Below are 114,278 nucleotides of genomic sequence, written 5' to 3'. Positions count from 1 at the left end.
TCAGGACATCAGCGAGGCCGCACGCGGCGACCGTGCGGGCCACCGATGTTTGGTGACTGACCAGGCACAACTCGATCCCGCGTTGGCGGCACCAGCGCGCCGCGTCAGCCAGCGCCAGGTAGGACGAGCACGACATGAAGTCCACGCTGTTCACGTCGACAATGAAAAGCTGCGGCGCAGTCGCGAACGCCGAGGCTTCGGCGAGCAGTTGACGCCAGGTCTCGTCGTTGTTGGCGTCGATCTCGCCGCCGACGTAGACGATCACCGCCGCGTCGAAGCCCTGCACGGCCGCACGCAGCGTGCTGTGTTCAGCTCCGAGTTCGGCAACCAGGCGGGGCGTCAACCGCACCGGCGCGGCAAACACTTCAGTGACGGCCAGGCTCATGCTGCGCTCCTCCATTCCGTGCAGACCAGGGTGGGCATCTGCCCGGGTTCACGCCGCATGTCAGCTGGCTTGGCTCAGCACGTAGCTATTCGGCGGACAGCCGTGAAAACGCAGACAGACTGTCGTGCCAGCCTGCCCGCCGTCGATAAAGCACTCGTCAGCCAACGAGCGCATCAACATGATGCCGCGACCGCGTACCGCGTTGATGGCCGCGGGATTGGGTTCGATCCACCGGCCGTAGTCGCTGATGCAGACCTTGAGTTCGGTGGTCACCGGGCTGTAGGTGATCTGCAGCGTCATGCTGCCGACCTGCTCGACGACCTGGTACGCGTGATCGGCGCAGTTGGACAGGGCTTCGTCCGCGGCGAGCACGATGTCGGCCGAGCGGTCCTCGTCGAGTTCCAGGTTGCGGCTCAGCCAGTCGTTCAGGTCGCGCCGGAACATCGCCACGGTGTGCGGGTCAGCGGTCCCGGTGTGCGAAAGCCAGAGCTGGTCGGCTTCACTGAAACCGACCTGATCGCTGGACGTCGTACCGCTCACGGCCTGTGGGCTACCCCATAGGTGGGGCGGATACACCTGATGTGATCAGTCCCCCAGTGCTTTAGGGCGTGACCCGACGGTTTCGATCACCGACCGGGCACCGAAGGGCCGGTCAGCTCAGCTTTTGACGCCGGCGCGGTGCGCTCACCTAGTCAGGACCGAGGTGTAGTAGATGGTGTCGGCCATCGTCACCGAGTCGTGGGCCTGCGGAACCAGGTCCAGCCCGTGCTCGGCCAGCAACTCACTCATCTGGGTGCCGCTGGACTGCCAACCCAGGCGTTGCAGGTATTCGGCGACATCCTTGCGCTCGCCTTCGAAGCCGAGGTTCTCCCAGTCCAACTCGAAGCCGTGCGCACGCCACTTGGCGGTGGACCGGCGCATCATCTCGCGCGCCTGCTCGACGTCGCGCTCGGGCCGGTCCGGGATGGCTTCGACCGCCAACCGGCTGCCCGACGCACTGAGCGCGGTGATGTTGTCCATCAGGCGGTCCTGCGCTTCCGGCGGAAGGTATCCGAGCAGTCCTTCGGCGATCCAGGCCGTCGGCCGGTTCGTGTCCAGGCCTGCCTCGCGCAACGCGGTGGGCCAGTCCTGTCGCAGGTCGATGGCGACGGTGCGCAAGTCGACTTTGGGAGCAGCGCCCAGGCCTGCCAGGGTGGTGGTCTTGAACGCGATCACCTCTGGCTGGTCGATCTCGAACACGGTCATGTCCGCCGGCCAGTCCAGCCGATAGGCGCGGGCATCCAACCCGGAGGCCAGGATGACCGCCTGCCGGACACCGGCCTGCACCGCGTCCTGGAAGAACCCGTCGAAGAATCGGGTGCGGGCGGCCATGGCGTCCGGCATGTGCTCGAGCTTCCAGCTCGATTCGTCGTCGTCGACGTCAGCGGCGGCCAGGTCGCCGGACACCCAGCGCGTGAAGAAGTCGACGCCCACGGCGCGGACCAGCGGTTCCGCGAACTGGTCGTCGATCACCGGGTTGTCGGCATTGGTCGCGATCGCGCGGGCCGCGGCCACCATGGTGGCGGTGGCGCCCACGCTGGTGGCCAGGTCCCAGGTGTCGTTGTCGGTACGTGGCACGAAGCATTCCCCTCATCCAACCGGTGATACTTAGCCAGTATAACACTTAGCTAGGTTAATAACCGGCCGGCGCGGAGGTGCAGCGTCAGCGTCGCCCCGGGCCGCCGGGACCTCCTGGACCCCCGGGCCCGCCGGGTCCACCGGGTCCGCCGGGACCACCCGGCCCTCCTACGCCGTTCACTGCGGGCAGCACGAACACGCATTCATTCAGTTCCACGCTCCACGCCCAACCGGGTGCGCAGTCGTCGGCGCGGCTTGGCGCCGGAGTGATCACCACCGGAACCATCGTTGTCGTCAGGGCGACAGCGCCGAGTGCGAAACGCCGCACAGAACGGTTCATCACCCACCTCCTGTATGCCAACCGGTAACGAGCGATTGTCCTCCTACCGGGACCTTCGAGGGAAGAGGCGGTACCGGACGGTTTCTCACCTCACCCGAATCGCAGGCCGCGCTTGCGCGCCCAGACCACCGCGGCCGAAGTCCCGATCACCCACACCAGCAGCGCCATGCCGAGATGGACAAAGCTTTTCGTGTCGCGCCCGAACACCGGTCCGATCGCGGCCGGAATCTGGGTCCACAGGAAGCGGTGCTCGACGCCGTCCATCGGGTCGGCGACGTAGTAGAGGGCGTAGGGAAGGGTGATCGCCGTCAGCCAGCCGATGCTGCGGCGCAGATTGTGGCGTTGCCGCCAGCGCCGCAACAGGGGCTCGACGGAGACCGGATGCAGCACCGAGATGACGTTGCCCACGCCAATCCAAGACATGATGGGCACCGCGACGTTCGGAATCGTCATCGCCAGTTGGGGTATTCCCTCCTTCCACACCGTCAACGCCGCCGCCACCGCAAGGGTCGGTATCCCGACGATCGCTATCAGCGCCAGATTCTTGATTACCAGGACCCGCCACAGCGCAACCCCGTCGGACAACCCTTTCGTGACCCGAAAGTGGTCGGCACCAAGAAGATTCGTGGTGGTGACATCCGCGAGAACGAACGAGGAGAAATAGGTGCTGACCAGGACCACCCAGTCGAGCTGATGGTGATGGAAGTGACGGGTGGAGTGGTGCTCGTAGACGGTGGTCAGCGGTTGCACCAGCAACCACACCGCAGCCAGGACGAGGTTGGCGACCACGCCGGACAACCAGGTCCACGGCGGCTGGAACGCCCAGCGGATCTCGGCCCACACCGCCGGCAACAGCGGTTTGGCGAAGTCCCGCGCGGCGCGTCGGGCCGCATAAGGGCGAGACGCCGAAGCGCGCACGATCGCCCGCAACGCAGTGCGCAGCCGCGACGCGGTTGCGGTCACGATTCAAAGCTCCCAGTCGACAGTGAAGTCATGCCGAAGCACCAAGTCGACCAGGATATCGGTGCGATCCGCGAGTAACCATGACTCGATCGTGAACGCGTCGTGCGCAAAAAAGGCGTAATTGGTGGATGTTTCGGGCGTGGTTCGCGAGCGGTACACGATGGCGTCCAGATCGTGCCACCAGCGTCGGGCGGCGTCGGCGAGCTGATGGCACTGTTGCCAGACGCGGGCCTGCTGCCCCGTGCTGATCTGGTCGTCGACGTCCAGGGCATCCAGGTTGCGTTGGGTCCGCAGGTCGAGAATCCGCAACGGTCGATTCGAGACCAGACGGACCACGTGCTGATCGACGTGGTCAGCGGGAATCACCCGTCCGGTGTCGCGGTAGCGCTCGCGGAAGGCGCCTTCGTGGGCGGTCGCGGCGTAGCGGGTACGGAATCCTCCCGACGACGGGTCGAACCTGAAGCGCGGCTGGGGAAATCCGCCCCAGGTCCACTGCGCAGGTTCGGCGGCCTCGACCCGCCACAACACGACGCCGGCGGACAGGGTGCGACTGGCCAGTCCGGCCGGTCGCTGCCAGGGCAACGGGCCGCGATACCCGGCCGCAACGCTAGGCACCGACGGCGGCGAGCAGCTGCCATGCCGTGGCGGCGGTCTTCTTGCGGCGCAAACCTTCGGAGATCGACGCGCCCGCCAACTCGTCGCGTCTGATGCGCATGACGCGGTCAGCAGCCACCGCGTCGGAGGTGAATCGCGCGAGCAATTCCAGGATCTGGGGCAGGTCGGTGCGCAACCGGCCATCGGCGAACTGCCAGGACGGGAACCAGGTGTTGTTGCCGACCGTCGCGCCGAGCACTTTGCCGCGTCGGCGCAACTCGTGCACCGCCTGCGGCGTCTCGTAACCCAGGCGCGACTGGACTTCGCGCGTGGAGATGGCCCCGGCCCGAAAGTCGTCCATCAGTCCCTGGCGGCGTTCGTTGTTCAGCGTGCGGGCGGCGGCACGTTCCAGCTCCCCCATGGGCGAGGTCGGCGCGCCCAGCATGGCGTCGAGCAGCTTGGCGAAATCGGGATCGCGCCGAACTCTTTCCTCGACCTGGCTCACGAGCGTGCTCATCGGAGACATGCAACCCATCCTATCCGAACCGCCGCTAATTGAAACAATTGAAACACGCTCAGCCTGGCGGGCGGGAATACCTGCGGCGCACCACCACCACCCCGAGCACGACCGGCACCGCCAGCACGGCCAGCCACGGGATGAGGAATCCGACCATCAACACAGCGCGGTGAGCGGTCGATAGCAAGGAATGCCAACCACGTTCGAGCGAGCCGAGGAAACCGGCACGGTCCACCGTCGGCTCGGCCAAGAGGTTGACGGTAATGGTGGCGTAGGCGACGTCGTCGTGCAGCGCGGTGCGCTGAGCCTTGAGTGAGTCGAGTTCGGCCTGCCGCTGCGTCAGTGAGGACTCGGCGGAGAGCAGGTCGGCGGTGTTGGTTGCCTTCGCCATCAGTTCCAGCAGCCGGGTGACGGAGGTTTGCAACGCGTCGATGCGCGCATCCAGGTCCACCCGCTGCGTGGTGACATCGGTGTAGCGGATCGACATCGATTGCACTGCACCGAGTTTCTTGGCGTCAGCCAAGATGGCATCCACCTTGTCTGCCGGGATGCGCAACACCAGATCAACCATCGGTGACGACGACGTCGAGTGCTCGGCTCGGGAGTCGACCCGTCCACCGGCATCGCTGACGGACGACACCAGTCGGTCGGCGGCCGCCGCGGGTTCGGCCACCCGCAGCCGCAGCGATCCGTTGGTGACGACATCGCGGGGTGTGGAGAAATCTTGCGGGGCTTCTGGTGACCCCAAAGGTGCCGGGACGACGGTGTTTTCCGCTATTCCACCTCTTATCGCCGGCCGGCCCGCCATCGTGGACGGCGCGGGTTTGCCTGCCACCGCGCCATTGCGCGTGGCGGCGGCGGAGTCCTCACGGCCGAGCGACCAGACCCATCCGGTAGCCAGCACCAGCAGGCCCGCCACCGCCACCGCAATGACGTTGCGCAGCTTGACTGTTCGGGGCTCGCGTGCGGACCTGGACGTGATCGCGACGGGAAGACCTGAGTCGGCGACCCGGTCCCAACCGGCCGGCGCTTCGACGGGTTGCAGCACGCGGTGCGGGATCTGCCCCTCGGCTATCACCCGGCCTTCTCGGCTGGCGACGTAGGCGGTGAACCGGCACAGCACGCCGAACCGCACCGAGGTGTCGACGATCCGTTGTGCCAGTTCGAGGCGCGAGCCGTGACCGTTGCCGGCGAATGCTGAGACGTACCGATCCTCGAGGTCGCGCAGATGCGCCCGCGCCCAGCGGGCGGTGACCCCGACGGCGTCACAGCGCTCTGCCGTCACAGTCCTGGACCACGCCTCGCCCAAACCGCTGACACCACTGACCGTCAGCGACCCCGTCGCATCCCCGCGGTACCGGCCGGCCACCACCAGCGGGATGCCCGGATAGAGATCGGGTAGCCGGGCCGGGCTGGCGGTGTCGTCGATGGTCGCCAACCCCTCGGCGCTCAGGGTGAGCGCGTACGCGACGGGCGTTTGGACGCGGCGGTGAATCGATTCCATCACCTCGTCGAGGCGGTCTTCACTTTCGACGAATTCGGCGCTGCCGCCGCCCATTCCGGCCAGCCGGCCGAGGAATCCCCCGTTGGCAACCTGATCGATGCCGACCGCATGCACCCGTACCGCGCTCAGGTCATCGGCGACGCCGCGCAGGATCTGGTCCTCGTTGCCCACGTGTCCATCGGTGACCAGGACGACGACGGCGTCACGCGCATCCGCAGTCCCGCATAGCAGTTCGAGTGCATGGCGCAGGGGCGCGAGGAGGTCCTTGCCGCCGGCGGCATCAACGCGGGCGAAATGCTCGACGGCGCGGTACCGGTTGCGGTCGCTGGCCTCGACCAGTTCGTCGGGGAAGCCCTGCGGGTGGTCGAAGCGGTCGGCGAAGGTGAGCACCGCGAACCGGTCGTCGCTGCGGAGGGAGTCGATGATGCGTGCAGCGGCCCGCCGCGCGGCAGGCATCTTCCATCCGGCCATGCCGGCGGAGCGGTCCAGCACCAGCACCAGATCGAGCGGACGCCGCGGTGTGCCGTCGTCCGGCGGCAACACGGTGAGCTGGTAGGTGCCCTCGTCACCGTCGGCGTCGGGAACCAGGACGAGCGTCGCGGTGTGGTCGTCGGTGCCATAACGCAACCGCAGGATGAAGTCCCGGTCAGCTCGTTCACCGGGCTGCACCCGTAAGCGTCCATCGTCGCAGGCCACGGTGGGCAGGTTGGAGCGCACCTCGGACAGATCCAGACCGGCGGGATCGATCCCGACCTCGATGCTCAGTGCAACCGGATGGGGAAATCCGGGCAAGAGCACCGGCGGGGTGATGCGCGACGCGTCGGGAACCGCGTCGGTGTCATCGGCGTAGCCGTCGCCGACCGGGAGGCCGGTGCGCGGCTTGCCGGGCACGTATCGCGGCGCAACGACGAGTGGAATGCGCAGCGTTGCCTCGCCGTCCCGGTAGCTCAGCGGGTTGACCAGCGTGATCGCGACGCCGATCCGCTCACCCGGCTTCAAGTTGGCGACCCGCATGGTGAAGATGTCCGGTCGCTCCTCCTCGGTGATGGCGGCCGCCCGGCCCGCCGCGACCGCGTCGTCGTAGGCCCGGCGAGCAGCCTCCCGCTCACGTAACTCGGCGGCGACGGGCCGGCCGTCGACCGTCACCTGCATCCGGGTGACCGCGGCGTGTGCGGGCAGTGGGAAGACGTAGCTGGCCTCCAGCGCAATGTCGAAGGTGTTGACGAATTCCTGGCGCACCTCGATTTGGCTGGTGAGCCCGGTGATCTCGACCCGCACGTCGATGCGATCGAGCGGGAGGTTGCCTCGCTCGGTGCGCAGCGCGCCCAACCCGGAGGGGCTGTCGGCGCGCTGCGCCGCGGTCGCTGATGTGACGTTGGGGACGGTCATGATGAGCTCCGTTCATCAAGGGCCAGCAGACCGCGATCGGCCAGCAGTTGCATCAGCGGCGCGGCGGCCGCCCGGATCGCGTGGATGTCGTCGTGGTCAGGCTGACCGGGGACGAGCAGCAGCGTGCCACCGGGCAGCCTCACCGCGGTCAGCGTGGTGACCTCGGCATCGCTTGTGCCGTTGGTTGCGGCCTCGGGGGGCGGTTCGGCCCAGAACCGGGCTCTGCGGGCGGGCTCTGGCGTGGGTGTCGATACTGCCTGCACGCCCAGCAGATGGTCGGGCACGCCGGCGATGGCCCGCAGCTTGTCCTCGCCGGCCCCGGCCAGCTCGGCCTGGATGTCTGCCAGTGAAAATCCCTGTGCCTGCAGTCTTTTCACGGCGACGATCTGGAGTAGTTGGCGGGTGGTGTAGACCGCGTTACGCCCCTGCATGGCCGGCCGGTCCACCAGCCCGGTGGTGGTGTACCAGCGCACGACCCGTCGATCAGGCAGGTCGCGGACCCGCCCGTTGCGCGCACCCGGGTATGCAGGACTGTCCAGCGCGGCGGCCACCCGGCCGACCAGCTCATCCAGGGTCCACGACGGACTGTCGGGCATGAGTTGATAGTGACACTGTTAGCGTTACACTGTCAATGTTGGCGCTCAGGTCGCGAATTTCCGATTCGCATGGTGGATGCTAGGAAGGCCATTCACGTTCTGCGAAGGAGAGCCGATCGTGCCTGCTGCCGACGGTCGCGATTCGCCCGCCCGACGCCACCCACAGCGGACAGCGCCGGGTCTTGTCCGATTGGTGCTCGTGTGCAGTGTCGCCCTAGCTGGGTGCAGCCACGTCGTACCGGGCACTGCGAAGGTCGCCGAGCGGGGCTCGACATCGTCGAGCGGACCCATCCAGCCGTCGCAACTGGACGACCTGTTGACGCCGTCGGGGTCGTTTTCCGTGGTGCCCGGCAATCCGCTTTCTGAGGAGGACATGCAATCGGCGCTGTTCATCGGCGCTGATCCAGCGGCATGTCATGGGGTGGTCGGCTTCGGCCGCTATCCCCTGTTCCCGGCGACGTACACCGGACGCGAAGCCCGCACCCAGCAGGACCGACGCTTAGACCAGCATCAGCTGCTGGAGGTTTCGGCCACCTATCCGGCCACCTTCAACGCCGCCGATTTCCTGAACTCGGTGCGCAAAACCGTGACCGACTGCCATCACCCCGTCACCGCCTGGGGTGACAGCGGACGCAAGAGCACCGTCAACCCGACGCCGTTGATGCAGAGTCCGCCCGATGTTGCACAGTGGATCACCAACCTGGCCGGGCAGCAATGGACTTGCGAATTCGCCGTGATCGCCAAAGCCAATGTGATTTCGGAGATCGTCGGCTGCTCCCCCGACCGATCCGTGGACCTCGAGGCACTGGTCGCCAAGCGCCTCAAGAAAATTGCCGAACTGCTCAGGTCGACCTCGTGAACATCGTTGCGAATCAACCGGATTCGTCAGCGTGAGCCGCGGCCCGTCTGCTGCTGCAATTCGTCGATGAGGTCCGAGGCTTTCGCCTTGGTCAGCTCATCTGGTACGTCGTAGTCGGCTTCCCGGGCGAGCGTGTCCAGATAACTGCGCTGGGCTCCGGTCATCGGCTCATCTCCGGTGACCCACTCGGACGTATCCTTCTCCGCGTTCTCCAGCGGCGCCTGTCGGCTCTCTTCGTTCATGTCATCCCACCTCCGCCGAGAGGGATAGCCGTCGCACACCTGTTCGAAACATCGGAAGTTTGGGCGTTGATCAGCGCCCTGCGACGCCCACGGTGAGCAGGACGCACCCCACCGCAGCAAGCAGACCGGCGACTTCCAGGCGCCGCCGCGAGCCCACCCAGTTGTTCACTGCGGTCATCGTTCGGCGGGTGGCATCCGGCGCCAGCAAGCAGGCGACGAGCGATATCTCCACCGCCGCAGCAGCAACGACGTTGAACAACAACAACGCGCCCACCTGGGTCATCGCGGCGGCGCCGGAGGCCAGGATGACGGCCAGCGCCGCCAGGTAGTCCACCGACGGCAGGGCGATCCCCAGCCCGGCCACCGTCGCGACCCACAGCGCTTCGCCGTTCAGGAGCTGCCGAACCCGCGCCGGCAGTCTTTGGACGATGGACTCACGCCGGTCAGCATCTGCGGCCGGGCCACGGACGCGACGCCAGAGAACGGTCGCGGCCAGCACAGCGGCGGCCAGCACGGCCAATGCGCCGAGAAAGACCTGGACGTTGGGCAAGGAGAGATGGCCAGCGGCAATTACCCGTCGTCGCAGCACGAAGATCACGACCAGACCCACGGTGACTCCCATGGCGAAGCCGCCGCACAGGAACGCGATCAACTGCAGGGTCGGTTTCGGTCTGTTGAGCATGAGCACCGTCATGCCGATCCGGAACGGTTCCAGGCTGACGGCCAGGGCCATCACCAGGATGGTGATCCACAATGCGTCAGATTTCCGCTGCCGGAGAAGCGGTGTCGATGCTGACCAGTTCGGCCAGACCGCTCATGGTGAGGGCCGACATCAGCAGGGGGTGGGCGATGAGATGAATGTCGTCGGCATGGGCGAACAACGCGTTGATCGCGGCACTGTCCAGGTACTCCACGGCACTGAGATCGACGGTCAGCTTTTCCTCCGCGGCTTGGCCGGTTGCATTGGCCAAAGCCTGGTTGAAAGCATCGATATTGCTCAGATCGATCTCCCCCACCGCAAGCAGCACCAGCCTTCCGCCGTCCGTGCGCGCCGTATCGAGGGTCAGCAGGGTGGACATCAGGCAATCCTCGCAGATAGGCGGACGATGGTTCCGGCGTTGTCGGTGTCGATGGTCACCTCTTGCATCAGGCGTCGCATCAGTGCGATTCCGCGTCCGCGCTCGGATTTGACCGACGGCTCGGTGGCGGGTTTCCAGGAACCGGTGTCGGTGATGGTCAATTGCACTTCGTCGACCAGCGCGACCGCATCCAGACAGATGGTGCCCGGCGAATCGTTGCGGTGGCCGTGCTCGATGGCGTTGGAGACGGCTTCGCCGGCGGCGATCAGCACGTTCGTGGTCTGCTCTGGACGCATGCGGGTACTGGTCAACCAGCGGCGCAGAGCGCTACGCGTCGGCGCCAGGTGGCTGGCATCGGGCGGGAACTTCAATTCCAGCGGGGCCGGGTGGCGGTGGAGCAGCAGGACGACGTCGTCCTGATAACCACCCGTCGGTTCGACGCGGGACATGATCTCATTGGCCAGCTGATCCAGCTCGGCGGTTTGGGCGCCTTGCACGACGGCGGCGACCTCGGCGATACCGTGCTCCAGCGGGACGCGGCGGCGCTCAACCAGACCGTCGGTGTAGAGCACCAGTGTGGAACGGACCGGCATGATCACGGACGCTTCGGGACGAGACCAGTCGCGTCGCACCCCTAACGCAATGGTGTGCCCATCGTCGAGGATCTGGACGGTGCCATCGGCATGGACGAGGATCGGCGGCGGATGGCCGGCGCTGGAATACACCAACTCACCGGTCCCGGGGTTGAGCACCACACACACGGCGGTGGTGCACTGGGCGCCGGGCAGCCGCGCAGCGAAGCGGTCCATCCCGGACAGGGCGGCGGCGGGACTGGGGTTGTCGAAGAGCAGCGCGCGACACGCGCTGCGCACCTGACCCATCACGGTCGCGGCGGTCAGATCGTGGCCCACGCAGTCGCCGACCACCATCGCGATGCGACCATCGTCCAGCTCGACGACGTCGTACCAGTCGCCACCGACCTGCAGGGGCCGGCTGGCGGCCTGGTATCGCACCACGAATCCGCCCGGCAGGTGGGCCGGTCCGAGAATCGCGTGCTGCAGCGCCAGGGCCGTCTCGCGCTGCTGGTCGACCTGGTACACCCGCTGCAGGCCCTGTCCGAGACGACCGGCCAGCACCGTGAGCAGCGTCTGGTCCTCGAGGGTGAACCGTCGACGGTCGTCCAGATCGATCCAGACGACCAGCACGCCCTCGGGATGCTGCAGAGCGATGCCTGCGGTACCCGGCTCGGTGGTGTTCGGCGTGAGCAGGTCGCCCTCGCGTAACGCGTTCAGCAGTTGGCGGGTGCGCGCCGGAAGATCGGCCCACTGCACGGACTCACCGACCGCCACGACCTGAGGGATGTAGCCGGGGTTTGGCTGGGAGCTGCCGGCGGGAAAGGTGACCGCCAGGACACGACGGGCGCGCCACTGCCGGCGCAACTCCTCAGCCGCGGCGCGAAGTGCGTCGTCGAGGGTGTCTGCTTGCGCAAGTTCCTGGTTGAGCGCATGTTCGCGGCCGGCTGCCAGGGCCAAGGCGATGGCCGCGTGGCGGGCGAAGTCACTCACCAGGTCGAGATAGTCGGCGCCGAACTGCGGCTGCTGCGGGTGCCGGGCGACCGCGATCACGCCCAGCACGGCGTCCTGGGCGATCAACGGCATGACGATCGCCGGGCGTTCGCCGACGTCGGTGAACCCCTCGATCGGGTAGGCGAAGGAATCCGTGATCAACGGCAGGCCGCGCCGCGCCACGCCACCGGTGGTGGAGCCTTCCATCGGGACCTGCCGACCGATCACCTCCGACGCGTACCGGCCGGCGGTAGCGGCCACGACCAGCGTGTCCACCTCGTCGGCCGGCAGGTCGGGCTCCCCCGGGACCAGCAGAATCGCCTGCTCGGCGTCGGCCAGCTCCAGCGCTCTGTTCACGATGAGCTGCAACGGGCCCGTCTGCGGGTCGCCGGATAACAGCGCGGTGGTGATTTCGCGGCTGGCCTTCGTCCATTTCGCCGACTCACGTTCCCCTTCGAAGAGTCGCGCGTTATCGATGGCGGCGGCCGCGGCGGAGGCCAAGGCCCACACGGCACCTTCGTGGGAGTCATTGAACACCCGGCCGGGCCGGTCGTCGGCGAGGTAGAGGCTGCCGAAGTCGACGCCCCGCACTGTGATGGGTATTGCGAGCAGTGCCCGCAGTGGCGGGTCGCAGGCGGTTAGGGCACCGGCCTGCGGGTGAGTGCCCAGGTCGTCGATGCGGATACCCTCGCCCACCGGCAGGGCGCCCAGCTGCCGCGCGGTGGTGTCGTCGAGGCCGTTGTGCACGAACGTTGTCAGCGCTTCATCCGATGCGCGGATAGCGAGGGTCCCGTACGGGGCGCCGGTCAGTTCCATCGCCGCGTTGACGATCCGGTGCAACGTCACGTTCAGGTCCAGATCCGAACCGATCTCGACGATGACCCGGACCAGTTGTTCCATCTGGTCCCGTGCCGCCACCAGCTCATCGAGCTGTTCATGCATGCGGGTAACCAGGTCACGCCGTCCCAGCCAGGCGAGAGCAGCTTCTCCCCGGTGGTTGGTCATAGAAACAACCTAAACCCTGGGTGGGTGGTTCTTGCTCAACGCTTGAATCGTCGTGGCGCACGGGGCCCCGAGCCGAGTCGCAGCGGGTGAGTAATCGACTACTCGGGTTGCTTACCCGTCGTCGGCGCCGAACGCCGCCCGCTGCACTTCGCGCAGCGCATGCAGCTGCTCGAGGTAGTGCTCCAGCGAGTGATGGACGAAGCGCGCCGACACTGTGGTGGTGCCACCGGCGGCCAGGGCCAGCAGTGTCTCCGCTGTCGCGTCCGGTTTCGCGACGGGATCGAGGGGATGCTCGGCAGGCATGACGACCTCGAAGCCGGCGGGTAGTTCGTACCTCGGCAGCCACTGGGCTGCTGTCTCGATGGAGACGTTGAACGGGCACCAGCCGTCGGCGAGGGTGACCGCCCGCCGCAGGGAGCGTCGGGTGCGGCCGCCGATCCACAGCGGCAGGTGCTGCTGCAGCGCACACGGGTCGACCGTCAGTCCGCGGAATGAGTAGTAGTCGCCTGCATAGGTGGGTTCGTTGCTCGGCAGCGCGACTCGCAGTGCGCGCAAAGCGTCGTCGCCGCGGGCGCCGCGGTCTTCGAACGGGGCGCCCAGCAGGTCGAACTCCTCTTTCAGGGACCCGACGCCCAGCCCGAGGATCACCCGTCCCGCGCTGACGTGATCGAGTGTGCCGTAACGCTTGACGATTTCCAGCGGGTGGTGATAGCCGAGCACCAGGGTCATGGTGGCGAAGCGGATCCGCGTGGTGCGCGCCGCAACGTAGCCGAACGTGGCGAGCGGATCCCAGTAGCGCGCGCCGCGTCGCGCCGTCTCGGTCGAGGGCAGCCCGATGTGCTCGCTGCACGTCATGTGGTGGTAGCCGAGTCGGTCAGCGACCTCTGCGACCCGTCCGATTTCCTGGATACCTGCGTCCTTCTCCCACTGCAGCGGCGCCCCACCGACATTGGTGACGACCGGGGTGGCGATGCCGAGTTTCACCGCAGCGGCTCTTCGCCCGCCAGGATGGTGCGGTGCATCAGGCGACCGCTGTCCTCCGGGTAGGGCAGCACCCGGTGCATAGTGCCGGTGTTGTCCCAGATCAGCAGATCGCCGGGCTGCCACCGGTGTTGGTAGACATACTGGGGCTGGGTGGCCCAATCACGAAGGCGCGCAAGCAACGCGCGGCTGTCCTCGACCGACAATCCGAGGACGTAATCGGCGGTTGCGCCCAGCAGCAGTGACTTGCGGCCAGATTGATGGGTCCACACCAGCGGACAGGTCTTGGTGGACGACTGTTGCCAGAATGCCACTTCGGTGTAGCTCATCTCCGGCGTCACGTAGTACTGCGAGCGTTCCGCGCTGTGCACGACGCGCAGTTGCGCGATCTGTTGCTTGTCTGTCTCCGGCAGGTCGTCGTAGGCCGCGTAGGTGTTGCAGAATTCGGTTTGGCCGCCGGTGTCGGAGAGCGTGACCGCCCGCAGTAGCGTGGCCAGATTCGGCAGCGGCTGCAGGGAACCGTCGAAGTGCCAAAACATGGATCCCTTCAGGTATTTGGCCCGCTGGTTCACCTTCTCGTCGAGTGAGATCTTGTTGATGCCGCCCTGACCTTCGTTGGCGACCACAGTGCCGAGTGTGTTGGCGATAGCCACTTGCTGCTCGTCGCCGATGTCCAGCCCGCGGAAGAACACCACGCCGCGTTGTTCGAGGATCTCGCGGATCGAGGCGGTCTCGCGGCCGCTGAGCAGCGTGTCGAGGTCGGTTCTGATCTCGCTGCCGATCGTCGTTGTCACGTCGACGATTTCGAGCTGCGCGGAGCTGAGGCCCATGAGCTTCAGCTCACTCTCGTGAGGATCGTGGTGGCCGAATGCTTGACCCGCGGCTGCTTCCACAACTCGACGGCCAGCGAGACGGTGATCAGCGAATAGAGCAGGTTGCGCAGGTTCGCGACGTCTTCGGGCAACTCCTCGGCGTAGTCGAACTTGTCGACGTAGGCGACCGCCTCTTCGGCATACGGGAAGATTTCGTCATAGAACGTCCGGATCTGATCCATCGAGCTGCTCACCCGTTTGACGTAGCGCTGGTGCCCGTCTTCGATCGCCCACTCCGGCACCAGATGTTCCAGATGTGAGAATCCCTCCGGCAGGATGCTTTTCACTTGATCTTTGCCTTTTCGCCGGCCTCGACATAGTCGCCGACCACTTTGTGCAGATGCCGCAACAAGATCTCCTCGTCGTTCATCGTGAAATGCGTGAGGACACCGCTGTTGAGCATCGCCTGCAACCCTTCGGAAGGACTGGCGTCTTCCAGGATGATGTCGTTGAGGTAGGTCACGGTGAGTTCCTGGCCGAGTCGCTCCTTGTGCGATGTCGGTGGCTGGTAGTACATCTCGGCCTCGAAGATGTGCGAGTGCGGACCCGTCGGCCAGTGTGCATGGGTGCTGAATCCCGACGACCCGAAGATGATCACGAAGTTGGGGAAGAACTGGAACGAATCGAAGCCGTATTTCTCGGATTTGGTGGGGTTGATGCCCTCCGGCATCGGACCCCGATCGAGTTTCTTGTTCCACGGCCCAGCCGCGCTGGCTTCCATCACACATTCGATTGGCTTGGAGTACTCCGTCTTTCGCGACGGCTCACCGGAGAAGGAGAACATCCGGTGCGGGCCGTTCAGTTGATAGGCCAGCGCGTCGGTAAACGGGTTGGGCTTGTCCAGGGCGTCTCTGGCCTCCGCGGTGACGCTGCCGAATGAGGTCGCGTGCAGATACGGGCCGTGGTAGCTTTCCGCGAAGCCATCGACGAATATCTTCCAGTTGCACTGCAATTCGGCGGTGAACTTGTAGACCTGGTGCGGACCTTCGAAGGGGTAGCCCTCGATGCCGTGGGCGAGCTCACCGAGGTAGGAGCGCAGGGACTCGGTGTTATCGGGGTTGAGATTGATGAAGATGAAGCCTTCCCATACCTCGCACTGGACCGCCGGCACCCGGCAACTGTCGGCGTCGAAGTCCAGCAGCAGATCCTTGCGGGTGGCCGCGTGCAGCGTGCCGTCCAACTTATAACGCCATCCGTGGAAGCGGCAGTACAGCAACGGCGCGCGGCCGGACACCTCTTGGAAGGGATCGTCCTCCCACAGCATTTTGTTGCCACGGTGCGGGCAGATGTTGTGGAAAGCGCGGACCACGCCGTCCTTGCCCCGCACGATGATGATCGAGGTGTTTAGAAATCTGAGCTCGCGGGTGAAGTAGCTGCCCGAACGCGGGACGCGCTCGACGCGGCCCATGTAGAGCCACGTTTTCTTGAAGATGTGTTCGCGTTCTTTTTCGTAGAACTCTGTCGACACGCAGTCTTCCAGCGAGACCGGACCGCGCCCGAGTTCGGGGTAGGCGTCGGTCCAGTGTCCGCTTGCGGGTTTGGTCACCAGGCTGTTGTGACTCATGAGGCCCTCCTCGCGCCGACGGTAACAGCTGTCGAAATGCTCCAAACAGATGCAAAAGCGCAACACCCTGTTGCATAGTTGGAACGAACCCATGGAGCAGAACCTGACCTTCGACCTCGATGCCCTGCTGATTTTCGGCAGGGTCGTGGAGAGTCGCAGCCTGTCGAAGGCAGCCGCCTTATTGGGTATGCCGAAGTCGACCGTGAGCCGCAAGTTGACCAAGCTGGAATCCGACCTCGGCATCAAGCTGCTGCGCAAGAACACCCATCAACTCACCGTCACCGACCTCGGCGAGCAGATCTACGCCCATGCGACGAACATTCTCGGCGAAGCCAACGGCGTACGCGCCCTGGTCGAAGCGAGCAGGCAGGAACCACAGGGTGAGCTGCGCGTCGCGATACCGGTGTTCGTCGGCATCGACTACGCATCCCGGGTGGGCGCCAGCTTTCTGCAGCGTTATCCGCAGTCGCGGTTGGACATACGGCTGGTCGACACCATGGTCGACCCGGTCAGAGACGGTTTCGACGTGGTGTTCGGCCCTGGGCCACTGCAGGATTCGACACTGATCGCACGCAAAGTGTTCGACCTTGAACTGTTTCTGTGCGCAGCACCCGCCTTCGTGGCTGAACTCGGTGCGCCCATCACCGACCCGGCCCAGCTGAACGAGTTGCCCTTCATCGACTTCGGCTTCGGCGGACCGCGCAAGCTCACCGTGGTCAGGGACGAGCAGCGCTGCGAACTATCCCCGCTAGTTCGCGCCCGCGCCAACAACTTTCAGGTGTGCAAGCAGTACATTCGGCAGGGCCTCGGCGTCGGCGCCATGCCCACCCAGATCATCTGCACCGCGGAACTGCGCGAGGGCAGCCTTGTGCCGATCCTGCCGCAGTGGACGTTGGACCCGCTGCCGGTGCACATGATCTACCCGTTCGAGCTGTCGTTCTCCACCCTGATCAGCGCGTTCTACGACACGGCCTGCCAAATCATCACCGAGAACATCGCCCGCAGCCGCGATCTAGAGTTCGGGGCACAGGGACGCGAGGAACCGTTGGGTTCGTAGCCGGGATTCGGTCCTGGATGCGGGATCGTCACCGAGCGGGACGATCCGGGCGGCCAGGTCGGTAACGCCGGCGTCCCGGTAGCTGTTCAGCCGTTTGACGACGGCCGCTTCGTCGCCTGCGGCCATCGTGTCGCCGACGTCCTGGGCGTCGCCCTGCTCGAGCAGTCGAACGTAGTTCGGGGAGAAATCCGCGTGTCCGAGGATCTCACTGGCGTAAGCGCGAACATCGTCGACGCGGCTGTTCTCACACACGGCGACCGGGATGCCGGCCACGATGCGCGGCGGTTGACGTCCTTCGGCGGCGGCAGTGATTCGGGGGGCGACGTAGTCGCCGATGGCACGTTCGTCGGCCATCCACAGGATGGTGCCGCCAGCTCGTTCGCCGGCCAGCCGCAGCATCGTCGGGCCCAGTGCGGCAAGCAGAACCGTCATCCCAGGTGTGTCCGCGACGTCGATAGAAGCGTTGACCCGGTAGGTGTCGTTGACGATCTGCACGGGTCCGGGTCCCGCGAATGACGCGTGCAGCACGTCGAGGTAGTCGCGCACCAGACGGGCCGGCCGGTCGTAGGGCATCCCGAGTTGGTCGCTGATGATCCAGTGGTGCGACGGGCCCAGACCGAGGGTGAATCTGCCGTTGCAGGCGGCGTCGGTGGTCAACGCCTGCTGCGCCATGATCATCGGATGCCGCGTCTGGATCGGGACGACTGCCGTGCCCAGTTCGATGCGTGCAGTCACTTGACCGATCAGTGCCACAGCGGTCATCGCATCCAGATAGCCGGGGACCTGCGGCATCCAGAATGAGGCGAAGCCGTCCGCCTCGGCGGCTGAGGCATCAGCCAGCAGGCCCGCCAGGCGGTCGGCGCGGGTCCGCTCTTTGTCGGAACCGACCATCAGTCCGAGGCGCATCGAATGTCCTCCTCACCGGCGCTCGAGTGCGCCTGTTGTGCACCAGAGCAGCGTCGGGTCAGCGCCCGGCGGTGGCCAGTTGCGGTGGTTGGCGTAGGCCCACACCTCCCACGGATTGTCGTAATAGCCCGCTGTTTGGACCAGGCTGTACCAGTTCTGGTTTCGGTGGAACAGCCAGTACCCGGTAGCGACGACGAATCCGGCGGCCATCCAGCCGGCGTAGCTGAGCGGGAACAACGGGCCGAAGACCCTGCTCTGCCAGACATGCACCATTTCGTGATCGAGCATCAGACTGTCTGCCTCCGGACCGGTGCCCAGGCTGGTGGTGACATTGCCCAACGTGGTGACAAAGCCGGGGATGCCGATGCCGCCGCGGTAGACATGAGCGCCGGCGCGCCGGCTGAGCACGGCATCGTATCCGGAATCCGGCGTGACCTCGTTGACCAGTTGCAGGCCATATCCCAGCGCGGTGCCCGCGGCGCCCCAGGTGTAATCCAACAAGAAAGCGGCCCAGCCGCGCCAGCCCCGGAAGTCGTAGATGTTCAGTTGGCGGCGGATGACCGGGCCGGCCGCGAATGACTTCACAAGGGCAGGCTAGACCGAAATGATTCGGGCGAGTCAAACCCTGGGCAGTTGGCGAGCAGTCTGGCACGGTCATGGGGTGCGCGGGTGTGGCTGAGCGGCTAGGCAGCGGCCTGCAAAGCCGTATACACGGGTTCGAATCCCGTCACTCGCTCCAAGGTTCGGCGTGGCACACGCGTCTAGCCGCGGTATTGCGCCACCCGTTCGGCGTATTCGTCGAGCAGGCGCAGCGACTTGTCGGTCGGTTTGGTCGGCAACAACAGCGCCAGTTGCCCGAATCCCAATTCGTCTGCAGCGCGCCAATATTCGGGATCCTGCGGCGCACCGAACATCGCCAGTGGAACGTCGTGCGAGGCTGCGTCGCGCAATTGGTCGACCCGTCGGCTGATGCGGTCGATCGGGAAGGGATTGGAAATCCAGCCCGCTTGATGCCGCACCACGCGCTTTACAGTGGCATCCGAGTCGCCGCCGATGAAGATGGGCGGGTGGGGTTGCTGCACGGGCTTGGGGCGACTGTACGACGGTTCGAAATCCACATATTTGCCGTGATACTCGGCGGGTTCGTCGGTCCACAGCGCCTTGATCGCCTCGATGCGTTCGTCCAGCAGAGCACCGCGGGTCTTCGGGTCGGTGCCGTGGTCGCGCATTTCCTCGAGATTCCAGCCAGCGCCGACGCCAAACACGAAGCGGCCGTTGGAAATGAGGTCGATGCTCGCAGCTTCCTTGGCCGTGATGATCGGGTCACGTTGAATCAGCAGCGCAATGCCGGTGAACAGTTCGATCTTCGACGTCACCGCCGCGGCTGCGGCCAGCGTGACGAACGGGTCGAGCGTGCGGTAGTAGATCGACGGCAAGTCACCCCCGAGCGGGTAGGGCGATTGGCGACTGGCCGGGATATGCGTGTGTTCAGCGACCACCAGCGACTCGAATCCGCGCTCTTCGATGCCGCGCGCCAGTGACACCGTGTCGATGCTGTCGTCGTTGACGAACGTGGCGATCCCGAACTTCATTGCTACTCCTGTCACTCGATTCTGAGTGTGCAGCCCACCAAGGCCGCCCATTTATTCCCCGCAGGCTCCAGCTGCGCGCGGGACGAAACCGTGTGGCCAGGGGTTTCGGTGCCGGCACGTAGAACGTACGTGGCTTCGCTAGGTACCACGGGTCACATCCGCCCCAGGCGTAACAGTGCGGAGATACCCACCCCGAAGCCCACCTCACAGCGACTTTCCCACGCAAGCGCGACAATTGATCGTCGCAGCCAAGCCGAGCGTGGCGACGTGCGAATGTCGCGCATAGCTGGGAAAGTCGCGCTGAGGTGGGCACTGATCTGTTCGGTCCCCAACCGCGCGACTCCGGTCGGGCAGCACAGCCGACGTCAGACAGAGTCAGTCGTAGATGACGTCAAGCCCGCGCCGGCGCAGGTCGGCCAAGACGTCGCGCATGGCTTGCAGCTGTTCGGCGGGATGCCCCACCCAATCCGTAAGTTCGCCAATGATTTTCACGGGCTCACGGGTGCGGTAAGAGTGAGTCGGGTTGCCGGGCAACTTCTTGTCCGTGACGTTCGGATCGTCTTCGAGAGCGCCTTGGGCCACTACCAGGTAGATACGGCCCGGCCCCTCCCCCTGCGCCAGTTCGGCACCCCACACCGCGGCGTCCAACGTTCGGGTCACGTAGACGTGATTCATGATTCGATTCGGGTCGTAGTTCGACCGACGTCCGGGCACCAGCAGATCACCGACCGCGAGATCGGCTTTGGTGCCGTGCAGGAGCGCCCCGGATTCGTACACTTCGAAAGGCTTCGGCGGGTGCGACACTCCGCGCTCACTCATTCGGCGCCGAGAACGAGAAGCGGATCGTGGTGCAGCGAGAGTTCAAGCATGCCAACTCCTTCGGTCAGTTCAGGTCCCGCTCGAACCAGCCGAGCAGGCGTTCGGGATGCCGAGCGCGCCGTGACGCCCGGCGGCTATTTAGTTCGACGTCGCTTGCCGGGCACCCCCAGCACGTCGGAGTTGGCCAGCGTCTGCGCCTGAGCGGCCAGTGTCGACGCGCGGTTGGCGTAGGCAATTGCTTCTTGCTCGTTGCTCGCCTGCTTGTCGTGCGCCGCGGAAAGGCAACGCTTCGCCTCTTCGAATCGGCCCTGGGCTTCGGCGCCGATGTGCGCGCGGTGCTTGGCGACGTAGTCCGAGATCTGACGCAAACGAGCGTCGGCGGTGGACAGCGCCTGCCCCAGTGAACCGTCCACCGGCATCTGCCCGCCCGCGGTAACCGACCGCCGGTGCCGTCGCGCCCGAATAATCAGCAATACCAACAGAAGTAGAACCACGGCGACGCCGGCACCGATCACCCACGGCAGCCAGTTCCGCTGCGCCGGACTTGCGGATTTACTCAACCCGTCAGCGGCGGCGAGCGCGGCGCCGCTCCAGTTCTTCGCGATCACTGCCGGTTGGATCCGGTCGCTCTGCAGGCTGTTCAATTCACCGGCCGAGAGGCTCGGCGCGGTGAACGAGTACAGCTTGGTGTTGGTGGCGACGGCCAGCAGTGCGTCATTGCGGCCCATGCCGCTGGCGCCGCGGGTTTGGTCGGCCCAGTTCTCGGGTTTGAACCGGGAGTAGTTGTCGACGTAAACGACCCACAACTGAATGTGCCGATCACGATAGAGCCGGTCGATCGCGGCGCTGACCGCCGCGCGATCGGAGTCTGTCAGCGCTCCGGTGTTGTCGGTGATGTGATCAGCCAGCCTGGACGGCGGTTGCGCGCCGGCCGGTGTGCTCAGCAACAACCCTGTGGTGAGGATCGACAGGACGACAGCGAACAGGCGAACAATGCGCATACGGGCAATCTAGCCCGCGGGCCAGGTGTTAGCGTCGTCGACGTGACCCTCAAAGATATCGCCCTGACCACCCTGGATGGCAAGCCGGCCACGCTCACCGAATTGTCCAACGGCGCAACACTTGTCGTGAATGTCGCCTCCAAGTGCGGACTCACCCCCCAGTATGCGGCGTTGGAGAAGCTGGCCAAGGACTACCGCGACCGGGGGCTCACCGTCGTCGGCGTGCCCTGCAATCAGTTCATGGGCCAGGAGCCGGGAACGGCCGAAGAAATTCAGACATTCTGCTCGACGACCTACGGGGTCACGTTCCCATTGCTGGAAAAGACAGACGTCAACGGCGCGAACCGCCACCCGCTCTACTCCGAGCTGACCAAGACCGCCGACTCCGAAGGCAACGCCGGCGACATTCAGTGGAACTTCGAAAAATTTCTGATCGCACCGGACGGTGAAGTGGTCAAGCGGTTTCGGCCCCGTACCGAACCGGACGCGCCCGAGGTCATCAGCGCTATCGAGAAAGTGCTTCCCCGCTAGCGGTGTCGCGGATGGACTGGACAACCCCCGGTTGCCGTCCCCATTGACGAACATCAGATTCGGAATGGAGCCATTCTGCTGAATGTTGGTCACGACGAAGGACAGCCGCAACTCCCCGTCGCGGTAGGTCGGCGGCGGCCTGCACGGTCGGTGACGGAGCTCTGAAAGCGTACGGGCTGCAACACCTTTGATGCGCCTTGGTGCCATCCCGGTGATTTCCGCGGCAGGTCGCTGCATGCGGCGCGGCGCGGCAGGCGGCTACCATTCACTTTCGGCCAGCTGACAGGCCGTAAGCAAAGGAGCTGCCGGGATGAGCGAACACCCACTAGCGGGCCGGGTCGCGTACGTGACTGGCGCCGCGCGCGGCCAGGGCCGGTCGCACTGTGTGCGCCTCGCCCGGGCCGGTGCCGACATCGTCGCCCTCGATGCGTGTTCCCCGGTGGCCGAGCACAACGGGTATCCCCCGGCCAGCCCGGAGGATCTCGCTGAGACCGTGGGCCTGGTCGAAGGCGAAGGCCGCAAGATCCTGGCCGAAGAAGTCGACGTCCGTGATCTGGCAGGCCAGCAACGCCTGGTGTCCAAGGCGATCGAGCAGTTCGGCCGGCTCGACATCGTGGTGGCCAATGCGGCGGTGCTCAATTGGGGCCGGCTGTGGGAGATCTCGGCTCAGCAGTGGCAGGACATTATCGACATCAACCTGACCGGCCTGTGGAATACCATCAAATCAGTTGTGCCGCCGATGATCTCAGCGGGAAATGGCGGATCAATCATTACCATCAGCTCGGCGGCCGGGATCAAGGCCGTGCCCGGTTGCGGGCATTATTGCGCCAGCAAGTTCGGCGTGGTCGGTCTGACCAATTCGCTGGCCGTCGAACTCGGCGAGTTCGGTATCCGGGTCAACTCGGTGCACCCGTACGGCACCGATACTCAGATGGGCAACGACCTGTCGATGTATCAGCTGTTCCAGGACCATCCGACCTTCATCCACAGCTTCTCGCCGGGCGCGTTGCCGACGGATGCGCTGGCCGACCCGAACCTGGTGTCGGACATCGTGGTGTGGCTGGCCAGTGACGCCTCGTCGCTGGTCACCGCAGCGCAGATTCCCGCCGAGAAGGGCTATCTGAAGATCTGAGCTTTGGCTCCCCGGCGACGCTGAATCGCTGTTCGCAGTCCGCGGCGGCGCCCCGTCCGATGATCGGTGGCGCCGAAGCCGGGCTCCAGACCGTCGAATATCCGCTCGCTGCGGGTTTCCGGAGCGTCGTCGGCGGTGTCGCGTAGGTACTTGTCCGGCAACGACAATTTGGCGATGGTACGCCACGTCTTGGCGTACTGCATCGCGAATGGTCCTGTGGTGTAAGGCAAGTCGTACTTGTCGCACAATGCGCGCACTCGGATCGACACCTCATGCAACCGGTTGCTCGGCAAGTCGGGGAACAGGTGATGCTCGATCTGGTGGCACAGGTTGCCGCTGAGCAGACGCAGCAGCGGCCCGGCTTCGAAGTTGGCACTGCCCAGCATCTGGCGCAGATACCATTCGCCCCTGGTCTCGCCCACCATGTCGGTTTCCGCGAACTTCTCTGCGCCGTCGGGAAAATGGCCGCAGAAGATCACCGCGTTGGCCCAGACGTTGCGGATGACGTTGGCCACCGCGTTGGCTTTCAGCGTCGATGCGTACGTCGCCCGCGGCGACAACGATGTGACCGCGGGGAACGCAACGTAGTCCTTGACCAGCTGCCTGAACGCTTTGGTGGTGAACTCGCGGGTCTGCTGCCAGGTGGTGTCGCGTTCCGGGCCGGACCGCAAGAGCTTCTCCACATCGACGGTCTGCAAGCCGATTCCCCACTCGAACGCGATCGATAGCAGCACATTGAACAGGATGTTGCCCAGGTGGTAGCGCTGCCACGGTTGGTCGCGGGTGACCCGGAGGACGAAGTAACCGACGTCGTCATCCATGCCGAGGATGTTGGTGAACTTGTGGTGCTGGAAGTTGTGGGCGGCGACCCAGTGTTTGGAGGCCGCGCTCATGTCCCATTCCCACGTGGTGGAGTGGATCTCGGGATCGTTCATCCAGTTCCACTGGCCGTGCATGACGTTGTGGCCCAGTTCCATGTTCTCGATGATCTTGGCCAGACCAAGCGTCACCGTTCCGGCCCACCATCCAGCGCGTTTCGCGCTGGCGGCCAGCAGCACCCGGCCGGCCACTTCCAGTGCGCGCTGGGCGGCGATGGTACGGCGGATGTAGCGGGCGTCGCGCGCGCCCAGGGAGTCTTCGACGTCTTGACGGATGGAGTCGAGTTCGACCGACAGGTTCTCGATGTCGGCATCGGTCAAGTGGGCGAAGGCCGGCACATCCGTAATCGCCATGGTTTGTCCCCCTGTGCTGAGTAGACATCTCCGCCGCACTGCTGGCAGGTGTCTGATCGACGACCGAGCCCCCCGCTCGATCGCTGACTTCCTTGTCGCCATCCCACCGGCCGGCGAATCAACGCGTCACGCCTTGATGATGGCTCGTGCTGATGCCCCAGGTTAGTAGAAGATCTGGGATTCCTGCGCATCCCGGGGCCCCGGTGATGGGTGTCGCACGGCCCGCGCGGCATGACGACTCGGTTAACAGTCCCGCCCAATCGGGTGTGATTGTGGCCTAACGCGGTAAACCTGTTGGCCGTGAGCGTCAAATCCACCGACCGTTGGTCGAGCCGGGGGCGTGCGGCACCCCGCGGCACCCGAGCAGCGGTCTTCTTCGCTTTGGTAGTCGCGATGATCGGTGGTGTCGGGGTCGTTGCCACACAGGTGACGCGCCTCCCGGATAGGACGCCCGTGCACACCGCGACCCCGGCGACGACCTTTGCCATTCCCGGCTGTTACAGCCGCACGGTCCCGCCGGACGAACGGCCGGCCAAGCTCAAGATCGTGGGGTGCGCCAGCGTCGCCGTCGCACTGCAGGACGTCGTGTGGAGTTCCTGGGGGTCCCAGGGTGCCGACGGGACCGGCGTGGCCGTCTTCAAGATCTGCGATCCCAATTGCGCCGCCGGCTACCAGGTCACCCATGAGGTCGTCGTGCATGCGTGGAACCCGCAGCCGCCGCGGGCGAACTCCGGTTGCCGCGAGGGCCTCAAGATATTCGCGGATCTGATTCTGGCCTTCGGTAAAGGTGTTCCCCCGCCAGCGGTACAGGAGATGAACGCCCGGTACAACGGAATGCCCGCGGCGCACTATACGAACTACCCCTCCGGTACCGCTGACCGGCAGTTCATCGGCTACACGTTTTGCTCGTAGGCGCCTGACCGGGCAAGCTTCCTGAGCGTCGATAGCGCGCTTCCACCTCAGCGTGGAAATTGCTGCGCAAGTGGGTAGGTAAACACGAATCGGCGGCGCAGGCACATTGCAGCGACGCCTGTCGAGGAGGGCGCATGACGTACGGGCCGAGCGCAAGCAGGATCGGGTGACGCAAGAAGTCGTGGCTGAGCGTTCGGTCGCTCAGCACGCGGCCGATTCAGCGGCTGCGCCGACGCCCACGCCCACCGCGAGCAACCGATGGCTGAAAGCGGTCCTGGCTTCCGATATTGCGATCGCATTCATTGTGGCCCTGGGGTGGCAAACGTTCGCCACGCTGCTCGGCGCCCTGCTGCTCCCGGATAGGACTGGCTTCCTCGAGCACATCATGAAGTGGGATGCGGTCTGGTATCTCAATATCCTCAACGAGCATTACACCCAGAATCCGATGTCGCCCGCTTTCTATCCGCTGTTCCCTTCGATCGTCGGCGCCCTGTCGGCCGTCACGTTTCACAGCATTCCGTATCCTCAGCTCTGTTTGCTGGTCAATACTGTTGCTCTCGGCTTCGCCATTGCGGCGCTGCTGACCATCTGCCGCGAGTTCGGGTTGACGAAATACCGCTTCGTCAGTGTGGTGATGTTCCTCGCGGCACCGGCCGCGATCTTCATGCACCAGTTCTATACCGAGGCTGTCTTTGTCGCACTCGCATTCTGGGCGTATGCCTTTGCACTGCAACGACGCTGGCTCCCGATGGCGGTCATGCTGGCATTTCTGACGGCAACGCGGCTGCCGTCGCTCCTCTTTGTCGGGCTGTGCGGACTGGAATACCTTCGCGCCTACCGGTGGCGTGTCCGCGCGGCGATCAATCGCAACCTTGCCTACTTTCTGCTGGCACCTGCAGGATTTCTACTGTACGGATTTTATTTGCTGGATGTGCGCCGAGACTTCTTCGCCATGTTCAGTGCCTACAAGACGGACAAATCGTGGAATTACCTGACGTTCGAACCGAACGTCGTCTTTACCCTCTACCGGAACTTCCGGGAAGCCGGCAAAGCTGTCTTCGGCCCGCGCGGTTTCGACAATGACATCACCGTGAATTTCGCCATTCCTCTGTTATGTCTCACCGTGCTCTTCGCCTGCTCCGTCTACCTGTTATGGGGGTACCGGGGCAAGGGCATTCCGCTTGGTATTTTCGGCCTGTGCTCGATCGTCTTCTTTTCGATCAACAGCAGTTTGGTGGCCGTCCACCGCTATGCGCTGCCATGTTTGAGTATTTACCTTGTCCTGGCATTGATATACGCGAAGTACCGACCAGCGCGGGTGGTGGTAGTGACCATCGCGCTGGCCATGCTCGTCGCGCAGGCCACGATCATCCACTACCTGTACGTGACGAAGGATTTCGTCGGGTGAGCTAGACGCGGCCATTCGAGGGTATTCCCCTTTTCAGTGCACTGTCGCGCATCTGGAGGGAGCCACCATGTCCATGAATGTCGCCCAGAAACTGATTGATTCGCACCTAGAAGACGGCGAGATGACACCGGGCGAAGAGATCGCGATCCATATCGACCAGACATTGACCCAGGATGCAACCGGCACGCTGGTGATGCAGGAACTCGAAGCACTCAAACTCGACCGGGCGCAGACCGATGTGAGCGTGCAGTATGTCGATCACAACCTGCTGCAGGGCGACGAGAAGAACGCCGAGGATCACGAGTACCTGCGCACCGCAGCCCAGCGGTTCGGGCTGTGGTTCTCCAAACCGGGCAACGGCGTTTCGCATCCCACGCACATGCAGCGCTTCGGCATCCCCGGCAAGACCATGGTGGGGTCGGACTCGCACACCCCGGCCGCCGGATCGTTGGGCATGCTTGCGATCGGCGTCGGCGGACTCGAGGTGGCGCTAGCCATCAGCGGACGACCGCTGCATATCCGCATGCCCGAGGTGTGGGGCATCCGGTTGGAGGGCGAACTTCCGCAGTGGCGCTCGGCCAAGGACGTGATCCTGGAGATGCTGCGCCGACATGACGTCAAGGGTGGGGTGAACCGGATCATCGAGTACTACGGTCCGGGGCTGGCGAACCTGACTGCGATGGACCGGCACGTGATCGCGAACATGGGGGCCGAGCTCGGTGCGACGACGACGGTGTTCCCCAGTGACGACGCCGTCAAGGCGTTCCTGCGCGCCGAGGGACGCGAAGACGACTGGGTCGAGTTGCTGGCCGACGACGGGGCGGGGTACGACGTCGAGGACACCATCGATTTGTCCGAGATCGAGCCGCTGATCGCAAAGCCGTCCTCGCCCGGCAATGTGGTGCCGGTGCGGGAGGTGGCCGGCGAGGAGATTGCACAGGCGGTGATCGGGTCCAGCGCCAACCCGGGGTTGCGCGATTTCGCGATCGCGGCGGCGATGGTCGCTGGGCGCCAAACCGCCCCGGAGGTCAGCTTCGACATCAACCCGACGTCCCGAGAGATCCTGGCGGACCTGACGAAGATGGGCGCGACGCTGGAACTCGTCATGGGCGGCGCCCGCATCCACCAGGCCGGCTGCATGGGGTGCATTGGCATGGGCCAGGCGCCGGCGGTGGGTCGCAACTCATTGCGCACCATGCCGCGCAACTTCCCGGGCCGGTCGGGCACGAAGGAAGACGCGGTCTGGTTGTGCTCGCCGGAAACCGCTGCGGCGTCGGCGTTGACGGGACAGATCACTGATCCGCGGGACTGGGCTGATGATGTCGGCATGGACTACCCGAAACTTGATCTGCCCGAAGAGAATTCGGTGAATACCGCCATGCTCGTACCCCCTTTGGATCCCGACGAGGCGGCCAAGGTGGAGCCGGTGAAGGGACCGAACATCTCCAGCCTGCCGGAACTGTCGCCCTTGCCCGACGAGGTGGAGGCGCCGGTGCTACTGAAAGTCGGGGACAACATCTCCACAGATGAGATCTCCCCGGCCGGCGTGCAGGCGCTGCCCTACCGGTCCAACATCCCGAAGCTGGCGGAGTTCAGTTTCATGCGGGTCGACGACTCCTACCCGAAGCGGGCGCAGGAGGCTGAGGAGACAGGGCACATCATCGTGGCCGGCGAGAATTACGGGCAGGGCTCGTCTCGCGAGCATGCCGCGATCGCACCGCGCTATCTGGGGCTGCGGGTGGTGATCGCCAAGTCGTTCGCGCGCATCCACTGGCAAAACCTGGCCAACTACGGGATTTTGGCACTCGAGTTCGACGATCCGGATGACTACGACGCTGTCGACCAGGACGACAAACTGCGCATCGAGGGGCTCGATCAGCTGGAGAAAGAGGAGTCTTTCGAGGTCTCGATCGTCGACAAAGACTCGACTTTTACTGTGCGACACCGACTTTCACCGCGCCAGGTGAAAGATGTGTTGGCCGGTGGGTTGATTCCGCGGATTGCGGAAGAGGAGAAGTAGGGGCCGGGCGCACAGGAGGACGACAACGCAGCGATCCGCTAGGGTCCATATTCGGGCCTAGACAGCAAATCTGAAGGAGCTTTGGATGCGGAGCCAATCTCTGGTCATCGGCGCGTTGATCGCAGTGTGCCTTTCTCTCGTATCTCCCGCTACCGCGAAGGCGGACCAGCAGTGCCCGGAAGCCGGGACCGGAGAACCCGCAGCGGCAGACTCCCAGCCTTTCCCCGTCCCGGCCCCGTATTCCGGCAACATCCTGGGACCCAACACTCTGCCCACCGGGCCGGTGAAGCGACTGCTGGTCGGTTACCAACGACTCGGCACGCCGCCCCTGGAACCCAAAGCTTTTCTGGACAAGTACTACGACCAAACCAACGGGTGGAAATGGCCGACCAACTTCGGGTTCGCCGGTGAAGCTAAGCCGTTCACCATGAAGAAGGGTCACTTGTTCGACCGGTTCGGGAAACCCGACGAAGCGAACTTCCTCGCCAACGAGAAGCACACCCCGTTCGCGTCTCGGGGTTTGCCGCCGCAATCCCTCAACACTTACAAAGGCTCCCCCGAAGCCAACTATCACGTTTACTGCGTCGTGAAAGAGCTGACGGTCCAGTACGGGAAAATCAAAGACTTCGCCGGCCAGCCGGGCGGTGGCTACCAGTACTTTCTCGGCAACACCAGGGTGAAAGACCTGGTGGCCGCCGGCCAGCTCATCGAGGTGCCGCCGAAGTACGGGCTCGACGGCTAACCCAAGCCGCTCACCCGACTGCAGTGAGTTGCAGATGCTGCGTCACGCGCGGCGGCCTACCACCCGACCCGCAGATCGGGGTGGCGATGCCTGAGTCGTCTTTGCCTTCCAGGGTGATCGGATCCCAGGTCGCGTAGCTGACGTACACGTCGGGAACCCGCGATCCGCCCGGACAGAACGCGTCCGAATGCCAGACCAGTGTCCACTGACCGTTGACCATGCGCGCGTTGCCGAAGGCTGGGGCGCCGGGTGTGTTGGCGACCGACGCGCACCCTTCCCCGCACGGGGTGAAATACCAATCGCTCGTGGTGATCTCACCCGAATCCGAAGTCACGGTCGACAGGTAGTGTCCGCTCATTACGGGTGCCGCCCACGCGGTTCCGGCGGACCCGACCGTCCCCCACCCGGCAAGCAGGGCGAGTGTGACGATGCCTCGTGAGATTGACATGACGCCGAGTCCTCCCTGATGACGTGTGAGCTCCTCAATTTGCTATAGCACAGTGAAGGCGTAAATGGAGTTGCCCGTTGCGTGCAGTCTTGCCCGCTCGCGTGGCGCCGCGATGAATGTGGTCCTGCGGTGCAGTCTGATCTGCATGGGCAAACTCATCTATGGCTTCAACGTGTCGGTGGACGGGTACATCGCCGACGCGCAGGGCAACATCGACTGGTCTGCACCAAGCGACGAACTGCACCAGTACTGGAACGACTTCGAGCGGGAGACCGCCCTGTCGTTCTACGGGCGGCGACTCTACGAACTGATGTCCGCGTACTGGCCGACCGCCGACCAGGACCCGGACGCCACCCCATTCATCGTCGACTACGCCCGCACCTGGCGCGATATGCCCAAGGTCGTGTTTTCGCGCACCCTGGAGTCCGTCGACTGGAACTCCCGGCTGGAACGCGGCGACCCGGTCGAGGTGGTGCGCAAGCTGAAGGCCGACACCGACGGCACCCTGGAGGTGGCCGGCGCGACGCTGGCCGCACCGATCGTTGCGGCCGGACTGGTGGATGAATACCGGCTGGTGGTGGCGCCCACCGCGGTGGGCGGCGGCATCCCGTTCTTCCCGACACTGCCGTCGTGGATCTCGTTGCGGCTGTTGGAGAATCGCACCTTTCCGGGTGGCACGGTCCTGCTGCGGTACGCAGCGAAACACGACTGATGTGCTGGCCGGAAGGCCCGCGGCGTTAGGCTCCAACAGCAGCGTTGCCGACTCGGTGACGTGTGTTCGTGCCCAGTTGGCGCGTGACCGTGGACGTCTTGAAAGGGCACACCGATGTGCGGAATCTTCGCTGCGATGACGCGCCGCGGCCTTGCGACCGAGCGGCGTGACGCCGCGCTCAAGCTGTTGGAGCACCGCGGGCCCGATGGCTGTGGCACCTGGACCTCGCGCGACGGGCAGTGGACGCTCGGACACACACGGTTGTCAATCATCGGTCTGCACAACGGGACTCAGCCGATGACAAGCCCGGATGGCGCGGTGCACCTGGTCGTCAACGGTGAGTTCTACGGTTACCGCGAGATTCGCGAGCGCCTTCGTGCCAACGGGTATTCGTTCTCCACCGCCAGCGACAGCGAGATCGCGCTGCACCTCTACGCCGAGCAGGGTATCCAGGCGGCGACGCAGCTGCGCGGCGAGTTCGCGGTGATCATCGCCGATGAACGGCAGCGCGCCATGTATGCGATCCGGGATCGGTTCGGCGTCAAACCGCTTTACTACGCGGCGGTGGACGGCGACGTGTACTTCGCGTCGGAGATCAAGGCGTTGCTGGCGTTGGGCGTGCCGGCCCGATGGGACCTCGAGGGTGCTACCGGAGGGTTCGGCAGATCCCACGAGAAGACCGAGTTCGCCGGGATCAGCACCGTGCCGCCGGGGTGTTATGCGATTGCGCGAGATGGCGTTGTCCGCATCTATGCGTACTGGGATTGGGAGATCCCGACGGCTGATCAGATGCGCGCAGACACACGAAGTGAAGCAGAGGTCGTCGCCGACTTCCGTCACGCGCTGCAGGACGCGGTGCGGGAGCGGCTGGTCGCCGATGTCGAGGTCGCGTCGTATCTCAGCGGAGGCATCGACTCGTGTGCCGTCCTGGGGCTGGCGCAGCAGGAACTGAACCGGCCCATTCGCGCGTTCACGCTCACCTTCGAGAATCCGCTTTACGACGAGGCCCGGGTCGCCGAAGAACAGGCCAAGCGGGTCGGTGCGACGTATCACCCGATTCCGATCACCGGGCGTGAGATCGCCGAGTCCTTCGCGGATGCGATCTGGCATGCCGAGACGCAGATGTTCAACGGCCACGGCGTGGCCAAGTATCTGCTGAGCCGTGCCGTCCGGGCCGCCGGCATCAAGGTGGTGTTCACCGGTGAGGGCGCCGACGAGATGCTGGGCGGGTATCCCTACTACCGCGTCGATGCGCTGAACGACGACAAGACATTGCGCGCCGACCAGAGATTGAAACTCCTGGACGAGATGCTCGGCGCCAATGCTGCAACGCGTGCGCTGATGATGCCCGAACAGGTGAGCAGCCCCGAGATGCAGGCGGTGGAGCGCAGACTCGGCTGGCTGCCGGCAACGCTGAATGTCGGTGCGGCGCAGACCAATAGCGTGGCGCCATTATTGCGCGACGACCTGCCGGACTGGGTCCGGGCGTACCAGCCGCTGGTGTCGTCGCTGGATCGGTTGCCGATTGCACAGCGCGTCACTGCACGCGATCACCTGAATCAGGTGCTGTACATCAACGCCAAAACGGTCCTGCCGAACTTCATTCTGAATTACCTGGCCGATCGGATGGAGATGGCGCACTCCATCGAAGGGCGGGTGCCGTTCCTGGACCACCGTGTCGCCGAGGCCGCGGCCCGCGTGCCAGTCAGCATGAAAATCAAGGGAATTCGCGAAAAGCATGTGCTGCGCGAAGCGGCGAAAGACGTGCTGATCCCCGAGGTGTACGACCGACAGAAGCATCCGTTCACCACGCCGCCGACGCGCGACCCGAACGACCCGATGCTCGCTTTCTACCGGGATACTTTTGCTTCGCAAGCGGCGAAAGACCAGCCGATCTACGACATGGACAGAGTTTCCACGGCGCTCGATCAATTGCTCGAGTCGCCCGACGATCAGCGGATCGCAGTCGAAGGCGGCCTGCAGCGGGTGACGAGCGTGATCGTGATGCAGCAGCTGTTTTCGATGACGTAAATCGCATCTGTTGTCCGGGACCTACAGCTTGCTGGCCGTTCCCGACTCGCCGACTGAGCCGCCTCCCCCGGTTCCGGGCATGCCACCAGAGCCTGCGGAGGCTTTGGCCAGCGTGGTCGCCATGGCGTCGCCGCCCTCTCCGCCGCTACCGCCGTGACCGGGATTGCCCGTACCGCCGTAGCCGCCGTGGCCGCCGGTGGCGGTGCCGCTTCCCCAGTTCAAGGCGTAAGCGGCGTCGCCGCCGCGGCCGCCGGTAGGGCCGGTTCCACCCATGCCGCCGGCACCGCCGATCGCATAACCGCTTCCCCCGCCTGGGCCATAGTCGTAACCCATGAGCGAGCCGGGTCCCCCGTCACCGCCGTCTCCGCCGACGGTGGTCCCGGTGCCGCCCATCCCGCCTTGGCCGCCGACGGCGTTTCCGGATCCGCTGCCGGCCCGGATGTACGCGCTGCCTCCGTTGCCGCCGTCTCCGCCAACTCCGGCGATGCCGGTGCCACCTTTGCCGCCGATACCGCCGGTGACGTCGGTGCTATTCGTGCCGCTCGCTTCGGCCGAGACACTGCCACCGTCGCCGCCGCGGCCACCGTTGGCACCCATGCCCCCGTCACCACCGAGGCCGCCGGTGCCACCGTAGATGGAACCGCTGCCGCCGTTGCCGCCGCGGCCGCCGTCGCCCAGCTGTCCCGCGGCGCCGTCGTGGCCGAACAGGGACAAGTGGGCGCCGCCGGGACCGCCCATGCCTCCGGTGCCACCTGTGCCCCCGGTGCCCCCGGCAACTCCGGCGTTCGGGGCCGTGGCGCCGTAGCCTCCCCAGCCACCGGCACCTCCGGTGCCACCGGCGCCGCCGTTGCCCCACAGCAATCCGCCGGTGCCGCCGGCCCCGCCCCGGCCACCGGTGCCGCCGACGCCTCCGTTGCGCGTGACGGTGTCGGCGCCCTGGATTCCGGTCGAACCGATTCCACCGGCCCCTCCGCGGCCGCCGTCACCGAACAACCCGGCATCGCCGCCTCGCCCGCCGGTGCCACCGCCGGCAACTCCTGAGCCGCCGGCGCCGCCATTGCCGAACAGCAATCCGCCTGCGCCACCGTTCTGACCGGTCCCGGCCGCGCCGTCGGCGCCGTTGCCGATCAGCGGACGGCCCAGCAAAGCGTTGGTGGGCGCGTTGATCACGTTCAGCACGCCCTGTGCAAGGGCTTCCAGCGGGTTTGCGCTGGCCGCCTCGGCCGCGGCGTAGGCAGTTCCGGCCCCGGAAAGAGCGGTCGCGAACTGATCGTGGAATGTCGACAACCGGGCGCTGAGCGCCTGGTACTCCCGCCCGTAGTCGGAGAATATGGCGGCGATCGCGGCGGAGACCTCGTCCCCGGCCGCACTGAGGACGGTGCTGGTCGAGACCGCCGCGGACGCATTCGCGGTTTGCAGAGACGATCCGATGCGCGCCATGTCCGCAGCCGCCGAGCCCACCCAATCCGGCACAGCAAATACGTACGACACTGCTGTTCTCCTACCGCGTATCGGCCCGGGACGGTGTCCGGGGTTACTTCGCCGACCTGGACGACGTCGAGATTTCGACCGTATCCAGGGGAATCGCGGTGGGATTGAGTAGTTGGCTACCTCAGTTTGTTCGAGCGGGACTGAGGTGCTGCGGGTGCGAGTTGGGTCGTCAAGCAAGCATCGGGTCGATCGCCGACCGGGGCACCAACACCTGCACCGCGTCGGGCAGCAGGGTGCCCTGGTCGAAGAAGAAGATCACCCCTTCGTTGACCACCGCGAAATTCTGGTAGTTGGCGGGGTCGTTCAACGCGGCTTGTGAGATCGGCAATGCCGGCGCCGGTGCGGTCGTGGCCGGTTGTCCCGGTTGCGCGGGCGGTGCGGGCGGTGCTTGCTGCTTCTGCAGTTCCGCTTGGACGACGGGCGCTACGACCCTCAGCGGATCGTCGACCCGCCACAACGGCGTATTTTTCTTGTCGTCCGGCTTGGCCGTGTAGAGGATTTCCTTGCGATAGGTCTGGTCGTAATTGAACGCCTTGAACGTGGTCCGCGGTTGTGCGCCCACGTTTTGGTACACCTTGAACACCACAGCCTGCGTGCCGCGCGGCGGAATTGCCGAGCTGTATTCCGACGGCTTGATCTTCAGCTCGGCGGGTTGGCCTTGGGGCGCGCCTTTGGCCGCGTTAGTGAACGTCTCGCGGGTCTGGGAGATGTAGTCAGCAATCGGCTGCTGGTTGGGGTAATCGAGCGGGATGCTGATGTCGACGGTGTACGCGGGGTCGGTGACCTGGATCTCACACGAGCTGCCGGTGCTGTTGCCCTTGAGGTCGGCGCAGTAATCCTTTGGTGCGGCTACCGCGAGGGCAGGAGAACTGAAGATGGTGCCAGCCGTGACGAGTACGGCGACGTTGAACAGGCGCATATGTGAATCCCTCCGAGCAAACGCGGCAGCGCGCCGCGCATGCGACGTTAGCGTGAAGTGCTTGTGGGAGGTAAATCCGCCGGGGTTTGCGCTGGTTGGCGACGTGCGGGTGGAAGGTCGGGCGGGGGCCGCATGTCGCAGCCCCGACACTGAAGCAGCGGGATCAGGCTCGGCCGCCTTCGGGCAACGCGGATCTCGGCGCGGCGCAGACCAAGCGTGTCGCCCCTGGTTGCGCGAAGATTCCCGTTGACTTCGCGGATTCCAACCTGTCCCGCTGACGCGCCAGGCCCGGGGCGCGGACAGCTGCACCCCCGCCGTACTTGCCCAGCGTTCCCGCCCTATCGGTTGACCGCGCTTCTTCCCCGCGAGCCGAGTTCCGCTCTTTGCCCATGGGTCACGTCACCGTACAAATAGGCCATTCCTCGGTGACGATACTGAGCTATAAAGTTGCCGAGTGAACATCAACGAGCTCCTTGTCGGTGTAGCGATAGCCCCCGTCCGGGCCGGCGTCAAAGTGGCCGACGCGGGACTCGCCGCTGCGACCATGGCGCTCGGGGCTGTGAAGCAATCGTTGGGCGAGGACGACCCTAAGTCGGTAGACCCGATTACCGATCTATTGCCCATACGCGGCGCACTCGTAGGCGCGAACCGAGTCGCCGAATTCACCGAAAACGATAGGGCGATGGGGCGCGCTTTGGCCCGCGGCGGGCCCGCGGACAAGCTGATGCGTCCCGGTGGCGTTGTCGACTTGTTGACCGCGCCCGGCGGGTTGCTCGATCGGACCTCCGTCGGAGGGAGCGCCTCGCTGGAGCGGATCCTGGCGCCCGGTGGACTCGTAGAGCGGCTGCTCGCAGCGGACGGGCCGATAGAGCGCATGCTCGCCGAGGACGGCATCATCGAGCGGATGTTCGCCGAGGACGGCATCATCGACAAGCTGCTCGCCAAGAACGGCCCGCTTGAACAACTGACCGAAGCCGCAGAAATCCTCAGCCGGCTACAGCCCGCCATGGATAGGATGACGCCCACCGCGGACACCCTTGAGTCTGCCGTCGATACCCTCAACAGGATGGTCAACTCGCTCAGTGGCATCACCGAGCGCATTCCCAGGCGGCGGTCGACGCGGCCGCCGGTGCGTTCCAAGCCCACCGTCGAGCAGGCTGCCGTCGAGGAGTGAGCTGACCGGCTTGGACAGGACGAGCAGATAACCGGAGTCGGACAACCATCACGACCTCGGCCATACTCCGTCCATTCAAAACGAAGGAGTGTGAAGGATCAGCCGAAACAACTGCCGAGCATCGGCCGAAATACTGTCACATGGCACCCGAAGCAACAACGCACCGAACATCGCAGGTCAACCACAGTGTGGGGCGGGTGGGGCTCGAACCCACGACCAACGGATTATGAGTCCGCGGCTCTGGCGCTCTAGCAAACTCTCCTAAGTCCGAAAAGTCACCTGCAGCGGCTCTAATCCCCCTGTTTCGCAGCGCTTCTGTTGGAAAACGCCCGCCCAACAGCCGCTGCTTGGACATCGCAGCAAATCAGAAAGTAGAGACGCGTATGTGGACGCGGTGTGGACGCCGGGCGCATCCCTGGCAAGCTCTATGCGATCGACTATGAGCCCGTAGGTCGAGTGCCGCTTGGCGGAGCAGGCCGGTTTCTCAGGAGTCGCACCAATTGCTCCGAGATGTCGACCGCGATACGAAGATCGTTCTCTGGGATTGGTACCGCATGAGCAACGTTATTTCGCGCCGCACGCACGATCTGAACCTCTTCGTCAAACAAGGATCGGAACTCGCCGATTTCGTCAGCAGACAGCTGAACCCTCAACAGTTCACCTCGGGCTCCATAGCCGCGCAAATTCAGTGACGAAGCAATGATTTCCCAGTTCTCAAGGATGCGCGACACCAGGAAGGGGTCCCGTTTGTCTTCCTCGTCGGGCGTCAAAACTTGCTCTGGTCGAAGTGGCTGGAACACCTCACCACGGCTGAAAGCCTCTGCTTTTCTAGGCAACTGCTCGTCGACTTTCTTCATCTCATCGCTGCTAACCACGAACACATTGCTCGTTGCGTGTGCCGCTGCAACGTTCTGGGAGAGAGTATCGACGCGTAGGTTCTGCAATTGCAGTTGACTCTCCAGCCTGTCCGCCTTGGCCTCTGAACCAGTCGCTTTCTGTTCCGCCGCCTCGACACGTCGTTTCAACGAGACGCCCAGAACCCCAACTTCACTCATGTCGGGGACCAACAGCAATACTAGGAGCAACCCAACAGCCAAAACGCTCGCATCGCTGACCGTGGGCCTATCACAAGTTCTTGTTACCGTTGTGCCGTCCTTGCCCGCCGCAGATTCGACTTTGCAGACTTCGAACCTGTTAGCGAGTAGAAGGATTACAAAGGTGCAAAGGCCAATAAGGGCAATGGTCCACCTGATGCGCCTGGATGAGTTGCCGCTCCAATAGCCGTCCTCTCCGGTCACGACTTGAACTCGTTAAACGTTTTTAGCAGCTTCATGGTGGCTACGTAATCCAATGCCCCACCCGAATATCGAGCCTGGTAGAGCCCTTGCAGGTTAGAAGGTAGCTCAGTGCCCTCTTCCACTAGCAATATGAAATTTCTGCCATATAGGGCCATCGCGGCTCCAATCTCGATCAGCACGTTGGGATTCAGAACCTTGTGCTCATTGCCGCCGGGGTCCAGCAGAGTCATTTCAGGTCCTACATGCACCACTGCTGCACTACAAGACCGCATATCATCCATCACCTTATCGGGCAACGATTTGGCCAAGGTCTCATTCTGTACTGAAACAATGGGCTCAAAGCCACCAAATTTCAGCAATTCCTTGATCTGCTCGACGACGTCCATTTGCTTGCCATGGGTGATGAAAACTCGGTTATTCACAACCGTCTCAACCTTCACCGGCCCGGTAGGCATGAAGCTCGGAGCAGCCTCAAGTGGTGCGGCAGTCGTCTGCGCATCTTCAGGAACGTCGACGTCTGGCTCACGATCCCGGTCATCGCGTTGGGTATCTTTTGTCAGAGTCGACACAGGCGCGCGGGTGAGATCGACGTAATCACTTCCCTTGTGTTCGTAGATGAGTCCTACCGACCTGGCAGTGTCCACGATGGCATCGAACGCCCGCTTTGTCGCGCCCGCCGGTACACCCATCTCCTCCAGAACATTCCGCGCAATTTGCTCTTTGGGAACCTTGTTCTGGTCGTACTTCTCAAGGAACATCCGCATGACCCTTGGCTTAAGCACAGCTTCCGCAAGAGCTATCGCGTCGTCACCTTCGGCGGTTGGCGCAACGGCACGTTTGCCTAGCGCCGTCAGGCTGACCTTCTCAGCCCAAGCGCTGCCCTCTGTGAATCCGTAGGCAGCAGAGGCACTCGTCAGGGTACGAAAGGGGCCCGAGTTAGGCGACATGTCAAGTGCAGTTGCGACCTGGAGCGGTGTCGCGGGTTGCTTTGCGTACGAGTCGCTCAGCGCCATAGGCACTCTGAGCGCCTGTTGAAGGGTTACAGATGGAACATCAGTCTGTGACAGCGACGCGGCCCTAGGACGCTTCGTCTTGGACTCGACGGCGTCATTCTTCTCGATCTTCGGCACCGGATCCCCTTCCATGCAGGTTCGGTGTCGAGTGTACCAAAGTTCTTGTCAGTACATGCTACTACTCATCATGAGTTGCTCTAGGATCGATTCTACCAGTTCAGCGAGTTCCTAACTGTTGCTGGAAACCTGTGCCAGTATTTCTTACCGCAGTATTGATGGGACACAACCGTTCGCGGCGACAGCGAGCCTATCCGGTGGCATCTCCGCGGCGCTTCAATGCGACAACGTTGGCCACCGCTACAGGCCTATCCAGGTTTGGTGCCGATTGATCATCCTCCCGGATGTAATCCGCGTACGTCGTCAGTGTCAGCACGAAACTGGAATGGCCCAGCCACTTCGACACCTCCATGTAGTGCTCCCCAGCGGACAGCGCCAGGGTGGCAAACGTGTGCCGCAGGTCGTAAAGCCTTACCGAGACGAAACCCATTGCCTTGCAGGCTGGTTGGAAATAGTTGTGATATAAGTTGTCCGCCACAATCGGCTTGGCCCAATCGAAGTCCTCGACCTGCACCGCAGACTTTCCGGCACGAGTGCGCTTGCCCGGAAACAACGGAGCGTGCGCGATGCGCTTTTTGCTGGCAAACGGGTGAACCGTAGTCAGGTATTCGCGTAGGTCATCTGCCAGCCACGGTGCAAGTGGAATCGTGCGGTCGGAGGAGGCATCACTTTTGGGCGTACCTTCCTGCCACTGCAACGGCGCTGGTGCGTCGTGCTCGTCAGTCTGCACGGAGGCGCGCGTCTTCTTCTTCGTCCGCTCCACCCGCACACTGCCGACGTGCCAGGGATAACCGATAGAGTCACATCGCCCGGTTGCGTCCAGCAGAGTGGTGTACGAGTCGGACCTGATCAGCGGTACCGGCGTGTCGTAGCCGAGTGATTGAAGGTCATCGCGTGATTCTTCGAGGGACCGTCCAAAGTCACTCGAGCAAAGGAACCACGCGATGACCAATGCCCAGAATATCGACCTGCCGGCCGTGCTGGCCGAACGACTCACTACCACCCATCCCGACGTCCTGCGCGAGTTGCTCGCCACGTTCATCCACACCCTGGCGCCACTCTGCCCGGCGCGGCCTGACAACGCTGCAGAACCCACTACACGACCAACCTCATGGCCGTGACCCCGAAGTCGTCGTGGCCATGGGTACGCACCCTGCTGCACTCGGTGTTCGACCAGCCTGACACCGAATCGGTTGCAGCGCAATATGATCGGGTCATTGACGCGCTGTCCGGCAAGCTTCCCAAGGTCGCGGACCACCTGGAGGCCGCCCGTCCGGATCTGCTGGCATTCACCGCCTTTCCCAAACAGATCTGGCGCCAGATCTGGTCCAACAACCCCCAAGAGCGGCTCAACAAGGAGATCCGCCGGCGCACCGACGTCGTCGGCATCTTCCCCGACCGCGACGCCCTGATCCGCCTCGTCGGCGCCGTACTGGCCGAACAACACGACGAATGGGCCGAATCCCGCCGCTACCTCGGACTCGACGTCCTGAGCAAATCACGCACCATCAACGACACCCCGACCGAACAGGAGGCCACCCCCGCGGCACTGACCGCCTGAACCATCACATCGAAGAATCACACAGCGACGTCGTACACCACGTCCCTGGACTTGACCCGATCCCCTTCTAGGCGGATATCGATGGCAGTCGTTGGTTTCCTCCGTTTGAAATAGACACCTAGCACCGGCAGTGAAGGCGGACCGCGCCTGTCGCGGACATCATTAACGGTAGGCACAACGGTGTTTGCCAAACAAGGGTTCTGGGCAGGCGCGTAAGGGTTATGAGCTGGCTAGAGCCGGAACCGTATTTCCCGATCTATTAGCTGTCATAATGTTGCTGCTTGCTATGGGCTGCTAAACCGAGGCGACGGCTCCACAGCTCCCACAAATGGCAGTCCGTCCCTACTGGACCTGCGTTGCGGTGCGCGCCATGTAGGGGCTTGGATGTCCGCAGTGGTGTTTTGTATAAACGGCCACTCGGCGGCAGGAATCGGCATACGATCTGCGACCGTGCGGAAGTCATTAGTGCTGGTAGCCAGCTTCGCTATGGCGCTCGCCTTCGGGCCGACAGTGAGTGCCGATCCGGGCGGCTCGAAATGTGACCCGAACTACTCGGGTGCCTGTGTCCCTATCGCTAGTGATGTTGACTGCGCGGGTGGTAGCGGCAATGGTCCGGCCTTCGTCAAGGGTCCCGTAAGGGTAATCGGCAGAGACATCTATGGACTTGATCGAGACGGCAATGGAATCGGGTGCGAATAGGAAGGCGTGAGCTGGCGAGTGGATGGCAGGGCACCTGTAAAGCGCTGAGTGGGCGATAAGGTGCCCCCGCTGGGCGCGGCTCGCTGGGTAGCCTTTGCCGCATGAAGGGCGACGAATGGGACCCACCTACATCCACGTGATATTACGAAACAGGTCATGCCGTCGCGGCCGTGTTGGTCGGCGGGCACGTTGACTACATGGAGTTCGGGTTTGGCGAGCCCGAAGTCTCCGCACCTGTGGTGGGCGCGTCCAACCAGGCTTTCAAGAGTTGGGCCGGCCCATGGGCACATGGTGTACCACGAAGACGACGGCGTTTGCTCTATCGATCGCATCAACGAGCTGTTTCACGGGCAGAGCTGGTCGATTGGCCACTGTATGAAGAGGCAATGGACCCAATCAGAGCCGCACAGATGGAAATTCAGGGTCTTGCAGCAGATCTAGAGGCCGCAGCCACGTATCCCGGAGTTGCGGCGAAGAGGGTGCCTGGAACCCTGCCGCCAGTGACCGCTCCCCACCCCGGTTGGCACGACAAGCTGACGGCGGCATGGCCGGAAATCCGACGTGTGGCGGAGAGCCTGATCAGCCGCGACGCGCCAGTCACATTGAGCAACGGACAGGATTTGGTGCGATATAGGGATAATCTCGATTACTGGTACGACCCTAATCGCGTAGGTGACCCTAGGCCCCGATGGCTCGCCTAGTAGCTAGCTCGGAACCCACCGACCACAAAGTGGACGCGGTGTGGACGCGGGGCCTGTTTACGTCCGGGCGCTAGGCAGCTTAACAACAGCTGCAGGGCTTCTACCTTCGTAAACACATTGTGGGGCGGGTGGGGCTCGAACCCACGACCAACGGATTATGAGTCCGCGGCTCTAACCGACTGAGCTACCGCCCCTGCGAAGCACGACCACCCTAGCGCGGCAGCAGCCCCCGCCAAGCAACAGCCGCTCACTCAATAGGCCGCAACCGAAACACCCGAATCTCCCGCGGCGCCGCCTTCTCCCGGTACGCCTCGTACCCGGCGTAGAAGTCCACCGCGGTCTCCCACGCCGCCTCCCGCTCGGCACCCGTTAGCAACTCAGCGCGATACCGGCGCGGCGGCCCCTTGTACTCGACCGTGCACTCGGGATTCGCCTTCAGATTGGCACTCCACCCCGGATGCTTCGGCCCGCCATAGTTCGACCCGATCGCCAGCAGACCGTCGGAGTCTTCGACCAACACCAAAGGCGTCGCCCGCCGCTGCCCGGTCTTGGCGCCAACAGAAACCACTAGACCCGCCCGGTCCAACCCCGCCGAGCTCAGCCGGCCGTTGGTCCGGGGAATCAGCACCTTGTCGATATGCGGCGCCAGGTGCACCGCGAGCTGATAACCCACAGCACTCATCGCCAGGCGCTCGCCGAGCGCCTCATGGAAACGCAACCGCCGCCCACGAACCCGACTCTCTCGCCGAAAAGACACGGCTAGACCGTACCCAGGAACGCCGCCATCAACCTTGCTCCTTCTTCGCCCGCTCGCGCCGCGCTTCCCACGTGTGCTGCGGATATTCGTCCTGCACATGGGTATCGCGGTGCTCGCCAGGACACATCCACTGCCGGTCCATCCGGTCGCCGTTACCAGATACATCGATGACCTGATACTCGGCGTCGGCACGGCACCGCAGGCAATAGCTGTGCCCGGTTTCCAGGATCTCCCCGATCACCCCACGCTCCCATCAGTAGACATAGACAACCGCCCCATTTCCACCGTTGCACACCACCAGCGACCCGTTCGGCGCACACGTCATCGTGTAGCGCTGGCCGGTCACCGGGCTGACCGCCTCGACCTGCCTGGGAGCCGACCCGGCAGGACCACCCGCGCCATACGCCGCCCGCACCGCCTCGGCAAATGGACACGTGGTGTCCCCGGACCCGACCGCGGAGTGCGCAAACCCGCCAGCCGGCCCCGACGTCGACGGGCACGCCGTAGCACCGGGCGGCAACGCAACCGGCGAAGGCGAAGCCCCCTCATCCAGCGTCCACCGCCCGCATCCCTGCGTCCGGAACCCCGCATCCGTCGGCGCGATCTTCACCGTTTGCGGCAAAATTCCCGCACCGTTGACGATGATGTCGGCGGTCTGTCCCCCGAACCCGCGCAGCCGCTCCCAGTAGCAGGACTCGCCACCCGGCGACCGATACGTCCCGGCCTGCAGGTCGACGCCCATCCGGAAGGTGCCGTCCCCCGGCAGGCTTCGGCCGGCAACAGTGGTGGTGGTCGTCGTCGTAGTCGACGACGTCGACGTGCCCGACGACGACGGCGGGATCGACACCGTCGTGCCCGGATAGATCGGCTCGAGATGAGACGTCGCGGTGTCGTGCGGCGCAACTGGAGGCCGGGCCGACGTGCCCCCGCCGGAACAGCCGCTCACCACGCATACCAGCGCCAGCGCGAAAACCGTCCGCCTCACCACGATCTCAGCTGAACACCGTTTGGCCATCAACATCGATCAGGTACCGCTCGGTGCCGGACTCCACCCGCGCCGCGTCCGCGCCCAACGACACCGCAATCTTGTTGCTCGAGTTGCGCATGATGTCGAAGGTCAACTCCACAGCCTCGGCCTCGCTAAACCAAGAGCGCACCTCGGCGGCATCGTCGACGGCGAGGTGCGCAGGGGTCCAAATTAACGCATCCGTATAGCGCAGCGCTGCTTTTGTGCGTGCGTCCAGCACCGCGGACTTCTCGAACCGCGCAAGCTCGTCGTACAGCGTCTCCGAACCGCCGGCATCCAGGGCGTTGCCCTCGCGCAACGACTTGCACAGCCGGCAGTTATGCGCACCAGCCACCCGCAACCGCACCAGCTCCGAAGTCACCGGATCCAGCGCCCGCAGCCGCGCCACCGCCGGCGCGAACTCGCCCAGCAACACCGCGGACGGGTCGCTGTCGTGGTCCCACACCACCGGCTGACCGACCCAGCCCAGATACTCCGACCCGACGTCCAACGCTTCCAACCCGGCCCGCACCCGCGGCACGAAGTCGGCAATGAAGATCGAGACAACGGTTCGAAAAGCCCTGTCCCCCAGGTACTTCAGCAACTGCGAGCGTTGTTCAACGGTGATCACCGAGACGTCCACGCTGAATTGCTCGGCGAACGCCGCGACCACCGCGTCCGCCTCGGAGACTTCGTCATCATCCGGGCCCGACGGCAGCGGCGGCAAACCCAACGCCTGCGCGCACACCCGTCGCACCATCCCGGCCAGGCGCCCGTCCCCGGCCGACAGCGCGACGAACCGCGCCAAAAAGTCAGCATCCAGGCCGGTCATAGCCCAACGCTACTGCGCCCGACTCACCGACGACATATGAAAGTCCGGGATCCGCAACGACGGCATCGCCGCCCGCGTCGCCCAGTCACCCCATTCCCGCGGCAACGTCTTCTCGCTGACCCCGGCCTCGGTCGCGCGCCGCAACAGGTCCAGCGGGCTCTCGTTGAACCGGAAATTGTTGACCGCGCCGGTCACCTCGCCGTCCTCGATCAGATACACCCCGTCCCGGGTCAGGCCCGTCAACAGCAACAACGTCGGGTCGACCTCGCGGATATACCACAGCGTGGTCAGCAGCAACCCGCGCTCGGTGGACGCGATCATGTCGGCCAACTCGTTGGTGCCACCGGTCATGACCAGGTTGTCGGCGGCCACCGCCACCGGGGCGTCGTAGCGGGCGGCGGTCGCCCGCGGATAGGCCAGCGCGTTGATCACGCCGTCGCGAATCCAGTCGACCTGCCCGATCTCCATGCCGTTGTCGAACACCGACGCCGTCTCCGAGGAACTGCTCACCGCCACGAACGGCGTGCACACCAGGCCCGGGGCCATCGGATCGGAGAACAACGTCAGCGGCAGCGAGGTGAGCCGCTCCCCCACCCGCGTCCCACCGCCGGGCGCCGACAACGCGGTGCGCCCTTCCTGCGCGCCACGCCCGGCCATCGTCCAGGCCAGATAGATCATCATGTCGGCCACCGTCGACGGCGGCATCAACGTCTCGTACCGGCCGGCGGGCAGCTCCACGGTTCGCGACGACCAATCCAGCCGCGTCGACAGATCGGACAGTAGCGAATCAATAGGCACGTCAACGAAATCCGGGGTTCCGACGCCCGCCCAGGCGCTGGCATCGCCCCGCTTGGCGTTGAGTTCGATCGCCCCGGTCGGCAGCGTGTAGCGCCGCCGCAGTCCCGTCGAGGACGCCAGGAACGTCGTCGAAAGACTGTGGTGCGCATAGCCGTACAGCTTGTCGCGGCCCCGGAACACCTTGCTCAACGGGCCGGCGATCCCGGTGAACACCCCCACCCCGGTGCCGGGCACCGGCGCATCCCAATCCGCGGGTTCCCCGGTGTCGGCGAGCAGCGGCGCGGCGTCCCCGGCCTCCGGCGCCGAACGCGCGGCGTCCTGCGAGGACACCACCAGCCCGGGCAGCACCGACGGGTCCGCCTCCCCGGAGACCACGGAGCCGACGTAGGCGCTGTCTCCTTTGCGCACAATCGAAATCACCGTCACGCTGCGCTGAACGGCGACGCCGTTGGTGGTCATCGTGTTATTCGCCCAGCGCAGGTTTGCCTCGACCTTGTCGGTCACCAACACCATGGTCTCGTCGGCCCGGCCGTTCTTGGCGGCCTCGTCCAGGACGATGTTCACGACGTGCTGAGGTGTGATCATCGGCCGCCCTCGGTCCGGGTGTTGAGCACATTGATGCCGCGGAACAGCGCCGACGGACATCCGTGGCTGACCGCGGCGATCTGACCGGGCTGAGCCTTGCCGCAGTTGAGCGCGCCACCGAGCCGCCAGGTCGAGCGGCCACCGACTGCTTCCATCGAGTTCCAGAAGTCGGTGGTGGTCGCCTGGTAGGCGACGTCGCGCAGCTGCCCGTACAGGGCACCGTCGCGAATCCGGTAGAAGCGTTGCCCGGTGAACTGAAAGTTGTAGCGCTGCATGTCGATTGACCAGGATTTGTCGCCGACGATGTAGATCCCGTCGTCGATGCGGGAGATCAGGTCGGCGGTGGACAGATCCTCCGAGCCCGGCTGCAACGACACGTTGGCCATCCGCTGGATCGGCACGTGGTGTGCGGAGTCGGCGTACGAGCAGCCGTTGGAGCGCTGCTCGCCCAGCCGCGGAGCGAACACCCGGTCCAGCTGGTAGCCCACGAACACCCCGTCGCGCACCAGATCCCAGCTCTGCGCGGCCACGCCTTCGTCGTCGAAACCGACAGTGGCCAAGCCGTGTTCGACGGTACGGTCGGCGGTCACATTCATCACCGGCGAGCCGTACTGCATGCTGCCGAGTTTGTCGGGGGTGGCGAACGAGGTACCGGCGTAGGCGGCCTCGTAGCCGATGGCCCGGTCGTATTCGGTTGCGTGCCCGATGGATTCGTGGATGGTGAGCCACAGATTGGTGGGATCGATCACCAGATCGGTGGGCCCGGGCATCACCGACGGCGCGTGTACCTTTTCGTACAGCAGGTCGGGCAGTTCGGCAAGCTCGGCGCTCCAATCGAACACCTCGTCGGTGGCGACGGCCTCCCAGCCGCGCGCCGTCGGCGGCGCCAAGGTACGCATCGAGTCGAACCCGCCCGCCTTGGCGTCGATGCTGACCGCCTCCAGCGACGGCTGCAGCCGCACCCGCTGCTGGGTGATCGAGGAGCCGAACGTGTCGGCGTAGAAGGTTTGCTCCTTGACCGCGGTCAGGCTGGCCGAGACGTGGTCGACGCCGTCGGCGTCCAGCAACCGTCCCGAGTAGTCCTGCAACACCCCGATCTTCTCCGCGGTCGGCACGCCAAACGGGTCGACCTGATAGTCCGACGTCCAGCTGACGTCGGCGTACACCGGCTCCGCCGCCAACCGGACCTGCTCGGTGTTCAGCGCAGCCAGTACCGTCGCCACCTGCACCGCGTGCCGTGCGGTGCGGGCCGCCGCGTCGGGCACCAGCTCGGAATGCGAGGCGAACCCCCAGGTGCCGGCCACGATCACCCGCACCGCCAGCCCGACCTCGCGGCTGAGCACCGCCGTCTCCAACTCGCCGTCGCGCAGCTGGATGCTTTCGGTGCTGATGCGGTGTATCCGCAGGTCTGCATAACTGGCCCCGGCCGCTCGGGCCGCCGACAACGCGGCGTCCGCCAACTGGTGGCGCGGCAGGTCCAGGAAGTCGGCATCGATCCCCCGGTTCGGTGTCACGGGTCCACCGTATCGACCGGCTTTAATACATTCATGTCAGACTCGCCGCGCCGTTCCACCGCGCTGGCGTACGCCCTGTTGGCGCCCAGCCTGTTCGGCGTGATCGCCTTCCTGCTGCTGCCGATCCTGGTGGTGGTGTGGCTCAGTCTGTACCGGTGGGACCTGCTGGGGCCACTGCATTATGTGGGCTTCGCCAACTGGCGTTCGGTGCTGCACGACGGCGACTTCGCCGACTCGCTGGTGGTCACCGCCATCTTCGTGGCGATCGTGGTGCCGGCACAGACGGTGTTGGGGCTGATCGCCGCGATGATGCTGGCCCGGGAATTGCCCGGCACCGGGCTGTTCCGCACCCTGTATGTGCTGCCGTGGATCTGCGCGCCGTTGGCGATCGCGGTGATGTGGCGCTGGATCCTGGCACCGACCGACGGCGCGGTCAGCACCCTGCTGGGCCGGCGCATCGAATGGCTGACCAACCCCGACCTGGCGCTGCCGGTGGTGTCGGCGGTGGTTATCTGGACCAACGTCGGCTACGTCTCGTTGTCGTTCCTGGCCGGCCTGCTGGCGATCCCGGAGGACATTCACCGTGCGGCGCGCACCGACGGCGCCAACGCCTGGCAGCGGTTCTGGCGCATCACGCTGCCGATGCTGCGACCCACCACGTTCTTCGTGCTGGTGACCGGGATCGTCAGCACCGCACAGGTTTTCGACACCGTCTATGCGCTGACCGGCGGTGGGCCGGAAGGCAGCACCGACCTGGTCGCGCATCAGATCTACGCTGAGGCGTTCGGTGCGGCCGCGATCGGGCGGGCCGCGGTGATGGCGGTCGTGCTGTTCGTCATCCTGGTCGGCGTCACGTTCGTCCAGCACATGTATTTCCGCAAGCGGATCACCTATGAACTCACGTAACGCGCTGATCTACGTCGGCCTGATTTTCGGCGCGGTGATCACTTTGGCGCCGTTCGCCCTGGGCTTGTTGACGTCGTTCACCTCGGCACACCAGTTCGCGACGGGATCGCCGCTGCAGTGGCCGGAGCCGTTCACGTTGTCCAACTACACCGACCTGGTGGGCAGCGGGTTCGGCCGGGCAGCGGCAGTGACCGCGTTGATGACGGCGCTGATCCTGTTGGGACAGTTGAGTTTCTCGGTGCTGGCCGGCTATGCGTTCGCACGGTTGCACTTCCCCGGCCGCGACGGGTTGTTCTGGGTGTACGTCGCGACGCTGATGGTGCCGGGCACCGTGACGGTGGTGCCGCTGTATTTGATGATGGCCCAGCTCGGGTTGCGGAACACGTTCTGGGCGTTGGTGATTCCGTTCATGTTCGGCTCGCCGTATGCCATCTTCCTGCTGCGCGAGCACTTTCGGCTCATCCCCGACGATCTGATCAACGCCGCGTCGTTGGACGGTGCCAACACTCTGGACGTGCTGGTACACGTGATCCTGCCGTCTTCCAAGCCGGTGCTGGCCGCGTTGACGATGATCACCGTGGTCTCCCAGTGGAACAACTTCATGTGGCCGTTGGTGATCACCAGCGGGCGCAAGTGGCGGGTGCTGACGGTGGCCACCGCGGATCTGCAGTCCCGGTACAACTCGCAGTGGACGCTGGTGATGGCGGCGACGACGGTGGCGATCGTGCCGCTGATCGCGCTGTTCGTGGTATTCCAGCGTCACATCGTCTCGTCGATCCTGGTGTCGGGTCTGAAGTGAAGCGGCTGCGGTTCTCCACTCTGTTCGCCGGTTCGTTGCTGTTGGTGGTGGTGCTGCTGTTGACGACGGCGGTGATGATGGGGCGCTCGAGCGACGACGGCAAGATCGTGGTCACCGTGCGATTGTGGGCCGAGCCGATCGCGCGGGCGTATCGGGATTCGTTCGCCGCGTTCGGCCGGGCCCACCCCGACATCGAGGTGCGCCTGGACATGGTGGCGTTCTCCAACTACTTCGACACCCTGCGCACGGACGTGGCCGGCGGTAGTGCCGACGACATCTTCTGGATCTCCAATGCCTACCTCGACGCCTACGCCGACAGCGGTCGGTTGATCCGGATCGGCGAGCCTGCTGCGGACTGGGAACGCTCGGTGGTCACCCAGTTCACCCACAGCGGGTCGTTGTGGGCGGTGCCGCAGCTGACCGACGCGGGAATCGCGGTGTTCTACAACGCCGACCTGCTGGCCGCCGCCGGTGTCGATCCCGCAGAACTTTCCGACATGCGCTGGAGTCCCGGTAGTGACGACACGCTGCGGCCGCTACTGGCCCGGCTCACCATCGACGCCGACGGGCATCGCGCCGATGCACCGGATTTCGAGTTCCGCCGGGTCCGCCAGTGGGGGTACAACGCCGCCAACGACCCGCAGGGCATTTACCTCAACTACATCGGATCCAACGGCGGGGTGTTTCAGCGCGGCAACGAGTTCGCGTTCGACAATCCCGAAGCCTCGGCAGCATTCGGTTACCTCGTCGGCCTGATCAACCACGACCACGTCGCGCCACCGGCGTCGGACACCAACGACAACGGCGACTTCTCGCTCAACCAGTTCCTGGCCGGCAAGATGGCGCTGTTCCAGTCCGGCACCTACAGCCTGGCCGCGGTGTCCCGCGACGCCACCTTCCGGTGGGGTATCGCGCTGCTGCCGACCGGTCCGGGCGGCCGGGTGAGTGTCACCAATGGCATTGCCGCAGCCGGTAATTCGGCGTCCAAGCATCCCGATGCCGTACGTCAGGTGCTGGCCTGGATGGGTAGCGCCGAGGGGAATGCGTACCTGGGACGCGAGGGTGCGGCCATCCCGGCGGTGCTGTCGGCCCAGCCGGGCTACTTCGCCTACTGGAAAGCCAGGGGCGTGGACGTCGCGCCGTTCTTCACCGTGCTCGACGGGCCGCGCATCCCGGCTCCCGGCGGGGCCGGGTTCGCTGCCGGCAACGAGGCGCTCCAGCCGTACTTCGACGATATGTTCTTGGGCCGCGGCGATATCGCGACGACGTTGCAGCAGGCGCAGGTGGCGGCTAATGCCGCAGCCCGGCGTTAACTCCGCCGCACCTGACTGTGCGTCGACGCCAGGCACAAAGAGGCCAAGAACGGCGGGCTGGACCACATGCGCCTCATCCGTCACGAGCCCGGAATGGTTACTTGAAAGCCCGCCTCCGAGCGACTTTCTCACCGTGCGCGACTTTTGACCGAGCCGGCAGGGCAGCGTTGTAGAGGGTGCTAGCCGAGACGGATGCTGCAGAACATCGCTGCGGCAAGGAAAGTCGCGCGTAGGTGAGAAAGTCGCTACGAGCCGGGCAACGGAAACATCGGCCGCCGGACGGGGGACCGTCGTCAACCGACACCACACCCGGGCAGCGCCCCCGGCTCGTCACGCTGGCGTGACGCTCGACGCCCGCAGCCACGCTGGCGTGACGCTCGACGCAGCCAGCCCCCGCTCGCCACGCTGACGTAACGCTCGACGCCCGCAGCCACGCTGACGTGACGCTCGACGCAACGCCGCCCCCGGCTCGTCACGCTGGCGTGACGCTCGACGCCCGCAGCCACGCTGGCGTGACGCTCGACGCAGCAGCCCCCGGCTCGTCACGCTGACGTGACGCTCGACGCCCGCAGCCACGCTGGCGTGACGCTCGACGCAGCCAACGCCCGCAAAACGCAACAGAGCGGCCAGAAACGCTAACCCGGCAACACCAGCACCGGCACCGGGCTGTGCCGAATGATCTTGCCGCTGCGCGCCCCCAGGAACACCCGCCGGATGTCGCCGCGCGGCGAGGTGCCCATCACCAGGATCTCCCCGTCCACCCATACGGTGCTCGACAGTGCCTCCGCCCAACTGTGCGCGGTGACGACCTCGAAGTCGACGTCGTCGGGGACGGTCAGCTGAGACTGGATCTCGCGCGCCTGTGACGCCCACGCCTCCAGCACGGCGTCCTCGGCGTCCAACCCCACCTCCGGCGGATACATGGTCCGACCCCGCACCGCGAAGGTGATCACCCGCAGCGGCACCGAGAACCGCTCGGAGTACTCCACGCAGCGGCGCACCACCTCCGCCGACTGCGGGGTAGCCGAATACGCACAGGCAAGCCGCGTCAAACCCGCTGCATGAGAACGATATTCGGGCGGGCTGATCGCGACCGGCACCGGTGAGGAGTGCAGCAGCCAATCCGCGGTGGTGCCGACCACCACCAGTGCGCGCCCGCCGCTGGGCAGCGACCCCAGCACCAGCATCTCGGCGCCGACGTCCGCGACGACTTCCAGCAGTCCGCCCGACACCGACCGATGCGCCCGATGCAGGTAGCTGATATCGATCCCCTCGGCCAGCGGGAACAGAATCCGCTCGGCTTCCCGAGCCGAATTCTCGGCCAACGAATCCGCCCACTGCTCGTATTCAGCGTCCACCCGGGCCAGCGACGGCGTCAGCCACGGCCTGGGCACGATGGTGGCCACGGTCAGCGACGTCTGGAGCGTGCGAGCGGCGCCGGCGGCCAGGTTCAGCCCGGACAGGCCGACTTTGCCGGCCCGGTACCCCACGACGACGGTCACGGTGCGTCCTTGTTGAGCGCGCTGTGGTGCCGGCCCCAGGCCAGGTAGTAGACCAACGCCACCACAATCCAGCCGCAGAACGCCAGCCAGGTGTACCAGTGCAGGCTGAACAGGATGTAGCCGCAGGCCAGCACCGAAAGTGCCGGAGTCACGGGATAACCCGGCACCCGGAAGCCGCGGGGCAGGTCAGGATTTCGCACCCGCAGGATGATCACCCCGGTGGAGACCACGATGAACGCGGTCAACGTGCCGATGGACACCATGTCGGCCAGCTTGTCCAGCGGCACGAACGCCGCCAACGCCGACGCGACGATCGCCACGATCACGGTGTTGTTCACCGGCGTCATGGTGCGCGGATTCACCCTCGCGAACCGCGACGGCAGCAGCCCGTCGCGGCCCATCGCGAACAGGATCCGGGTCATCCCGTACAGGGTGACCAGCGTGACGGTGAAGATCGAGATCACCGCGCCACCGGCCAGCACTGTGCCGGCCCAGGTGCCCCGGGTGACGTTGTCGAGAATGGTTGCCAGCCCGGCGTTTTCCTGCGCCCCGAAGTTCTGCCACGGCTGGGTGCCCAACGCGGCCAGCGCGACCAGCACGTACACCCCGGTCACGATGAACAACGCCGACACCAACGCCCGCGGCATCGTCTTTTGCGGGTCCTTCACCTCATCGCCGGCGGTCGAGACCGCGTCCAGGCCGATGTAAGAGAAGAAGATGGTGCCCGCCGCCGAGCCGATGCCCGCCACCCCGAACGGGGCGAAGTCCTTGAGGTTTCCGTCGTCGAACCCGGTGAACGCGATGACCACGAACATGCCCAGCACGCCCAACTTGACCAACACCATCACCGTGTTGACTTTCGCGGATTCACTGGCGCCGCGGATCAACAGCAGGGCGCACATCACGATCAGAATGACCGCCGGCAGATTCACCCAACCGTGCGCGACGCCGTCCGGCGGCTTGTCCCACGGCGCCGCGGAAAGTGCATGCGGCAATTCGAATCCGAACAGGTTGTGCAGCAGCTTGTTCAAATACCCGCTCCACCCGACCGCCACCGCGGCGGTGGCCACCCCGTACTCCAGCAGCAGGCACGCCGCCACCACGATCGCGACCACCTCGCCCATGGTCGTGTACGCATACGAGTACGACGACCCCGAAACCGGTACCGCCGAAGCCAATTCGGCGTAACAGAAGGCGGCCAGCCCGGCTGCGACACCAGCTACCAGAAACGACACGATCACCCCGGGGCCGGCCTCGGGCACCGCCTGGGACAGCACGAAGAAGATCCCGGTCCCGATCGTCGATCCGACCCCGAACAGGGTCAGCTGGAAGGTGCCGAAACTTCGCTTCAGACCGGAGTCGGCGCCCACAGCGACTGGGGCACCACCCACCGGCCGGCGACGCAGCATCTGCTGTTTGAGGCCGATCGAAGTAACCGCCAACTCGTCAGGCCGCGGTGAGGATGGTCTGGATTGCGACGCCCGCGCCACCCACCACGACGGCGATCGCCAGCGTCACCCAGTCGGCCAGCTTGGGCCCCCGCGGATTGGCCGACAGCTGACCGGTGCCACCGCGGGCGGTGATCGCATCGCCCATCTCGTCGGCGCGCCGCAGCGTCACCGTGATGGCGGCGGCCAGCAGGTCGATCATCTCCAGCCGGCGCTGCTGACGTTTCTCCTTGCGGCTCTTCGGGGTCTGCTTGGGCCGCAATCGACGCGCGGCGTAGAGGACCTGGAATTCGTCGATCAGCATCGGGAAGGCGCGCAGCGCCAGCGCCAGCGCCACCGCCCACTCGTCGACCGGCAGCCGCAACAGCCGTAGCGGGCGGCCCAAAGTGGCTACCGCAGGACCGATTTCGGCCACATTGGTGGTGTAGGAGACCAGCCCACCGGTCGCCAGCAGTACCAGTGTCAGCGCGGTGATGCGCAGGAAGTTCAGCGTTCCGCCGAGTCCGAGTTCGACACCGGCGACCGGGATTTCCGGATCGCCGCCAGCCAGGGCGGCGGTAATACCGCCGATCGCCAACACAATCCACAACCAGCGGGGTATCGACGGCAGCGCCCCGCGGGGAATGCGGGCAATCCGGATCGCCGCCAGTACCAGCGCCGCCATGCACCCGATCGTCACCCAGCCGGGGTAGAACGCCAGCAACGCCGAAATCCCGAAGACCACCAGCAGCTTCGTTCCGGCCCACAGATCGTGGATGGGCGAGCCGCCCGGTATCGGCACCAGCAGCACGACCGGACGGCCGGGTTTGCGCTTCTCCCGCCCCGCCGGGGACGACGCCACCGTCACGACGCACCCCCTGCCGAACTGGACGCCGACGCCGATTCCAGCACGCCGTCCCGCAGATGCAGCGTCCGGGGACACAACGTCTCCATCCCGACAGCGTCGTGCGAAATGACCACCACGGTCAGCCCGGTATCGCGGCGCAGGTCTTCCAAGAGGCGCAGCAGGCCGGTCTGGCTGGCGATGTCCAAACCGGCCAGCGGCTCGTCGAGGATCAGCGCCTTCGGCGAGCACGCGAGCAACCCGGCCAGCACCACCCGGCGCATCTGGCCGCCGCTGAGCTGGTCGATGCTGCGCTTGGCCAGCGCCGGATCCAGCCCGACCACGCCGAGCGCGGCCACCACGCGGTCTTCGTCCTTGTGCGAAAAGCCGGCGGCAGAGGCGACTTCCAGGTCCACCCGGTTGCGCATCAACTGCAACCTGGCCGCCTGGAACGACAACGCGACCGCGCCGACCTGCTCGTGGGTGGGCCGCCCGTCCAGCAGGCAGGCGCCGCTGGTGGGGGTGGTCAACCCGGCCATGATCCACGCCAGCGTCGACTTCCCCGAGCCGTTGCCGCCGTGGATCAGCACGCCGTCGCCCTGCTCGACCACGAACGAAACATCGCGCAGCGCGGTCTTGGCCCACGGCGTGCCGACGCCGTACTCGTGCCCGACGTTGACGAGTTCCAGGGCTGGCGCATGGCGGGTGTCACCCACGTCCGGCGCCGGGGCCTCGGTCGCTTGGCCCATGCCGGTGTTGTCCGGCGAGTCGCTGAGTTTGATTGTGCGGTCGGCGGATTCGGCTTCGTTGCTGTAGTGCGTGATGTGCACCAGCGACATGCGGTGCCGTTTGGTCAGACCGGACAGCACGTTGAGCAGACCCTCGCGGCCCTGATGGTCGACCATCGTGGTGACCTCGTCGGCGATCAGCATCGCCGGCTCGCGGGCCAGTGCCGCCGCCAGCGCGAGGCGCTGCAGCTCACCGCCGGACAGGCTGCCGGTGTCCCGTTCAGCGAGGTCGTCCAGTCCCACTTCGCGGAGCAACTTCTCGACATCGATCTTGGTGCCCGGCGGCAGCCCCCACACCACGTCGTCGGCGACGCGGGTGCCCAGCACTTGGCTTTCCGGGTGCTGCAGCACGATCGCCGTCCCACCCAACTTGCCCAGACCCACCGCGCCGGGCCGGTGCACAGTGCCCGACGTGGGCTCCCGGCCGGCCAGGATCAGCATCAGCGTGGTCTTTCCGGAACCGTTGGCCCCGGTGATGGCGACGTGTTCGCCTTCGCGGAGTTCCATGCTGATCTCGGGCAGCGCGTCCTGGTCGGCACCGGGATAGCGGTAGCGCACCTTGTCCAAGCGCACCGGGACCGGCCCGACGGCGGCATCCTGCGCGTCGCCGACGGCCGCGTCGAGCTTGTGCACGTCGGGCACGCCGCGCATGCGTTCCAGCAGCCGCGACAGCGCCCACCAGCCGATCAGCGACATGAACACGATCCCGATCGTCACGATGCCGAGCAGCACCAGCTGCCAGTAATGCAACGAGAAGGCGTAGGCAGATTTCAGCCAGGCACCGAGGCGCTCACCGTGCACGCCGTTCAGGAAGGACGCGAGACCGTCCACATTGGCGGTGATGGCGTCGCGCATCAGGTGCCGCAGCCGGGTCAGGATCATCAGCAGCCCGACGTTGCCGGCCGCGAAGATCACCCCGGCGATCAGCGAGGCCACGACCACCGTCGGCGTGCCCCGGTTCCGGCGTTTGATCACCCCGGTGAGCCCGCCGATGTACGCACTCTGCACCACCGCGCCCAGCCCACCGCCGCCGGCGATCAGGAAAGCGATGATGGACGCGGCGACCGTCGCGGTGAGCAACACCCGCAATCGGTACCGGTAGGCCAGAAGGCCGGTGGGCACAGTGCCCAACAGCGCCAGACCCGCGGCAAACGGCACGGCGACGGAAATGATCGCGGTCACCGCACATAACGCCGCCATCACCGCGGCCTGCGCCAATTCAGGGGGGCGCAGGGGTCCGCGCCGATGGCGCGAAGGTGATGGGCCGGGCGGTGTCACTCGACCGATTCTGCCAGGCACAGGCCCTGCACCGGCGCAGCACGTAGGACTAACCGCGATTGGTGGCGCATAGCAAAGCTATGCAACGATGAGTTCATGAGTTCGTCCGCCACGGCAAATGACGCTGAGGTCCCGCACGGCCTGGGAGCGGATCTGCTGGCCGTGGTCGCACGGCTGAATCGGCTGGCAACTCAGCGCATCCAGATGCCGCTGCCGGCGGCGCAGGCCCGGCTGCTGGCCACCATCGATGCCGAGGGCGAAGCTCGCATCGGCGACCTGGCCGCCGTCGACCACTGTTCGCAGCCCACGATGACCACCCAGGTGCGCCGGCTCGAAGAGGCCGGACTGGTCTCGCGCACCGTCGACCCCGGCGATGCGCGGGCGGTCCGCATCCGAATCACGCCTGAGGGACTGCACATGCTCAACGCGGTGCGCCGCGACCGCGCCGCCGCCATCGAACCGCAACTGGCCCGCTTGCGGCCCGCCGAACGCCAGGTGCTGGTCGACGCCGTCGACGTGCTGCGGCGGGTGTTGCAGAACGCGGCGAGCGCGCCGGGACGCAACACGCTCTGAGCCCCGATTTTGCAGGTGGATGTACCGCCTCAGCGGGTAGACACTGGTTCCAGGGCGCGAATGGTGCGCCCTGGACCGCTCTTTAGAGAAGGGTGCCGGCCATACCTGATGCCTCCCCGTTGACCGTGTGGGTCGGATCGTTGCGGTATTTCTTCACGCCGGGCCGCGACGTGATCGTGGGCCACGGCGGGCATTGCGACATCCGGTTGGACCGCCCCGGCCTGGGCGGGGTCGAGGATGCGTCCCAACCGGTCCCCGACCTGGTGCTGCGGTTCGCCGGCACCCACTGGTTGGCCGTCGATCAGAGTCAGCACGGCCTGTTCGTGGACGGCACCCGGTTGTCGACAGTGGACATCCGGGATGGCCAGACGATCGCGCTCGGCGACGCGGAGCGCGGGCCGCGACTGACCTTCCAGGTCTCTGCCGCCGACGATCCGGCTGCGGCGGCGTCCGCGACCGACCCGCACGGGGTCGCGTTGCCACCCGAATCACGGCTGGACGGGGAGCCGGCCACTGCTCAGCTTCGCGCGCAGCCCGAGGCCGAACACGATCCGGAGACCACCCGCATCCCGGCGCAGCCGGTGGTGGACGAGCCGGAAACCACGCGGCTTCCGGCGCAGACGCCTCCCACCGGCGAGCCCGAGCCGACCACCGGCCGCATCCCGGTGCAGCCGCCGCCGGTCGCCGACGAGCCGGCTACCACCCGTATTCCGATGGCGCCGCTCGACTTCTCGGGCACCGAGCAATCCCCGATGGAACGGCCCACCCGGCCGTTCCGCTTCATCCGGGCCGAACCCGCCGTCGCGCCGAGTCCGCCACCCGTGACACCGCCCGTCCCGCCGGCGCCTGGACCCGTCGACCTCGACAAGCAGCCCGAGGGGCCGGGCCTGATCAGCCGGATGAGCGAGGCGACGCGCAAACTGCTCCCTGCCCAGGACGAGCCTGCACCCGGCGAATTCACCCGACAAACCGGCCGGTTGCCGCTGCTGCAATCCGGCGCGCGGACCGTCGGGGTGACCGCCCACCAGCTCGGACTGACGCTCGACGGCCACCCGGTGCTCGCCGACGTGTCGTTCACGACCCGTCCGGGCTCGCTGATCGCCGTCGTCGGCCCGTCGGCGGCCCGCAATTTCGCGCTGACCGCAGTGCTGGCCGGCACCCGCCCGCTGACCTCCGGTGTCCTGACGGTGGACGGCCGCGACGTGCACGGCGACCCGGCGGCGATGCGTACGCGGATCGGCGTGGTGCCCCGCGACAACCGGGTCCATCTCAACCTGACCGTGGAACGCGCCCTGGGCTACGCCGCCGAACTGCGGCTGCCGTCGAACACTTCGGTGGAAAACCGCACCCGGATCGTCGAGCAGGTTCTCGACGAGCTCGAGCTGACCCCGCACCGCAAAACCAAGGTGGCCAAGCTGCCCCCCGAGCTGCGCCGGTGCGCGTCGCTGGCGGTCGAACTGCTGGCCCGGCCGACGATGCTGGTGGTCGACGAGCCTGCCGCCGGGTTGGATCCGCAGCAGGAGCACCACCTGATGACGATGTTGCGCCGGCAGGCCGATCTGGGCTGTGTGGTCGTGATGGCGGTGACGTCGCCCGGCTCGCTGGGCTACCTCAGCCTGTGCGATCAAGTGCTGGTGCTGACTCCCGCCGGCCGGCTGGCCTTCGCCGGGCCACCCGCGCAGCTGGAATCGATGTTGGGCACCACCGACTGGTCCCAGATTTTCGCCCGCGTGGCCGCCGACCCCGACGGCGCCCACTACGCGTTCCAGCTCCGGCAGCAGGAGGTTGCTCCCCCGCCACCGTCGGTCGCCCATCCCGAACGCACCCCGCCCGCCCTCGGCTTCGGCCAGCAGGTCCGGCTGGTGGTCCGCCGCCAGGTCCGGATGGTGTCCGCCAACCCGGTGCAGGGGTTGTTCCTGCTGCTGCTGCCGGTCGCGTTGGGCTGTCTGACGCTGCTGATCCCCGGCAATTCCGGGCTGGGACGAGCGGGTTCGTCGTCGAGCAACACCCACGAAGCCGTCGAGATCCTGGCCGCGCTCAACTTCGGCGCGGTGCTGCTGGGCACCACCGCCACCATCAGCGCCCTGGTCAGCGAGCGGCGGGTGTTCCGGCGGGATCAGCAGGTCGGGTTGTCGGCGTCGGCGTACCTACTGGGCAAGATCGTCGTGTTCGGCGTCGTCGCCGCGGTGCAGGCGGCAATTCTGAGCGTCATCGTCCTGGCGGGCAAAGGCGGACCCAGGCACGGCGCCGTCCTGCTGGGCAGCGCGGATTTCGAGCTGTATGTCAGCGTGGCCGCGACGGCCGTCGTCTCGGCCATCGTCGGGCTGGCGCTGTCCTCGCTCGGCAGATCGGTCGGCGAGGCGGTGGCGCTGGCGGTGCCGGCGTTGCTGGCCTCGCTGTTGTTCGCCGGCGGTCTGATGTCGTTGGTGGGCACCTGGGTGTATGACCAGGTGTCCTGGTTCATCCCGGCGCAGTGGGGGTTTGCGGCCGCGGCGTCCACGGTCAACCTGCGCCGGGTCGACAAACTGGCCGCTCAGAACGCCATGTGGGCGCACTACTCCGGCTGGTGGGTGTTCGACATGCTGATGCTGGCGGTCCTGGGGTTGGCGTGGGCCGGACTGGTTCGATACCGGTTGCGCGTGCCTGCTACATCGCCAACAGCACGAACTGGGTGATCTGGGTGGCTGCGAAATTGTCGTCGCTGACCAGCACCACCGACTGACGCCGGTCGGGCAGTCTCGGTCCGAGAGTGATGCCTTCGACGTTGTCCAGCGGATGGACCGCGGACAGGTCGACTGCCAGCGACTTGGTCATCGGCGTCAGCGCGGCTTCCCGCATCGACGGCAGCGCCGAGATGTCGGTCGCCGCGCCGATTTCGGCGCGGTAGATGCGCACGACCGCAGGTATGGCGGTGGAGCGTTCCAGCACCAGGAACGTGGTGTCGGTCAGCGCCACGAGGTCAGAGACCGCGTTACGGTCGACGCCGCGCCCGGGTGGGTCCATGGGGTAGGCGTACTGAGCGGTGGGCGCGGCGGTGGCGACATCGAATCTGGTGATGCGAGTCAACACCTGGTGTTCCCCGTCGGCCACCGGCCCGTCCTGGTAGCCGGGGTCTTCCATCGCGGCGAACAGCGACGCACCGCTGGGCGTGAGAGTCAGCCCCTCCAGCGCGAGGTTGCGCCGCGGCCCGGTGCGTGCCGCGGACATCTTGAGGTTGGCGGGCAGGGTGAACTCCCCCTGATAGCCGCCGTCGAGTCCGGCGATGCGCACCCACGGATCGAGCAGCACCGGCTCCCGCTCGGTCAGTCGCTCCCCTTCGGAGCTCCAGTACAGTCGCTGCCAACCCGCGTCGAAAGCGATGCCCTCCGGGTCCGGCGGCACCACCGGCGGGTCCAACGGGCCGAACACCGCTCCGGACCGGTCCCGCAAAGGGCGCCCGCCGATGCAGGTGGCTTCGTCAATCCCGTTGTCTGACAACGACAACCGGAAGGTGTAGAACCGGGCCGGCGCTTTCCCGGAGCGGTCGTCGCTGATGACGTAGTAGATCTGACGCTGCGGGTCGTAGCTGATGCCCGACAGGCCGCCGACGACGGTGCCGTCGCACACCGCTCCGGAAGCGAGCTGCATCTGGCCGAGATAACTCAGCAGCGGCGCCGCGTGCGACGCAGGCGGCCCGGCAGCGCAGCCGGCCAGCCCCAGGGCCAGCAGCTGGGCCACCAACCGGTGCCGCATCAGACATAGCGCCTGACGCGAGTGCAGTACTCGTCGAATTCGCGGCCGTGCTGCTCGCGTAGGAACTTTTCTTCCCGCAACACCTGGCGGTGGAACAGCCAGGTTCCTGCGAACAGGTAGAACAGCGGAACCCAGTTGGGGAACACCAACAGCTGGCCCACCAAGAACAGGAAAAAGCCGACGTAGATCGGGTTGCGACTGACCGCGAAGACGCCGGAGGTGACCAGGCGGCCAGGTTTGTCGACGTCGATGCCCACCCGGAAGCTGCGGCCGAACGACACCAGGCTCCACACCAGCACGCCGATGGCGCACGCGCACAGGCCCACTCCGACCCAAGCGGCCACGCTGGACTGGAAAAACCGCTGATTACTGACCAGCGGCCAGCCGAACGCCGCCGCGAAGATCGTGTAGAAGTAGAACGACGCCACCGGCGGGATCGCGAAATCGCTGTTGTCCAGGTTCCCGAAATGCAGGGCCTGGGTGCCGGTTCGCTTGAGCACTATCAGTCGTCCGGCCACCGTGCCGAACAGCAGCACCACCATGAGTGCGGCCAGATACTGCGGCATCGCCGACCCCCTTTGTCGCCCAGCAAACCTAACGATTCCACGACACCGCAAGGCCGGGAAGTGCGACTTGTTCCGGCAGCGCGGACGACGGGCTACGGTCGTGGAATGGCGTCAGACAACAAGACCACAGCTGATCATCTCCGCGACGCGCTGGACGGGCGGTGGCGCGATGTGAAGAACGAGGTACGCGCCAAGCTGTCCCAGGAGGCGTTCCGTCCGCACTACACCCCCAACACCGTCATCGCCCGGGCCAAGGTGGCCGAGCAGATGCAGATGATGGCTGCCTCCGGCATCTCTGACGAAGGTTTCCGCAAAGAGCACGGCGGCACCGGCGACGTCGGGGCGGCGGTCACCATGATCGAGATGCTGGCCATGTCGGATCTGTCGCTGATGGTCAAAGCCGGGGTGCAGTGGGGGTTGTTCGGCGGGGCGGTGGAGAACCTCGGCACCGAGCGCCACGGGTCCTACATCAAGGACATCATCTCCCTGGACCTGCTCGGCTGTTTCGCGATGACCGAGACCGGACACGGCAGCGACGTGCAGTCGCTGGAGACGACGGCGACCTACGACGCCGACACCCAGGAGTTCGTCGTGCACTCCGAGACACCCTCGGCACGCAAGGACTACATCGGTGGTGCGGCCGAAACCGCCCGTATGGCAGCGGTGTTCGCGCAGTTGATCACCCATGAAGACGGTGAGCCGGTCAACCACGGGGTGCACTGCCTGCTGGTACCGATCCGCGACGAGGACGGCGACGACCTGCCGGGCGTGACCACCTCGGACTGCCAGTACAAGGGCGGGTTGCCCGGAGTGGACAACGGCCGCATCATGTTCGACCACGTCCGCGTTCCGCGGGAGAACCTGCTCAACAAGTACGGCGACGTCGCCGAGGACGGGACCTACAGCTCGCCGATCGACAACCCGAACCGCCGCTTCTTCACCATGATCGGCACCTTGATCCGGGGCCGGGTCACCGTAGGCGGCAGCGCGGGCAACGCCGCTCGCGTCGCATTGGACATCGCCACCCGATATGCGTTGCAGCGCAGGCAGTTCACTTCACCCGACGACGACGAGTCCGAAGTGCTGATCATGGACTACCTGGTGCACCAGCGCCGGCTTTTCCCGTTGATCGCGCGGTCCTACGCACTGCAGTTCGCGCAGAACGAGCTGGTCTCCAAGACCCACGACCTGCAGACCGCCGACGTGGTGGACGCCGACGAGCAACGTGAGCTGGAAGCCCGCGCGGCCGGCCTGAAAGCGGCCAACACCTGGCACGCGTCGCGGGCCATTCAGGAGGCCCGGGAGGCGTGTGGCGGTGCGGGATACATGGCCGAGAACCGGTTGATCGCGCTGCGCGGCGACACCGACGTGTTCACCACCTTCGAGGGCGACAACCACGTGCTGACCCAGCTGGTCGCCAAGGAGCTGCTGACCCAGTACGCCGACGACATCAAGAGCATGAGCCCGGTGGAATGGGTGCGGTTCGCGGCCAACACCGTCGGTGACCGGGTGATGAAACGCACTGCGGCCGAAGCGATTATGCAACGCATCGTCGACTCGCGGCAGGACAGCGAAGAGGAAGGCAGCCTGTTCAACCGCGGCACTCAGGTCAGCATGTTCGAGGACCGGGAGAACTATCTGCTGTCCTCGGTCGCCCGCCGGCTACAGGGCAAGTCCAAGGAGATGTCGGCCTTCGACGCCTTCAACGCGGTGCAGGATCACGTGCTGCATGCGGCCCAGGCGCACATCGACCGGGTGGTGCTGGAGGCGTTCGTCGCCGGCATCGACGCGTGCCCGGACAGCGAGACCCGCGAGCTGCTCGACGTGGTCTGCGACCTCTACGCGCTGTCGGTGATCGAAGAGGACAAGGCCTGGTTCATCGAGCACACGTACCTGTCGACCGAACGGGCCAAGGCCGTGACCCGCGGCATCAACGACCGGTGCCGGGTGCTGCGTCCGCACGCCCGGACGCTGGTCGACGGGTTCGGCATCCCTGAGCCGCTGCGCTACGCCGAGATGCTGCACCCGGAGAATCTGCCCGACTAGCTTCGGGGGATGGGCCCGAGCGCTTTGAGCTTGCCGTCGGGTCCGATCTGGAACTTCACCGTGCCGCGGCCGCTGGGGCAGCACTCCTCGTCGTTGCCCTTGCGCCACTGGTATTGCACGGTGACGGTGTCGTCGCTGGGCGCCAACACGGTGATGTAGGGCCGCGGATCGGGCGTGGGCGAGCCCAGCGGGATGTTGTGGTCGAAGAACAGCAGCTGCTGCGGGGTCGATTCGGAGGCGATGGTCGGGATGATCTGCACCCAGTGCAACCGGCACTTGCGGGTGCGGCCGCGGCCGATCTCCACCCATTTCGAGCCGGCCACCTCGACCGGAACCGCGGCGATGGCCTGCCGGATCGTGTCGGCGGTGGGGCCGTCGGATTCGTTGCAGCTGTCCGGTTTGGCGGCCGGTGGCGGCGACGGTTTGTCGTCGCAGCCGACAGCCAGCAGGCTCATCAACACGACGATCGCGCTCCAACGACGCACGTCGCGAGCCTAAACGACTCGTCCCGACCCGGCGTCGGCCTCCCCCGGGCGCTGATTCTGCGCTGATGGCGGGGTTCCCGCATTTTGTCGCCACCACCGCAGGGTGAACGCGCTCGTGGGTCACCGGCGCCGACCTTGCGATGACCTGTGAATGTACTCCCGGTTCCGTCAAAACCGCAGCTACAGGCCGAAATTCGGGATGCTCGACGCTAATCTGGGCGCAGGGCGCTGGTCGACACGTGAGCCCGAGGTTCCCCGCAGCGCACAGTGCGGTGCAGCGGGTTGCGAGATCTCCGTAAAGCGGCGGAAACCTCGGATGCGTCGAAGCGAAACATCGTCGTAGCACGATTTTGCACATATTCCGCTGCACCATCCGGGGAGGACGAGGGCACTATGCAGTCCGAGCAGGACACCGTGCACACCATGTGCGCGTACTGCGGTGTCGGCTGCGGACTCGTGTTGCAGATCACAACGGACCCCGAAAGCGGCCGTCGTCACATCGTGAAATCAGTTGGGCGTCAAGATCATCCGGCAAACTTCGGCCGGCTGTGCACCAAAGGCAAGACCACCGCTGACCTGATGACCGCGCCGGGTCGCACAGAGTGGGCGTATACCAGGACCGACCGGGGGCAACCACTGGAAGCAGTGGACACCGACACCGCGATCACCGCGGCCGCGCAGCGACTGCGCGCCGTCATCGACGAGCACGGCCCGGATGCCGTCGCGCTGTACGTGTCCGGCCAGCTGTCGCTGGAGGCGCAGTACCTGGCGAACAAGCTGACCAAGGGCTTCATCGGCACCAACCAGATCGAATCCAACTCGCGGCTGTGCATGGCCGGGGCCAGTTCGGGCTACAAGCTGTCGCTGGGCGCGGACGGACCGCCGGGCTCCTACCAGGATCTCGACCACGCCGACGTGTTCTTCGTCATCGGATCCAACATGGCCGACTGCCACCCGATCCTGTTCCTGCGCATGATGGATCGGGTCAAGGCGGGCGCCAAACTGATCGTCGTCGACCCCCGCCGCACCGCCACCGCCGCCAAGGCCGACCTGTTCCTGCAGATCGCGCCGGGCACAGATCTCGCGCTGCTCAACGGTTTACTGCAACTGATCGTCGAAAATGGGCACACCGACGACGATTTCATCGCTGAGTTCACCACCGGGTGGGAGGTGATGCCCGGCTTCCTGAAACAGTTCACCGTCGACGCGGTCAGCGAAACCACCGGCATCCCAGCCGAAGACATCCGCACGGCGGCCCGCTGGATCGGGGAAGCCGCCAACTGGGTCACCTGTTGGACGATGGGCGTCAACCAGAGCACCCACGGCACCTGGAACACCAACGCGATCTGCAATCTGCACCTAGCCACCGGCGCGATCTGCAAGACCGGCAGTGGCCCATTCTCCCTGACCGGGCAGCCCAACGCCATGGGCGGACGCGAAATGGGTTATATGGGACCAGGATTGCCCGGGCAGCGGTCGGTGACCTGCGCCGAGGACCGAGAGTTCACCGAGGATCTGTGGGGCATCCCGCACGGCTCGCTGCGTACCGATGTCAGCGACGGGGTGATCGACATGTTCTCCCGGATGGCCGACGGTCAGATCAAGGCCTGCTGGATCATCTGCACCAATCCCGTTGCCACCGTGGCCAATCGAAAGACCGTGCTGGCCGGTCTGGAGAAAGCCGAATTGGTGATCACCCAGGACGCATTCCTGGAGACCGAGACCAACGAGTACGCCGACATCGTGCTGCCGGCCACGTTGTGGACCGAGTCCGACGGGGTGATGGTCAACTCCGAGCGCAACCTGACCTTGTTCGAGGCGGCCGTGCAACCGCCGGGCCAGGCACTGCCGGATTGGCAGCTGATCGCCCGAATCGCCGGTGCGATGGGCTTTGCCGACTCCTTCACCTACGCCTCGGCCGAAGATGTTTTCGAGGAGATCAAGCAGTTCTGGAATCCCAGGACCGGCTACGACCTTCGCGGTGTCAGCTACCAGCGACTGCGGACCACCCCGGTGCAGTGGCCATGCCCACCCGGGAGCACCGCGGACCGCAATCCGATCCGCTACCTCAACGACGGCGTCAGCCAAGACCGCCGCGTCCTTGACGACGGTCACCAGCCCCGGCTGACCTTCCCGACTGCGGACGGCCGGGCGGTGTTCTTCGCCCGCCCGCACCTGCTGCCTGAAGAAATGCCCGACGCCGATTATCCGCTGCTGCTCAACACCGGCCGCCTGGCGCACCAGTGGCACACGATGACCAAGACCGGCAAGGTCGCAAAGCTGAACAAGCTGAACCCCGGCCCCTTCGTCGAACTTCACCCCGACGACGCCGACCGGTTGCAGATCTGCGACGGCGACCGCGTCGAGGTGGCGTCGCGCCGGGGCCGCGCCGTACTGCCCGCCGTGGTCACCGACCGCGTACTGCCCGGCAACTGCTTCGCGCCGTTCCACTGGAACGACGTGTTCGGCGAGTACCTCTCGATCAACGCGGTCACCAACGACGCCGTCGACCCGGTATCGCGCCAACCGGAGTACAAGGCCTGCGCGGTAAACCTGACCAAGGTGGCCGCCGTGCAGGGCGACCCGGTCGACGAGCTCTACCGCGTCCCGCGTAGCGGTCTGGCCCAGATCGACGCCATCGCCGAGTTCCTCGGCGTGGCGGCCGAGGCGATACCCGAGTTCGACGCGCATGGTCGCGCCTACCTCGCCGGGCTGCTGACCGGGCTGGGCACGAAAGGCACTCCGACAGTTCAACCGCCCACGCTGCCCGACAGCGCACCGTTCGACGACCGTGCCCGGATGTGGGTGAACGGCGTGCTGGCGGGCATGTGGTCGCCGCAGTCACCGTCGGCCGGGTCCCGGACCGTGCTGCTGTGGGCTTCGCAGACCGGCAACGCCGAGGAACTCGCTGCCGACATCGCCGGGCGGTTGCGTGCCGCTGGGATGTCGATTGAGCTGCGCGGCATGGATGACTTCCCCACCGGGGACCTGGCGTCCACCCCTGAACTGCTGGTGATCACCAGCACGACTGGTGACGGCGACCCGCCGGACAACGGCGCGGAGTTCTGGCAGGCGCTGACCGCACCGGACGCCCCCCGCCTGCCCGACACCCGATACGCCGTGCTGGCGCTCGGTGATTCCAACTACGACGACTTCTGCGGGCACGGTCGCAAACTCGACGCCCGACTCGCCGAACTGGGCGCGACCCGCATCATCGACCGCGTCGATTGCGAACCCGACTACGAGGACGCCGCCGCGCGCTGGGCGACCGACATCCTGGGGTCCTTCGCCCGCACACCGACCGTTGCGGTGCGAGCCGCCACGAAGTACTCCAAGAAGCAGCCGTTGGTTACCGATCTCATCCGCAACACCACGCTGAGTCGGCCGGAGTCGGCAAAAGACGTGCGCCAGTTGGTTTTTCACGTCCCCGAGGGAACGGTGTGCTACGAGGCGGGTGATGCGCTGGGTGTGTGGCCGCACAACAGCGACGCATTCGTCGACGAATGGCTGACCGTCACCGGCCTCGACGGACACACTGAAGTGCAGGTCGCCCAACACGGTTCGATGTCGTTGCGTGCCGCCCTGACCGACCGGTTCGAGATCGCCCACATCAGCCCGGACCTGCTGCGCTTCGTGTGCGAGCGCACCGCGGATTCGGGTGCGACCATGCAGCTCGCCGCGTTGATGAAGCCGGAAAACAAAGGCGCACTGGCAGATTGGTCCTGGGGACGCCAGTCGGTCGATCTGCTCGCCTGGGCGCCCGTCACCGCCTCCGCCGAGGAATGGCTCGACATCCTCAAGCCCCTGCAGCCGCGGCTGTATTCGATCTCGTCCAGTCCCAAAGAGCATCCGGGCGAGGTGCACCTGACGGTGGCGCCGGTGCGCTACAACTTTGCGGGCGTGCCGCGGCGCGGAGTGTGCTCGACGTATCTGGCCGACCGCTCCCCCAGTGACCGGATCGCGGTGTATGTGCGGACATCGAAGAACTTCCGGCCGCCGAGCGACCCGCAGACCCCGATGATCATGGTGGGCCCCGGCACCGGGATCGCTCCGTTTCGCGGATTTCTGCAGGAACGGCGCGCGCTCGGCCACAGCGGTCCTAACTGGCTGTTCTTCGGTGAGCAGCATGCCGCCACTGATTTCTACTACCGCGACGAGATCCAGGCGATGCATGCCGACGGTTTGCTCACCGAGCTGGACCTGGCGTTTTCCCGCGACCAGCGCGAGAAGGTGTACGTCCAGCACCTGATGCGCAAGCGGGGTGCGCAACTGTGGCGATGGTTGCAGGACGGGGCCCAGCTGTACGTCTGCGGCAGCGCCGATCCGATGGCGAAAGACGTGGACCAGGCCATCTGCGACATCGCTGCCGAGCACGGCAACCTCTGTATCGAAGACGCCCGGGCCTTCGTCGGTTCGCTGCGAACTGACAGGCGCTACCACCGCGACGTGTACTGACACGCGATTCTGGGTAACTCCGTAATTTGACGGAAACGTCACGAGGCCGTAGCTGAAACATCGGAGTCGCACCATTTCACCCAGGAGTTCGCGCACTCAAGGGAGGGTCGCAGACGTGGGTCGGGATTCGAATGGTCCGAAAAACGGTGCGTCATGTCCGCTGCACTGCGGTGCGCGCAACGATGACGCCCCCGCTGACCAGGTCGATTGGGCTGGACTGCCGGTCAATCTGGACTTCGCGTTCTCGCCGAGCCAGCGGGACAAGGTTTATGCGCAGCACCTGAAGTTTCGGCGTGGCACGCTGCTGCGCCGTGCGTCCGCCGACGTCACGCAGGACTGCGTCTGCGAGATGTCGGACTACGGGCGGGCCGACGCCGCAGCCATGTAGCGCGCGCCGGTGCTACCAACTCCGGGAAGATCCCACAGCCACCTTCGGGTTACGGCTGTGAAAGACGAGACGGATGTGACTCAGGCGCACTAATTTTCGGCGTCCGCCACCGGCAGGCCCTCATCCGCCCAGGCGCCGAATCCACCGAGCAGATCCGCGACGTCGAAACCCGCCGCCTGGAACAGGCTGGCCGCAATCATCGAACGGGTGCCGCTGGCGCAGTAGGTCACCACCGGAGCGGACTTGTCGAACTCGTCGAGGGAATCGACCAGCGCGGGCAGCGGGACGTGGCGGGCGCCCGGCACCACGCCGTCCTCGACCTCGGCTTTGCCGCGCACGTCGACGATCTGCAGGTTCGGAGTCGAGTCGCGCCGTTGCTCCAGCTCAGCGGCGCGGTAGCGGCGGGTGGTCGCGATCAGCTCCGGGCGCTCGTCGGACACCGCCGACAGGTCGTCCAATTGGCCCAGCACGCGGTCCAGCCCCACCCGCGCCAGGCGGAGCCGGGACTCCCCCGCTTTCTCCGGATCGCCTACTAAGACAATGTCGCGGTCGATTTCCACTGCGCCGCCGGCCCATTCGGCGAACCGCCCGGACAGGCTGACGTTGATGGCACCGCGAAGGTGACCGGCCGCGAAGTCCTCGGGCTCGCGGCTGTCCAGCAACGTCACGCCTGCCGCCGCGTGTTTTTCCACGATGTCGATGCCGAACACGTTCGGCGGGCCGTCGTTGAGCAGTGGGCGCCGCTCTCGGTTGCGGTGCGAGTCGTATTCGAAGTAGCGCGGTTGGGTCGCCTGATCCGAGGTCAGCGATGCGACGAACTCGGCTACGTTGTCGATCTTGGCCGCGTAGTTGGTCTCCCGCTGTTCGCCGATCGTGGAGTAAGTTTCGCTGGAAAGCTGCTTGCCGCACGTCGACCCGGCCCCGTGCGCGGGAAATACGCGGGTGGCGTCGGGCAGCGTGAGCAGCTTGCCGTGCAGCGTCTCGTAGAGTGTGCGGGCCAGGTCCTCGGCTGAAATGCCTTCATCGGCAAGCAGATCCGGCCTTCCGACGTCGCCGACAAAGAGCGCGTCGCCGGTGCACACCCCGTAAGGCACCTCGTCGTCCGGGTACTCGTAGACCACGACGGAAATCGACTCCGGGGTGTGACCCGGGGTCGCCAAGATTTCGAAAGTGACTTCGCCCAACGAGATTCGCTGCCCGTCGTGCAGCGGCTCGACCGGGAACTCGACCCGGGCGTCCTTGCCGTAGGAGATCACCGCCCCGGTCGCGGCCGCGAGTTCCAAGTGGCCGCTGAGGAAGTCGGCGTGGATGTGGGTTTCAATCACCCGTTCGATCGTCAGGCCGTTTTCGGCGGCTTCCTGCAGGTATTCGTCGATGTCGCGGCGGGGATCGACAACCACGGCACGTCCCGAGCTTTCGTCGCCGATGAAGTACGAAGCCTGCGAAAGGCATTCCAGATAGTGCTGTGTGAAGATCATCGAGTCTTCCTCCTGAGCCCTTGAGGCAGATTTAACGCAGGGTTCCCCCGCGGCGCGGCGCCGTAACCCCGGGCCACGACGATCACGCCGAACCCGGGACGTTCACCCCGTTCGCGCAGCACACGGTGACTGGAATCGCGGTGAGCCGAAGTCATCGGCCCCGCGGTTCGGGCTGCCCGTACAGCGCGACAACCACGCTGCGGTCCAGGCTGTTGTTGGACCACACCCCCATCGCGGTATTGGCGCAATCGCGCATGATCGCCACATAGTCCGGGTTGTCGAACCATTGGTGGAACACCTCGAGGCTGCTGATGGCCAACGCCGGGTTGATCGCGACGGTTTCGGCCACCTTGCCGCGAAAGCCCGCCGCGGCGGCCCGGGACTGTGCCGTCGATCCGTCAGACCCGATGTCGGCGTAGATGTTTCGGTTGTTGATCAGGTCGTCGGCGTGCCATTGGGCGGCCAGATACAACGAGTTGTTCATGTTCACATCGTTGGTGCAACCCGCCTGATGCTGAGCCGTGTACACCCCGGAGACGACACTGTCGTTGAGCCGCTTGTTATCTGCGACGGCGCTGGGGGCTGTCACCAGCAGGATGAGGCCGGCAACCGCCGGGGCGTGCAGCCGGTTCATACCGGGTCGAAATGTGACACGAGCCAGCGGCCGTCGACCTTATCCAGCACCACCCGGATCACCGGCTGGGTATCGGTGGGGGTGCCGCCGTCGCCGATGGTGACGGTCTGGTTGACGAACAACAGCACGACGGCGTGGTTTGCGCTCGCCGACACCGAGGACGCCGCGCTGACTTTCGCGGCCGCGGCGATGCGCTTCTCTCTCGCGCCGGGGATGACGACCTGGCGGGTCAGCGCGGTGTAGGCGTCCTTGAACTCGCCGGTTAACCGTTCCCGGGCGGCAGTGAGATCTTTATCCGCTGACTCGGGGGTATAGGACAGCATGGCCACCGCGTCGTCGCTGGCGACCCGCACCGACTCGGTTCCGGCCTGGCCCACGTCCGTGTTCGAAGCATCCCATTTGAAGTAACCCGCGGCCGCCGCGAGCAGCAGTGCGATGCCGGGTAGTACCGCAAAGGCCAGCAGCCGCAACCACGGGACCGAGGTCCTTGCAGGCTCCAACTCGGCGGTCGGCTCGGCCGCGTCGTTGTCGTCGGGTTCCGGTGTGGTGTCGTCGTCCAGCGATTCCTCGTCTGCGGGAGCTGCTTCGACGATCCGCTCGCTCAGTGTCGTCATGGCACAAACACCACGTTCGACATCTTGGCTTCGTCACCGACGGCCTGGACTTCGATGCGCATCCGCCATTCCCGGGGCGCCTCCTCGCCGGCCGCGGTCCGCGATTTCACCGCGACCGCCACCAGCACCTGCGCTGAGTCACCGCGCTGGGATTCCAGCCCGGCATCGGTGACCGTGCCTTCCGACTTCGACTGCGCCACTTTGACCAGTTCCACGAACGGCTTGGCGCGACGCTCGAAATCGTCCCGGAACGCCCCCGTGGCCAGGTCGATGATGCGCTGCACGTCGGTGTCGATCTGCGTGTAGTCCAACGTGGTGAGATTCACCGCGCCCTGCCGTGCGGCCCGGATGAACAGCTCACGCTGGGCCTGCGCCCGGTGCTGCGCGTAGTCGCGGTAGCCCAGCCAACCGGTCAATCCGGTGAGCGCGGCCACGACCAGCGCGGCGGCCACCAGCGCACGCCCGACCCGGGAGAGGCGCCCGAACGGGTTGCGCAACCGGAGTGGTCTCGCGCGGTCGTCGACAGCCTCCTCCGCCACGCCGTCGTCGACATCTGTCTCGTCGACGTCATCAGCTTCTTTCGACAAGCTGACCTTCTGCTCTTCGGGCTGCTCAGCCATGTTGCTCCTAACTACGGTGACGGCACCAGCAGTGACTGCCAGTTCTTGGCACGCGGGTGCGCCAAATCGGCCTCGGTGTAACGACGCCCGTCGGGCCCCACATACTCACCCGTGGCCGGGTCGTAGGTGGCGACCGCGATCGGCGGGGGCGGCGGCGCGGTACCGCGCGGCGGCGGCAGCCGCGGATCCTGTCCGGGCGGGTACTGCGGGACACCCTGGCCGGTGGTGGTGGCGTTGGGGTCGCCCTTCCAGTGGTAGCCCTCGTTGAGCGGCACGTACTCCTCGTCGCTCTCGCACAACTCGACGGTCGGGGCACGTTTCCACGGCTTGGTCTCACACGGAATATTGCGCGCGCCACGAACATTGAGTTCGGAATCCTGCGGCAGTCGGCAATACAGTTCGGCCGCCGGCCGGTCCGGGGCATCCACACTGGCCGGTGAACGCCGCTGCGTGGGCGGCAGGAAGCCGGTGGTGCAGGGCGGCGGCAGGTTCATGTTGAGGTTGAAATCCAGGTAGAAGCCCTTGTAGTCCTGCTTGGTGCCGACGTTGGGCACCAGCGAGCCCGCCATCACCGCGATGCCCTGCGGCAGCAACACCAGGATCTGTTCGATGTCGTGCCGGTAGACGAAGGCGATGTCACCCAGGCTCACCAGGTTGGCAAACAGCACCGGTACCGCGGGCGCGACCCGATCGAACAGCGCACGGCCCTCCTCCAGCCCGGAACTGCCCTGCGCCAACAGGTCTCGCAGAGCCGCATCCTGCGCCTGGAACTGCGCGGTGATGGCTGCCGTTCGACGGGCCCAGGTGGCTATCGCATCCGACGTCTGCACTTGGGAGTTCAACACCGGCGGGGCCTGGTCGATCAGGGTGGCCAGTGGGTCGACGGTGCGGCCGCCGGCGTTCGCCAATGCCGTTGACCCGTCCACGATCCGGGACAGCTCGGGTCCCATCCCGCCCACCGCACGATTGGCCTCGTCCATCACGGTGCGCAGATTGTTGCGCGGAATCGCTTGCAGCGCACGGTTGGTCATGTCGAGCAGCCGCCCGATGTCGACCGGCACATCGACCTGTCCGGCCGGGATGACGTCACCGGCCCTCAGCGACCTTGACTGTCGGCCGTCCCCACCGGACTGCGGGGTCAGTTCGATGTACTGCTCCCCGATCGCCGACCGGCTGTGCACCGATGCCTGCACGTGAGCAGGCACCATGACGCCGGACCGCATGGCCAGCACCGCGCGCACCCCCTCGGCGGTGACACTGACCGACCGCACCTGACCGACGTCGGTGCCGCGATAGGTGACCACGGAGTTCTCGTACAACCCGCCCGACTGCGGCAGGTCGACGGTGACGCTGTATTCGCCGATTCCGAACAGCGTCTCAGGCAGCTTCATGTAATTGAAAGCCATTGAGCCACAGGAGATCAGCGTCACCACCGACAGTACTGCCAATTGGATCCAGGTCTTGCGGTTCAGGCGCAGCATCAGTATCCCTCGAAGTGGTAAGGGAAGGTCAGCGGGTTCCCGCCGGTGGCCGGGCTCGGCTGCATGCCGATGGTGCGTCCCCACTGCAGTTCGAGTTGGGTCAGATTGCCTTCCCACCGGGAGCCGGTGAATATCCCGGTGTCGATGCGGCTCAACGTGAGATCGACGATCATGGTGAGGTTCGCGTAGTCACCGCGAAACCAGTTGGTCACCGTCGACGTCGGCCACGGGTAGGTCGCCAATCCGTCCAGTCCCTTGGTGAGCGACGGTCCCGCGTCGGCGAGCCTGCGCAGCACCGGGGCGATCTGACGCAGGTTGTTCACCAACGATGCTTTGCTCTGGCGGACGGTGTCCGCGGCGATCGCGCTGAATTTGCCGAGCTGGTCGATGGCGTCGGCGATCTGGGTGCGCTCGTCGGCCAGGACCGCGAGAGCTTTGGGCTCCGTCAGCAGCGCCCGGTCGACAACCGCGTCCTTGGCGGCGAACTGACCGGCCAACGAGTTGAGATTCTCAGCGGCAGCGATGATGTCGTCGGTCTGCTTATTGGTGCCGGCGATGAACTCGTCGAGTTGCCGCAGCAGGCTGCGCATGTCGTTTTCGCGTCCGGCGAAAGCCTTGGCGACCGCCTGGGTGATCTCCTGCAGCTGAGCCAGGCCACCGCCGTTGAGCAGCACGGACACCGACGCCAGGGTTTGCTCGGTGGTCGGATACATGCTCGCGTGTGCCAGCGGGATGACCGATCCGTTTCGCAGCTGTCCGACCGGCGGCTCGTCCCTGGGCGGGGCGAGCTCGATGTGCATGGACCCGAGCAAGCTGGTCTGACCGATCTTGGCGGTGGCGTTGGCGGGCAGCTGGACGTCGCCGTTGATCCGCATGGTGACCAACGCGTGCCAGTCCTGGACCTCGATCTTGGTGACATTGCCGATGTTGACGTCATCGACCCGGACCCGGGTGTTCTCTTGGATATTCACCACATCGGGTAACTGGGCTTGGACCGTGTAGGAGCCCGCGCCGCCACCGGACGTGCCGGGCAGCGTGAGCGAATTCAGGCCGTGCCAGTCACACCCACCGAGGACCGTCATGCAGGCGACACTGACCGCAGCCGTGATCATCTGCCGCCCAATCATGAGGACGGCCCCTGGGGGACCATCAGGCCCGGCAGGCCCAGCTTTGGATCGACCACGGTGGGCCCGGGCGCCGCTGCCGGCGCCGGCTGCTCGGCCGGCAGCGGGGCCGCCTCTGGCGGTGGCAGGGCGCCGGGGCGCAATCTGTCCTCGCTGTAGGTGATCTCGCCCGGGCGGGCCTGCGGTCCGACGAACGGGTTGAGCCCGACGGGCACGTAGTTATAGATGCGGTTTTTGATGATCGGCTCGACATATTGCAGGCAGAGCTTGGAAACCCGGTCCAATCCGCGCCGCGAGGCCGCTTCGATCGAGCTGCAAATCCATTGCGGGATATCGGCGAAGTTGTTCAGCGCGATGATGCCGGTCATGGCGCCCTGCGCTGGTTGGTAGATGTTCATGAAGTTCTGGAACACCGTCGGCACCACATGCAGGATCTGCTTGATGTCGGCACGGCTGTCGTTGAGTGCAGTGGTGATGGAAGTGAACCGGTCGACCGTGACACCGATGGATTCCCGGTTCTCGGCAAGGAATCCGCGCAGGTCCACCAGCGCCGCGTCCAGACCCTGCACCGCATTGGCGATCTCGTTGGGCGAGTTGGACAGAATGGTGGTCACGCTGGCCAGGTTCTGGTTGAACGCGGCCAGCAGGTCGCTGCTGGAGTACAGCGCCGAGACCAGCAGCTGCAGGTTGCGCACCGTGCTGAAAATGTCGTCGGCGTGATCACCGAGCGCCGAAAGTGCCGCGGAGAGTTTGATGATGGTGTCGCGAGCCGTGTCGCCCTCACCCCGCAGGTTGTCCGCGGCCGAGTTGATGAATTCGCCCAGCGAGTTCACCCCGCCCGGTGTCGCCGGTTGCAGGGACTCGGTCAGCTTCTCCAACTGCTTGCGGAAGTCGTCCCACTCCACCGGTACCGCGGTGCGGCTCAGCGGAATGATTGCTCCGGCAGCGAGTTTGGGGCCGCCGTTGTAGACCGGGACCAGTTGCACAGCGCGTGAGGTCACCAACGACGGGGACAGGATCGCGGCGCGGGCCGCGGCGGGAATCGGATACTTCTTGTCGACGGAGAATGTCACCTTGGAGCTGGCCGGTTGCGGCTCGATCTTGTCGACGGTCCCGACGGCGACGCCCAGGATCCGGATTTCGTCGCCGACGAATAGACCGTTGGCGTTGACGAAATACGCGGAGTACGTGTTCTTGTCGACCTCTTTCCACAGCTGTTTGCCGACCAGGAACAACGAGAAGACCAGGGTGAGCACCAAACTGAGAGCGGCTGCGGCCCGCAGCGTTTTCCGTGCGGTGGGGCTGACGTTCACGGGCCCCCCGTTCCCGCGGGCTCCGGCGGCGGCCCCGGTGCGGGTCCGGGCGACGGTGGTTGCGACCACAGCGGTGTCGGTGCGGCTTCGGGTGGGACCGGCGGGGATCCGATCGGCGGGTCCACCGATTCGGACGGCAGATGCTGGTTGGGGTCCAGATACCGGTCATACATGCGCGAGTCGAGGATCGGTCCGCTGAGTTGGCCGGGAACCAGGTTGGCCACATAGGCTTTGAAGAACGGACCGGACCCGAGCACCTCGCCGAAGGACATGGCGTACCGCTTGAACTTCGGCAGTGTCCGCTGGATGTCTTCCTTACGGTTGTCCAGGATTTCGAGCACGCCGTTGAGCTTGTCGAGAGCCGGCTTGAGCTGGGTGCGGTTGTCATCGACCAGCCCCGAAATCTGGTGGGACACCGCGGTGAGGTTGTTCATCAGTGCGTCGATGGAACTGCGTTCCTGTAGCAGCGCCGCCAGCAACGCGTTGGAATTGGACACCAGGCCGGCGATCTGCTGGCTGCGCCGACCCAACACGCCGGTAACGCTGTTGGCGTTGGTCAGCAGGCTGCGCAGCTGTGCGTCGCGGTTGTTCAGGGTGTCGGAGAACCGGGCGACCCCGTCCAGCGCCGGCCGCAGATTGGGTGGTGTGTCGTGGAACGTATCGGCCAAAGTCGTGAGGGCTGAGGATAATTGGGTGGTGTTGAGGCCGCTGATCTGAGTTGTCAAGTCGCCCAGTGCGTCCGGCAAATCGTAGGGCGAGGTGGTGCGTTCCAGCGGAATGGTGATCCGCAGCCGGCCCTGACCGCGCGGGGTCAGCTCGAGCATCTTGGATCCCAGAATCGTCTCGGTCTTGATCGCCGCTTCGGTCCGCTCGCCCAACTCGACGCTCTTGCGGACGGTGAAGCCGACCCGGACTTTGGTGCCCTCCAGACTCACATCGGACACTCGACCGACTCCCACACCCGAAACACGCACCTGGTTACCGGGTTTGATGCCACCGGCTTCAGAGAAATAGGCCGCATAGTTGTCGTAGCCGTTGACGAAGGGCAGCTTGTTGTACTGGAATGCGACGACCACCACCAACGTCATGATGACCGTGCCCATCACTCCCAACAGGAAGGGACTGCGGTTCTTGCCCGGCTTGCCGCGGAATCGACTCATTGCGGCGTGCACCGTCCGGAGGGCTGACCCACCAGCTTGACGTAGATGGGGTTGCCCCCCTTGCCGTTCAGTTTGAGCAGCACCTCGCAGAAGTAGAAGCCGAAGTAGTCGCCGTTGAGGCCCTGCCGGGACAGCACCTGGTAGACGTCGGGCAGGGTGTGGATCAGGTGGTCGACGTAGTCGCGGTCGGCCATCACCTGGGTCGCCATCCGGTCGGTTTCGTGCACCACGTTCTTGATCGGTTGCCGTGCCTGCACCAGCAGGTCGGCGATGGAACCGGCGGCGGCATTGACGTAGGCCAGGCCGGCGGAGATGTCGTCCTTGCGTTGCGCCAGGCCCTCGACGAACTCGGCCAATTTGTCCAATCCGTCGGCGAATTCGTGATCGCGGGCGGCGAAGGTGTGCAGCACGGTGTTCAGGTTGGTGATCAGCTCGCCGATCAATTCGCTGCGCCCGGCCAGGGTCGACGTCAACGTTGCGGTCTGGGCCAGCACCGAGGACAGCGTGCCGCCCTGGCCCTGGAAGATCCGCAACAACTGCCCGGACAGCGCGTTGACCTGGTCGGGGTCCAGCGCGCGGAACAACGGGCGGAAACCGCCGATCAGCACGTCGACATCCAGGGCCGGCGATGTCCGCGCCAGCGGGATCGTCGCGCCCGCGGGCAGCCGGTGCGGCGATCCGGAGCTTTCTTCCAGAGCCAGGAAGCGGTCACCGATCAGGTTCTCGTAGCGCACCACCGCGCGGGTACCCTCGGTCAGTCGCAAACCCTTGTCAATCGCGAAGTCGATACTGACCGTGCCGTCGCGGTGCAGGGTGATGTCGCCGACCTTGCCGACTTCGGCACCGGCGATGCGGACGAAGTTGCCGGACTTCAGCCCCGAGATGTTGGTGAAGACCGCATGGTAGTCGGTGCGGTCCTCGAATCGGAACTGCCCGAAGACCGTGACCAACCCGAAGGTGAAGACCAGGCACACCGCTGTGAACAGCGCGACCCGGGTGATGATGCTCGGCATGCTTCGTCTCATGGCGGCGGCTGCCCCCCGCGGTAGAAGTAGCGCGGCGGCTCAGGCGGGTTCTTGGTCGTCGGGAAGTAGTTGGACCACCAGGGATTACCGACCGCCAGGTTGGTGCGGATCTCGTTGGGCTCGGTACCCCAGCCGGTGTCGGTGACCAGCGCGCGCACCGGGTAGTTGGCACTCGGGTCCGGCAGCGAACCGCAACTCGGCCTGCCGCCGGGGCCGCCGGTGGCATTGACTTTCGGCAGGTGCTTCGGGTACCGGTACGGGTCGTCGCCGAACAGCAGTCCGGCGTCCATGATGAACGAATATCCGTTGCCGCCCAACGTGTCCCGGCCGCCGTGCTCCACGTACCACTGCGCGCCCTGGAACAGGCAGGTGTAGGTCGGGGAATACATGTCCAGCAGTCGTGTGGTCGGGTCGAGCAGATTGATGGCTCGTACGATGTCGGATTCGGTGCGGCCGATGACGCTGATACCGGTCCGGCTGAAACCGATGGCTGACATCAGCATGGCGTCCAGCGACTGCTGGTTCTCGGTGAGGGTGACGCTGGTGGTCGTCACCGAGTCCAGGATCGACAGAATATCCTGCGCCGCAGTGGAATACGTGGCCGCGGCCTGGCCGAACAGCTTCCAGTTCCGGTGGATGGTGTCCAGTCGGGGATTCACGGCGAGCAGCACGTTGTTGGCGTCGGTGATGGCCTGCCCGATCCGGTCGCCCTTACCGCGCACCGATTGCGCGAAGGCCGACAGGATCGCGTTAAGTTTGGCGGGATCGATTGCCTGAACCAGGGATTGGAGATTCTCGAAGACGGTGTTCACCTCGACGGTCACATTCCGCGAGTGCAGCACGGCACCCGGTTTGAGGGCTGCGGGACTGGGCCGCCCGGGCGCGGTCAGGTCGACGTACTTGGAACCGAACGCGGTGGTCGACTTGATCTCGGCCTCGACGTTGCTGGGCAGATACCTGAACGCGTCCGGTTGCATCTTCAGCTTCAGCTCGGCGACTTTGACGTCGGTGCCGATCGACTCGACCTGCCCGACCTGCACTCCGCGGAACTTGACTTTGGCGCCCTGTTCCATCACCAGTCCCGCGCGGTCCGAGACCAGGGTCAGGGGGATCGATTCGTCGAACTTGCCGGCGAACATGCCGGTCGTCATCACCACCAGACCAGCCACCACCAGAAACAGGGTCGGCGCGTACCAGATCGGGTCGATCCGGCTGGTGCGGACCCGGTTGGCCCGGAAGGCTCCTCGATACTTCTCGTCGCTCATACCGGCTAACCCGACAGGTTGAAATTGCCGTGCTGGCCGTATACCGACAGCGAAATCATCAGGCACACAAAGGCGGTCACGATCATCGACGACCGCACCGACCGGCCCACCGCCTCGCCGACCCCGGCCGGCCCACCGGTCGCGGTGAACCCGTAGTAGGTGTGGACCACCATCACGCCGGTGGCCATCGTCAGCGCCGACAGGAACGACCACAGCAGATCGTTGGGATGCAGGAAGGTGGCGAAGTAGTGCTCGTAGACGCCACGGGACTGGCCGTACACGGAGATGGTGAGGAACTTGGCGGCGATGAATGACATCAGCACGGCGACGGCATAGAGCGGGATCACCACCAGCACACCGGCGATGATCCGGGTGGAGGCCAGGTAGGTGATCGCGCGGATGCCCATCACCTCGAGCGCGTCGATCTCCTCGTTGATCCGCATGGCACCCAGTTGCGCCGTGGCGCCGGCGCCGATGGTGGCCGCCAGTGCCAGGCCGGCCGTGCACGGCGCGATCATCCGGACGTTCAGGAACGCCGAGAGGAATCCGGTCATCGCCTCGACGCCGATGTTGGACAGCGTGTCGTAACCCTGTACCGCGACCAGTGCTCCGGTGGTCAGCGTAAGGAAACCGATGATCCCGACGGTGCCGCCGATCACCGCCAAAGCGCCGGTGCCCATGCCCATTTCGGCGATCAGCCGCAGCAGTTCACCGGGGTATCGGCGTACCGCCTCGCCGATGTTGAGTAATGACCGACCGTAGAACGCGGTCTGCTCCCCCAGCTTGCGGGTGGCAGCCACCGTCCTGTGACCGGCTGTACTCAACCGCGACGGTTCGTCGACCACGGCGTCGCTCATGGGCGCCACACCCGACTCATTTGGCGGTCACTTTCACACCCAGCGCCGTGGTCAGGATGTTGATGAAGAACAGTGCCATGAAGGAGAACACCACGGTTTCATTCACGGCGCTGCCGACACCGGCCGGGCCGCCACCGGCGGAAAGGCCCTTGTAGCAAGCGATCAGACCGGCGGAGATCCCGAACAGCGTCGCCTTGATCAGCGAGATGACCACCTGTGGCAATCCGACGAGCAGCGTCATTCCGGCAACGAAAGCCCCCGGTGTGACGTGCTGGACGTACACCACGAAGATGTAACTGCCGACCAGGCCGGTAACCGATACCAATGAGAACAGCAGCACCGCAACGAAAGTCGCGGCGATCAGGCGTGGAACCACCAGGGCCTGAATGGGGTTGACGCCGATCACCGCCATCGCGTCGATTTCCTCGCGAATCTTGCGGGCCCCCAGATCGGCGCACATAGCGGTCGAACCGGCGCCGGAGACGACCATGGCGGTGACCACCGGACCCACCTGGGTCACCGAGGCGAGCCCGGCACCGGCGCCGGAAAGGTCGCCGGCACCGATCTCGACGAGCAGGATATTCAGCACGAACACGATGAGGACCGTGTACGGGATCGACAACATGATGGTCGGAAAGATCGACACCCGGGCGACGAACCAGATCTGCTCCAAAATCTCGCGCCAGTTCCATGGCCGTCGGACCAGCACCAGAAATGTCTCGGCGCAGAACGAGAAGAACCCGCCCAATGCGTTCATCGGCTTAGCCAGGGTTGCCGCGTCCATCGTTCGGCTCACCCCCAACCCACCAGAGCATCCGGTCCATGCGGTTACGCCGACGCCGTCAAGGACATCAAAGAGTGCCGTAATACATTGTGCGGCAACGGGTTAACGCCATCCACAGGAGTGGCGAGACCGGGTCGCCTGGCTGCAGATAGAAACATGCCGCCAGCTTACGAGCATTGAAAATCGATTCCGAGACTTGCAATCACCCGGAAACAAAGGTCGGAAGCCCGCACCGGTCAGCCTACGGTCGTACCGCCTTCAGCGATGCGCCGCACCGCCTTGAGAAAGACATCGATCTCGTCGCGGGTGTTGTAGAACGCGAACGAGGGACGCACGGTCGCCTCCAGACCATAGCGCCGCAAAATCGGCTGGGCACAGTGATGTCCGGCACGTACCGCAATGCCCTCGGCGTTCAAGGCTTTACCGACTTCGAGCGGTTCGTGCCCGGCCAGCACGAAGGACAGCACGCTGGCTTTCTCCTGCGCGGTGCCGATCAGCCGGACGCCTGGAATGTCGGCCAGGCGCGGTGTCGCGTACTCCAGTAGGGCGTGCTCGTAGGCCGCGATGCGCTCGACACCCACCTTCTCGACATAGCGCAACGCCGCCCCGAGTCCGACGGCGTCGGCGATATTGCCGGTGCCCGCCTCGAACTTGTTGGGCAGCCCCTGATACAGCGACCGCTCCAGGGTGACGTCGGCGATCATGTTGCCGCCGCCCTGCCACGGCGGCGTCTCGGCAAGAGCCTCCTCGGAGCCGTAGAGCACACCGATGCCGGTCGGACCGAAGATCTTGTGACCGGAGAACGCGAAGAAGTCGACGCCCAGCTCCGCGACGTCGATGGGTAGGTGGGGAATCGACTGGGCGCCGTCGATCAACACCCGGGCACCGTACCGATGACCCAGCTCGACGATCTTCTCGACCGGTGTGACCGTGCCGAGTGCGTTCGAAACGTGAGTCACCGCAACCAGTTTGGTTTTCGGACCGAGCAGATCCTCGAACTCCGACAGCAGCAGGTTGCCGGCCTCGTCCACCGGGGCGACCTTCAGCACCGCACCCGTCGCCTGCGAAAGCAACTGCCACGGAACGATATTGGCGTGGTGCTCGAGGTGGGTGATGACGATCTCGTCGCCGCGACCCAGATGTTTTCCACCCCACGCGTAGGCCACCAGGTTGATCGCTTCGGTGGTGCCGCGCACGAAGATGTTCTGTTCCACCCGGGGAGCGCCGATGAACCGTCGCACCGTCTCGCGGGCATCTTCGTAGGCGTCGGTGGCACGGGCGGCCAACTCGTGCGCGGCGCGGTGGATGTTGGAGTTCTCGTGGGCATAGAAGTGCGCCAGCCGGTCGATCACCGCTTGCGGCTTCTGGGTGGTGGCCGCGTTGTCGAACCAGATCAGCGGTCGGCCGTTGACCGTCTCCTGCAGGATCGGGAAGTCGGCCCGTACCGCATTGACCTCGAAGACCTCGTGGTCGTCCGGCACTTGCGGCACCGGCTCCCGCGGGGTGGCCAGGAAGTAGTAGTTGGCCTCGTCACCGGTCGGCGCTGCCGCAGGTGCGTCCGACCAGCCCAGGTCGGCCACCGTCGGCGCCTGCGGGTGCCAGCCGGGAGCCGAGCCGCGCGGGGCCACCGGCACGCTGGGTGGAGCGCCGGCCAGCACGCCGGGCACGGTCGGCACGATGCCCGTCGGCACCGCAAAGGCGCTCAGGCCGCCGACACCGGGCGGCAGGAACGGGTCGGCGACCGCGACACCGGCCGCGCCCGCGGACGGGCCCGCCGTGCTGTCCGGCACGTTGCCACGCGGCGCCACCGGCACCGTCTGCGGCGGGGTGGCTTCCGGCCCGGGTGATGTCGGCGCCGGCACGTAGATGTCGGAAAACGCGATCGCAGGCACGCCGGCGGTGAGCGGGTCGGAGGTGCCGGCTGCGGTCCGGCCGGCCGAGGTCGCGGCCGTGGTGTCGGGCAAGTTGCCGCGCGGGGCGACCGGGGCGGTCTGCGGCGGACTGTCGGGTCCCGGCCGGATGCTGGCCGCGTAGAGCTGGCTTGCCAGCACCGCGAGTTCCGTGGCGCTGACTGGCAGCTCGCTTTCGGCGTCTACCGAACGGTACTCACTCGTACTCATGGAACTGGTCCACGGCGACGTCGTCGAGCACGGCAAGCGCATCGTCGGTGAGGACCGCCAAAGACGTGTACAGGGTGACCAGGTAAGTAGCGATCGCCGACTTGTTGATGCCGGTGAACCGGACCGACAAGCCCGGCGCCTGCTCGCCGACCAGGCCGGGCTGGAACAGGCCGACCACACCCTGGCGCTCCTCACCGGTGCGGGCCAGGATGATTTGCGTCTTGCCGTCCTCGACCGGGACCTTGTCCGACGGGATGAGCGGAATACCGCGCCAGGTGATGAACTGCGCGCCGAACAGGCTCACGACCACCGGCGGCACGCCACGGCGGGTGGCCTCGCGGCCGAACGCGGCGATGCCCAGCGGGTGCGCGAGGAAGAAGCTCGGAGTCTTCCAGACTTTGGTGATCAGCGAGTCCAGGTCGTCCGGCGTGGGCCGACCGCCCCGGGTCTGGATGGTCTGCTCCGGAGTCACCTGGGCCAGCAACCCGTACTCGGGGTTGTTCACCAGCTCGGACTCCTGGCGCTCCTTGATGGTCTCGATGGTCAGTCGCAGCTGCTGTGCGATCTGGTCGTGTGGGCTGGAGTAGAGGTCGGACACCCGGGTGTGGACGTCCAGCAGCGTGGAGATGCTGCGCAGCGTGTACTCGCGCGGACTGATCTCGTAGTCGACGTAGGTCTCCGGTAGCGGTTCATCAATACTGGCACCGGCCTCGGCTTTGATCGCGACCTGCTCCGGATTGACCACCCGGTTCACGCGGTAGATACCGGCTTCGACGGGCACCCAGCTCAGCAGATGCAGCAGCCAGCGCGGCGTGATCGTCGCCAGCTGCGGGACCGTCTTGGTGGCGTTGGCAAGCTGGCGTGCCGCAAGGTCGCCGAGGGCCTGGGATTCGTTCTGTGCTCCGGGATCCGACCCCTGAGTAGAAGCGGCCATCGTCGTCCTTTCCATGCGTGATCAGAACTGCGCTGGGTATCGAGCAGAGCCATCATGCCTCACAAGTTGCGTGAATGCCTGCCGAGAGTAGGCAGATGGCGACGCCGCGACAAAGAGTTAAACCTCGACTGAGCCGAACCGACTCTGGGCTGGTTTCCCAGATTGTTCCCAGCCTGGCCGACTTGTCGATGCTTTATAGTGGGACGCATGCAACAGGCCGACCAGCTGCGTTTTGTCCGCACGCGCTGCATCGCCGTGATCTGTTGTTGTTGTTCCTGTTGATTTCTGACGCCCGCTGACCGCTCAGTAATCGCCGCAGCCACCGCCCGGAGGGCTCCCCTCCTCGGTGTGAGGCGCGCCACCTTCCAGGAAGAACAAGTCCCCATGACCGTTGTGTCCATCCCCGATCGTGCGCTGGCGCGTGTGACAACCCGCAGGCGCGTCCGGGTGCGGCCGGCCGACGCGCCCACCCGCATGACGCGCTACCGCGGCGGTACCTATTCACACACCGTCGACAGAATCGTGTTCAGTGACGGCACCTCCGCACGTACCGACCTGATCCGGCTCAATCCCGGCCTGCAGGCGTACTCGTTGGACTTCGCCGGAATCTCTCCGTGCCACCCGTCGCCCTACCGGCTGGGCGCCTGGTCGGCATTGCCGCATCTGCACACCCGGGGCTGCGAGGCCGAAGTCGCCTGGATCCTGCGGCACTCGTTCCCGGTTTTGGCAGTGTCCGAACTGAGTGACCGACTGCGCCGGGCCGGCTATCCCTTGGGAGCGGCCAACATCAGCGAACACGAGGCCATCGCAGGAACCCAGGCCGCGATCTGGCATTTCACCAACGGCATGGCCCTGGACACCCGACCGTTGAACGCACCCACCGCGGTGCACCGCGGTCCGGATTCGACGCTGACGTTCGAGTTCGACGGCCAGCCCCAGCTCGGTGGGTATGCGCTGTGGACCGCGTCCGACTCCCCCGTCACCGTGACGCTGCAAAAATCGGCCGACGGCGTGACGTGGCACGACGTCTCCGGATCGACACTGGTCACCGACGCGGGCAAGGGTCGCTACGAGCGCACCCTCGGGGTTGGCAGCACCACCTCCAGCCACCGCCACGGCCGCGGCGCCCGCGGCTACCGGTACTACCGACTACTCACCACCGCACCGGAAGCCGCGATCGACCACGTCGACTTCTGGCTGACCGGGTCCGGTCACTACCGCAACGCCGACCGCATCGTCCACCTGTACAACTACCTGCTCGCCGGGGCCTACCCGGCGCTTCGGGACGCCGAGGAACCCTTGATCGACGGCGAGGCAGTGGCCCAGGGCGGGCTCGTCGGCCCGTTCCAGGTGAGCGCACCCCTCACCTTGGCCGCCGGCAGCGGCCAGGTGATCGTCGACGCCTTCGGCGCGGTGATCGACGGAGCGGTCCGACCAGGCACCGACTTCTACGTTCGGGTCACACCGGGCCGCTCGGGAATAACGTTGCACGCAACCACGTCTGATCACGGCAGCGGACGTGTACTGACCGGGGTGGCGGTGGCCGGGCCCGCGCGGGGACTGACTCCGGTTGCTTTGACCACCCCCTCGCACGTGACAATGGAGTTCGACATCACCTGGGAAGCCGGCCAGGCCCGCACTGACACCGTTGGAGAATGTGGATGACCATTGCCGAGAACATCACCCAACTCATCGGCCACACGCCGCTGGTCCGGTTGCGCCGGGTCACCGACGGCGCGGTCGCCGACGTCGTCGCCAAGCTGGAGTCGTTCAACCCGGCCGGCAGTGTGAAAGACCGCATCGGCGTGGCGATGATCGACGCGGCCGAGAAGGCCGGCCTGATCAACGAGGACACCATCATCCTCGAGCCCACGAGTGGGAACACCGGGATCGCGCTCGCGATGGTCGCCGCTGCCCGTGGCTACAAGCTGGTGCTGACCATGCCGGAGACCATGAGCATCGAGCGCCGAATCCTGTTGCGCGCCTACGGCGCCGACCTCATCCTCACGCCTGGTTCCGAGGGCATGCCCGGGGCCATCGCCAAGGCCGAGGAACTGGCTAAAAGCGATCAGCGGTACTTCATCCCGCAGCAGTTCGAAAACCCGGCCAACCCGGCAGTACACGCGGTCACCACCGCCGAAGAAGTGTGGAAAGACACCGACGGCAAGATCGACATCTTCGTCTCCGGGGTCGGCACCGGCGGCACCATCACCGGTGTTGCACAGACCATCAAGGAGCGCAAGCCGTCGGTGCAGTTCGTCGCCGTCGAACCGGCCGCATCGCCGGTGCTGTCCGGTGGCCAGAAGGGACCGCACCCCATCCAGGGCATCGGCGCCGGCTTCGTGCCGCCGGTGCTGGATATGGGTCTGGTCGACGAGGTGGTCACCGTCGACAACGACGACGCGTTGAACCTGGCCCGACGCCTGGCCAGGGAAGAGGGGCTGTTGGTCGGCATCTCGTCGGGCGCCGTGGTGGCCGCGGCCCTCGACCTGGCCCGGCGACCGGAGAACGCCGGCAAGCTGATCGTGGTCGTCCTGCCATCGATCGGCGAGCGGTACCTGAGCACGGTGCTGTTCAAGGATCTGAGCGACTAGTCATGTTGGCGGCTATCCGGCGCGACATCCAGGCGGCCCGGGAACGCGACCCGGCCAACCCCACCGTGCTGGAGGTCGTCTTCGCCTACCCGGGCGTCCACGCCGTGTGGGGACACCGGATCACGCACTGGCTGTGGCGGCGCGGCCGGCGACTGGCGGCCCGGACACTGGCCGAACTGAACCGCATCCTGACCGGTGTGGACATCCATCCCGGCGCCGTGCTCGGACCCGGGCTGTTCATCGACCACGCAACCGGGGTGGTGATCGGGGAAACCGCGGAAATCGGCGAGGACGTCACGATTTTCCACGGGGTCACCCTGGGTGGCACCGGCAGCGAAACCGGCAAACGTCACCCCACGATCGGTGATCGGGTCACCATCGGCGCGGGAGCAAAAGTGCTCGGCGCCATCAAGATTGGTGACGACAGCCGGATCGGCGCCAACTCCGTCGTCGTCAAGGAGGTCCCGGCCAGCGCGGTGGTCGTCGGAGTGCCCGGCCAGATCGTGAGCCGACCCGGGCCGGCCAGCGAGGACGAATCGAAGCTGCCCGACCTGGTCGGCGTCAGCCTCAAGTCGCTGCTCACCCGGGTGTCCCGGTTGGAAGGCAAATCCAACGGAGCCGCGACCGAGCGCGTCATCCGGCCCCCCGAGGCCGGCGTCTGGTACGGCGAGGATTTCTCGATCTAGGGGACCGTTGCTTCGGTGAAAGTGTTGGTGCACAGGTGAGTTCGGTTGTGATCGCAAGCATCGCGGTCGTCGCGGCGCTGGGGGGCGCCAGCGTTATCGGAGTTGCGGTCAACCGCCGATCCGGGGTGGTGCGCAAGGCCGCTGCTGCCGACGACCAGGACAATTCGGACCTGGGCCTGTCCGACACGGGGCCGACGGTGGTGCACTTCAGTGCCGAGTGGTGCGGCCCGTGCGCTGCGGTACGGCGGGTGGTCGACCAGGTGTGCGCGGAATTGCCCGAGGTGGCCCATATCGAGCTCGACATCGACCAGAATCCCGTTGCTGCCAAACGTCTTTCGGTGTTGTCGTTGCCGACTACGTTCATCTTCGACGCGTTTGGCCGGCAACAATATCGCAGCGCGGGTGTTCCGAAAGCCGCCGATCTGCAGTCGGCTCTGCGCCCGCTGATGACCGTCGATCAGGAGAGGAGCAGTTGATGTCCCCCGATGTCAACCACGTGGATGTCCGCGGGCCGCGTTTCGCCGCATGGGTCACCAGCACGGTGCTGGTGGCGACGCTGGTGGTCTCGGTGTTCAGTCAACCCGCCGCGGCCGTCCTGCTCGGCCTGCAAGCGATCGTCTTTGCGGTGAGCGCGGTACGCGGTCCGCGAAATTCTCCGTACGGATTGGTGTTCGCCAAGGTGGTGGCGCCCCGGCTCAGCCCGGCCAGTGAACGGGAACCCGTGCCGCCGTTGAAGTTTGCCCAAGTGGTCGGACTGGTGTTCGCCGTGGCCGGGGTGATCGGGTTCGCCGCCGGGATCTCGCTGCTGGGCGTAATCGCCACCGGGTTCGCCTTATTCGCTGCGTTTCTCAACGCAGCTTTCGGCATCTGCCTCGGCTGCCAGCTGTACCCGATGGTGGCGCGCTGGCGCCGCGCCCCCGCTGCGTAGCGCGCGCTGCGCGACACACCGAAATTCGACGGTGTTTTTAATTTTTAAGCTATATCCAATCAGCTCTTATATTCTCGGAATATGGACGAGCCTGAGTTGCGATTGCTCCGTCTATTCGTGGCTGTCGCGGAGGAACGCCACTTCGGCAATGCCGCCCGGCGGCTGCATATCGCCCAGCCACCGTTGAGCCAACAGATCCAAAAACTGGAACGTCGGCTGGGCACCGAGTTATTCGACCGGTCGCGCCGTCCCATCGAGCTCACCGACGCGGGGGAGGCGCTCTTCGCCGAGGCACGCCTTGCGCTCACCTACGCCAAGCGGGCGTACGCGGCGGCACGACGGGCCGCCAACGGCCAGCTCGGTTGTGTCTACATCGGTGCGATGCAGGCGGCAGTGAACGGCGTCCTGGCCTATGTCATGCGGGCTCATCGGCTGCAGTATCCGGACGTCAAGCTCGAACTCATCGAGCTGGGTAACGTCGAGCAGGTCGAGCAACTCGTGGATCACCGCATCGACGTCGGATTCCTGCGGGGACCGATCGACGAACCGTCGTTGACCATCCAGACGCTGATCGCCGACCCGCTCGCCGCGGTCGTCTGCGTGGACCACGCGTTGGCCGATCAAGAGCGAATCGACCCGAGACAATTAGCCCACGAACCAACCATCCTGTGGACCCGGGCCGCGGCAACCACCACCTACGCCGACGTCGTCGAGCTGTTCCGGATGTATGACATCGACCCACCGATCGTCGACGAAGTGCAGCATATCCAGACAATCCTGGCGTTGGTCGCCTCAGGTGCCGGGATCGCTTTGTTACCAACGTCTTTCATCAACCTCAATCGGAAGGATGTGCGCTTCATTCCGTTATCCGGTGAGCTGCCCCATCGCCCGCTGATCTTGGCCTGGCGCACCGTCGACCGGTCGCCGACCGTGCGCTGTTTCCTGGACGTCACACTGCAGGCATCCCCGCGCTACGTGCAAGACCTCGGAAAGCACTACCCCCAGTTGAGTACGTAGCTGGCGCGCCGGGCCTGCCGCTGAGGTAGCCCTCGGTGCGGGCAATTCGCGGGTTCCCGCTACTCGGTATTATATCTACAGCATATTTTAGTGGTCTTACTTTGTCTTAGACATGATGATGTGCTCGTCATACGGTGGTCGGAGTCAACGAGCGCAGGAGATCACCGAGTGAGCGAGACTTCCACAACTGGCCCCTTTTCGTCGCTTCTGGTGGCCGACTTCTCGCACGCTCTCGCCGGACCGTTCTGCACCATGACACTCGGCGATCTCGGCGCCACGATCGTCAAAGTGGAGCGTCCGGGCGGCGATGACACTCGGGTCTGGGGTCCGCCATTTGTCGACGGCGAGAGCACCTATCACCTGGGCGTGAACCGCAACAAGCGCAGCGTCGTCCTCGACATGCGCCAATCCGAGGATCTCGATCTGGCCCGGACTCTCGCTGAGCGCGCCGACGTGCTGGTGGAGAACTTCCGGCCCGGCGTCATGGCCCGGTTCGGCTTGGACGAGCCCACAGTGCGCCTGGCGAATCCTGGCCTGGTGTACTGCAGCATCTCGGCATTCGGCGCCAACGCCGGGGCCCAGTGGGCCGGCTACGACATATCAATCCAGGCGCTGGGCGGATTGATGAGCATCACCGGACCCGATTCCGACCATCCGACGCATGTCGGCGCTGCGCTGGTGGGCTCGCTGGCGGGCATGTTCGCGACGGTCGGGATCATGGCGGGACTGCGCGATCGAGATCGTACGGGGCGCGGGCAGCACGTTGAGGTCAACCTGTTGTCCGTGATATTGGCGGCCATGACCGACCAGTCCACCAGTTACGTTGTTGCACAACAGGTTCCCCGCACTTCGGGTGATGGTCACGCAAGCATGGCGCCTTATGGCTGCTACGCCACCGCGAAGGGCACGCTGGTGCTGGCCATCTGCAACGACAAGCAGTTCGGGCTGCTCCGCGATGTCTGGGGACTTGCGGATGTGGCCCAGGATGAGCGGTTTCGGACCAATGAGCTGAGGGTGCGCAACAGGGCGGCCCTGCGGGAGCAATTGGAACGCGCGCTGGCAACCAACTCGGCGGCGTACTGGTCGTCGGTACTGCTGAAGAAGGGAATTCCGGCCGGCGCGGTCAACAACGTCGCCCAAGCCTTTGCCCTAGCCGAGCAGTTGGGATTGAGCCCGGTCCGCAACACCGCCGATGGAGACGACGTGGGCCACCAAGTGGCCAGCCCAATCAACCTGTCCGCCACACCAGTGACCTACCGAACCAGAGCGCCGCGACTAGGCGAGCACAGCGACGAGATCCGTGACTGGCTTACCGACCTTGCGCTGCACGCAACCAACAAATGACTGCAGCCGACTGTTGGTTGAGCCGTCTGGTCACCACCGCGCAGGAAATGATCACGTCAGCCCGGGTTGTCGTGGTCCTCGTGGCGGCCGCGATTTTCCGGGAGAAGACCGAGCGCGGGATTCGGTTGCTCGCCGCAGTCATCGACTGCCGAGCGACGTCGCCCAGTCGCTGAGCCGACCGGTCCCCCGGAATGGCGTGCCGGTCCTTCCCGGTTCGTCACCGGCCTTGTGGGCGCGTCGATCCATGCAATCACCGAATACATTTCTAAATCCGGATACATCGCTGGATGTAATGTCATTTCAATGAATTTCCTCCCGACATCGGGTGCGTCTGGGTACCATGCGTCTGCAGTGTTGATATGCGTCACATGATCGTCTCGCGTTTCCCCGAGTCGCGTACCACGATAGCTTTGACGAATCGGAGGTTTGTTGTGGCTACGTGGCGTGATGTTTGCCTTTACCGTCGGTCGATGCATCACCATTAGGAGGTGTGGGTCCATTAGCCCTGGCGTAGCTGTATCCCCCTCTACCCGCGCGGTTTCCCAGTCGGGCAGAAACCGGCTCCTGGCTGTGCGGGTGCCCGAGTACCGTTGACAAAACATGGCTTGAACTGCACTTATTATCCTCTGGAGGTCATGGCGCGAGGACCGTCTGGGTCGTTCGTCCTCCCGGTCGAATGGATGCGGAGTGTTTCACCAGTCGATCATTCTCACCATCGCGTGATTATTGAAGAAACCGCGGGCGGTCGCACATAAAGCGTCCGCAGAGCATCTAGTAAAAAGCGTTCCGGGGACAAGCGATGTTGGCTTGCCCAATAGCAGCTAAAAGGAAGAAAAGAGATGATCATTTCATCTTCAGTCGAAGACCGTGCCTTTACGCTGGCGAATGTCGAGCCAGCGGCTACTCCCATCGAGCAGCTATTGCGTACCTGCGAACTCGACATCTATGGTCACCGTGGATTTGTGAGTGAAACACACAATTTCTTCCCGCACGCACCGATGCCCCAGTGCCTCCCTGCGCAGTGGTCCGTGTGGGATGAGTACGTGCAACAGATACCGGACTGGTATCGAGCCGGACGAGTGTGTAAGCAGCTGGTCGACCTACCCGTCTTGGATCCGGCCGACTTGCCCGACCAATACCTGGTTCGCGCCAACATGGTTCTGGGCGTTCTGGCTCTTGGCTTCAAATATTCCTGGCAAGAGATGTTCGAAAGCGGTCAGGATGCCAGTGCGGCATTGCGGCGCCAGATTACGGCCGCGGGCGACAATGTGCTCGACCCGATCCGCCGACAAATCATCGAGCCATGGGAGGCGGTCTGGCGCCGGATGGGCCGGCACCGATCTTGCGTGGAGAGCGATCTGTTCGTCGCCAACTTCGTCTGCGCCACGGGTGCGCCCTACGCATCGAACAACATCACCGGGGACAACGCGAAGTTGCTGGTTCCGTTCTTCGCAACCCGCACCGAGCACCGATTCTGGTTCTCTGTGGTCGAAATCTGTTCTCGTTTCCCAGGGGTCAGCGCGCCACTCGAGTTGCAGCGCGCGATGCGGGCCCACGATCACGCACGGGTGGCGGCCGAACTGGTTCGGCTGGCACAACTTTGGCAATCGATTGTCGAAGACGTTCTTGCTTCGGCTGACACCCGAGTCAGTGCCATCGAATGGGGCAACACCACTGCCCGCTGGACTGCCGCCATGTCGGAGGGCGAAGAAGGCTTCTCGGGATTGTTCTCCCCTGCCTGGCATGTGATGGATCAGCTCATCGGTCGCACGAAATACGACTCGTTCCTCGGCCAGATCATGATTCGGACCAGAGCGATGTTGCCACCCGCCTGGCAACAGCTCGTCGCCGCTGTCGGTGAAATGCCTGTTTCCGAATACGTCGCTGAACATCGTGCGGAGTGCGCTCAACTGGACGAGGCCTACCACTTCCTCTGTCAGAGTTATGGATACTTCTTCCAGTCACATCACCGGAAGGTATTCGCGTATTCGTATCAAGCGATTCTCAGCGGTCGCGAAAGAAGCAACGGTGGAATCGAAGGCACTGCAGCGACGCCGGGTTGGGAACTTGCAAACCGGCACCTACGGGTCAGCGCCAACGAACGGCTGAGTGGGCCACGGCGAAATCATCTCCCCTTCGAGGTGTCGCCCACCTGCCATGGGAATGCCCAACTTTTGGCGTTGCCGTCGCGTGACCTCGGCTGGCTGCCGGGCGACCGTGCCGAGATCGCTGTCGAACGCGACGACGGAACATCGGTGTCGGTGCTGGCAAATTTCGTGTCCGAAGATCGCGAAAATGGCAGAACCTTCTTCTGGCTACCCGATCCGATCGAGGTCGGACGGGTCCGTTCAGTTGAGCGGCGCCCCAGCGCATTTTGCCGTCCGCCCAAGCGGCCGGCGCCTGTCGTCGTCTTCGCCGACCTGAGCTGCGTGGGCATTGCGCTGGCCATTGCACGTCACGAGTATGCGAGCACGCCGGCCATCTTCCTGGAAGGCGCGGAAATTCCCCGCGATCTTCTCCCGATGGTGAACCTCGGCACGACGATTCAACCCCACCGGGACCTCTCTGTCGTACTTCCGCGTGAGGCTCGAGACCTGCAGCGATTGCTCGATTGCGGGGCCCACGTGTACGTGCTCGGCGGTACCGCGTTCGTGCGCCGAATCCATGCCGCACTGCGTCATGCCATTGGACTGCACTCAGCCCTGGTTGACGACACGATGCGGCGATTGCGGGAAGAGCGTCGCCTGAACTTCTGCGTGCAGGTGGATTCCAGTCCGGTCGTACCGAATGCACGCTTCTATCCGTGGGATATTGCTACCACAACCGACCCACGCCGTCGAGTGCGCGTCATTTGCAAAAGCAAAGTGCTCAACATCACGTCATTTCTCGCAATTCACCTCGGCGGCGACACGATCTTGTCAATGCTGGCCGGCACCGACATCACCAGGGAGTTCGAGATCGCGCATGGGAATGCGGCGAAGACGCTCGGGATGCCCGACGTGTTTGTCGAAGGCACAGCTGTGCCGATGCCGACTACCCTGCAACCGCTGACGGCATTCATTTATAAAGTGGTCCGCTACACCAACGCATTCGCGGTCACGCAGGCCGAGGTGCTGCGTAACAATGAAGCGGATCTCTACGTGCAGGCTTGTGGTCTATCGAACGCGCTCGAACTGTGGCCGGAAACCACTATGTGGGGTCAGGAACTTGCGGAGCAGCTGGGAATCGATTCCCAACGTCTCTCCGCCCTGACGGATATGTGCACGACGCAGCACAAGGAAACCATCGACTTCATCAAGCGATGTATGGCAGATCCGGATTCGCTTGAGCGGTGGGCAGACTATTTAGCCTGCTGTGTCGCCACGTACGAAGATTATGGCCGAATGCTGACGCTGCGGCTTTGCGACGTACTGCGGCGCGCGTACGCCGAACCCGACGGCGCCACCACTGTCGCCGAGGATGCTGCCGTGCAGATCCACGACGTGCTGGGGCGATTCGCGGCGAGTTGCTTTGACACCCTCCGATTCGGCAGGTCAACGCATGCCGAGCGTTGAACATTTGCGGGGAAAACTTCGGGGCCGCCTGCTCGTGCCGGGCGACAAAGACTACGACTCGGCACGACGGATCTGGAACGGTCGGATCGACAAACATCCGGGTGCGATCATTCAATGCCGCGGCGTGTCCGACGTCGTCGAGACAGTGCGTTTCGCCAATGCGCAGGAGCTTCAGATTGCGGTGCGGGGCGGCGGACACAGCGTCGCCGGACACGCCATGATCGACGGGGGAATCGTTGTCGACTTGAGCGGCCTCAAGGGAGTTGTCGTTGCGCGGGAGGCCAAAACGGCGTGGGCTGAAGCGGGCCTGCTGGGAAACGAACTCGACAATGAAACACAGCAATTCGGCCTAGCGACGCCGCTCGGCACCGTTTCACATACGGGGATATCGGGTCTCACCCTGGGCGGTGGCTACGGTTGGCTGTCGCGCAGCCACGGCCTCGCCTCAGACAACCTTCTGGCGGCGAATGTGGTTACCGCCGAAGGGGATTACATCCGCACAGATCGCGACACCCACGCAGACTTGTTCTGGGCGATCCGCGGCGGCGGCGGGAACTTCGGCATCGTCACCTCGTTCGAGTACGCATTGCATGACGTGGGACCGGACGTGTTCGGCGGATCGATCGCATTTCCGATCGCAGACGCAGCGACGATCCTCGATTTCTATCGGGACTTCACCCAGGGTTGCAACGATGACGTGACGCTCTATCTCTATTTCATGCATCTCGACGGGGAGTTCGCTTGTGTGCTGACGCTGCTGTCCAGCCTTTCCGCCGGGGACAACGACCGGTTGGCTGGGTGCCTGCGCTCGCTCGGCACGCCCATCCGGGACCAAATCGGCCTGGTGCGTTACTCGGCGTTGCAAAGCATGCTCGACAATGATGTGCCGCATGGCGGGCAATACTATTGGCGTGCCGGTTACCTGGGTGAGGGATCGCTGACCAGCACGGCGACGAAAACCCTCATAGAGAACTTGGCGCAGATTACGTCGCCACAAAGTCTGGTTTCACTGGAGCACGTGGGCGGCCAGATCAACCGCGTCGCATCATCGGAAACTGCTTTCCCCCATCGAGATGCGGCCTACAACCTCCTCATTTGTTCGGCGTGGTCGCGCGGACAGGAATCTGCGCGCCATGTGCGGTATGCCGACGATTTCTGGCAGGCGATGTCGCCCTACCTGTTAGGCAAAGCGCTTTACCAAAATTACGGAAGCGGCGATGCGCGCGCGATCTACGCCGGCAACTACACAAGGCTGGCCGAACTGAAACTCAGATTTGATCCGCACCAACGATTCAGCGGCAACAGACAGTTCGCCGACATCTAGAAAGGCACCATGCTGTGAACGCCACCCACTTCTATTCAACCTTTGAAGGCCTCATGCAGTCGGCCCTCGAAAAGGGCTTGGAAGATTTCCGGCAGAGCAAATTCCTTGACTACTGCAGGGAATACCACGACTTTCTCTGGGCGGACGAGCAGTACACGCACGTCCACCGCAAGCGGCTGCCGCACGCGCCGTACGAATTCGCGGCACGCTTCGTCGGAATACCGATGATGAACCTCCTGCTGCAGATGGGTGTTCACACCAACGCCTGGTTCCCCGGTTACTACGACATCGAAGATGAATACACGAACGGTCGTCAACCGCCACGGCATCCGAGCGGCCGTGTTTCACAAATGGTTCTGTTCGCCAACAGTGACGCGGGCTTGGAAAAATTATGCATGGTGACGATCACCTTCCAAATTCTGCACACCGATCTGGACGGCGACTTCGGCTTCAAGGTGCCCGAGGTGTCGATTGTCGAGACGTACTGCGATGAGCCGGAAAACTATGTCCGCCTGATCGGCCCCAACGATCCTGTCGAGGAATATCATCTGCTGGGCGAATCGTGGGTGATCTGAGGAAGACTCGCCCGCGCCGCCGCCGTGTCGTTCAGTCGAATTGCACCGGATAGGTTCAATTCGACGACGATTCAGAAGGTTTCGGCGCTGACCAGCCCTACGGGGCGTTAACGTACCGACGGAAGTCGACACGTCGGGCACTCTCGTACAGTGCGGATCGAGATCGCGGCATCGTCCGACGTGTCTGTGCTGCAACACTACTCGTCGTCGATCATGCCGAAAGATATGAGCAGTGCGTACTGATACCTAACAGTCTGTGCTGCAGTGATATTCACATACCCCGCCTGTGACGAGTCCGGGCTGCCAGCCGTGTCGTTGCGCGTTTATCCGATCGAAAGCTGTTGCGGCATAACACTAGTCAAATCAGATGATCTTCGGCAGATCTGCATCAACCTGGTTCGGGATGCGGTACAGTGCACGCATGCAAACCCAAAATGTAGAGAAGACAAAGACTTTCGAAGATCTCATCGCAGAGGCCATGGCTGCGCCTACGCCGGGTTGGGATTTCTCGTGGCTCGAAGGCCGCGCCACGGAGGAACGCCCATCCTGGGGGTATCAGCGATTGATGAGCGAGCGATTGGCCGGCGCGTCAGCGGCGTTGGATCTGCAGACCGGATGTGGCGAGGTGCTGGCGGGGGCGGAGAAGTTTCCGCCGACCATGGCCGCCACCGAATGGTATCCGCCCAACGTAGCCCTTGCGACAAAAATCTTGCATCCGCGCGGCGTGGTGCTGGTCGCCACCAGCGACGAGCCGGTCCTGCCATTCGCCGACGAGGCGTTTGACCTGGTAACCAGCCGCCACCCGCACGACGTCGGGGGCTGGTGGACTGAGATCGCGCGCGTGCTCACGCCCGGCGGCACCTATTTCGCCCAACACAACGGTGCCGACACGATGGTCGAACTCATCGAGTTCTTCCTCGGGCCGCAGCCCGGTGCAGGGGCCGAGCGCCAGCCTGAGGTCGAAAAGCGGCAGGCGGAGGCGGCCGGGCTGGAGATCGTCGATCAGCGGTTGGAGCGGCTGCGCGTGGAGTTCTTCGACATCGGGGCAGTTATCTATTGGCTGCGCAAGGTGATCTGGGCGGTCCCCGACTTCACCATCGAACGCTACTCTGACCGCCTGTTCGAACTTCACCAATCTATGCAGGACAACGGCCCCTTCGTCACGCGCTCCGTTCGCATGCTCGTTGAAGCCCGCAAGCCCGATCACTATCGCCCGGGAAGTGCGTGAGCATCTTCTCCGAATAGGTTGCAGCGCGGTCGTTCCCGCGGCGTCGGGCCTGATTAGTCAGAGGCCGGCGTCGCGGGTGACCCGAGCGAAGCGGCTGTCGGGCGCACCGGCATCCCGTACCGCCGCGACATCACCGACGATGTCGACGTCGTCCAGAACCTCCACGAGGTCGACCTCGATCCCGTTGTCGCGCAATGCTTTCAGCGTGAGATTACCGGTGTCGGCTTGGGACATCGGCACGCTACGCAAACATTCGGCGTCGGTGGGTGCCTGCAGTCCGAGCACCCACCAACCGCCGTCCCGCGCGGGCCCCAGCACGGCCTGAGCACGAAGTAGGCGTTGCGCGCAACTGGTCAGCAGCGGCGCGGTCACCTGAGGCGTGTCCATTCCGATCTGCAGCACCGCGTGCCCCGCGGCGCCTGCGTCGGCGTGCGCATTGGCGAGCCTGTCGGCGAAGTCCACCCCGCGTTGCCCGATCACGGTGAAGGACTCGAGCCGACGGCGGATCTCGTCGCCTCGGGCGGCCGCGTCCAGGTCGCCGACCAGTGCCACCACCGTGGCTGCCACCGGTGTCGCGGCCACCGCATCCAGCGTGTCCAGCAGCGCGGCGGCGGCGATCTCGGCGGCGGTCTGTTCGCCGACGGATGCGGCCAGACGAGTCTTGGCACGGCCGGGCTCCGGCGCCTTGGCGACCACCAGCAGGGTCACCGGCATCGCCGTCATGAAATCACCTTCCAGAAATCCAGCACGGCGGTGATGCTGCCCCGCAGCGAACCGCTGACCTTCGATTTGCCGCCCGTGCGGGGGCCGTAACTGACGTCGAGTTCGACCACGCGCCAACCGGCGGCCGCGGCGCGGACCAGCAACTCCAGCGGATAGCCCGAGCGCCGATCCACGACACCCAGATTCAGCAACGCTTCCCGGCGGCCGACCCGCATCGGCGCGATGTCGTGCACCGGCAGGCCGTGCCGGGTCCGCAACCGCCAGCTCATTACCACGGTGCCGATCCGGGCGACCCACGGCCAGTGCAGCCCGGGCACCGGTCGCCGCCGGCCAATCACCAGGTCGGCACCGCGACCCAGTTCGTCGACCAGCCGAGGCAGGTCGGCGGCGTTCATCGAACCGTCGGCGTCGATGACCGCCACGATCGAGGTAGTCGCGGCGACGACTCCCGCGTGCACCGCCGAGCCGTAACCCGGCTGCGGTTCGACGACCACGTCCGCACCGTGGCGGCGAGCCACCCCGGCGGTGTCGTCGGTGCTGTTGTTGTCGACGACCAGCGCCCGGTAGCCGGCCGGAATGGCGGCAAGCACCGCCGGCAGCGACTCCTCCTCATCGAGGCAGGGCAACACCACCGTCACCTCGGGCGCCATCGGGTTAGCCAATGTGACCTACCGCCTGCTGGCGCAGCGGGGCGAACGCGAAGTCGCGCAGCCCCACGAGCGGGTCGACGGCCGCTCTGAAGCCCAGCACCTCGGCGGCCCGGCCGGGGTCGGCGACGATATGCCGAACGTCGCCACTGCGGTACTGGCCGGTGACGACCGGGGTGAACTCGCAACCGCGGGCATCGCACAGCGCGTTGGCCACCTCGAGGATCGAGATGGGCCGTCCGGAGCAGACGTTGACCGCCGTGAAATCGCCGCGATCGGTCGTGCAGTCGGTCACTGCCGCCAGGTTCGCGGCGCCGATGTCGTCAACGTGAACGAAGTCGCGCATCTGGCCACCATCCTCGAATACCCTTGGTGCCGCACCATTTTCAAGTGACGAGCGGAAGATCGCCGCGACACCGGAATACGGGGTGTCGCGGGGCATTCCGGGACCGTAGACGTTGTGGTAGCGCAGCGCCACCACTGAACCGCCGGCCGATTCCGACCAGGCCAGCGCGTAGTGCTCCTGCGCGGTCTTGCTCGCCGCGTACAGGCTGCGCGGGCGCAGAGGTGCGTCCTCGTCGACCAGTCGCCACTGCAGTTGCTCACCGCCCACCGGACACCTGTGCTCGAATATGGCGGCGTCCAGGTCCGCCGGGCGGCGTGGTAGCGGATCGACCGGTCCGTGCTCGGGGCACGCGTAGCGCCCCTGCCCGTACACCACCATCGACGAAGCAAGCACCAAACGTCGGATCCCGGCGGCGTACATCTGCGCCAGCAGTACCGCGGTGCCGAAGTCGTTGTGGCCGCCGTAGGCGGGCGCGTCGGCGGCGTTCACCCCGGCGCCGACCATCGCAGCCTGATGACATACCAGATCGACACCGGCGAGCAGCGGGGCCAACTCCTCGCCGTCCCGGACGTCGACCCGGTGGCATCCCGACGGCAACTGCGCATCGACACCATGGGCAGCCGGCAACAGGAGGTCGACGCCCACCACCTCGTGGCCGGCGGCGCGCAGAGCGGCGCCCACCCGGGACCCGATGAATCCGGCGGCCCCGGTCAGCAATATCCTCACGGCTGTGCCAGCGGCACGCGGGGGTTGAACAACTCCATGTTCTCCTCGTCGTTCTCGTCGGACCAGCCCCACCGTACGTGTCCGCGTTGGCCGGCCGCCAAAGTGCTTGCTGCGTGGGAGATCTCGACTCCTTTCGGCCGCGCGGCAGCGGCCCGGCGCGGTGTGGTGGGTTACCACGCTGCCGTCACGGCGGATCCGGGTGTGACGCCCGCGGCAGGGTGGCTGCGGGGCTGACCGCTCGCGGCTCGTCGGCAAGCCCGAACAGCGCGCGGTCACCTGTCATCCGTCCCCTGTGCCCGACTCCGCCTGATACGAAACACCTGATCACAGGGTTGTGGCGAGCCGCGAGCGAAAATTTCGTGTTTTGAAATCAAGCTGACGGCAATCCAACCGGCGCTCGGTTCCGAATACCGGATGAATGCACCCACGACGCGAACGGCATGGTGATGTACGTCTTCAGAACAACCCGGACAGCGCCGGTGACCCCGCTGGCCACGGACGCTCTGCGAGTTCCACAGTGAGCGTCGACGCGCGCGAGGCGGTGTCCAGATCAGCCGATTTGATCTATCGCTCGGCTGCAGCAGGCCGCTTGTGCTGGGCGCGGGACCATCGCGGCCAGCGCCGCGATCTGCCGATGGTGCGCTGGCTGGGTGGGCAGCAGACCACGCCGCAGGACCGGCTCGCTGACGAGCACGTCCTGGGCCTGTGCTCGCCCCGGCCCACTCTCGATGTGGGTTGTGGCCCGGGACGATTCACCGCAACGCTGCAGGAGCGCGGCCTACCTGCACTCGGAGTCGACAGTTCAGCGGCCGCGGTCGAGATGACACGACGTCGCGGGGGCGCCGCGATTCGGCGCGACTTGTTCGCCCCGATGCCGGCCGAGGGCAGCTGGCAGCAGATCCTGTTGATTGACGGCAACATTGGCATCGGCGGGAACCCGGTCCGGACTCTCAGACGGGCCGCCGACCTGCTCGCCCCCGGCGGTGTCGTGATCGCCGAGATCGATTCGCCGACGACCACGGTCTGCTTCGAGATCCTGCGTTGGGAAACCGAACATCATCTCGGCCAATGGTTTCCGTGGTCGCGCGTCGGAATCCAGGCGCTCGGTGGGATCGCGTACGCCGCCGAATTCTTCGTCACTGAGGTGATCGAAGTGCACGGTCGGGTGTTCGCCGTCCTGACGGATGCAGCGCGTCGGCGGTTCGGCGCCAGCGCCGGCATCCCCGCTTGAAGCCTTTATCATCAAGGCACTGAACCTGCTGTGACAGAAACTGATTCGCCACCCGAGAACGGGGCGCGTCACGCATTTCCGGCTCCGCTGTGGCGCGCACTGGAGCGCCACCCTCCCCCGGGATCGCGTCGGCTGCAACTCTTTCGCAGCCCTCTGCGCGGCCCGTGGCTGACGTCGGTGTTCGGTGCAGCGCTGCTGATCGGGTTACCGGTGGTGATCCTGACCGGCCTGCTGTCCTATATCGCCTACGGTCCACAGTTCGGTCAGGCGTTCCCGCAGGATGTGGGTTGGCTCAAGCTACCGACCTTCGATTGGCCGAGCCGGCCATCATGGCTGTACCGGCTGACTCAGGGCGTGCACGTCGGTCTGGGCCTGATACTCGTGCCGGTGGTGTTGGCCAAGCTCTGGTCGGTGATTCCGCGGCTGTTCGCGTGGCCGCCGCTACGCTCGATCGCGCAACTGCTGGAGCGGGTGTCGTTGTTGATGCTGGTGGGCGGCATCCTCTTCGAACTCGCCACCGGGGTGCTCAACATCCAGTACGACTACCTCTTCGGATTCAGCTTCTACACCGCGCACTATTACGGGGCGTGGGTGTTCATCGCCGGCTTCGTCGTCCATGTAGTGATCAAATGGCCAAAGATGTTGGCCGGACTACGGTCTCGGTCAATTCGCGAGATATTGCGCACCTCGCGCGCCGACACCCGTCCGGAACCTCCCGACGTCAGCGGGCTGGTGGCCGCCGACCCCGCTCCCCCCACGCTGAGTCGCCGCGGGGCACTTGGCCTGGTCTCCGGCGGGGCGCTGTTCGTTGCCGCACTCACCGCAGGCCAGACCCTCGGTGGCGGCATCCGCAGGACGGCCCTGCTGTTGCCGCGGGGACGCAGCCGCGACGGTGATTTCCAGGTCAACAGAACCGCTGCGGCCGCGGCCATCACGCCCGCCGACACAGGCGCGGACTGGCGGCTCACCCTGCGCGGGCCGGGACGAAAGCTCATAATGGACAGGGCCGCCCTCGAGTCGATGGCGCAATACACCGCCGAACTGCCTATCGCCTGCGTCGAAGGGTGGTCGACGACGCAGACGTGGACCGGAGTCCGCCTGGCTGATCTGGCCGCACTGGTCGGGACGCCGAACCCCACCCGGGCCACGGTGCGATCACTGGAACGCGCCGGTGCCTTCAATCAGGCCGTGCTGCAGGCCAACCAGATCGGCAATCCCGACTCCTTGCTGGCGCTTCGGGTCAACGGCGCTGACCTGTCGGCGGATCACGGCTATCCCGCGCGCATCATCGTGCCCGCGCTGCCGGGGGTGCACAACACCAAGTGGGTACGGTCCATCGACTTCGGAGCATCCTGAAATGCGTGCCCGGTTCACCGCGTGCTACGGGGCCGACCCACTGCATCTCCTGGGCACGGTCGCGGCGTTGGCGTTGGCAGGTTATGTCGTAATCCTGTTGGGCCCGAACGGGCTATGGAATTCCAGCGTCTGGTGGCAATCGATCGGCGTCTGGTTCCTGGCTGCGATCGTTGCACACGATCTCATCCTGTTTCCGCTCTACGCGCTGGCCGACCGGTCGCTGATCAAAGCCCTTGCCGCCGTGCGTATTCAACGTTCAGCGCCCGCGCCGCGCGTCTCGCCGCTCAACTACCTGCGCGTTCCGACCCTGGCCGCGGGACTGTCGCTACTACTGTTCTTCCCCGGCATCATCGAGCAGGGTGGGCCGAGCTATGCCGCGGCCACCGGGCAGGATCAGCAACCCTTCCTCGGGCGCTGGCTGCTGCTCGTCGCCGCGGTATACGGACTCAGCGCGCTGGCCTACGCCGCTCGCCTCGCAATACTGGGGCGTCGCGCGAAATCGACCGACCTCACCGTCTGACCATGGCCATAAGGTGGGGTGTTGTGAAAACCGGCCGTCGCGAAGTCATCGCGGTCTCGCTGGGCATCGTGCTGGTGGTCGCGGCTTTCCTGGTGCCCTTCCTGCACCTGGGCATCGTCACACCGCTGAAGAACAGTTCGGCGCAGGCGATCCACGCGGTCGCCGACACCGCACCGATCTTCGGCTGGTGGAAAGCCCATGTGGGCTGGGGCAGCATCGCCGCGCTCGCGATCGGTCTTGCCGCGGTCATCTGGGGGACCGGCCTGGCGCAGCGATTGTCGTGGCGGACGCTCACGCTCGCCACGTGGGCCACGTCGTGCGGGTGGGCGTTCGCGCTGGCGATGATCGACGGCTGGCAACTCGGGTTCGCGGGACGGCTGGTCGCCCAACACGAATATCTGCGGCAGGTACCGGCCGTCACCGACATCCCGGAGATGTTGCGGACGTTCGCCAGCCGCATTGTGGACTTCCAGCCGAACTCGTGGATCACCCACGTCTCCGGCCATCCCCCCGGCGCCCTGCTCACCTTCGTCTGGCTGGACCGCATCGGACTGGGGGGTGGTGCGTGGGCGGGTGCGTTCTGCCTGCTGGTCGGGTCGAGCGCGGCCGCCGCCGTGATCGTCGCGGTGCGCGCCGTGGCCGACGAGCCGACCGCCCGGTTGGCCGCGCCGTTCGTTGCCATCGCGCCGACCGCGATCTGGATCGCGGTGTCCGCCGATGGCTACTTCACCGGTGTCGCCAGCTGGGGCATCGCCCTGCTGGCGCTGGCGGCGAGTCGCAGCGTGCGCCGGCCGCTGCTGGCGGCGGCCGGCGCCGGCCTGCTGCTGGGCTGGGCCGTCTTCCTGAATTACGGGCTGGTGCTGCTGGGTTTGCCGGCGGTGGCGGTGCTGATTGCGGTGCGCAATCGTCGAGCGGCGCTGACCACGTTGGCTGTGGCGGTTCCGGCGGCGATGGCGGTAGCGCTCACCTTTGCCGTGACAGGCTTTTGGTGGTTCGACGGCTACACACTGGTCCAGCAGCGTTATTGGCAGGGCATCGCGATGAATCGGCCGTTCCAATACTGGGGTTGGGCCAACTTCGCCTCAGTCGTTTGCGCCGTGGGCCTCGGCAGCGTCGCCGGCTTGGGCCGGGTCTTCGACCTGCCGGCAATTCGGCGGCTATCCGGTCTGCATCTGCTGGTGCTGGCGGCACTAACCGCGATCCTGTGCGCAGATCTGAGCATGCTCAGCAAGGCCGAGACCGAACGCATCTGGCTGCCGTTCACGGTGTGGTTGACGGCGGCTCCGGCGCTGCTGCCGCGATCATCGCAGCGCTGGTGGCTGGCGCTCAACGTGGCCGGCGCGCTGGTGCTCAACCACGTCATCCTGACCAACTGGTAGCCCCGCTACGTTCGCCAAGCAACGCGGCGCGTTGCCCGAACCGAAGCGTTACTCGCACAGAAATCGCTGCCGTGAACGAGCTCGACCCCGAGGTCGTTCAGCACGCCGCACCGAGACTTGGCCGCACTCGGCGGCGAACCGTCGGCAAAGGCGTGTTGACCAGGCTCCCCCGGAAGGACTCGAACCTTCAACCCTTCGGTTAACAGCCGAATGCTCTGCCAGTTGAGCTACAGGGGACTATCAGTCCAACGAACGCTGGCGCTGACCGCGGGACGACTCTAGCGTACTGGCAGGGCTGTACCCAATTAGACCCAACCGGCGCTTGCGCAGCCGTTGCCGAACAGATGAGGCAGGATGGAGCCAATGCATTTCATCTCGGAGGGATCGCTTTGATCGGGTATGTCGCCGTATTGGGGGTGGGCTACGTGCTGGGCACGAAGGCCGGACGTCGCCGCTACGAGCAGATCGCCGGCACTTACCGGGCCGTGACCAGCAGCCCCGTGACCAGATCGCTGATCGAGGGGGGCCGGCGCAAGATCGCCAACCGAATCTCCCCCGACACCGGATTCGTGACGTTGGCCGAGATCGACGCCGGGACCACCGTCGTCGAACGCAGCGCGCAGGACCTGGATCCAACGGTCGAGGCGCAACCTACGCGGTGAGGTCGTTGCCGCTGGCCTGCTCCAGCAGGCTGCGCCGGTAGGCCTCCATCGCGACCAGGTCGCCGAACAACGCGTGGTATTCGTCGCCCTGTTCGATCGGCGACATGCGCTGCAGTTTGGACTTCACCTCGGCGATCTGCCGACCCATCCACACCTCCTGCAGCCGGGCCAGTACCCCGGAGATGTAGCGCGGCAACTGCTCGTCGTCGGCGCGGATCGTCTCGACGCCCAGCTCACTGATCAGACCGGCGGTCAGGGCCGACTTGGTCTGCTGGCGCACCATGTCCAGCCATTGGCCGCCGCTGACGCCGATCGAGGTGCCGCCCGCCGTCTCGATCGCGGCCCGCACGGCGGCATAACCCGGATGCGTGAAGCTTTCGACGGTCAGGGTGTCGAACACCGGACCGGCCAGCGCCGGATACTGCAGCGCCGATTTGAGCGCCTCACGCTGCGGCCATAGCGTCGGGTCACGCGGATCGGGCCGGGCCACGCCGGGATCGGCGGCCGCCGCGTCAGGGTTGGCCGCAACGGGTTCCCGCGCCGGACGCCGGGACGGCTTCGCGGCGACGGACCCGCCGCCGCTGCGGGATTTTTTGGCCTCACCCCGCACCCGGTCGATGACCTGCGCGACGTCGTCCCACCCGACCCAGCCGGCGAGCTGGCGTGCGTACTCATCGCGCAGCGTCGGGTCCTTGATCTGGCCCACCATCGGCACGCAACGACGCAGCGCGGCCACCCGGCCTTCGGCGCTGTCCAGGTCGATCTCGGCCAGTGCGGTGCGAATCGCGAACTCGAACAACGGGGTTCGCCGGGCCACCAGATCGCGCAGCGAACCGTCACCGGCCTTCAGCCGCAGGTCGCACGGGTCCATGCCGTCGGGCGCGACCGCCACGAAGGACTGGCCGGCCAGATTCTGCTCGCCGGCGAAAGCCTTGAGCGCGGCGGCCTTACCGGCGTCGTCACCGTCGAAGACGTAGATCAACTCGCCCCGGAAGAAGCTGTCGTCCATCATCAGCCGGCGCAGCATGGCCAGGTGCTCGTCGCCGAACGCGGTGCCGCAGGACGCGACCGCGGTGCTGACCCCGGCCAGGTGCATGGCCATCACGTCGGTGTAACCCTCCACCACCACCGCCTGGTGTCCCTTGGCGATATCGCGTTTGGCGAGGTCGATCCCGAACATCACCGCGGACTTCTTGTACAGCACGGTCTCGGGGGTGTTGACGTACTTGGCTTCCATCGGGTCGTCATCGAACAGCCGGCGCGCACCGAACCCGATCACCTCGCCGGCCGAGCTGCGGATGGGCCACAACAGTCGCCGGTGGAACCGGTCGATGGGGCCGCGGCGCCCCTGCTTGGAGAGTCCCGCAGCTTCCAGCTCCTTGAACTCAAAACCTTTGCGCTGCAAATGCTTTGTCAGTTTGTCCCAACCCGAGGGGGCGAATCCGCAGCCGAAACGGCGGGCGGCCTCGGCATCGAAGCTGCGCTCGGTCAGGTATTGGCGGGCCGGGGCGGCCTCGGCGGACTCCAACTCCTCGGCGTAGAACGCCGCGGCCGCCGCGTTGGCGGCGACGAGTCTGCTACGGCTGCCGCGGTCGCGTTGCACGCTGGTGGCCGGGCCGGTGTAGCTGATCGTGTGGCCGATCCGGTCGGCCAGCATCTCGACGGCTTCCACGAAGCTGACGTGCTCGATCTTCTGGATGAAGGCGTAGACGTCGCCGCCCTCGCCGCACCCGAAGCAGTGGAAGTGGCCGTGGTTGGGGCGGACGTGAAAGGACGGCGATTTCTCGTTGTGAAACGGGCAGAGACCTTTGAGCGAGTCGGCACCGGCGCGCTTGAGTTGGACATAGTCGCCGACGACGTCCTCGATCGCGGCCCCGTCCCTGATGGTGGCGATGTCGCGATCGGATATTCGGGACCGACCGCCGGGACGGCCGGCGTCCCTGGAACCCGCCGGACTCGACACGGGCTCAGTGTAGGCCGTTGCCCGGACGCTTACCGGCCGTGCTGTCGATGCGTTCCAGTCGCCCCTCGGTGTAGGAGGCGATCTGATCGACGATGACCCGCAGCCGCGCCTGGTCGTCGGCCGCGGCATTGAACGCCGCGGCAAACATCGGGTCCAGGGTCTGCGGGGCGCCGGTCTGCAGCCAGTGCGCCACCCGGTGAATCCGCTCGCGCTGCCGGGCCTGAGTTTCCAGGTGGCGTGGGTCGGACATGATGAATTGCAGCGCAAGTATTTTCAGCACTGCAACCTCGGCCCGGACCAGATCCGGCACGTGCAATTCGGCCTGGTAACGCACCAGCGGCGCCGGCCCGGCCGCCGCACGGGTAGTAGCGATGGCAGCTGTGGCAAACCGTCCGACCAGCTCGCTGGTCAGCCGCTTGAGCGCGACCGCCGCCGCCAATGTGGCGTCGTACTTACCGACGGCGGCAACCACCGGCAGCCCGGACAGCCGGCGCGCGGCCTGCATCAAGTCGTCGGCTCCAACCTGGGGAAACTCGTTCTCCCCCAGCTTGGCCAATCCAGCGGCTTCGTCCTCGTCGGCGAGCACCCGCAGGTCGATGCGTTCGGAGACCACACCATCTTCGACGTCGTGCACGGAGTAGGCGACATCGTCTGCCCAGTCCATGACCTGGGCCTCCAGGCAGGTGCGCCGACCCGGGGCGCCGGCGCGCGCCCAGGCGGCAGCCTCCCGGTCGTCGTCGTAGAAGCCGTACTTGCGCTCTCCGGCGCTGCGCGACCACGGATACTTTGTGACCGCGTCCAGCGCGGCGCGGGTGAAGTTCAGCCCCGCGCTACGCCCTTGTCCGTCAAGAACTTTGGGCTCCAGGCTGGTCAGGATACGGAAGTTCTGCGCGTTTCCCTCGAAACCGCCGTAGGCGTCGGCGACCTCGTTGAGCGCCCGCTCACCGTTGTGCCCGTACGGTGGGTGGCCGATGTCGTGGGCCAGACCGGCCAACTCGACGAGATCCAGATCGCAGCCCAGGCCGATCGCCATCCCCCGCCCGATCTGGGCCACCTCGAGCGAGTGGGTGAGCCGGGTGCGCGGCGTGTCGCCTTCCCGTGGCCCGACCACCTGGGTTTTGTCGGCCAGCCGGCGCAGCGCGGCACTGTGCAGCACGCGCGCCCGGTCGCGGGCGAAGTCGGTGCGGTGCTGACCTTCGGTACCGGGCAGACCCGCACTCTTCGGCGCTTCGAGTACCCGCCGCTCGCGGTCGAAGTCGTCGTAAGGGTCGTCCCGATCTGTATTCACCGCCCCACAGTCTGCCAGCGGTCGATGTCACTTCTCCCAGCCAGCCGGATACCGGTTTAGGCAGGACGGTCAGGGGTATCAACAGGCTCACTGGGTCGGATCCAGGGTTGAAGAAAACTGGCGGGTCTCGACAGGTTTCCGGTGCGTCGTCGCCGCGATCAGACCTGATCTTCGACATTCCCCGCTCGTGCGCCCGACCGGCCCGCCCACAGTGTGCCGCCGGGCGAATCCCTTGCGCAGTTCAGGAGTGGATCAATAGTGACGAAGTACGTGCACAACAAACGTTGGATGCGCCGACTGGCAACCGCCGCGTGCGCGGCGGCCACCGTCCCGGCGTTACTCGGGGTGGTCGGCAACGAACCGGCTGCGCGGGCCGCTGCGCCCGAATTCCTGCAGGTGCCCTCCGCGGCGATGGGCCGCAACATCACCGTGGAGTTCCAGCAGGGTGGTGCCCCGGCGGTCTACCTGCTCGACGGATTGCGGGCCCGCGACGACCGCAACGGCTGGGACATCGAAACGAACGCGTTCGACGAGTACCAGGGGTCCGGTATGTCGGTGGTCATGCCGGTCGGCGGACGCTCCAGCTTTTACGCCGACTGGTACGGGTCGGCAAACGGCGCCACCTACAAATGGGAAACCTTCCTGACCAGTGAGCTACCGGCCTACCTGGCGGGCAAGGGCGTCCGCACCACGCGCAATGCCGTCGTCGGCGTCTCGATGTCCGGATCGTCGGCACTGATCCTCGCCGCCTACCATCCCAGTCAATTTGCCTATGCCAGTTCGCTTTCGGCGTACCTGACACCGTCCAGCGGCAACGGACCCACGCTGATCAAGTTCGCGATGAACGACGAAGGCGGTTTCAACCCCGAAGACATGTGGGGCCCGTCGGGCGGACCCGGGTGGCAGCGGCACGATCCCACCGTTCAGGCCGGGCGACTGGCCGGCAACAACACCCGCCTGTGGGTGTACAGCGGCAACGGAACACCCTCGGAACTGGGGCAGAACAGCCTCCCGGGCCAGGTCATCGAGCAGGTCGTACTGCAGAGCAACGTCGACTTCAAGAACGCCTATACCGCCGCCGGCGGACGCAACGCCACCTTCAACATCGACGGCAGCGGTGTCCATGGCTGGAGCTATTGGAACGCACAGTTGGTCGCGATGAAATCCGACATGCAGCGGACGCTGGGAGCCGGTGGCGGGCAGGCCTGACTGCTGCGCGGCCGGGATGGGGTGCGGGCCCTGCGCGGACCGCACCCCGTCCACGGGGCCGCAATGGTCGAAATGACGGTCGCCGGAGCTAAGTTAGCGCTATGCGCATTGTTCGCCTGCTGGGCGTGATCCTGACCATCGTCACCGTCGGCCTGACCGGCGGGCTGCTGGCAGCGCCGCAGGCGCAGGCGCAGCCACCGTTCCGGTTGCCGGGCTACGTCACCGACAACGCGGGCGCGCTGTCGGAGTCCGGTCGGGCCGCGGTGACGGCGGCGACCATCAAGCTCTACGGCGAACGGCGCATCCGGTTGTGGGTGGTCTATGTCGACACCTTCTCCGGGCTGGACAGTCAGACGTGGGCCGAGCAGACCTTCCGGGCCAGCGATCTGCACAGCAGCGACGCGTTGCTGGCGGTGGCCACCACCGACCGTGCGTACGCCTTCCTGGCGCGCAGCGGCTTGCCGGGCGTCAGCGCCCGACGGGTCGACGACCTGCGCCGCAACCAGATCGAACCGGCGCTGCACAACAGCGACTGGAGTGGGGCGGCGGTGGCCGCCGCGGACGGACTCAACAAGCCACCGAAGTCGACGTGGTCACCGCAGTTGCTCATCACGCTGGCGGCCATCGTCGCGGCCATCGGGGTGCTGCTGCTGATCCTGTTGCTGGTGATGCGCCGGCGTGCGCGGCGGCGCCGGGCCGATGCCCTGGCGGCGGCGCGACGGGTGGATCCCACCGATGCGACCGCGCTGGCCGCGGTCCCGTTGGACATCCTCGACGAGCTGTCCCGCTCGAAGGTGGTGGAAGTCGACAATGCGGTACGCACCAGTTCCAACGAGCTCGCACTGGCCATCGAGGAATTCGGCGAACAACGCACCGCACCGTTCACCCAGGCCGTGAACAACGCCAAAGCTGCACTGGCGCAAGCATTCACGGTGCGCCACCAACTCGACGACAGTATCCCCGAAACGCCTGCACAACGACGTGAACTGCTCACCCGGGTGATCGTCGCCGCGGCCGCCGCGGACCGTGAGTTGGAGTCCCAGACCGAAGCCTTCGAGCAGTTGCGTGATCTGGTGATCAACGCGTCGTCGCGGCTGGATACGTTGACCCAGGTGTATGTGGAACTGACCAGCCGGGTGGAGCCCGCCACCCAGCACCTGGCCGAGTTGCACAAAGAATTCGGTGCCGCGGCGCTGGCTTCGGTTTCGGCCAACGTGGACACCGCCAGAGATCGGCTGGAGTTCGCCGACCGCAACATCGCCACGGCCCGCCAATTGGCCGGCCACGCGATGAGCGGCCAGCAGACGCGACTGGCGGATTCGGTGCGCAGCGCCGAATCCGCGCTGGGACAAGCGCGTTCGCTACTCGATGCGGTGGACAGCGCAGCCGACGACATCCGGTATGCCGTCGACAACTTGCCGTCGTTGCTGTCTGACATCCAGACCGGCATCCGGCGCGCCAACGAGCTGCTGCAGAAGGCGCCGGGCAACAACGCAGCGCACACCGGTGAGCTCATCGCTGCGCGCGACGCCGCCGCCAGGGCGGTGGACAGTGCGGGCGGCCCGGCAGGGGTGCGAGGCACGTCGGACCCGCTGAGTACTTTCGCGCAGCTCACCAAGGCCGACGCCGAACTCGACCGGCTGGTGGCCACGGTGTCCCAGGAGCAGGCGAACACCGAACGCCTCCGGCGCTCGCTGGAGCAGGCGCTGTTCACCGCGGAATCCCGGGTACACGCGGTATCGGAGTACATCGACACCCGGCGCGGCAGCATCGGGCCCGAGGCAAGGACTCGGCTCGCGGAAGCCAGGCGCCAACTCGAGGCCGCTCAGCAGCGAAAGTCGTCGAACCTCAACGATGCGATCGCTTACGCCAACGGTGCCTCGACCCGGGCAGCCGAGGCGCAGGCACTGGCCAACGCCGACGTGCAGGCGGCCCAGCGCGCCTTCACCCGGCGCAACGACAGCGACACCGGCGCGGTACTGGGTGGCATCATCATCGGCGATCTGCTCAGCGGTGGCATGCGGGGCGGATTCGGCGGTTGGAGCCCGACATCCTTCGGCGGGTCGGGCTCTTCGGGATCATCCGGCGGCGGCTTCCTGGGTGGCGGCGGCCGGTTCTGAGCAGAAAGAACTGCGCACGCCCACTCGCGTTACCGCGAGCAAGCGTGCGCAGTCAGTGGCCGTGGCGGGCGCACCGACCAGCGGTGCGCCGCCCCGAACCGGGAACTTCTCTCAGGCCCAGCTGGACCCGACGGCGCTGTCAGTCTGCGCCATGTTGTTGCCGGCACTCTGGACCTTCTGGCCGTGAGTGTTGGCCTGCTCGTAGATCACCTGGAAGTTGCGGCCCAACTGGGCGATGAACTCCTGGCAAGCTACCGAACCGGCGCCGCCCCAGAAGTCACCGGCAGCCAGCACATCGCGAACGATGGCCTGGTGCTCGGCCTCCAAGTTGGCAGCCTGGGCGCGAATGAGAGCGCCGTGCGCGTCGACATCGCCGAACTGGTAATTGATTGTCATTGAACCTGTTCTCCTTGGTCTGTGAATGTTGTTGGGATGCAGCGGCTTTCGCCGCCGTCAGAGTTAGCTGCTCAGGATCTGCTGCGAAGCCTGTTCTTGCTGCTCGTAGTTGTTCGCGTCGCGAACCAACCCGTCGCGCACCCCGTGCAACATGTTCACGATGTTGCGGAAAGCGGTGTTCATCTGACCCATGGTGTCCAGCGAGGTGGCCGAGGCCAGACCGCTCCAGCCCGCACCCGCGATGTTCTGCGAGGACGCGTACATGCGACGGGCCTCGTCCTCGACGGTCTGGGCGTGGGTCTCGAAACGACCCGCCATGGCCCGCATTGCGTGCGGGTCGGTCATAAAGCGAGTTGCCATGTTGCTTTTCTCCTTATTGGTTGTGGAAGTGTTTTCGGATTTCCAGTGTTCGATCGATGTGATTACTGGCTTCGTGACGTCCCGAAGCCGTCAATCACCCGTAGCCAACGACAGTCTTGACCCCTTCTCTCATCCGGCTGCCGGCGAATGCGGGACCACGCTGCTACCGCGTGGCATCTCGAAACGTGGTTCGGCGTTCTCCGCTTCCCACTGTTTCCACTCACCCCACTCATCCCACTCGTCGTTAGTTGGTTCGATCGGTTCCGGATCGACCGCACCAGGCACCACGACGACGTCTTCGACACCAGCTTCGGAGTCCTTCGACCAGTGGTCGTAGTCATCCGGCGGGACAGCGGTACCCCAGCTCAGCGGAACTGACAATCCGCCTAGCATGCCCGACTCGCCCCGCTTCGCCGCCACAGAGTCGGGCGGCAGGGGCGGACCCAGAGGCAGAAGCACGCTGTCTCCTTCCAATGACTTCCAAACTGATGTCAACACACGCACTCAATGGCAAGCACAACCACCAAGCTCTCGAATCTTAAGACAATCCACGCTGCTATACCCCTAAAATCTCGGAATAATTTTTGGCGCAGCGTGCACTTTCCGGCCTTGCTGCCGACCGGTGCGCCGCCCCGGGCCGGTGGCCCCCGCCCGGGCCTCTGCTAAGCCGGCCCACCGTGTCCGTCGGGGGCGGCCGTCGGAAAAAACTTAGTCAATCCCACATTCCTGATCGATTTCTCAAAGAGCTGGTCGGCGACTGCAATTCGGGCCGCGGGTCCCCCAGTCCAACGTGGTCAGCGGCGTGGTCGCGCCTCAGTCGCTGCGCCGTGTTTCTCAGCGCTACGCCAGGATTGACCGACGGGCCGGCCCAGTCCTGGGCAGCGGGAAATCACTGCCGGCGAACGAGTTCCGCTACCCCGGCAGCCGGTTGTAACGTCCTTCGAGATGTGGTGCACGGTGCTGGTGTTAGCTCTTGTGGCGACCGCCGATCCGGTTCGGATCGCGGTCAGCGCGGCGCTTTCGGCGCGTCCCCGCGCCGTTGGCCCCCTGGTCGCGTTCTGGCTCGGCGGTGTCGCGATCAGCGCCACCATGGCGGTCGGGGTGTTGTTCGGATTGCGCGATCGCACAGTCGCCGTCGTGCACCGGCTGCAGATCGCCACTGCCACTTCCACCGCCGGACACGTTCAGGTGGCAATGGGCGCCGTGGCCTTACTGATTGCAGCGACCGCGGTTGGCCTGGCGTCGCGGCGTTCGCGGTTGCCGATGACGGCACCCCGACCCACGCCCTTCGCCAGGTGGTCGTCCCGCGCCCGCTGCGCCTTGCTCGCCCGGCCGGTTGCGGTGGCGTTCGCCCTGGGGGTCGGGATGCTGATCGACTTCCGGTTGCTTGCCGCGCTCACCGCGATCGTCGCCTCAGGCGCCGCGGCAGGCATCCAGCTCGGCGCTGCCGGGTTGTACACCCTGGTGGCGTTGGCCTTCGTCGAACTCCCCCTGATCGGTCGGCTGGCGGCACCCGCCAAGACCGATCAGGTGATGTCGGCGGTGACCCGGTGGGCAGCAGCCCGCCGGCAACAGCTCTTCGGAGTCGTCATCGCACTGCTGGGCGCGTTCCTGCTGAGCCGCGGATTGGCCTACCGCTGAATAAGCTTGCACCACATGCGATCTGACCCCTGAGCTGACAAAGGCGCGGACGACGCAGATCCCCCGATGCGTCACCCGCGCCTTTGACGTCGTTGGTTATCCGACTCCGGTCCGCGGGATCACGCTGGGCCGGTTCTGCACCACGTGCGGACTCGCCCCGCCGCGGCCCATCATGCCGCCGGGCATGCCTTGTCCAGCGCCACCGCCACCCATGGGCATCGGCATCATCGGCATGCCGCCGCCTGCAGCACCGGCACCGGCACCGGCAGCCTGAGCCATCTCCGCGGCGTTCATCCCGACACCCGACATCGCCGAGCTGGCCATGCCCTTGGGCACCGACCCCTGCCAGGTCGGCGGCACCGACATCGCACCCACCAGGCGCGCATTGCCCAGGCCGGCCGCCATCCCGGCGCCCAATCCAGCGCCACCACCGGCACCCAGGCCCTTCATTGGATTGACGTCGCTGGCCAGCGACGGCATGGCGCCCAGATCGGCCGCTGTCGTCGCACCCGCCAAACCTGCGGTTCCGGCGCCGGCAGTCTGTCCCAGCTGCATCATCGGACCGATCAACATGCTGGCCGGCATCGCCCCCGCCTGCACCACCGACATCGCCATGTCCAGTGGCACCGCGGCCGCCGCCGACTGCACGCCCGCAACCAGGGCGGGCGCCGCCGCGGCGACGCCTTCGGCCACCGGGCTCAGCGCGGCCGTGGCCGACGAAGCCAATCCCGCAACATGCCCGTTGACCGTCGTGACCAATCCGGCCAAGTCAAGCGGCGGCGCACTGAACGGGGTCAGGCTGGCAGCCACCGCCGTCGCACCCGAGTGATACCCCAGCATCGCAGCCACATCCTGGGCCCACATCTCCAC

Annotated in this window: 102 protein-coding genes, 3 tRNA genes and 2 pseudogenes (1 of these 107 running past the window's edge); 41 read left to right on the top strand and 66 right to left on the bottom strand. The window is 65.5% G+C overall.

Features of this window, described 5'->3' with window-relative positions; all coding sequences use genetic code 11:
- The 8 genes from AC5Y6Y_RS00535 to AC5Y6Y_RS00500 all read right to left on the bottom strand — a co-directional run.
- Positions 1-385 carry the 5' portion of an anti-sigma factor antagonist gene (locus tag AC5Y6Y_RS00535; RefSeq protein ID WP_463824668.1) on the bottom strand. 65 nt of this gene lie to the left of the window's left edge, so only the first 385 of its 450 coding nucleotides appear in the window; its start codon is at positions 383-385; its stop codon lies off the left edge, out of view.
- 60 nt (positions 386-445) lie between these two features.
- Entirely contained in the window at positions 446-925 is a 480-nt protein-coding gene (locus tag AC5Y6Y_RS00530; RefSeq protein WP_499922781.1) for an ATP-binding protein, read from the bottom strand.
- A gap of 144 nt (positions 926-1,069) precedes the next feature.
- Entirely contained in the window at positions 1,070-2,002 is a 933-nt protein-coding gene (locus AC5Y6Y_RS00525; protein ID WP_499922780.1) for an SAM-dependent methyltransferase, read from the bottom strand.
- Positions 2,003-2,432: 430 nt separating this feature from the next.
- Complete coding sequence (locus tag AC5Y6Y_RS00520) at positions 2,433-3,260, bottom strand: hypothetical protein (RefSeq protein WP_499929320.1); 828 nt, start codon at positions 3,258-3,260, stop codon at positions 2,433-2,435.
- A gap of 48 nt (positions 3,261-3,308) precedes the next feature.
- Positions 3,309-3,920 (bottom strand): RES family NAD+ phosphorylase, encoded by a 612-nt coding sequence (locus AC5Y6Y_RS00515; protein WP_463824671.1) that lies wholly within the window; start codon positions 3,918-3,920, stop codon positions 3,309-3,311.
- Positions 3,913-4,416, bottom strand: coding sequence for a hypothetical protein (locus AC5Y6Y_RS00510; RefSeq protein WP_499928892.1), 504 nt, complete (start codon positions 4,414-4,416; stop codon positions 3,913-3,915). The genes AC5Y6Y_RS00515 and AC5Y6Y_RS00510 overlap by 8 nt, the downstream gene beginning before the upstream one ends.
- Before the next feature lie 58 nt (positions 4,417-4,474).
- A complete protein-coding gene (locus AC5Y6Y_RS00505; protein ID WP_499928890.1) occupies positions 4,475-7,309 on the bottom strand; it encodes a DUF4349 domain-containing protein in 2,835 nt (944 codons plus the stop codon).
- Positions 7,306-7,905 carry a MerR family transcriptional regulator gene (locus AC5Y6Y_RS00500; RefSeq protein ID WP_499928889.1) on the bottom strand — a complete coding sequence of 200 codons (600 nt, stop codon included), beginning with the start codon at positions 7,903-7,905 and terminating at the stop codon, positions 7,306-7,308. The genes AC5Y6Y_RS00505 and AC5Y6Y_RS00500 overlap by 4 nt, the downstream gene beginning before the upstream one ends.
- A 76-nt stretch (positions 7,906-7,981) precedes the next feature.
- On the opposite strand from AC5Y6Y_RS00500, the gene AC5Y6Y_RS00495 reads away from it, so the two are divergent.
- Positions 7,982-8,764 carry a sensor domain-containing protein gene (locus AC5Y6Y_RS00495; RefSeq protein ID WP_499928887.1) on the top strand — a complete coding sequence of 261 codons (783 nt, stop codon included), beginning with the start codon at positions 7,982-7,984 and terminating at the stop codon, positions 8,762-8,764.
- A 26-nt stretch (positions 8,765-8,790) separates the two neighbouring features.
- Here the strand turns inward: AC5Y6Y_RS00495 and AC5Y6Y_RS00490 are convergent, their stop codons facing one another.
- The 8 genes from AC5Y6Y_RS00490 to AC5Y6Y_RS00455 form a co-directional block, all read right to left on the bottom strand.
- Positions 8,791-9,006 carry a DUF3072 domain-containing protein gene (locus AC5Y6Y_RS00490; protein ID WP_463824676.1) on the bottom strand — a complete coding sequence of 72 codons (216 nt, stop codon included), beginning with the start codon at positions 9,004-9,006 and terminating at the stop codon, positions 8,791-8,793.
- Positions 9,007-9,076: 70 nt separating this feature from the next.
- Positions 9,077-9,760, bottom strand: coding sequence for a GAP family protein (locus tag AC5Y6Y_RS00485; RefSeq protein ID WP_499922762.1), 684 nt, complete (start codon positions 9,758-9,760; stop codon positions 9,077-9,079).
- Positions 9,761-9,764: 4 nt separating this feature from the next.
- The gene (locus AC5Y6Y_RS00480) at positions 9,765-10,085 is read right to left on the bottom strand and encodes an STAS domain-containing protein (protein WP_463824678.1); all 321 of its coding nucleotides are present in this window, start codon (positions 10,083-10,085) and stop codon (positions 9,765-9,767) included.
- Positions 10,085-12,655, bottom strand: coding sequence for a SpoIIE family protein phosphatase (locus tag AC5Y6Y_RS00475; protein WP_499922759.1), 2,571 nt, complete (start codon positions 12,653-12,655; stop codon positions 10,085-10,087). Before AC5Y6Y_RS00475 ends, AC5Y6Y_RS00480 begins: the two co-directional genes overlap by 1 nt.
- A 111-nt stretch (positions 12,656-12,766) precedes the next feature.
- Entirely contained in the window at positions 12,767-13,639 is an 873-nt protein-coding gene (locus AC5Y6Y_RS00470; protein WP_463824680.1) for a TIGR03619 family F420-dependent LLM class oxidoreductase, read from the bottom strand.
- Positions 13,636-14,466 (bottom strand): TauD/TfdA dioxygenase family protein, encoded by an 831-nt coding sequence (locus tag AC5Y6Y_RS00465; RefSeq protein ID WP_499928885.1) that lies wholly within the window; start codon positions 14,464-14,466, stop codon positions 13,636-13,638. Before AC5Y6Y_RS00465 ends, AC5Y6Y_RS00470 begins: the two co-directional genes overlap by 4 nt.
- Before the next feature lie 5 nt (positions 14,467-14,471).
- Positions 14,472-14,795: a hypothetical protein gene (locus AC5Y6Y_RS00460; protein ID WP_463824682.1), complete on the bottom strand. Its 324-nt coding sequence runs from the start codon at positions 14,793-14,795 to the stop codon at positions 14,472-14,474.
- Complete coding sequence (locus tag AC5Y6Y_RS00455; RefSeq protein WP_463824683.1) at positions 14,792-16,072, bottom strand: aromatic ring-hydroxylating oxygenase subunit alpha; 1,281 nt, start codon at positions 16,070-16,072, stop codon at positions 14,792-14,794. Before AC5Y6Y_RS00455 ends, AC5Y6Y_RS00460 begins: the two co-directional genes overlap by 4 nt.
- 91 nt (positions 16,073-16,163) lie before the next feature.
- Between AC5Y6Y_RS00455 and AC5Y6Y_RS00450 the strand changes: the two genes are divergently transcribed.
- Complete coding sequence (locus AC5Y6Y_RS00450; RefSeq protein WP_499929318.1) at positions 16,164-17,129, top strand: LysR family transcriptional regulator; 966 nt, start codon at positions 16,164-16,166, stop codon at positions 17,127-17,129.
- Here the strand turns inward: AC5Y6Y_RS00450 and AC5Y6Y_RS00445 are convergent.
- Complete coding sequence (locus AC5Y6Y_RS00445) at positions 17,085-18,035, bottom strand: TIGR03564 family F420-dependent LLM class oxidoreductase (protein WP_499928883.1); 951 nt, start codon at positions 18,033-18,035, stop codon at positions 17,085-17,087. The two genes, AC5Y6Y_RS00450 and AC5Y6Y_RS00445, sit on opposite strands and share 45 nt — an antisense overlap.
- 12 nt (positions 18,036-18,047) lie before the next feature.
- Positions 18,048-18,620 carry a hypothetical protein gene (locus tag AC5Y6Y_RS00440; RefSeq protein ID WP_499928881.1) on the bottom strand — a complete coding sequence of 191 codons (573 nt, stop codon included), beginning with the start codon at positions 18,618-18,620 and terminating at the stop codon, positions 18,048-18,050.
- Between the two features lie 80 nt (positions 18,621-18,700).
- Here AC5Y6Y_RS00440 and AC5Y6Y_RS00435 point away from each other — a divergent pair.
- Positions 18,701-18,774 (top strand) — tRNA-Cys (locus AC5Y6Y_RS00435).
- A gap of 22 nt (positions 18,775-18,796) precedes the next feature.
- Here AC5Y6Y_RS00435 and AC5Y6Y_RS00430 read toward each other — a convergent pair.
- From AC5Y6Y_RS00430 to AC5Y6Y_RS00420, 3 genes are all read right to left on the bottom strand, one after another.
- Positions 18,797-19,627: an LLM class F420-dependent oxidoreductase gene (locus AC5Y6Y_RS00430; RefSeq protein ID WP_499928879.1), complete on the bottom strand. Its 831-nt coding sequence runs from the start codon at positions 19,625-19,627 to the stop codon at positions 18,797-18,799.
- A gap of 375 nt (positions 19,628-20,002) precedes the next feature.
- Positions 20,003-20,446: an NAD(+)--rifampin ADP-ribosyltransferase gene (gene arr, locus AC5Y6Y_RS00425; protein ID WP_499928877.1), complete on the bottom strand. Its 444-nt coding sequence runs from the start codon at positions 20,444-20,446 to the stop codon at positions 20,003-20,005.
- A 134-nt stretch (positions 20,447-20,580) separates the two neighbouring features.
- Entirely contained in the window at positions 20,581-21,447 is an 867-nt protein-coding gene (locus AC5Y6Y_RS00420; RefSeq protein WP_499928875.1) for a TPM domain-containing protein, read from the bottom strand.
- A 42-nt stretch (positions 21,448-21,489) separates the two neighbouring features.
- Here AC5Y6Y_RS00420 and AC5Y6Y_RS00415 point away from each other — a divergent pair, with 42 nt between their 5' ends.
- The gene (locus AC5Y6Y_RS00415; protein WP_499928873.1) at positions 21,490-21,978 is read left to right on the top strand and encodes a glutathione peroxidase; all 489 of its coding nucleotides are present in this window, start codon (positions 21,490-21,492) and stop codon (positions 21,976-21,978) included.
- 310 nt (positions 21,979-22,288) lie between these two features.
- Positions 22,289-23,110, top strand: coding sequence for a mycofactocin-coupled SDR family oxidoreductase (locus tag AC5Y6Y_RS00410; RefSeq protein ID WP_499928871.1), 822 nt, complete (start codon positions 22,289-22,291; stop codon positions 23,108-23,110).
- Here AC5Y6Y_RS00410 and AC5Y6Y_RS00405 read toward each other — a convergent pair.
- Positions 23,095-24,342, bottom strand: a complete 1,248-nt coding sequence (locus AC5Y6Y_RS00405) for a fatty acid desaturase family protein (protein ID WP_499928869.1) — start codon at positions 24,340-24,342, stop codon at positions 23,095-23,097. The genes AC5Y6Y_RS00410 and AC5Y6Y_RS00405 overlap by 16 nt on opposite strands.
- Before the next feature lie 393 nt (positions 24,343-24,735).
- On the opposite strand from AC5Y6Y_RS00405, the gene AC5Y6Y_RS00400 reads away from it, so the two are divergent.
- The 4 genes from AC5Y6Y_RS00400 to AC5Y6Y_RS00385 all read left to right on the top strand — a co-directional run bounded on the left by AC5Y6Y_RS00400 (position 24,736) and on the right by AC5Y6Y_RS00385 (position 29,424).
- Positions 24,736-25,254 (top strand): hypothetical protein, encoded by a 519-nt coding sequence (locus AC5Y6Y_RS00400; protein WP_499929316.1) that lies wholly within the window; start codon positions 24,736-24,738, stop codon positions 25,252-25,254.
- A gap of 166 nt (positions 25,255-25,420) precedes the next feature.
- Positions 25,421-26,662 carry a putative hexosyltransferase gene (locus AC5Y6Y_RS00395; protein WP_499922737.1) on the top strand — a complete coding sequence of 414 codons (1,242 nt, stop codon included), beginning with the start codon at positions 25,421-25,423 and terminating at the stop codon, positions 26,660-26,662.
- Positions 26,663-26,729: 67 nt separating this feature from the next.
- Positions 26,730-28,682 carry an aconitate hydratase gene (locus tag AC5Y6Y_RS00390; RefSeq protein WP_499928867.1) on the top strand — a complete coding sequence of 651 codons (1,953 nt, stop codon included), beginning with the start codon at positions 26,730-26,732 and terminating at the stop codon, positions 28,680-28,682.
- 85 nt (positions 28,683-28,767) lie between these two features.
- Entirely contained in the window at positions 28,768-29,424 is a 657-nt protein-coding gene (locus tag AC5Y6Y_RS00385) for a TNT domain-containing protein (RefSeq protein WP_499928865.1), read from the top strand.
- 10 nt (positions 29,425-29,434) lie between these two features.
- Here AC5Y6Y_RS00385 and AC5Y6Y_RS00380 read toward each other — a convergent pair whose 3' ends face one another.
- Positions 29,435-29,872 carry a hypothetical protein gene (locus AC5Y6Y_RS00380; RefSeq protein ID WP_499922733.1) on the bottom strand — a complete coding sequence of 146 codons (438 nt, stop codon included), beginning with the start codon at positions 29,870-29,872 and terminating at the stop codon, positions 29,435-29,437.
- A 145-nt stretch (positions 29,873-30,017) separates the two neighbouring features.
- Between AC5Y6Y_RS00380 and AC5Y6Y_RS00375 the strand changes: the two genes are divergently transcribed.
- A complete protein-coding gene (locus tag AC5Y6Y_RS00375; RefSeq protein WP_463824696.1) occupies positions 30,018-30,584 on the top strand; it encodes a dihydrofolate reductase family protein in 567 nt (188 codons plus the stop codon).
- A 114-nt stretch (positions 30,585-30,698) separates the two neighbouring features.
- Positions 30,699-32,615, top strand: a complete 1,917-nt coding sequence (asnB, locus tag AC5Y6Y_RS00370; RefSeq protein ID WP_499928863.1) for an asparagine synthase (glutamine-hydrolyzing) — start codon at positions 30,699-30,701, stop codon at positions 32,613-32,615.
- Between the two features lie 21 nt (positions 32,616-32,636).
- Here the strand turns inward: asnB and AC5Y6Y_RS00365 are convergent, their stop codons facing one another.
- Positions 32,637-34,106, bottom strand: a complete 1,470-nt coding sequence (locus AC5Y6Y_RS00365) for a PE family protein (RefSeq protein ID WP_499928862.1) — start codon at positions 34,104-34,106, stop codon at positions 32,637-32,639.
- Positions 34,107-34,275: 169 nt separating this feature from the next.
- Complete coding sequence (locus AC5Y6Y_RS00360) at positions 34,276-35,025, bottom strand: esterase (protein ID WP_499928860.1); 750 nt, start codon at positions 35,023-35,025, stop codon at positions 34,276-34,278.
- Positions 35,026-35,479: 454 nt separating this feature from the next.
- On the opposite strand from AC5Y6Y_RS00360, the gene AC5Y6Y_RS00355 reads away from it, so the two are divergent.
- Positions 35,480-36,199, top strand: a complete 720-nt coding sequence (locus AC5Y6Y_RS00355) for a hypothetical protein (RefSeq protein ID WP_499928858.1) — start codon at positions 35,480-35,482, stop codon at positions 36,197-36,199.
- A gap of 437 nt (positions 36,200-36,636) precedes the next feature.
- On the opposite strand, the gene AC5Y6Y_RS00350 is transcribed toward AC5Y6Y_RS00355, so the two are convergent.
- The 3 genes and pseudogenes from AC5Y6Y_RS00350 to AC5Y6Y_RS00340 form a co-directional block, all read right to left on the bottom strand.
- Positions 36,637-37,497, bottom strand: coding sequence for a hypothetical protein (locus tag AC5Y6Y_RS00350; protein WP_499928856.1), 861 nt, complete (start codon positions 37,495-37,497; stop codon positions 36,637-36,639).
- On the bottom strand, positions 37,494-38,627 hold the full coding sequence (locus AC5Y6Y_RS00345; RefSeq protein ID WP_499928854.1) for a TIR domain-containing protein: 1,134 nt from the start codon (positions 38,625-38,627) through the stop codon (positions 37,494-37,496). Before AC5Y6Y_RS00345 ends, AC5Y6Y_RS00350 begins: the two co-directional genes overlap by 4 nt.
- A 190-nt stretch (positions 38,628-38,817) precedes the next feature.
- A pseudogene (locus tag AC5Y6Y_RS00340) lies at positions 38,818-39,443 on the bottom strand (site-specific integrase); the annotation flags it as partial.
- A 128-nt stretch (positions 39,444-39,571) separates the two neighbouring features.
- Here AC5Y6Y_RS00340 and AC5Y6Y_RS00335 point away from each other — a divergent pair.
- Both AC5Y6Y_RS00335 and AC5Y6Y_RS00330 read left to right on the top strand, forming a co-directional pair.
- A complete protein-coding gene (locus AC5Y6Y_RS00335; protein ID WP_499929350.1) occupies positions 39,572-39,748 on the top strand; it encodes a hypothetical protein in 177 nt (58 codons plus the stop codon).
- Positions 39,679-40,188, top strand: a pseudogene (locus tag AC5Y6Y_RS00330) (transposase); the annotation flags it as partial. The gene AC5Y6Y_RS00335 and the pseudogene AC5Y6Y_RS00330, both read left to right, overlap by 70 nt.
- Before the next feature lie 1,520 nt (positions 40,189-41,708).
- Here AC5Y6Y_RS00330 and AC5Y6Y_RS00325 read toward each other — a convergent pair.
- The 7 genes from AC5Y6Y_RS00325 to AC5Y6Y_RS00295 form a co-directional block, all read right to left on the bottom strand.
- Positions 41,709-41,782 (bottom strand) — tRNA-Ile (locus tag AC5Y6Y_RS00325).
- A 53-nt stretch (positions 41,783-41,835) separates the two neighbouring features.
- Positions 41,836-42,345 (bottom strand): nitroreductase family deazaflavin-dependent oxidoreductase, encoded by a 510-nt coding sequence (locus tag AC5Y6Y_RS00320; RefSeq protein ID WP_499928852.1) that lies wholly within the window; start codon positions 42,343-42,345, stop codon positions 41,836-41,838.
- A 28-nt stretch (positions 42,346-42,373) separates the two neighbouring features.
- The gene (locus tag AC5Y6Y_RS00315; protein WP_463824715.1) at positions 42,374-42,586 is read right to left on the bottom strand and encodes a hypothetical protein; all 213 of its coding nucleotides are present in this window, start codon (positions 42,584-42,586) and stop codon (positions 42,374-42,376) included.
- A 12-nt stretch (positions 42,587-42,598) separates the two neighbouring features.
- Positions 42,599-43,330 (bottom strand): Rv1352/Rv1906c domain-containing protein, encoded by a 732-nt coding sequence (locus AC5Y6Y_RS00310; protein ID WP_499928850.1) that lies wholly within the window; start codon positions 43,328-43,330, stop codon positions 42,599-42,601.
- A gap of 7 nt (positions 43,331-43,337) precedes the next feature.
- Positions 43,338-44,183: a carboxymuconolactone decarboxylase family protein gene (locus tag AC5Y6Y_RS00305; RefSeq protein ID WP_499928848.1), complete on the bottom strand. Its 846-nt coding sequence runs from the start codon at positions 44,181-44,183 to the stop codon at positions 43,338-43,340.
- Positions 44,184-44,192: 9 nt separating this feature from the next.
- The gene (locus AC5Y6Y_RS00300; RefSeq protein WP_463824718.1) at positions 44,193-45,566 is read right to left on the bottom strand and encodes a metallopeptidase TldD-related protein; all 1,374 of its coding nucleotides are present in this window, start codon (positions 45,564-45,566) and stop codon (positions 44,193-44,195) included.
- Positions 45,563-47,080 (bottom strand): TldD/PmbA family protein, encoded by a 1,518-nt coding sequence (locus AC5Y6Y_RS00295; protein ID WP_499928845.1) that lies wholly within the window; start codon positions 47,078-47,080, stop codon positions 45,563-45,565. The genes AC5Y6Y_RS00300 and AC5Y6Y_RS00295 overlap by 4 nt, the downstream gene beginning before the upstream one ends.
- Before the next feature lie 33 nt (positions 47,081-47,113).
- On the opposite strand from AC5Y6Y_RS00295, the gene AC5Y6Y_RS00290 reads away from it, so the two are divergent.
- Genes AC5Y6Y_RS00290 through AC5Y6Y_RS00280 form a run of 3 tightly spaced genes read left to right on the top strand, consistent with a single transcriptional unit; the run spans position 47,114 to position 50,098 of the window.
- Complete coding sequence (locus AC5Y6Y_RS00290) at positions 47,114-47,986, top strand: carbohydrate ABC transporter permease (RefSeq protein WP_463824720.1); 873 nt, start codon at positions 47,114-47,116, stop codon at positions 47,984-47,986.
- Positions 47,973-48,785, top strand: a complete 813-nt coding sequence (locus AC5Y6Y_RS00285) for a carbohydrate ABC transporter permease (protein WP_499922708.1) — start codon at positions 47,973-47,975, stop codon at positions 48,783-48,785. Before AC5Y6Y_RS00290 ends, AC5Y6Y_RS00285 begins: the two co-directional genes overlap by 14 nt.
- The gene (locus tag AC5Y6Y_RS00280) at positions 48,782-50,098 is read left to right on the top strand and encodes an extracellular solute-binding protein (RefSeq protein ID WP_499928843.1); all 1,317 of its coding nucleotides are present in this window, start codon (positions 48,782-48,784) and stop codon (positions 50,096-50,098) included. Before AC5Y6Y_RS00285 ends, AC5Y6Y_RS00280 begins: the two co-directional genes overlap by 4 nt.
- A gap of 635 nt (positions 50,099-50,733) precedes the next feature.
- Here the strand turns inward: AC5Y6Y_RS00280 and AC5Y6Y_RS00275 are convergent.
- Genes AC5Y6Y_RS00275 through AC5Y6Y_RS00260 form a run of 4 tightly spaced genes read right to left on the bottom strand, consistent with a single transcriptional unit; the run spans position 50,734 to position 55,937 of the window.
- On the bottom strand, positions 50,734-51,600 hold the full coding sequence (locus tag AC5Y6Y_RS00275) for a universal stress protein (protein ID WP_499928841.1): 867 nt from the start codon (positions 51,598-51,600) through the stop codon (positions 50,734-50,736).
- Positions 51,597-53,009, bottom strand: coding sequence for an amino acid permease (locus AC5Y6Y_RS00270; RefSeq protein ID WP_499929314.1), 1,413 nt, complete (start codon positions 53,007-53,009; stop codon positions 51,597-51,599). The genes AC5Y6Y_RS00275 and AC5Y6Y_RS00270 overlap by 4 nt, the downstream gene beginning before the upstream one ends.
- 37 nt (positions 53,010-53,046) lie before the next feature.
- Positions 53,047-53,895 (bottom strand): CbiQ family ECF transporter T component, encoded by an 849-nt coding sequence (locus tag AC5Y6Y_RS00265; protein WP_463824725.1) that lies wholly within the window; start codon positions 53,893-53,895, stop codon positions 53,047-53,049.
- Positions 53,892-55,937 (bottom strand): ATP-binding cassette domain-containing protein, encoded by a 2,046-nt coding sequence (locus AC5Y6Y_RS00260; protein ID WP_463824726.1) that lies wholly within the window; start codon positions 55,935-55,937, stop codon positions 53,892-53,894. Before AC5Y6Y_RS00260 ends, AC5Y6Y_RS00265 begins: the two co-directional genes overlap by 4 nt.
- Positions 55,938-56,033: 96 nt before the next feature.
- On the opposite strand from AC5Y6Y_RS00260, the gene AC5Y6Y_RS00255 reads away from it, so the two are divergent.
- Together AC5Y6Y_RS00255 and AC5Y6Y_RS00250 are read left to right on the top strand one after the other, a co-directional pair.
- A complete protein-coding gene (locus AC5Y6Y_RS00255) occupies positions 56,034-56,510 on the top strand; it encodes a MarR family winged helix-turn-helix transcriptional regulator (RefSeq protein WP_463824727.1) in 477 nt (158 codons plus the stop codon).
- Between the two features lie 125 nt (positions 56,511-56,635).
- Positions 56,636-59,185: an ABC transporter permease gene (locus AC5Y6Y_RS00250; protein ID WP_499929312.1), complete on the top strand. Its 2,550-nt coding sequence runs from the start codon at positions 56,636-56,638 to the stop codon at positions 59,183-59,185.
- Here the strand turns inward: AC5Y6Y_RS00250 and AC5Y6Y_RS00245 are convergent.
- Both AC5Y6Y_RS00245 and AC5Y6Y_RS00240 read right to left on the bottom strand, forming a co-directional pair.
- On the bottom strand, positions 59,157-60,242 hold the full coding sequence (locus tag AC5Y6Y_RS00245) for an esterase-like activity of phytase family protein (RefSeq protein ID WP_499928839.1): 1,086 nt from the start codon (positions 60,240-60,242) through the stop codon (positions 59,157-59,159). The genes AC5Y6Y_RS00250 and AC5Y6Y_RS00245 overlap by 29 nt on opposite strands.
- A complete protein-coding gene (locus AC5Y6Y_RS00240; RefSeq protein ID WP_463824729.1) occupies positions 60,242-60,808 on the bottom strand; it encodes a methyltransferase family protein in 567 nt (188 codons plus the stop codon). Before AC5Y6Y_RS00240 ends, AC5Y6Y_RS00245 begins: the two co-directional genes overlap by 1 nt.
- 105 nt (positions 60,809-60,913) lie before the next feature.
- On the opposite strand from AC5Y6Y_RS00240, the gene AC5Y6Y_RS00235 reads away from it, so the two are divergent.
- Positions 60,914-62,854, top strand: coding sequence for an acyl-CoA dehydrogenase family protein (locus AC5Y6Y_RS00235; protein ID WP_499928837.1), 1,941 nt, complete (start codon positions 60,914-60,916; stop codon positions 62,852-62,854).
- On the opposite strand, the gene AC5Y6Y_RS00230 is transcribed toward AC5Y6Y_RS00235, so the two are convergent.
- Positions 62,851-63,309 (bottom strand): LppP/LprE family lipoprotein, encoded by a 459-nt coding sequence (locus AC5Y6Y_RS00230; protein WP_499929310.1) that lies wholly within the window; start codon positions 63,307-63,309, stop codon positions 62,851-62,853. The two genes, AC5Y6Y_RS00235 and AC5Y6Y_RS00230, sit on opposite strands and share 4 nt — an antisense overlap.
- A 423-nt stretch (positions 63,310-63,732) precedes the next feature.
- Here AC5Y6Y_RS00230 and AC5Y6Y_RS00225 point away from each other — a divergent pair, with 423 nt between their 5' ends.
- Positions 63,733-67,794: a bifunctional nitrate reductase/sulfite reductase flavoprotein subunit alpha gene (locus AC5Y6Y_RS00225; RefSeq protein ID WP_499928835.1), complete on the top strand. Its 4,062-nt coding sequence runs from the start codon at positions 63,733-63,735 to the stop codon at positions 67,792-67,794.
- 115 nt (positions 67,795-67,909) lie between these two features.
- Complete coding sequence (locus tag AC5Y6Y_RS00220) at positions 67,910-68,182, top strand: hypothetical protein (RefSeq protein ID WP_463824732.1); 273 nt, start codon at positions 67,910-67,912, stop codon at positions 68,180-68,182.
- Between the two features lie 89 nt (positions 68,183-68,271).
- Here AC5Y6Y_RS00220 and AC5Y6Y_RS00215 read toward each other — a convergent pair whose 3' ends face one another.
- From AC5Y6Y_RS00215 to AC5Y6Y_RS00150, 14 genes are all read right to left on the bottom strand, one after another.
- Positions 68,272-69,660 (bottom strand): MBL fold metallo-hydrolase, encoded by a 1,389-nt coding sequence (locus AC5Y6Y_RS00215; RefSeq protein WP_499928832.1) that lies wholly within the window; start codon positions 69,658-69,660, stop codon positions 68,272-68,274.
- Positions 69,661-69,811: 151 nt separating this feature from the next.
- Complete coding sequence (locus tag AC5Y6Y_RS00210) at positions 69,812-70,294, bottom strand: CAP domain-containing protein (protein ID WP_499928831.1); 483 nt, start codon at positions 70,292-70,294, stop codon at positions 69,812-69,814.
- Positions 70,291-70,908, bottom strand: a complete 618-nt coding sequence (locus AC5Y6Y_RS00205; protein ID WP_499928829.1) for a hypothetical protein — start codon at positions 70,906-70,908, stop codon at positions 70,291-70,293. The genes AC5Y6Y_RS00210 and AC5Y6Y_RS00205 overlap by 4 nt, the downstream gene beginning before the upstream one ends.
- Positions 70,905-71,528 carry an Rv1363c family protein gene (locus AC5Y6Y_RS00200; RefSeq protein WP_499928827.1) on the bottom strand — a complete coding sequence of 208 codons (624 nt, stop codon included), beginning with the start codon at positions 71,526-71,528 and terminating at the stop codon, positions 70,905-70,907. The genes AC5Y6Y_RS00205 and AC5Y6Y_RS00200 overlap by 4 nt, the downstream gene beginning before the upstream one ends.
- A gap of 11 nt (positions 71,529-71,539) precedes the next feature.
- On the bottom strand, positions 71,540-73,009 hold the full coding sequence (locus tag AC5Y6Y_RS00195; protein ID WP_499928825.1) for an MCE family protein: 1,470 nt from the start codon (positions 73,007-73,009) through the stop codon (positions 71,540-71,542).
- On the bottom strand, positions 73,009-74,121 hold the full coding sequence (locus AC5Y6Y_RS00190) for an MCE family protein (RefSeq protein WP_499928823.1): 1,113 nt from the start codon (positions 74,119-74,121) through the stop codon (positions 73,009-73,011). Before AC5Y6Y_RS00190 ends, AC5Y6Y_RS00195 begins: the two co-directional genes overlap by 1 nt.
- An 11-nt stretch (positions 74,122-74,132) precedes the next feature.
- Complete coding sequence (locus AC5Y6Y_RS00185; protein WP_499928821.1) at positions 74,133-75,446, bottom strand: MCE family protein; 1,314 nt, start codon at positions 75,444-75,446, stop codon at positions 74,133-74,135.
- Positions 75,443-76,606, bottom strand: coding sequence for a virulence factor Mce family protein (locus AC5Y6Y_RS00180; protein WP_499928819.1), 1,164 nt, complete (start codon positions 76,604-76,606; stop codon positions 75,443-75,445). Before AC5Y6Y_RS00180 ends, AC5Y6Y_RS00185 begins: the two co-directional genes overlap by 4 nt.
- Positions 76,603-77,631 (bottom strand): MCE family protein, encoded by a 1,029-nt coding sequence (locus AC5Y6Y_RS00175; RefSeq protein ID WP_499928817.1) that lies wholly within the window; start codon positions 77,629-77,631, stop codon positions 76,603-76,605. Before AC5Y6Y_RS00175 ends, AC5Y6Y_RS00180 begins: the two co-directional genes overlap by 4 nt.
- Entirely contained in the window at positions 77,628-78,896 is a 1,269-nt protein-coding gene (locus tag AC5Y6Y_RS00170) for an MCE family protein (RefSeq protein WP_463824743.1), read from the bottom strand. Before AC5Y6Y_RS00170 ends, AC5Y6Y_RS00175 begins: the two co-directional genes overlap by 4 nt.
- Positions 78,897-78,901: 5 nt before the next feature.
- Positions 78,902-79,753, bottom strand: coding sequence for an MlaE family ABC transporter permease (locus tag AC5Y6Y_RS00165; protein WP_499922659.1), 852 nt, complete (start codon positions 79,751-79,753; stop codon positions 78,902-78,904).
- 16 nt (positions 79,754-79,769) lie between these two features.
- Complete coding sequence (locus tag AC5Y6Y_RS00160) at positions 79,770-80,537, bottom strand: MlaE family ABC transporter permease (protein ID WP_499922657.1); 768 nt, start codon at positions 80,535-80,537, stop codon at positions 79,770-79,772.
- A 236-nt stretch (positions 80,538-80,773) separates the two neighbouring features.
- Positions 80,774-82,657, bottom strand: coding sequence for a family 2A encapsulin nanocompartment cargo protein cysteine desulfurase (locus AC5Y6Y_RS00155; RefSeq protein WP_499928815.1), 1,884 nt, complete (start codon positions 82,655-82,657; stop codon positions 80,774-80,776).
- Positions 82,644-83,591, bottom strand: a complete 948-nt coding sequence (locus AC5Y6Y_RS00150; protein ID WP_499928813.1) for a family 2A encapsulin nanocompartment shell protein — start codon at positions 83,589-83,591, stop codon at positions 82,644-82,646. Before AC5Y6Y_RS00150 ends, AC5Y6Y_RS00155 begins: the two co-directional genes overlap by 14 nt.
- A 384-nt stretch (positions 83,592-83,975) precedes the next feature.
- On the opposite strand from AC5Y6Y_RS00150, the gene AC5Y6Y_RS00145 reads away from it, so the two are divergent.
- From AC5Y6Y_RS00145 to AC5Y6Y_RS00095, 11 genes are all read left to right on the top strand, one after another.
- A complete protein-coding gene (locus AC5Y6Y_RS00145; RefSeq protein WP_499928811.1) occupies positions 83,976-85,256 on the top strand; it encodes a thioester domain-containing protein in 1,281 nt (426 codons plus the stop codon).
- Positions 85,253-86,185 carry a cysteine synthase A gene (gene cysK, locus AC5Y6Y_RS00140; RefSeq protein ID WP_499928809.1) on the top strand — a complete coding sequence of 311 codons (933 nt, stop codon included), beginning with the start codon at positions 85,253-85,255 and terminating at the stop codon, positions 86,183-86,185. The genes AC5Y6Y_RS00145 and cysK overlap by 4 nt, the downstream gene beginning before the upstream one ends.
- A 2-nt stretch (positions 86,186-86,187) precedes the next feature.
- Positions 86,188-86,871, top strand: coding sequence for a serine O-acetyltransferase (gene cysE / locus AC5Y6Y_RS00135; protein WP_463824750.1), 684 nt, complete (start codon positions 86,188-86,190; stop codon positions 86,869-86,871).
- A gap of 35 nt (positions 86,872-86,906) precedes the next feature.
- The gene (locus tag AC5Y6Y_RS00130) at positions 86,907-87,347 is read left to right on the top strand and encodes a thioredoxin family protein (RefSeq protein WP_499922652.1); all 441 of its coding nucleotides are present in this window, start codon (positions 86,907-86,909) and stop codon (positions 87,345-87,347) included.
- Complete coding sequence (locus AC5Y6Y_RS00125; RefSeq protein ID WP_463824752.1) at positions 87,347-87,799, top strand: DUF4395 domain-containing protein; 453 nt, start codon at positions 87,347-87,349, stop codon at positions 87,797-87,799. Before AC5Y6Y_RS00130 ends, AC5Y6Y_RS00125 begins: the two co-directional genes overlap by 1 nt.
- A gap of 81 nt (positions 87,800-87,880) precedes the next feature.
- Positions 87,881-88,816 carry a LysR family transcriptional regulator gene (locus AC5Y6Y_RS00120; RefSeq protein ID WP_463824753.1) on the top strand — a complete coding sequence of 312 codons (936 nt, stop codon included), beginning with the start codon at positions 87,881-87,883 and terminating at the stop codon, positions 88,814-88,816.
- 168 nt (positions 88,817-88,984) lie between these two features.
- Positions 88,985-90,160: a CaiB/BaiF CoA transferase family protein gene (locus AC5Y6Y_RS00115; protein WP_499928807.1), complete on the top strand. Its 1,176-nt coding sequence runs from the start codon at positions 88,985-88,987 to the stop codon at positions 90,158-90,160.
- Positions 90,161-90,999: 839 nt separating this feature from the next.
- Complete coding sequence (locus AC5Y6Y_RS00110) at positions 91,000-93,714, top strand: cytochrome b5 domain-containing protein (protein WP_499928805.1); 2,715 nt, start codon at positions 91,000-91,002, stop codon at positions 93,712-93,714.
- Positions 93,701-95,038 carry an FAD-binding oxidoreductase gene (locus AC5Y6Y_RS00105; RefSeq protein WP_499928803.1) on the top strand — a complete coding sequence of 446 codons (1,338 nt, stop codon included), beginning with the start codon at positions 93,701-93,703 and terminating at the stop codon, positions 95,036-95,038. Before AC5Y6Y_RS00110 ends, AC5Y6Y_RS00105 begins: the two co-directional genes overlap by 14 nt.
- Before the next feature lie 14 nt (positions 95,039-95,052).
- Complete coding sequence (locus AC5Y6Y_RS00100; RefSeq protein WP_499922644.1) at positions 95,053-95,613, top strand: hypothetical protein; 561 nt, start codon at positions 95,053-95,055, stop codon at positions 95,611-95,613.
- 421 nt (positions 95,614-96,034) lie between these two features.
- Complete coding sequence (locus tag AC5Y6Y_RS00095; RefSeq protein WP_463824936.1) at positions 96,035-96,841, top strand: methyltransferase domain-containing protein; 807 nt, start codon at positions 96,035-96,037, stop codon at positions 96,839-96,841.
- Positions 96,842-96,898: 57 nt separating this feature from the next.
- Here the strand turns inward: AC5Y6Y_RS00095 and AC5Y6Y_RS00090 are convergent, their stop codons facing one another.
- From AC5Y6Y_RS00090 to AC5Y6Y_RS00080, 3 genes are read right to left on the bottom strand one after another with little or no spacing between them, the layout of a single operon-like run.
- Positions 96,899-97,564, bottom strand: coding sequence for a TIGR04282 family arsenosugar biosynthesis glycosyltransferase (locus AC5Y6Y_RS00090; protein WP_463824758.1), 666 nt, complete (start codon positions 97,562-97,564; stop codon positions 96,899-96,901).
- On the bottom strand, positions 97,561-98,214 hold the full coding sequence (locus AC5Y6Y_RS00085; RefSeq protein ID WP_463824759.1) for a glycosyltransferase family 2 protein: 654 nt from the start codon (positions 98,212-98,214) through the stop codon (positions 97,561-97,563). The genes AC5Y6Y_RS00090 and AC5Y6Y_RS00085 overlap by 4 nt, the downstream gene beginning before the upstream one ends.
- Before the next feature lie 4 nt (positions 98,215-98,218).
- A complete protein-coding gene (locus tag AC5Y6Y_RS00080) occupies positions 98,219-99,283 on the bottom strand; it encodes an NAD-dependent epimerase/dehydratase family protein (protein ID WP_499928801.1) in 1,065 nt (354 codons plus the stop codon).
- 517 nt (positions 99,284-99,800) lie between these two features.
- Between AC5Y6Y_RS00080 and AC5Y6Y_RS00075 the strand changes: the two genes are divergently transcribed.
- From AC5Y6Y_RS00075 to AC5Y6Y_RS00060, 4 genes are all read left to right on the top strand, one after another.
- Complete coding sequence (locus AC5Y6Y_RS00075; protein ID WP_463824761.1) at positions 99,801-100,514, top strand: methyltransferase domain-containing protein; 714 nt, start codon at positions 99,801-99,803, stop codon at positions 100,512-100,514.
- Positions 100,515-100,613: 99 nt separating this feature from the next.
- Complete coding sequence (locus AC5Y6Y_RS00070; RefSeq protein ID WP_499929308.1) at positions 100,614-101,870, top strand: molybdopterin-dependent oxidoreductase; 1,257 nt, start codon at positions 100,614-100,616, stop codon at positions 101,868-101,870.
- A gap of 1 nt (position 101,871) precedes the next feature.
- Positions 101,872-102,390 carry a hypothetical protein gene (locus AC5Y6Y_RS00065; RefSeq protein WP_463824762.1) on the top strand — a complete coding sequence of 173 codons (519 nt, stop codon included), beginning with the start codon at positions 101,872-101,874 and terminating at the stop codon, positions 102,388-102,390.
- Positions 102,391-102,413: 23 nt separating this feature from the next.
- Positions 102,414-103,769, top strand: a complete 1,356-nt coding sequence (locus tag AC5Y6Y_RS00060) for a hypothetical protein (RefSeq protein ID WP_499928798.1) — start codon at positions 102,414-102,416, stop codon at positions 103,767-103,769.
- 164 nt (positions 103,770-103,933) lie between these two features.
- Here AC5Y6Y_RS00060 and AC5Y6Y_RS00055 read toward each other — a convergent pair.
- Positions 103,934-104,006: transfer RNA gene (locus tag AC5Y6Y_RS00055), tRNA-Asn, on the bottom strand.
- Positions 104,007-104,158: 152 nt separating this feature from the next.
- Between AC5Y6Y_RS00055 and AC5Y6Y_RS00050 the strand changes: the two genes are divergently transcribed.
- Complete coding sequence (locus AC5Y6Y_RS00050) at positions 104,159-104,431, top strand: hypothetical protein (RefSeq protein WP_499928209.1); 273 nt, start codon at positions 104,159-104,161, stop codon at positions 104,429-104,431.
- Here AC5Y6Y_RS00050 and dnaG read toward each other — a convergent pair.
- Both dnaG and AC5Y6Y_RS00040 read right to left on the bottom strand, forming a co-directional pair.
- A complete protein-coding gene (dnaG, locus tag AC5Y6Y_RS00045) occupies positions 104,421-106,394 on the bottom strand; it encodes a DNA primase (protein ID WP_499928211.1) in 1,974 nt (657 codons plus the stop codon). The genes AC5Y6Y_RS00050 and dnaG overlap by 11 nt on opposite strands.
- Positions 106,395-106,398: 4 nt before the next feature.
- Positions 106,399-107,682 (bottom strand): deoxyguanosinetriphosphate triphosphohydrolase, encoded by a 1,284-nt coding sequence (locus AC5Y6Y_RS00040; RefSeq protein WP_499928796.1) that lies wholly within the window; start codon positions 107,680-107,682, stop codon positions 106,399-106,401.
- A gap of 288 nt (positions 107,683-107,970) precedes the next feature.
- Between AC5Y6Y_RS00040 and AC5Y6Y_RS00035 the strand changes: the two genes are divergently transcribed.
- Both AC5Y6Y_RS00035 and AC5Y6Y_RS00030 read left to right on the top strand, forming a co-directional pair.
- Positions 107,971-108,891, top strand: a complete 921-nt coding sequence (locus AC5Y6Y_RS00035) for an esterase family protein (RefSeq protein WP_463824938.1) — start codon at positions 107,971-107,973, stop codon at positions 108,889-108,891.
- 101 nt (positions 108,892-108,992) lie between these two features.
- On the top strand, positions 108,993-111,011 hold the full coding sequence (locus AC5Y6Y_RS00030; protein WP_499928794.1) for a TPM domain-containing protein: 2,019 nt from the start codon (positions 108,993-108,995) through the stop codon (positions 111,009-111,011).
- A 111-nt stretch (positions 111,012-111,122) separates the two neighbouring features.
- Here AC5Y6Y_RS00030 and AC5Y6Y_RS00025 read toward each other — a convergent pair whose 3' ends face one another.
- The 3 genes from AC5Y6Y_RS00025 to AC5Y6Y_RS00015 all read right to left on the bottom strand — a co-directional run bounded on the left by AC5Y6Y_RS00025 (position 111,123) and on the right by AC5Y6Y_RS00015 (position 112,226).
- A complete protein-coding gene (locus AC5Y6Y_RS00025) occupies positions 111,123-111,407 on the bottom strand; it encodes a WXG100 family type VII secretion target (RefSeq protein WP_463824768.1) in 285 nt (94 codons plus the stop codon).
- 63 nt (positions 111,408-111,470) lie between these two features.
- Entirely contained in the window at positions 111,471-111,767 is a 297-nt protein-coding gene (locus AC5Y6Y_RS00020) for a WXG100 family type VII secretion target (protein WP_463824769.1), read from the bottom strand.
- A gap of 129 nt (positions 111,768-111,896) precedes the next feature.
- Positions 111,897-112,226: a hypothetical protein gene (locus AC5Y6Y_RS00015; protein ID WP_463824770.1), complete on the bottom strand. Its 330-nt coding sequence runs from the start codon at positions 112,224-112,226 to the stop codon at positions 111,897-111,899.
- A 486-nt stretch (positions 112,227-112,712) separates the two neighbouring features.
- On the opposite strand from AC5Y6Y_RS00015, the gene AC5Y6Y_RS00010 reads away from it, so the two are divergent.
- Positions 112,713-113,408: a GAP family protein gene (locus tag AC5Y6Y_RS00010; protein WP_463824771.1), complete on the top strand. Its 696-nt coding sequence runs from the start codon at positions 112,713-112,715 to the stop codon at positions 113,406-113,408.
- A gap of 96 nt (positions 113,409-113,504) precedes the next feature.
- Here the strand turns inward: AC5Y6Y_RS00010 and AC5Y6Y_RS00005 are convergent.
- The coding region (locus AC5Y6Y_RS00005) for a PPE family protein, SVP subgroup (protein WP_499928792.1) at positions 113,505-114,278 on the bottom strand (774 nt) is incomplete at its 5' end.

The sequence above is a fragment of the Mycobacterium sp. NGS24 genome, from assembly GCF_059813065.1.
The sequence above is the reverse complement of the archived record's forward strand: the minus strand, read 5'-3'. Positions and strand labels throughout refer to the sequence as shown.

What these genes read in the sequence shown, in the direction of transcription:
- AC5Y6Y_RS00510 (WP_499928892.1), bottom strand. Translation starts at nt 4,416, where the DNA reads ATGAGCACGCTCGTGAGCCAGGTCGAGGAAAGAGTTCGGCGCGATCCC.
- AC5Y6Y_RS00505 (WP_499928890.1), bottom strand. Translation starts at nt 7,309, where the DNA reads ATGACCGTCCCCAACGTCACATCAGCGACCGCGGCGCAGCGCGCCGAC.
- AC5Y6Y_RS00500 (WP_499928889.1), bottom strand. Translation starts at nt 7,905, where the DNA reads ATGCCCGACAGTCCGTCGTGGACCCTGGATGAGCTGGTCGGCCGGGTG.
- AC5Y6Y_RS00495 (WP_499928887.1), top strand. Translation starts at nt 7,982, where the DNA reads ATGCTAGGAAGGCCATTCACGTTCTGCGAAGGAGAGCCGATCGTGCCT.
- AC5Y6Y_RS00490 (WP_463824676.1), bottom strand. Translation starts at nt 9,006, where the DNA reads ATGAACGAAGAGAGCCGACAGGCGCCGCTGGAGAACGCGGAGAAGGAT.
- AC5Y6Y_RS00480 (WP_463824678.1), bottom strand. Translation starts at nt 10,085, where the DNA reads ATGTCCACCCTGCTGACCCTCGATACGGCGCGCACGGACGGCGGAAGG.
- AC5Y6Y_RS00475 (WP_499922759.1), bottom strand. Translation starts at nt 12,655, where the DNA reads ATGACCAACCACCGGGGAGAAGCTGCTCTCGCCTGGCTGGGACGGCGT.
- AC5Y6Y_RS00465 (WP_499928885.1), bottom strand. Translation starts at nt 14,466, where the DNA reads ATGGGCCTCAGCTCCGCGCAGCTCGAAATCGTCGACGTGACAACGACG.
- AC5Y6Y_RS00455 (WP_463824683.1), bottom strand. Translation starts at nt 16,072, where the DNA reads ATGAGTCACAACAGCCTGGTGACCAAACCCGCAAGCGGACACTGGACC.
- AC5Y6Y_RS00450 (WP_499929318.1), top strand. Translation starts at nt 16,164, where the DNA reads ATGGAGCAGAACCTGACCTTCGACCTCGATGCCCTGCTGATTTTCGGC.
- AC5Y6Y_RS00445 (WP_499928883.1), bottom strand. Translation starts at nt 18,035, where the DNA reads ATGCGCCTCGGACTGATGGTCGGTTCCGACAAAGAGCGGACCCGCGCC.
- AC5Y6Y_RS00430 (WP_499928879.1), bottom strand. Translation starts at nt 19,627, where the DNA reads ATGAAGTTCGGGATCGCCACGTTCGTCAACGACGACAGCATCGACACG.
- arr (WP_499928877.1), bottom strand. Translation starts at nt 20,446, where the DNA reads ATGAGTGAGCGCGGAGTGTCGCACCCGCCGAAGCCTTTCGAAGTGTAC.
- AC5Y6Y_RS00420 (WP_499928875.1), bottom strand. Translation starts at nt 21,447, where the DNA reads ATGCGCATTGTTCGCCTGTTCGCTGTCGTCCTGTCGATCCTCACCACA.
- AC5Y6Y_RS00410 (WP_499928871.1), top strand. Translation starts at nt 22,289, where the DNA reads ATGAGCGAACACCCACTAGCGGGCCGGGTCGCGTACGTGACTGGCGCC.
- AC5Y6Y_RS00405 (WP_499928869.1), bottom strand. Translation starts at nt 24,342, where the DNA reads ATGGCGATTACGGATGTGCCGGCCTTCGCCCACTTGACCGATGCCGAC.
- AC5Y6Y_RS00400 (WP_499929316.1), top strand. Translation starts at nt 24,736, where the DNA reads ATGATCGGTGGTGTCGGGGTCGTTGCCACACAGGTGACGCGCCTCCCG.
- AC5Y6Y_RS00390 (WP_499928867.1), top strand. Translation starts at nt 26,730, where the DNA reads ATGTCCATGAATGTCGCCCAGAAACTGATTGATTCGCACCTAGAAGAC.
- AC5Y6Y_RS00385 (WP_499928865.1), top strand. Translation starts at nt 28,768, where the DNA reads ATGCGGAGCCAATCTCTGGTCATCGGCGCGTTGATCGCAGTGTGCCTT.
- AC5Y6Y_RS00380 (WP_499922733.1), bottom strand. Translation starts at nt 29,872, where the DNA reads ATGTCAATCTCACGAGGCATCGTCACACTCGCCCTGCTTGCCGGGTGG.
- AC5Y6Y_RS00375 (WP_463824696.1), top strand. Translation starts at nt 30,018, where the DNA reads ATGGGCAAACTCATCTATGGCTTCAACGTGTCGGTGGACGGGTACATC.
- asnB (WP_499928863.1), top strand. Translation starts at nt 30,699, where the DNA reads ATGTGCGGAATCTTCGCTGCGATGACGCGCCGCGGCCTTGCGACCGAG.
- AC5Y6Y_RS00360 (WP_499928860.1), bottom strand. Translation starts at nt 35,025, where the DNA reads ATGCGCCTGTTCAACGTCGCCGTACTCGTCACGGCTGGCACCATCTTC.
- AC5Y6Y_RS00335 (WP_499929350.1), top strand. Translation starts at nt 39,572, where the DNA reads ATGACCAATGCCCAGAATATCGACCTGCCGGCCGTGCTGGCCGAACGA.
- AC5Y6Y_RS00305 (WP_499928848.1), bottom strand. Translation starts at nt 44,183, where the DNA reads ATGACCGGCCTGGATGCTGACTTTTTGGCGCGGTTCGTCGCGCTGTCG.
- AC5Y6Y_RS00300 (WP_463824718.1), bottom strand. Translation starts at nt 45,566, where the DNA reads ATGATCACACCTCAGCACGTCGTGAACATCGTCCTGGACGAGGCCGCC.
- AC5Y6Y_RS00290 (WP_463824720.1), top strand. Translation starts at nt 47,114, where the DNA reads ATGTCAGACTCGCCGCGCCGTTCCACCGCGCTGGCGTACGCCCTGTTG.
- AC5Y6Y_RS00285 (WP_499922708.1), top strand. Translation starts at nt 47,973, where the DNA reads ATGAACTCACGTAACGCGCTGATCTACGTCGGCCTGATTTTCGGCGCG.
- AC5Y6Y_RS00270 (WP_499929314.1), bottom strand. Translation starts at nt 53,009, where the DNA reads ATGCTGCGTCGCCGGCCGGTGGGTGGTGCCCCAGTCGCTGTGGGCGCC.
- AC5Y6Y_RS00255 (WP_463824727.1), top strand. Translation starts at nt 56,034, where the DNA reads ATGAGTTCGTCCGCCACGGCAAATGACGCTGAGGTCCCGCACGGCCTG.
- AC5Y6Y_RS00245 (WP_499928839.1), bottom strand. Translation starts at nt 60,242, where the DNA reads ATGCGGCACCGGTTGGTGGCCCAGCTGCTGGCCCTGGGGCTGGCCGGC.
- AC5Y6Y_RS00240 (WP_463824729.1), bottom strand. Translation starts at nt 60,808, where the DNA reads ATGCCGCAGTATCTGGCCGCACTCATGGTGGTGCTGCTGTTCGGCACG.
- AC5Y6Y_RS00235 (WP_499928837.1), top strand. Translation starts at nt 60,914, where the DNA reads ATGGCGTCAGACAACAAGACCACAGCTGATCATCTCCGCGACGCGCTG.
- AC5Y6Y_RS00230 (WP_499929310.1), bottom strand. Translation starts at nt 63,309, where the DNA reads ATGAGCCTGCTGGCTGTCGGCTGCGACGACAAACCGTCGCCGCCACCG.
- AC5Y6Y_RS00225 (WP_499928835.1), top strand. Translation starts at nt 63,733, where the DNA reads ATGCAGTCCGAGCAGGACACCGTGCACACCATGTGCGCGTACTGCGGT.
- AC5Y6Y_RS00215 (WP_499928832.1), bottom strand. Translation starts at nt 69,660, where the DNA reads ATGATCTTCACACAGCACTATCTGGAATGCCTTTCGCAGGCTTCGTAC.
- AC5Y6Y_RS00210 (WP_499928831.1), bottom strand. Translation starts at nt 70,294, where the DNA reads ATGAACCGGCTGCACGCCCCGGCGGTTGCCGGCCTCATCCTGCTGGTG.
- AC5Y6Y_RS00205 (WP_499928829.1), bottom strand. Translation starts at nt 70,908, where the DNA reads ATGACGACACTGAGCGAGCGGATCGTCGAAGCAGCTCCCGCAGACGAG.
- AC5Y6Y_RS00200 (WP_499928827.1), bottom strand. Translation starts at nt 71,528, where the DNA reads ATGGCTGAGCAGCCCGAAGAGCAGAAGGTCAGCTTGTCGAAAGAAGCT.
- AC5Y6Y_RS00195 (WP_499928825.1), bottom strand. Translation starts at nt 73,009, where the DNA reads ATGCTGCGCCTGAACCGCAAGACCTGGATCCAATTGGCAGTACTGTCG.
- AC5Y6Y_RS00190 (WP_499928823.1), bottom strand. Translation starts at nt 74,121, where the DNA reads ATGATCACGGCTGCGGTCAGTGTCGCCTGCATGACGGTCCTCGGTGGG.
- AC5Y6Y_RS00180 (WP_499928819.1), bottom strand. Translation starts at nt 76,606, where the DNA reads ATGAGTCGATTCCGCGGCAAGCCGGGCAAGAACCGCAGTCCCTTCCTG.
- AC5Y6Y_RS00175 (WP_499928817.1), bottom strand. Translation starts at nt 77,631, where the DNA reads ATGAGACGAAGCATGCCGAGCATCATCACCCGGGTCGCGCTGTTCACA.
- AC5Y6Y_RS00170 (WP_463824743.1), bottom strand. Translation starts at nt 78,896, where the DNA reads ATGAGCGACGAGAAGTATCGAGGAGCCTTCCGGGCCAACCGGGTCCGC.
- AC5Y6Y_RS00165 (WP_499922659.1), bottom strand. Translation starts at nt 79,753, where the DNA reads ATGAGCGACGCCGTGGTCGACGAACCGTCGCGGTTGAGTACAGCCGGT.
- AC5Y6Y_RS00160 (WP_499922657.1), bottom strand. Translation starts at nt 80,537, where the DNA reads ATGGACGCGGCAACCCTGGCTAAGCCGATGAACGCATTGGGCGGGTTC.
- AC5Y6Y_RS00155 (WP_499928815.1), bottom strand. Translation starts at nt 82,657, where the DNA reads ATGAGTACGAGTGAGTACCGTTCGGTAGACGCCGAAAGCGAGCTGCCA.
- AC5Y6Y_RS00150 (WP_499928813.1), bottom strand. Translation starts at nt 83,591, where the DNA reads ATGGCCGCTTCTACTCAGGGGTCGGATCCCGGAGCACAGAACGAATCC.
- AC5Y6Y_RS00145 (WP_499928811.1), top strand. Translation starts at nt 83,976, where the DNA reads ATGACCGTTGTGTCCATCCCCGATCGTGCGCTGGCGCGTGTGACAACC.
- cysK (WP_499928809.1), top strand. Translation starts at nt 85,253, where the DNA reads ATGACCATTGCCGAGAACATCACCCAACTCATCGGCCACACGCCGCTG.
- cysE (WP_463824750.1), top strand. Translation starts at nt 86,188, where the DNA reads ATGTTGGCGGCTATCCGGCGCGACATCCAGGCGGCCCGGGAACGCGAC.
- AC5Y6Y_RS00125 (WP_463824752.1), top strand. Translation starts at nt 87,347, where the DNA reads ATGTCCCCCGATGTCAACCACGTGGATGTCCGCGGGCCGCGTTTCGCC.
- AC5Y6Y_RS00120 (WP_463824753.1), top strand. Translation starts at nt 87,881, where the DNA reads ATGGACGAGCCTGAGTTGCGATTGCTCCGTCTATTCGTGGCTGTCGCG.
- AC5Y6Y_RS00110 (WP_499928805.1), top strand. Translation starts at nt 91,000, where the DNA reads ATGATCATTTCATCTTCAGTCGAAGACCGTGCCTTTACGCTGGCGAAT.
- AC5Y6Y_RS00105 (WP_499928803.1), top strand. Translation starts at nt 93,701, where the DNA reads ATGCCGAGCGTTGAACATTTGCGGGGAAAACTTCGGGGCCGCCTGCTC.
- AC5Y6Y_RS00095 (WP_463824936.1), top strand. Translation starts at nt 96,035, where the DNA reads ATGCAAACCCAAAATGTAGAGAAGACAAAGACTTTCGAAGATCTCATC.
- AC5Y6Y_RS00090 (WP_463824758.1), bottom strand. Translation starts at nt 97,564, where the DNA reads ATGACGGCGATGCCGGTGACCCTGCTGGTGGTCGCCAAGGCGCCGGAG.
- AC5Y6Y_RS00085 (WP_463824759.1), bottom strand. Translation starts at nt 98,214, where the DNA reads ATGGCGCCCGAGGTGACGGTGGTGTTGCCCTGCCTCGATGAGGAGGAG.
- AC5Y6Y_RS00065 (WP_463824762.1), top strand. Translation starts at nt 101,872, where the DNA reads ATGCGTGCCCGGTTCACCGCGTGCTACGGGGCCGACCCACTGCATCTC.
- AC5Y6Y_RS00035 (WP_463824938.1), top strand. Translation starts at nt 107,971, where the DNA reads ATGCGCCGACTGGCAACCGCCGCGTGCGCGGCGGCCACCGTCCCGGCG.
- AC5Y6Y_RS00030 (WP_499928794.1), top strand. Translation starts at nt 108,993, where the DNA reads ATGCGCATTGTTCGCCTGCTGGGCGTGATCCTGACCATCGTCACCGTC.
- AC5Y6Y_RS00025 (WP_463824768.1), bottom strand. Translation starts at nt 111,407, where the DNA reads ATGACAATCAATTACCAGTTCGGCGATGTCGACGCGCACGGCGCTCTC.
- AC5Y6Y_RS00020 (WP_463824769.1), bottom strand. Translation starts at nt 111,767, where the DNA reads ATGGCAACTCGCTTTATGACCGACCCGCACGCAATGCGGGCCATGGCG.
- AC5Y6Y_RS00010 (WP_463824771.1), top strand. Translation starts at nt 112,713, where the DNA reads ATGTGGTGCACGGTGCTGGTGTTAGCTCTTGTGGCGACCGCCGATCCG.